This is a genomic window from Acinetobacter calcoaceticus (assembly GCF_051947995.1).
Lineage (GTDB): Bacteria > Pseudomonadota > Gammaproteobacteria > Pseudomonadales > Moraxellaceae > Acinetobacter.
The window spans coordinates 1-115,343 of the sequence record NZ_JBLVVH010000001.1 but is presented as its reverse complement, the minus strand read 5'-3'; the positions used below and the strand labels follow the sequence as shown (position 1 = coordinate 115,343).

Sequence of the window (115,343 nt, the reverse complement as noted above, 5' to 3'; positions counted from 1 at the left end):
ATCGGTGATGACATTCGGATCATCACTCTTGGTAATGTTGCCCATAATGGAATGGAAAATCAGACCATTTTCCGGAGGAATGGTTGCCGTTAGTTCCATAAATTTGGATTTTTTGCTTAGATCACTTGGACCATTCTGGATCACGTCATTGGTCAAGGTTTTAACAAAGTCTTTAAGATCCATATCGTCACTGGTGAGTGTATCCGCCAAGGTGGTCAAGAACGTAGCAGGGAGCTTGATAATCTTGCGGGCTGCCAAGGTAAACCAGCGATCTGCATAATCTGTACCGCGATGCGGTGCTGCCAAGAAAATGGCACGATCAAAGTTTGCAATCGGCTCCATTTTCAATCGTTCACCAATCACAGGATGTTTGCGCAAACGTGCCTGTTGGCGGCTGTTCATCATAGTCAGTGCCTCTTTGGAAATATCCGCATTGCTCACTAAAAGCCGACTGATAATGCCGCCCATACTATGACCAATTAAAACTGCATCTTGAGCGGCGGCATCTTTTGGATTCAATGAAGCAAAGGCCTGTTTTAACACGGCATAGATTTGAAAGCGACTTTCCAGAATCGGCATATTGGTAGAGTAGAAGATTTGCCAAACCTGATAATGCTCACGTAAAACAGGATCACCCATAATATCGTTAGTGACCGCAATCCACGCTTCAGGACTACTGGCCAGACCATGTACCAGTACAATCACTTTCTTGTTCGGATTGTAAGGTTCAAGCATATATAAATGCGGCATGGTTAGATGCTGGTCGCGGTCAATTAATGTTAAATAAGCCGCAGTCCCTAAATTATTTTCAGCCAGCCAGAGACCATAAGGTGCCGAGAAATTGGCTGCCAGTGAATATTCTTTTCCAGCAATACTTACTTTCTCGACACTGTAGGGATCATAGACCTTGACTTCAAATTCTGGGCTATTCAGTACATCATCCACCGTTGCGGTAGCCTTTTTGGGTTGAGCAATAATGGTGGCAGCCAGATAACGCGCCTTATGGATGTTGGGATTAACCCCATTTGGATAGTTATAGGTTAAGGGATCAAGAATGTACTTATTTTCACCATGGGTAGCATTATCCGATGAGGGAAATACAGCGACGAAATCTGAACCGAAACCATCCCGACGGTTAATGGCTCTTAAGCCAGAAAAGTTCATGTTATAGCTAGAAATAAACTTCTCAAGCTGCATATTTTGCAAGCGTTGATAGGACTGTATATCAATAGTGTATGTGCTATTACCAATTTTAATCGTCGGCGTAATAGTTTTGGAGGGGTTTCTTAAACTATGGACATTGACCATTTTGGTTAAGGCCTGATTATAGAAGTCCCGAATTTGAACTTGTCTGTTATCAAAAATCCGTTCCTGCGGCTGGCGGGCGGTTTTAAATAAATAAGCATAACTATAACGAATGCTCTTATCGAGAGCTTCAAGCTCTTGATCCAGGCAGTGTTCATAGGTTTTCTGAATTGTTTTTTGTTCTTCTTCGCCTTTATGTTTGGTGAGTTTACTCACTTTGCACTCAGAGGAGTCGGAGAGACTCATTGCTTTGGAAAGATATAATTCGCTGGCAGTAGATAAAAGTTGTTCATCCTGAATCTGCGGAATTTTATGCAGATCTGCAATACATTCATTTGGGGTCTGCATGCAGACTTTTGCTTCTTTGCCAGACATTGACAGCACATTGAGGCTGGCTTCACTCAATTTTTTCTGGGTCAGAATACTATTACGCTCGTTCGCAATCGTCACATTGAGGTCTTGCTGTTTCAGGCTGACGACCTGGCAACCACTCATCACCATCGCACTGAGTAGACTGATCGCAAATAAACGTTGATTCGGGGTAAATGCTAGCTTCATAAATCAGCAAGTTGGCTGGGAGATTGTAGCTATAATACGAAAATCGAATGTTTTTTCAATCATCCATAAAAAAATAGACTGTACACGACAGTCTATTTTTCACTACAGAATGGGCTATTGATTAGTTCAATACTTGCCAAACATTCCAGCGTTTTCCAGATTCCACTTCCTTGATCAAACGATCCGTGACTTCAGCTTCATCTGGATAATTGATTTTATAGTTCTTTAAGGTTTGAAGTGCATTTTTCTTTTGCTCTAACCAGAGATAGTTGTTTGCAGCAGAAAGATAAGCTTCTTGAACACCGCCTTTCATGGCCTTATCTAAATAAGGAATCGCTTCACGTTGACCGCCACCTTCAGACAAGCCAAAACCGAACCAGAAGTTTGTTTCAGCATCATTCGGGTTCATTGCAAGAATACGTTGCGCGTAGTTCAATGATTTGGTGGTATACGCTGTACCCAGATCCATATTACGTGCCATCACACTTGCTTTAAATGCGCGTGTCAGGATATCGATAGATGCATTTGGCTTTTCTGCCAAAGCATCCAGTTTCTGGGTGGTTTCTTTTAACTTCGCTTCATAGCCTTTGCGTTCCTGGCGATCAGGGAAACGAGGTGGATAGTGACGTGCCTTACCTTCAACCAGTTGTAAGAAATCATCAATTTCTGTTACATCGATTTCATTTTCACCGGCAAGAACTGCATATTTTACATTGCGTTGTTTACTGTCGATGGTTGGAACGATCAGTTTATTGATGTCTAACGTGGTTGATTTTGACGGATCATTTTGTAATGACACCACCATTTTAGTCACCGGTTGAGCTGCTGCATCTTTCAGGGCAACTTCGAAGCTAGGTGGCGCATCATATTTGATTGGATTTAAAGCATAGAACGGCGCGGTCGGTTCTGGCTCTTTGAATACAAATGGCTCAGAAGCTTTATCTTTTTTGACTGGGGCGATGCCACAGGCGGTTAAAAAAGAAGTGGAAAGTACAAGTAATGCCAAAGGCTTAAAATTCATGCTTACATCCATTAATTTTAGTTAAATGAGAAGTAGATCGTTGGTTTCACCAGTCTAGGAAAAGCAAAACCAACTTGCAATGATAAGCTTGTTACATTTCTTATATATTTGCTTATGTTGCCGAAGTTTTGTTCTGTGCTTCACATTCACGTCTAACTTCTTCAATAATTTTAAGTTCTTCTTTGCTTAATGGCTGATTCTTAGAACTTTGCGGTGTGAAACTCGGATCCAGTTCCGACAGGCGCTGGCACAGCAGGTTCATGCGTTTCTCATTTTTTTGCATCCGATCGAGAAGGACACGAATGCCTTCTAAAATAGGATCGGATTGATCCTGAGTGGTTGCATAGGGCTGGAAGCCAATACTTTCCGCATAATCACGACGACTGATTTCATCCGGTTCCACTTGGGTTTTATCTTTGAAGATATAACGCGCCGGGTTACCTACAGCAGTTACATTTTCAGGGACTTCCTTGGTAACGACAGCATTTGAACCGACTTTTGCACCTTTATGCACGGTAAACGGACCTAGAATTTTTGCACCCGCGCCCACCACCACACCATCTTCCAGCGTCGGATGGCGTTTGCCTTTATTCCAGGTGGTACCGCCTAAAGTAACACCATGATAAAGCGTCACATCGTTGCCAATTTCTGCCGTTTCGCCAATGACCACACCCATGCCGTGATCGATAAAGAAACGTTTGCCAATTTTTGCACCCGGATGAATTTCAATACCTGTAGCAAAGCGACTAAATGAAGAAAGCAGGCGTGCCGTACCCTTATATTCTTTTTTCCACAATTCATGTGCCATACGATGCATGATCAGCGCATGGATACCTGGATAGGTGGTTAGCACTTCCAGCGTGTTTCGAGCCGCAGGATCACGTGCAAACACAGCCTCGATATCTTCTTTAAGCTGTTTAATCATTTGAACGATCCTCCATGTTTGTCTTTTTCCATGAACCATTGGCAAGTGCCTGAACGCGGCTGAAGATGCCGCGTAATAAATGATACTCCATACGATCTAATTGTATCCTTCCAAATAAACGACGCAAGCGTAATGGCAATAAACGCGGATTATTCGGGTCCAAAAACTCGATTTCAGTCAGCATTTTTTCCAGATGAGGATAGAACTCTTCCATCTGTTGCTGTGTCACCAGCGGTTCATCCCATTCCATGCTTTGCTGTTGTTTCAGTTGCATATGATCGTTTGGTGTATCTGTAACTTGAGTATTTTGTTCAAGTGCAGCCATTCTTAATTCATAACAGACCACCTGAATGGCTTGTGCAACATTCAGCACGCCATACTCAGGATTGACTGGAATGGTTAAGTGGTAATTGGCCAAGGCCAGTTCTTCATTGGTCAGGCCACGATCTTCACGACCAAACACGATGGCAATATGTTGTGCTTTGCTTGCCGCCTGTAAGGCTTCTTTTGCTGCAGGGCGAACATCGAGCAATGGCCATGGAATAGTGCGACTACGGGCACTGGTGCCGAATACAATATGACAATCCTGAATGGCCTGTTCTAAAGTCTCAACAATTTCAATCTGTTCAATCAAATCCTGTGCACCCGCTGCCAAAGCATCAATATCGGGATGTGGATAGGTTTTCGGTGCAACCAGTACCAGCTTGGACAGGCCCATGGTTTTCATTGCACGTAAAGCACTACCAATATTGGCGGGTAGGGTGGTATTGACCATGACAATACGGACATGATCCAAATGTTTGGACACGTTATTTGAGTCAAACTGGTTCATATAATATCCAGAATTAAGAGTATTGAGAGACTTCTGCCTGATAAAGATCAAGCGCTTCATCCATTGACATATTGTCAGGTGGCGGCGCGATATTTGCCACTTTCGGCGCTTCTGCAACTTTAGCCGCTTTAGACTTCACCTGATATTCGATCGCAATGGCTTCTTTGCCAAAATAATCACGCAGCTTGCTGAGCAACTCATCCAGTGGTGCAACTTTCCATTGTGGACCGAGGTGTAACTCGGCGGTTGCAAAACTTTGGTCCAGCTGGATGTGCAGACCAATATGCTGGCACATATCCACATTACAATAAGGTAAAAGAATGGCTTGTAAATCTTTCGCCAAAGTTTTGCTCATCAAGTCTTGTGTTAAGCGGACCTGAATGCTTTGGGCACGTTTCTGGCGAATTTCATTTAAACTGAATGCCTTACTTAACCGTGCCATTGGGCGGTCAAAACCTTCACGTTCGTAGATTTCACCTTCAATTACCACTACTTGTTCTAAGCGAACCACCTCTTTATAGCGCTGGAAGCGCTCATGGTTGCAACTGATTTCGACACGGGCCGTACCATCATCCAGTGTGATCATGATACGGTTTGGGAAGTTGGCAATATCAACCACTAAACCTGCAAAAACAGTAGTCACACCGCGACGGGTCGGGGTCAGTTCATTCAGTTTTGCTGAAATGAATGATTTCAATTCAGGGCGATAGACATCAATCGGGTGACCTGTGAGGTAGAGCCCCAGTGTGTCTTTTTCACCTTTTAGACGAACTTCATCAGACCACGGTTTCACGGGTTTGGCCGGTTTACGCTGAACTTCTTCGACTTCACCAAACAGGTCCATTATCCCAGTTTCACGGTTACTACGTGCTTGCTCGGCTGCTTGTACGGCTTCTGGCAATTGTGCCATCAAGCTGGAGCGTTCAATGCCGAGACAATCCAGCGCACCGGCACGAATCAGAGCTTCCAGAGTCCGTTTATTGATCTTCTTCAGATCAATACGATGACAGAAGTCGAATAAATCCTTATACGGACCTTCGTTGATGCGTGAGTCGATGACCGATTGCATGGCCTGCTCACCGACACCTTTAATGGCACCTAAACCATAAACGATAGTGGCTTCATCGCTGGCATGGAAATGATACAAAGACATATTCACTGAAGGTGGCAGTACTTCCAGTTTGTTATTACGGCAGTCATCAATCAGGAACACGATACTGTCGGTGTTCTGCATTTCCGAAGATAAAACCGCCGCCATAAACTCGGCTGGATAATGTGCTTTTAACCAGGCCGTGTGGTAGGCAACCAGGGCATAGGCTGCGGCGTGGGATTTGTTAAAACCATAACCTGCGAACTTTTCCATATAGTCAAAGATATGGTTGGCGGTTGCTTCATCAATATCTTTTTTCGCAGCACCTTCAATAAAGATCTGACGCTGTTTGACCATTTCTTCCGGTTTCTTTTTACCCATGGCACGACGAAGTAAGTCTGCGCCACCAAGGGTATAGCCCGCACAGAACTGTGCAGCCTGCATTACCTGTTCTTGGTAAACCATAATCCCGTAGGTTGGTTCCAGTACGCCTTCAAGTAGCGGATGAAGGTATTCAAATTCACCGCCATGCATACGATGGATAAAGTCAGGAATCAGGTCCATCGGACCCGGACGATACAAGGAAACGAAGGCAATAATTTCTTCAAATTTGCTTGGTCGTGCTTCCTTCAACATCTTTTTCATGCCGACGGATTCAAACTGGAATACCGCTGTGGTATTTGCTTCGGCAAACACCAGATAAGCATCTTTATCGTCTAAAGGGACATTGGAAATATTCAGTGGTGTCTCGGATTTGATCCGTTTATTGATATTCTGTACCGCATCTTCAATGACCGTCAGGTTACGTAAGCCCAAAAAGTCGAATTTAACCAGACCTGCGGCTTCAACATCGTCCTTATCATATTGTGCAACGCGGTTGGTCCCATCCGGATCACACAGCACCGCAGAATAATCGGTAATTTTACCCGGTGCAATGACCACGCCTCCGGCATGTTTACCGGTATTACGCGTAATCCCTTCCAGCTTGAGCGCCATTTCCCAGATTTCGGCAGCATCATCATTGTCTGGATTGGACGGGTTGGTGACGATGTCTTTGAGCTGCGGTTCCATATCAATCGCAGTGGCCAGATCAACACCCAGTGGCTTGGTCGGTACCATTTTGGAAATACGGTCAGCCAGACCATAAGATTTACCCAAGACACGTGCGACATCACGGATTGCACCTTTTGCCGCCATGGTACCGAAGGTGGCAATCTGTGAAACCGCTTGGCGACCATAATTTTGTGCTACGTATTCAATTACACGGTCACGGCCTGCGATACAGAAATCGACGTCGAAGTCGGGCATCGAGACACGTTCCGGGTTAAGGAAACGTTCGAACAGCAGGTCATAACGGAGTGGGTCAAGATCGGTAATTTTTAAGCTATACGCAACCAGTGAGCCTGCACCTGAACCACGGCCCGGACCGACAGGCACGCCATTATTTTTGGCCCATTGTATGAAGTCCATGACGATCAGGAAGTAACCCGGGAATCCCATCTTGAGAATAATGTCGACTTCATATTTGATTCGCTCATCATACGGTTTGCGAATCTCAGCCCAGTCTTCGTCACGTTCAGCAACTGGATAAAGTACATTTAAACGTTCTTCTAAACCTTCACGAGACAAATGCTCGAAATAGGTGTCGATGGTATAACCTTCTGGAATCGGGAAATCTGGTAAGAAATACGTACCAAGCTGTAAAGCAACATTACAACGTCTTGCAATATGGTAAGTATTTTCAATCGCACTCGGAATGTCTGAAAACAGCTCGGACATTTGTTCGCCCGTTTTAAAATATTGTTCAGGGCTATAGTTCTTCGGGCGTTTATCATCGCCAAGTACGTAACCGTCCGCAATACAGACACGCGCTTCATGCGCGTCAAAATCTATTTGCTCAACAAAGTGAACATCGTTATGGGCAACAACACCAATCTGATATTTAGCGGCTAGTTTTACTGCTTGCTGAATAAAATCTTCTTCACCGACACGTTCAGTACGGGTTAAGGCCAGATAGACGCGATTACCAAATTTCTCAATCCATGCTTCCAGTAAAGGTTCAGCTTTTTGTGGATTGGAAGAGCAGAGCATTTTACCCACATCGCTATGTTGACCCAGCATGACAATCAGGTCTTCAGCCTGTTCAAGTATCCACTCTTTTTGTACGCATGGAATACTTAACTGTTGGCCTTCGATAAAACCGCGAGACACGATTTCAGTCAGGTTGCGCCATCCGGTATTGGTCATGGCCAGCAGGGTGGCACGATGTTCGGCATCATTGAGGCGAATGACACTGCCTAAAACCGGTTTAATGCCTTTTTTTAGGCAGGCTTCGTAAAATTTTACTGCGGCATGCAGGTTGGATAAGTCTGTGAGTGCCAGCGCAGGCATCTCATCTTTTACGGCAGCCTTGACCAAATCAGGTATGCGAACAATCGATTCTGTAATCGAAAACTCTGTATGGATACCGAGATGAACAAACCGCATAGAAGGACTATCCTTTTTCAAACCAACGCATAGTTTAGCATGCAAACCGAAAATGACATGCTTAATATTTTGGCAAACCGTGTGTTTGCTTTGTTATTTTGCTCAAAAGTTAAAAATTAGTTTTTGATTTCCTTACATATATCAATATCGTTTTACATCATTGGTTTTATCGCTAGAATGTGATCGCATAAAAATATAGCAATATGAGTTAGATAATGAGATTTAAAAATATTGTGCTTGCAATATTGTTGACCAGCAGTTGGGTGAATTTATCTTATGCCGATGACGCGCCAGCCCGACAAGCTTTAATGGTACAGGCTCAATCCGGTGATATGAATGCGCAATATGAACTGGCCAAAGCTTACTATTTTGGTGAAGGCTTAGAGTGGAATTATGGTGAAGCCCTGACTTGGTTTAAACGAGCTGCTGCACAAGGAAATGCGGATGCAATGTACCAGGTCGGTTATATGTATGATCTGGGAGAGGGCATTGAAGAAGATAACCTGACTGCCATGAAATGGTATGCCCAAGCTGCAGAAAAAGGGCAATTACGAGCACAATATAGTTTGGGTTATCTTTATCTTTCTGATGAAGACGGGGTGGTAACCAACCTTAAAAAGGGCGTGGAATGGATTACGCGAGCTGCAGATGCCGGATTTGATGTGGCTCAGACGACGTTAGGGCGTATGTATGAGGCAGGGCTGAAAGGTCTGCCGCAAGATCTTGGGAAGGCAAGACACTATTTACAGTTGGCTGCCCAGCAAGGTGATGCTACAGCAATGAATGCCTTGGCCTTTTTTTATATTGAAGGGACGGGAGGTGTCGAGAAAGATAATAAAGAGGCTTTTCGGTTATTTACCCAGGCTTCCGAGGCATCCGGTCTTGCTTCTTTTAGTGCAGGACTGATGCATGAGTATGGTGAAGGAACCATTAAAAACTATAAAAAGGCAGCCGAGTTTTATGAACGTGCCTTAGAGCAGGATAATGAGGATGGCTGGCAGGGACTTGCGCGTCTATACAAAACTGGTGGTTTTGGTCTGGCCAAAAACCTAAAAAAATCGCAAGAATATGAAAGGATATGGCGGGAAGCTCAAAGCGAGAACAATGCATCGGAATAAATATAAAAAAATCCCCCTTTATTGAGAGGGGGATTTTTTTATTAACGCATTTTTGCCAGGAAGCGACCGAGGCGATTGATTGCTTCACGCAGCTCATTTTCTGCAGGCAGGAATACCACACGGAAGTGATCAGGTGTTGGCCAGTTAAAGCCAGTGCCTTGTACCAATAATACTTTTTCAGCTTTTAGCAGATCCAGCATCAGTTTCTCGTCATCTTCAACTGGATAAACCGCTGGATCAAGTTTAGGGAAGCAGTACATTGCGCCATCAGGCTTCACACAGCTGAGGCCGGGAATTTCATTCAGCATTTCCCAGGCAATATTACGCTGTTCATATAAACGTCCACCCGGGCGAATCAAGTCATTAATCGACTGATAACCGCCTAAGGCTGTTTGAATTGCATATTGCGCTTGGTGGTTGGCACATAAGCGCATTGAAGCCAGCATATCCAGACCTTCGATATAGTCTGCAGCACGTGCTTTATTACCTGTAATTGCCATCCAACCTGCGCGATAACCGGCAATCCGGTAGGCTTTTGACAAGCCATTGAATGAAATACACAACTGGTCGCCAGCCAATGCTGCGACAGAGACATGTTCAATGCCGTCATACACAATTTTGTCGTAGATTTCGTCAGCAAATAAAATCAGGTCGTGCTTTTTCGCCAATGCAACAATTTGCTCTAACACATGGCGTGGATAAACCGAACCGGTCGGGTTGTTCGGGTTGATAATCACGATACCACGGGTATTTGGCGTGATTTTACTTTCCATGTCTGCAATATCTGGATACCAGTAGTTCTCCGAATCACATTTATAATGAACTGCGGTACCGCCAGACAGATTTACCGCTGCCGTCCATAACGGATAGTCGGGCATCGGTACCAGCATTTCATCGCCATCATCCAGCAGACCTTGCATGGCCATCACGATCAGTTCAGACACGCCGTTGCCGACATAGACATCATTCACATGCATATCGAAGATGCCTTTCTGCTGGTAATACTGGCAGATGGCTTTACGTGCAGGGAAGATCCCCTTTGAATCGGTGTAGCCAATCGCATTCGGCAGGTTTAAAGCGACATCATTAATAATTTCTTGAGGGGCTTCAAAGCCAAACGGGGCAGGGTTACCGATATTCAGTTTGATAATCTTGTGTCCTTGCTCCTCCATTTCATTGGCGGCTCGTAGTACAGGTCCACGGATGTCATAACAAACATGCTCAAGCTTAGATGATTTTTTAATTTCTCGGCTTGATGGATGAGACTGGGGAACAACTGTACTTTTAGACATAGCAGGATTCACTTTTGCATATCGGTATAAATAACTTTTAAAGGTTTCCACTGTGACCAGATTGAGATCATGCTGATCTCTCAGCAATTCAACAATCTTTTCATGGGTAAAACCTGATTGTTGATATTGTCTGATGGTTGGCAATAAGTTCTGGAACACCACACTTTTTTTCTGAGACATTTCTTGTCCTATACAACCGTGCGAAACAAGAATATCACTATATTTGCTCACGCAAAAGACAATATTGTTAAAATTTGCTTCCTTTTAATATTTAAATTGCTTTCTTTTTGCTATTTTTAGGTTTAGATGCTTAAACTTCAACAAATTATACGATCTGAGACTAGAGTTTTTTTTGCGAATGGCGTAAATATAAAATCTGATCATCAAGATATTTTTAACATCAGAATAAAAGGTGCAGGTTATGGGAAAAGTGAATAAAACAGACCGAGAATGGCAAAGAGAGTTATCCGCAGAGGAATATCGCATCACCCGTCAAAAAGGCACTGAACCCGCATTTACAGGACAATATTGGAATAACAAGCAACATGGTACCTATGTGTGTCGTTGTTGTGGTGCGGAATTGTTTTCTTCCGATACAAAATACGATAGCGGCTGTGGTTGGCCAAGCTTCTTTAAGCCGATTGATAGTGTTGCAATAGAAGAACATGAAGATTTATCGCATGGTATGGTCAGAACAGAAATTGTCTGCCATGATTGCGATGCACATTTGGGCCATGTGTTTGAGGATGGCCCACAGCCGACAGGACTGCGTTATTGCGTGAATTCGGCATCATTACAACTTAAAACAGATGAGAAGAATGACGAGGAAACTTATCCATGAGTAACATTTATCAGTTTGAAGCTGAGTTGTTAGAGGGAGAAACAAAAGCGCTCGCTGATTATAAAGGCAAGGTCATGCTGATTGTAAATACTGCAAGTAAATGTGGCTTTACCCCGCAGTTTGCCGGATTAGAAAAACTTTATGAAAAATATAAATCTCAGGGACTTGAAGTATTAGGATTTCCTTGTAATCAGTTTGGAGGACAGGACCCGGGGACCAATAAAGAAATCGGGACCTTTTGCCAGCGTAATTATGGCGTCAGTTTTCCCATGTTTGCCAAGGTAGATGTCAAAGGGCCTGAAGCACATGTGATATTCCGTTATTTAACCCGTGAAGCAAAAGGACTTTTGGGTAGTCGGAATATCAAATGGAATTTCACCAAGTTTCTGGTTGGCCGTAATGGTGAGGTGTTGGAGCGTTATGCGCCAACCACTAAACCAGAGGCCTTAGAAGCAGATATTGAAAAAGCTTTAGCGCAGAAATAATCGGGATACAGGTTAAAGGTATAAGTCATTTTGAACTCAAGCGTTGAGTTTTGGAGCCATCCGGACATGCCGTACGTTGAAACACGTAGGGCATGTCAAAGCCGGATCTGTTATAAATCGCATAGCCATCCTACCTTTTCAATCGGGGCTGTTGATGCGGGGCAGAGCCATTTTTCCAGCTCCTTTGCTTCTGAACAGTTGATTCAGGCAGGTAGCATTGTGGTTATTCCAGCCCATGTGGAGCATGCCTGTAACCCTTTACCGCAACACGCCTGGAGTTACCAGATGATGCATCTTGATGCAACATGGTTGGCTGGGCTGCTTGATGAGCTTCAACAGGAAATGGATCTGCATTTGGATTTAAACACGTCCTATGTGCCGCAATTAAGACCTACAATTCTCCATGACCTCCATCTTTACACTGCATTTACTGCATTAAATCAGGTGTTGTTTGATCCTCAGATTTCACGCTTAGAAAAAGAACAATATTTGATTAACACCTTAACTGAAATGTTAATACCGAATTTTCATTGGGAAAATATTGGGGCGGCAGGTTATTTCCAGCCGTATTTACCGCGCTTAATTGAATGTCTGAATAGCAGTATGGATGATTTGTCGCTACAGCAACTTGCTGATGAATTACAGATGAGCCGTTATGCGCTAATTCGGCTCTTTAAGCATTATTTGGGTTTAACGCCACATGCCTATCAATTAAATCAAAAGGTGAATCAGGCACGCTTACGCTTGCGTCAGGGCTGTGATCTGGCTCAACTGGCGCATGAGTTGGAGTTTACTGACCAAAGCCATTTTCATCGTGTATTTAAACAATATACAGGTGTCACCCCAAAACAATATGCTAAAAAATCTTAGCTCCCGCAATTTTATACAAGAATAAAGGTTTAAGCTTTTTTAAGCTGGCTCTCCTTCATCTGGAGAGAAGGTATGGAGCTTTTTTTAACGATTGTTGTGACGCATTTTATTGCTTTGCTGACGCCTGGGGCTGATTTCTTTTTAATTTTAAAAACACTGATGCAAAGCAAAATAAAGGCAGCGCGATTGACGTGTATGGGAATTGCATTAGGCAATGCCATCATTCTGCTGATGATTTATTGCAGTCTGTTTCTGTTGGGTAAGGTCAATACCGAACTACTGGTCGCGATGAAATGGTTAGGTGTGCTTTATTTTGCCTATCTGGCGGTTCAATGTTTTCGCGCTGCACGTGCTGCACAGATACTCAGCAACACTGAACCGGAATATGATGCTGGCCCACCAGATCAAGCACCGTTCAGGCACTTTTTACTGGGTTTGGGTTCGAGTCTACTCAATCCCAAGAACCTGATGTTTTATTCGGTGTTGGTGATCCTGATCTATCCTCAATACAATGTAATGCAAAATATTCTGGTCTGTGGCTGGATGGTGAGTGTAGTGCTGTTGTGGAATCTGGCGATGGTGAAATTGATGAGCGCAACCATGTATCTGTCATGGTTAAAGCAGCAGATGCATTATTTATATTATCTGGCGGGCGGCAGTTTTATCTTTTTTATGCTGGCACTAATATTATCCTGAACATAAAAAAGACGATCATATGACCGTCTTTTTTAACTCCGACCTATTGAGAGGATTCAATTGATGGAGACTGGGGCTTCCTGAAGCTATGGATTTTGCGATTAATATCGTCAATAAAAGTATATACCACAGGAATCACCAGTAAGGACAAGAAGGTACTGGTAATCAAGCCGCCAATCACCGAAATTGCCATCGGTGCCCGGAAACTCGGATCTGTACCAATGCCTAAGGCGATTGGTAACATCCCTGCACCCATGGCTAGCGTGGTCATGATAATTGGACGTGCCCGTTTATGACAGGCATCCAGCAAGGCATTGAAGCGGGAGTAATGTTTTTCATCTCTGGCAATAATGGCGTAATCGACCAGTAGAATCGAGTTCTTGCTGGCGATCCCCATCAGCATAATCAGACCGATCAGGCTTGGCATCGAAAAACTGCTTTTCGCCAATAGCAGCATCACGAATGCACCGCCAAGCGATAAAGGTAGGGCCACCAGAATGGTAATCGGTTGCAGGAAGTCTTTGAATAACAGTACCAGTACCACATAGATACACAATACGCCGGTTAACATGGCCAGTCCAAAGCTGGAGAACAGTTCCTGCATGACTTCGGCATCACCAATATTGGTACGTTTCACCGTCGGTGGCAGATTCTTCATGGTCGGAAGTTGGTCAACTTTTGCAGCGATATCGCCCAGCGGCTGATTATTCAGCTCAATGGTAAAGTTGATGTTGCGTAGGCGGTTAAAGCGGTCAATCTGGGATGGGCCACTTTCAATATTGACATCGGCAATGGTACCTAACATGACAGGGCCATGACTGCCTTTAACCATTAGGCGTTTCATCAAGTCCTGATCCTGACGCGCGGATAGCGGAAGCTTGATTACTACAGGAACCTGACGTTGTGACAGATTTAACTTGGCTAGATTCTGGTCGAAATCGCCTGCCGTCGCAATACGCAAAGTCTCTGCAATATCATAGGTGGTGACGCCTAGATCGGCTGCTTTGGCAAAGTCTGGACGAATCACCAGTTCAGGACGGATCAGAGCGGCACTTGAAGTGATACTTCCTACATGGGGAACTGTTCGTAATTCACGTTCAAGGCTACGTGCGGTTGCCATGAGTGTGTCAGGATCGTCCCCAGACAGTGCGATCTGGTATTGGCTATTGTTGCCAGCAAGTCCGACCTGAATGCGTGCACCAGGAAGTGGGGCAAGGCGTTGGCGAAGTTCATCTTCAATGTCTTGCAAGCTCGCATTACGGTCAGAACGTTCGGTTGTCTGAATTGTGAGTGTGGCTTTACGTGGCTCACTGGACGCACCACCTGCAAAAGGATCTGTTCCCGCAGCACCGCCACCAATGGTGGTATAGATACTCTTGATTTCGGGATGGTCTTTAATCAGGTTACGTGCGTATTCGGCAGTTTTAAGCGTATCTCCAAATTGAGAACCGGGGGTTAGCTCCAGACGGACCTGTGTTTGACCGGTATCAGGTGGCGGCACAAATCCTGTCGGTAATAAAGGAATCAGCATGACCGAGGCAATAAAGAAGGCAATTGCACCGCCTAAGGTGATCCAGCGGTGACTGAGACACCAGGTCACCAGACGCATATAACCACGCATGACTTTGCCATCTTTGGCGCGGTCTTGGGCTAAACGGGCTGTGCCTTGATCTGCCGCCGTTTTGGCATCTGAAGTATCGTCCTGCTGTTCAACTTTGCCGATCCACGGTTTCAGGATATAGGCAGACATCATCGGGGTAAGCAAACGTGCAACCAAGAGGGAAGCAAAAATTGCCAATGCTGCAGTCCAGCCAAACTGAACAAAGAATTTTCCTGCAATGCCACTCATAAAGGCGGTCGGCAGGAATACGGCAATCAGGGTGAAAGTGGTTGCAATTACGGCCAGACCAATTTCATCGGCAGCTTCCATCGCAGCTTCATAGGGGGTCTTGCCCATGCGCAGATGCCGTATGATATTTTCAATTTCTACGATCGCATCATCGACCAGAATCCCGACCACCAGTGACATGGCCAATAGTGTTACGGTATTGAGGGTAAAGCCAAAAAAATACATGCCGATCATGGCAGGTAAAATAGACAATGGCAGGGCAGTTGCGGCAATAATCGTGGCACGCCAGTCACGTAAGAATAACCACACCACCAAAATCGCCAGAATAGCGCCTTCATACAGCAGCGACATTGAGCCTTCGTAATTGTCAACCACAGGATTGACGAAGTTAAACGCTTCGGTAATCTTGATATCCGGATGTGCCGTTTTCAGTTTATCCAGTGCTTCAGCGACACCTTTTTGAACATCAACCTCACTGGCCCCTTTACTGCGGGTGATTTCAAAACCAATGACGGGTTGTCCATTTAACAGTGCAGCTGAACGTCTTTCGGCAATCCCGTCACGAACCGTGGCTACCTGATCCAGACGAATATGCCGACCATCACTTAAGGCAATATCCATTGCACCAATTTCATCTGCTGTCTTGACCGTGGCAATGGTCCGAATCGATTGTTCACTGCCCCCAATTTTGGTTTGGCCACCGGAAGCATCTTGCTGGACTAAACGCAGTTGACGGGTAATATCGGTCGCCGTTGCATTCAGTGCCAAGAGTTTTTCAGGATCGAGTTCAACATCAACCTGACGTGTTACACCGCCAACACGTGCCACTGCACCGACCCCTTTGACCTGCAGCATGGCACGGGCGATGTCGTAATCCACAAACCATGACAGCGCTTCTTCATCCATTTTTGGCGACTGGATGGTATAGGTCAGAATCGGGGAGCCAGACAGGTTAATCTTGCTGACAATGGGGTCGCGTAGATCCGCGGGTAAATCGGAACGAACCTGCGATACTGCATTACGCACGTCATCCACCGCTTCTTGCAGGGGCTTTTCTAGCTGGAATTCAGCGGTCACCGTCACTACACCATCCTGAATATTGGTGTACTGGTTTCTGAGTCCTTGCAGGGTGGCAATCGAGTTTTCGATTTTACGCGCCACTTCGGTCTCAAGCTGTGGTGGCGCAGCACCGGGAAGGGCTGCGGTGACCGTGACCATAGGAAGTTCAATATCAGGGAACTGCTGGATCTTCATCCATTTAAAGCATAACAATCCGGCCAAGCCCAGCATGATAAATAACAGGATGCCGGGAATAGGATTACGGATCGACCAGGCGGAGAAATTCATATCATTTCTCCTGTGTAGTCACAAGTTGTTTGGTGAGTGGTGTGTCGGGAATATCTTTGGCAATACTGACCAGATCACCATCTGCCAAGAAACCTGTACCAGAAGACACTACTTTGACATTCGGGGCCAAATCTAAAATTTCGACCCGATCGCCCAGACGGCGTCCTACACTGACTTTCTGTTGAGTGACACGATTGTTGTCATTGACAATAAACACATAAGAAAAACCATCACGTAACAACAGCGCAGTTTGCGGAACGGTTAACGCGGCTTTCTGGCCTAAATCAAATTCTCCTTTAACAAACATGCCCATGCGTACAGCCTGCGTGGTTGGAATATCCACATATACCAGTCCGTAACGGGTCTGTGGATCAATCACGGGCGCGATCATTCTGACTTTACCTGTCACGGCAGGTTGAGCTGGATCAGGTGAAATGATATGCGCTGTCATGCCTTGTTTGAGCTTATATAAATCAGAGGTGGTCACTTCTGCACGCCATTCCAGGCGATGATCACGAATCAGGCGGAACAGTTCCTGTCCGGTTTGGGCCAAAGAACCGACCGTGGCAGTACGTGCCGAAATGACACCATTGTCAGGCGAGACCACTCTGGTTTGAGCTAAACGTAATTGATTACTTTCAATCTGTGCCTTGGCTGCATCCAGCTTGGCTTGCGCAGTGGATTGGGAGGTTTGATATTGGGTGGCTTCCTGAGCCGAGATTGCACCTGTATTTTTGAGTTGCTGAATACGTCTATTATTGGTCATGGCATCGGCAAGCACTGCCTGTGCTTCGGCATAACTGGCTTTCGCTGCGGCAAGGTCGGCACGAATGGTGTCGCTGTTAATCTCTGCCAGAACCTGACCACGTCGTACCTCATCACCGACATTGACATTGACCCGAGTCAGACGCTGGCCTGAGAGTTCGCTGCCAATGACTACTTCTTGCCATGCCGCAATATTGCCATTGGCGGTAAATGTCTGTTTCCAGTTTTGCTGTTGAGGTGATACCACCGTAACGGTCAGCGCAGCTTTTTGTGCTGTAGTATCGGCATTTTTTTGCTGATTCGTCGCTGTAGATTTTTGAGCAGTTTTAGTCTGCCAAACCACAATTGCAATAATTAAAAGTACAACCACGATTGCTAAAATGAGCCAACCCTTTTTCTTTGTTTTCTTGGGATTTTGAGAAGTCATCTTTCCATAGTCATCAAGTCTTGATGGCTAAGTATAGTCGAAGATTTCAACAGTTGGTCAAGATACAATGGATAGATAAAAAAATTAATAAAGTGATCTATTTTGCTTACTTTTTACCTAAGAAAATATGTGAGATTATTCACATTGATACATTTTAGGGTATCCCAAAATGATAATGCCTTTTTATAAAGGCAGAAGCCGGTTGGACACCACATTTTTCATGACAATGGTCGAGGTCAGGCGTTGCACATTGGGTAGGGCGGAGAGACTGTCATCATAGAGCTTCTGGAAACTTGCCAGGTCTTTTGCTACTACATGTAGTAAATAATCCGGATTGCCAAATAATCGCTGTGCCTGAATGACATTAGGAATGTCGATGACTTTTTCTTCAAAGCTGGACAGGGCAGTTTTATCTCCATCTTTTAAGGTCACAAAGATAATTGCCGAGAAATTAAGGCCGATTTTTGAGGCCTCAAGATCGGCATGATAGCCTTTGATCACGCCACTTTCTTCCAAAGCTTTGACTCGACGATGACAAGGAGACAGGCTTAAACCGATTCGTTCCGCCAGTTCTGTGATAGATAATCGCCCATTTGCTTGTAGTTCAGCAATAATTTTCTTATCAATGCGATCCATTTAGAAGAATCTCCCTTGGAGCTTTGAAGATATAGAAGTATTTGGAATAACATTTTCACCATTAAAGCATATCCTTTCTTAACAATCTTCACCAAATGGTGAAAAAGAAAACGATCAAAGATCGTATTGTCGATGTGGGAAAGGCTTTGCTTATGGAACTTAGTGTGATTTTTGCGTTCTGGTGTGTTTCGATCTTATTTGTGTTAACACCTGGTGCAGATTGGGCTTATGCCATCCTTGCGGGCATTCAAGGTAAATTCGTACTGAATGCCGTGACGGGCCTGATTTTGGGGCATTCTATCGCCATCTTGTGTGTGGCGGCTGGGGTAGGTGCATTACTGCAACATTATCCAATACTGTTAACCAGCATGACGATCTTAGGTGCCTGTTATCTGCTATGGATGGGTGCAAATTTATTACTTCATCCCGCCATCATTTCCAGTGATCACGAAGAAACGCAAACACTCGATTCTGCACGTTCGTGGTTACTGAAAGGCGTGGGGATTAGTGGGTTGAATCCTAAAGTCTTGCTGTTGTTTTTTGCTTTATTACCACCGTTTATTCATCCGGAAATGAATTTTGCACCGACTACCCAGATTATGTTACTGGGCATGATTCATCTGCTAAGTTGTGCGGTGATTTATGTGCTGGTGGGAATTGCCGCCAATAAATTGTTGGCAACGCGTCCACAGGCTGTAAAAGTTGTGAGTCGGGTTTCAGGTAGCCTGATGATAGGCATCGCGGTCATCTTATTTGTTGGGCAAATTTGAATGACTAGGATGCTTTGAACTGAAAATCAGACATTAGAATTTATATTGATTGAATTCAGTCTGTTAATTTTAATAGTCTTAAGTCCGGAAAAATCATGAAATTATAGAATGGCTCATATAGATAAAAAATAGTGTAAATCGTATTAATTCTCATTTATTATGCGGTTTTTTTAAAGCCGGCTGAAATAAATCATGGGTAGAAAACTTAAACCATTAGTATTGATGATGGCATGCGCTTCGATGGGGACAACGGCCGTTTTTGCAGATGAACTACAACAGGGGCAAGCAGCTGATGCAAGCGTGACATTAAATACAATTCGTATTACTGCCAGTGCGGATGCATCAGCAGATGGTTTAATGGAGCCTTTTGCGGGTGGGCAAGTTGCCAGTGGTGGTCGGGTCGGGATCTTTGGTAATCAGAAGAATCTGGATACACCATTCAACTTAACCAGTTATACCAATGCATATATTCAGTCTAGGCAAGCTAAAAGTGTGGGGGATGTCTTAAAGGCTGATCCAAGCGTTCGTGTTGGGCGTGGTTTCGGAAACTTTCAGGAATCTTATTACATCCGAGGTTTTAATTTAGGCTCGGATGATACGGCTTATAATGGTCTGTATTCGATTCTGCCACGCCAGTATATTCCAACCGAACTATTTGAACGTGTCGAAGTGCTTAAAGGTGCTTCATCTTTCTTAAATGGGGCAATGCCAGGTAATGGCGGAATTGGTGGGGCAATTAATCTATTGCCAAAACGTGCAGGTAATGAACCATTAAACCGTATAACAGTTGGTACAGATTTTAACGGCGGCCAAATTGCCAGTGATACCTCGCGTCGCTTTGGCGAAAACCAAGAGTTTGGTGTACGTGTAAACACCGCTTACCATGGTGGCAATACCAGCGTTGATGATGAAAAAAACTCATTAGGTCTGGCTGCAATTGGTCTGGATTACCGTGGTGATCGCCTGCGTTTATCTGGAGATATGGGCTATAGCAATAATCGTTTAACTGCGACACGGCCTAATATTTCACTTACAGGTTTGACTGAAGTGCCTGCTGCAATAAAGGCGAGTCGTAACTATGCACAAAAATGGACCTACTCCAACGAAGAAGATGTGTTCGGTAGTTACCGGGCAGAATATGACTTGAATGATGCAGTAACCGCTTATGCGGCTTATGGTTTCCGTCATGGCGAAGAACAAAATCGTCTGGCAAATCCGACTTTAACCAATGCCTCTAATGGTGATGCGAAATATTCACGCTTTGACAATGGCCGCGTTGATATGGTGAATACTGGTGAAATCGGTGTGCGCGGTAAATTACAGACAGGTTCTATCCAGCATAACCTCGTATTATCAGGCTCTGCATTCCAGCAAAATACCCGTAATGGCTGGGCCATGAGCGGAAGTAACACCACCAATATTCTTCACCCAGATTATAGCAATGCACCTGAATTGACGATTGGTAATCCAGAGCGTGTCAATGATCCTAAGCTTGGGACACGTACCCGTCTAAGAAGTATAGCGATTGGGGATAATATTTCTGCGCTTGATGATAAGCTGATTGTGATGCTTGGTGCACGTTATCAAAAGATTATGCAGGAAACTTATAATTATCAGATCGATGGAAGTAAAATTAATCCAGCCTATAATGAGGCGAAATGGACGCCTGCTTTAGGTGTGACTTATAAACTGACGCCAGAATTTTCTGTATATGCAAACTATATCGAATCATTGGCGAAAGGGTTAAGTAATACCACTGCGGATGCAACCACTACGCTTAAACCTTTTGTTGCCAAGCAAAAAGAAATGGGTGCTAAATACGAAAATGATCATTTAGGTGCGAGTATCAGTTTATTTGACATTAATAAGCAGCGTGGTGTCTTGCAAAATGGAGTATTTAGTGATGCAGGTGAATACGTACACCGTGGTGTCGAGCTAAATACCTATGGCAAGCTGACTGATTCGATTACGGTATTAGGCGGTGCGTCGTGGCTACATGCTAAGCAAAAAAATACAGGATCTGCCTTATATGATGGCAATAATGAAGTTGGCGTACCAAAGTTCCAGGCCAATTTAGGTGCTGAATGGGCATTGCCAGTTCCGCAAGAGATTTCCCTAAATGCACAATTGACTTATACAGGCTCGACTTATGCAAGTCTGGACAATAAGTTAAAAGTGAATGACTGGATGACGCTGGATATCGGTGCAAACTATAAAACCCAGCTTGGACAAACCCCAACAACTTTTAACTTTAAAGTGAATAATGTCTTCAATAAAGACTATTGGTCTTCTGTAGGTTTATCTGACAATATCAATAGCACTGCAAACACCAATAATGGTTATGTGGTTGCAGGTCTACCACGTACCTTTATGCTCAGTGCAAGTTTTGATTTCTAATTTATAGCGCTAAAAAAAATCCCCGAATATTCGGGGATTTTTTATTTATAGAATGGCTTTAAGGCGTTTGACCACTTCTTCACACTGACTCAAATCTGCAACCAGTGCCATACGCACATGACCTTCACCCGGATTGCCTTGTTCTGTGTCACGAGACAGATAACGACCCGGCAATACTTTAATATGCGCTTTTTCCATCAACATCTTGGCAAAAGTTTCATCATTATCCACTTTTAACCAATAATAGAAACCCGCATCCGGTTTTTGTAACGGTAATACATGACCGAGTTCGGACTGGAATAAATCAAATTTGGCACGGTATTGCTGACGGTTTTCTTCAACGTGTGCTTCATCATTCCAAGCTGCAATGGATGCTAATTGATTTTGTACCGGCATTGCAGCGCCGTGATAAGTACGGTATTGCAAATAAGGTTTTAATAAAGCCGCATCACCAGCAACAAAACCAGAACGCATACCTGGCAGGTTTGAACGTTTAGAAAGTGAATGGAACACGATACAGTTTTTATAATCGTCACGGCCCATTTCCGCACAAACTTCGAGTAGACCAACCGGAGCCTGATCAAACCAAAGTTCTGAATAACATTCATCTGATGCAATCACAAAATCATATTGATCAGACAGGGCAATCAGCTTTTTAAACTGTTCTTTTGACAGCACCGTACCTGTCGGGTTGCCAGGAGTGCATACAAACAGTAATGCCGTTTTTTCCCACACTTCCGCAGGAACCGCATCAAAATCACCCAAGTAACCATTGTCTTCGGTACAGTTGATGAAATAAGGTTTTGCACCTGCCAGTAAGGCTGCACCTTCATAAATCTGATAGAACGGATTTGGCATCACCACGTAAGGCGCATCTTCACGTTTAATCAAGGCTTGCACAAAAGAGAAAATCCCTTCGCGTGTGCCAGACACGGGCAGAATATGATCCTCTGCACTGATCTGGTTCAGCTTAAAGCGATTGGTGAGCCATTGTGCAATACTTTGGCGCAGCTCTGGTAAGCCTTTACTGTTTGGGTAGGTCGATAAATGGGCAAAATTATCAATAATTGCCTGCTTTACAAACTCTGGCGCCGGATGTTTCGGTTCACCAATTGACAGAGGAATCAACGGTAAATTGGCAGGTTGTATATCTTTAAACAGTTGGTTTAACTTTTCAAAAGGATAGGGATGCAATAACGACAAGCTAGAGTTCATTTAAACAGGTACCAAACAATAAAATTTAAGATGGATTACAAATTTGATTTGATGCTTCGTCTAAAGCCGCTTTGAGGGTTTCCACAAAAGTTTTGACTTCTTCATCGGTGAGCAAGACACCATTTTTCTTGGTGACAAAGAAAATATCTTCTGCACGTTCGCCCAAGGTGGCAATTCTGGCCGAATGGATATCCAGACCTTGCAGCATGAACAAGCCACCGATACGCGCCAGCAGTCCGGGTTGATCCAGTGTGGAAATCTCGACCATATGTTGCTGTAAGGTCGGGTTCAGCACGATATCCACGGTATTTTGTACATCAAAATGACGTAAATGACGTGGGATACGGCGTTGCATGATCCCCGGATACTGGTCGGAATGACTTAAGGCATCGACCAGAGCGGCTTTCACTTTGCGTTCACGTTCTGGGTCAGTCAACAAGGTGCCAAAACGATCCAGTACCAGATAAGTGTCCAGGCTGAATGAGGTTGAGGCGGTAATAATACGCGCGTCCTGAACATCCAGATTCATACGGTCTAATACGGCCACCGTTGTGGCAAATAGGTTCGGCTGATCACGAGTATAGATAAAGATCTGCACCGCATCATCTGCTGCATTACGATGCGCACGTAACAATACCAAGGGTTCGGGATTATCGCCGTGTTGCAGAATGGCTTGGGTATGCCATGCAATTTCATTGGCTGATTCTTTGACGAAGTATTCATCGCCCAGCTCTTGCCAGACTTTTTCTACTTCAGCAAGGGAGAAGTCATTGACCAAGAGTTCGCTGGCCGCAAATTTGGTGTCTTCAATCAGCATTTGATAATCGACTGGACGACCCAAGCCCGAACGGATGACATCACGCGCATAGGTATACAGTTGACGCATCAATGAGGCACGCCATGTATTCCAGAGTTTAGGATTCGTGGCATTAATGTCGGCGACTGTCAGGGTATAGAGATAATCGAGATGCTCCATATCCCCGACTTTTTCAGCAAAGTCTTTGACTTCATCCGGATCGGAAATATCTTTTTTCTGAGCCGTCAGTGACATCAACAGGTGATTGTTGATCAGCCATGCCACCAGCTTGCATTCACGTTCGGTAAAACCATGGGTGCGACAGAATTCAATGGCATCGATCGCGCCGAGTTCACTGTGATCACCACCACGGCCTTTGGCAATATCATGGAAAATCGCAGCCATATACACGATGTCATGGCGGGCAATACGCTGGAACACGGAACTCACCACCGGAAATTCTTTGGCAAATTCAGGTTCTTTGAAGCGGCTTAAATTACGGAGTAACAATAAGGTATGCGCATCGACCGTATAAATATGGAACAGGTCGTATTGCATCAAGCCGGTGATCTGTCCAAATGCGGGAATGTAATTGCCCAACACGCCATAACGTTTCATTGCCACCATGGTGTTATACAAATGCGGTGAACGGATGATCGACATGAATAGGGCCTGATGTTCTGGATTGTCGCGGAAACGCTGGTCAATCCGTTTGGCAGCCAATACCAGCAGACGCAGGGTACGGGCACGAATCCCCGTAATTTCAGGACGATTTGCCAGCAGGTAGAACAATTCCAGAATGGCAATCGGTTCTTCTGAAAAAACTTTATGATGTTGAACAGCCAATTTCCCATCGACAATTTTAAAGCGCTCATTAATATCAATAATGTGGCGTTCATAATCAGGTAGACGAGGCGTAATCACCGATTCATTGAAATAGGCCAGTAGCATTTCATTCAGGGTGGAGACCTGTTGCGCGGTACGGTAATAGCGCTTCATAAACTGTTCAACGGCAAAATTAACCGGTTGACCTTCTTCACGGACATAGCCAAATTTTGCGGCAATGTCGCGCTGGTATTCAAACAACAGGCGGTTTTCATCGCGTTTGGCTAGACGGTGTAACTGGGTGCGGATTTCCCATAAAAAGCTTTCAGCTTCTTCAAGTACCCCAAGTTCAAACTCGGTAATAAAACCTAAATGCACCAGATCATAAATGCGATTGACACGGAAATGACGTTTGGCAATCCAGCCGATCTGGTTGATATCACGAATACCGCCCGGAGCATTTTTAATATCAGGTTCCAGATTGCTTTCCGTGTTGTTGTGTTGTGCGTAGCGTTTGGCCTGTTCAGCCATTTTGGCATCATAGAAAGTTTGATCCGTCCATGTCTGTGCCACGATGCGACGCGGCCACTTTGCCAGTTGCGGATTGCCTGTGATCAGACGTGCTTCAATCAGCGTCGTCGCAACGGTCAGGTCATTAATCGCCTGTTCGACACAGTTTTGAATGGTCCGGACGCTGATGCCGGGTTTGAAATTACCGACATCCCATAAAGAAGAAATAAAGGTCGAAATGAGTTTTTCTTGTTCTTCACTGATTTCATCCTCAGACAAAATCATGATATCCGTATCTGAATAGGGCAGCATTTCATGGCGGCCATAGCCACCCACGGCAAAGAGTCCCAATTCAGTCTGGTTTAAACCCGCATGATTCCATAGAAAGATCAGTGCTTCGTCAATCGAGTCTGAACGTGCACCAATCACTTCACGAATGGGTTGCCCATTTTCATAACTCTCCTGTAATTGCTTTTCTACATCCGTTCGCCATTGGTTAATGGCTTGAATATCATGATGACTGGTGACGTAGTTCAACAAGGGAGATGTATTGATCATGAAAATGGGTCTACTCAATTCAGGTTAAGAGTTAGTGTGTACGCTCACTTGGTCTGCGGCATGTTGGGCCAGTTCACGCGCAAGGTCTGTGGTCTCAGCACGTGCAGTGGCAACACCCATACGACGGCGCTTAAAACCTTCCGGCTTTCCAAATAGGCGTAAGTCTGTATCTGGATTGGCTAAAGCAAGATTCAAGCCAGCAAAGCTGAGATTTTTGGCATCCACACCCGCATAGATCACTGCACTTGCCGCCACACTGTGACGGGCAGTATTCACAGGCAAACCTAAAATGGCACGGGCATGCAGTTCAAATTCGCTTTGGAATTGCGAAGCCAGCGTCACCAAACCGGTATCATGTGGACGAGGAGAAACTTCACTGAACCAGACTTTATCACCCTTAATGAATAACTCAACCCCGAAAATACCACAGCCACCTAATGCAACAGTGACCTTATTGGCAATACGTTTTGCTTCTTCCAGTGCAGCAGGCGTCATTTGTTGCGGCTGCCAGCTCTCGACATAATCGCCCGCATCTTGACGATGTCCAATCGGATCACAGAAATGCGTTTCAACTTCGCCCGTTTCCGGATTTTTGGCACGGACAGTCAGTAAGGTAATTTCAAAATCGAAATCAATTTGCGATTCAATAATCACGGTACCTTGATTCACGCGGCCGCCTTGCATTGCATAATCCCAAGCGGCATCCACCTCATCGAAGCTTTTTACGCGAGACTGGCCTTTACCAGAAGATGACATCACCGGTTTAACAAAGTTTGGATAACCAATATCGTCACAGGCAGCGCGGAAACTTTCTAAAGTGCTGGCAAAACGATAAGCCGAAGTCGGGAGGCCAAGCTCTTCAGCAGCTAAACGACGAATCCCTTCACGGTTCATGGTGAGGTTGACCGCTTTGGCCGAGGGAATTACGGTTGCGGTTTTATTTTGTTCAATTTCAAGCAAGACTTCAGTGGCAATCGCTTCAATTTCAGGAACAATCAGATTCGGTTTGATGTTTTCAATCAGTTGTTTTAATTCGGCTGGATCGGCCATATTCAGGGTATAAGCATAATGAGCGACTTGCATGGCAGGCGCATGATCATAACGATCTGCAGCATGAACTTCGACACCCAGACGTTGTAAAGAAATCACCACTTCTTTACCCAGCTCTCCAGAACCTAACAGTAAAACCTTAAATGCAGAAGATTGAAGTGGAGTTCCAAGAGTGACGCTCATGCGAATAATCCTATCCTGAGTAATTTGTGTTTAAGCATAGCAGAACTTTTTACGGAATTAAGCCCATATAGCACAAAAAAACCTGCTTTTTGTCAGACAAAAATAGCGGTTAAACAGCCCTTTGATTGATTTAGACATTGACTTGGTAATTTAGTTTTAATTCATCAGCATGTTGTCCACGAATGCCCCAGTTCAGTTTGGGCGTCTCAAAAATGGTGATTTCAACGTCGTGGGGAGAGATTCCGCAGTGTTGTTGAATATAGGTAAAAAGTAACCGGATTAAACGTTTTTTCGCTTCATTGCTGCGGCCTTCAAACATGGAGATTTCAATAATCAGGTAATTTTCACTGCGATCTTGCGGATAAATAAAATCACTGGTCGCAAGACTGATGAAACGCTGGAATTTCTTTTCGACCGGATAGTTCAGACTGTCTACCAGCGCCTGATGAATGGCATGGGAAAGCTGGTTTCTAAATTGCTCAATGGTGTGCTGTAATGCATAAATTTTAACTTGCGACATGAATGTTTTACTTCCTGATATATTGTTTATTTGACTGATCACAATATAAGGCAAATAGATCGCGAGAACACCATACCTCTGCATTGAATCCGCCCACATGCTATGCGTGATTAAAATGTCACAATGATTGAGAATTATTCCCAAATTGACTAGCATAATGGCCTTATGTTTCATCGGCGATCTGATATGACGAATCCAAACACGCGTGTAACAGCAATTCTGTTGTGTAGTGCCTTTTTATTGGCAGCTTGTGGTAACTCAGGCGATGAGCCAAAACAGAAGGTAGAGATCAAGCCAGCGCCAAAACTGAATAATGACGCAACCAGCTATGCCAATGCCGCTTGGAAACTGATTAATGAAATTGATCCGATTGTTTATAACAAGCAAACGGCTGAAATTGAAGAGAAGGTCAGAAAGCCATTACGTCAGCTCAGTACTGATTGGCGGATTAATGTCAAAATGACCGATTCGGTGACTGAAGGGAAATATGCGTTGTGCCGTAAGGCATTGACCAGTCTGGATACCTGGGCGCGTGATGTTAAAGATAAAGAAAATGTCTCTGCCCAAAAGCAGGCAGACTATGAGCGTGATAAAGCACAATGTAAAGATGCGATTGATAATCCGGCTTTAGGAAATACCTCGCCTAAATAAGCAGATAGAGATAAAAAAGCGAGATCATTGATCTCGCTTTTTTATGGTTAAAGTCATCAAACGGTTATGAGCTTTTGACTGTTTTTGCGGCTTCCTGTTTGGCTTTGCTTGCTGTGGTACTGGCTACTTTTTTCGTATCTGTCGCTGCCTTCATTGCCTCATGTTTGGTCGTATCTTTCATTTTCGTCATGTCATGTTTGGCGGTTTGAGTGGTTTTGGTTGCTTCTTTCTTGGTTTTTACCACACTTGTTGCAACACATTTACCACCTTTGTGATTGGGTCCTGTACCGCCCTGGAGTTGAGTTCCTTTCGGGCAGGCAAATGCGCTAGCGCTAAGTACGGTAAATAAGCCTGCTGTTAGAATCGTTGCAATTTTTCTCATGATTGTCATCTGCATCGGGTAAGCGATAGTGCTTAGCCTTAATGTAAGCGTGTTGATGAGCGGAAAGCAGACTGATTTTGTGAAATATTTTAGAGCATGCGTAGCATTTTATAGTCAGAGTTTGTCTTTTAATTTAGATTTAAGTTTAAAAGCATATTGCAAAAAATGCGGTGCTTATCAATTTAAAATACAAAAGTTCAGGTTTACTCTTTTAGATAACCGACCGTGGCCAATTTTCTGAGACCTTCTAAATCGAGTACTGCAATTTTTTTAAAGCCCAACTGAATCACACCTTGCTTTTCAAACTGATTCAGTTCGTGATTGATGGTTTGTCTGGAAACAGTCAGCATATTGGCCAACTGGTCCTGTGAGATCTGAATGTTGAAGTCTTGAATCGATGAACGGTTACCATAACCTTCCAAAATAAATAACAGCCGCTGCGCCAGACGCTGGCCAATACTTTGGGTTTGAATCGCAATATGTTCTAAAAATACATAGCGTAATTTTTGACTGGTGAGCAGGGCAAAGTAATACCAGTAATAGGGATTTTGTAGCAAGAAATCATGAAGTGGCTGCGCAGGTATTTGCATTACCACACTTTTCTTCAATGCAATCGCGTCATGCGAGCGGGGTTGCCGGTCAATCAGGGAAATTTCGCCAAACCACATGATCGGTTCAGCAATTGCTGCGATGGCCTCGTTACCATTGACATCGATATAACCCAGACTAATCGAGCCTTCCAGCACGCCATAGACCCCATCAAAACGATCTTGTGCGCTAAAAACAGCCGCATTTTTCTCAACAGTGTATTTTTTACCATGTTCAAGAATAAAATTTTGAAAAGGCTCTGCTAAGTGGCTAAACCACGCGTTCTGTTTTAAATGCTGAATATAAAGCAGTTCTAACACGATTGTTCCTTGCTTAAAAAGATATCCATTTGTCAGCTACGTGACAACTTGCTCACGCTATTTCTTATAGATTAACAGCATAAACGAATGATATGAGGAAAGAAAAATGACAAATCTGGAGCGTCTACTCAGCCAGTATGCAGCTTATCATCTGGATCGAAATAATATTGTGACCCATTTTGTGGGTATTCCTTTAATTGTTTTTTCTATTTTGTGTTTAACGGCACGTGCAGGTATCGAAATTTCTGGCTTTTCAATCACATTAGCCATGCTGCTCATCGTAGTCAGTAGTATTTACTATATTTCACTGGATAAGCTGTTTGGTGGCCTGATGTTGATTCTTTTTGTCTTGGCTTATCCCTTGGCCGTAAAAATTGCCGCTTTATCCATGTGGAGCTGGCTAGGGGCCAGTATCGGTATTTTTGTGGTGGGCTGGGCGTTTCAATTCGTGGGGCATTATTTTGAAAAGAAAAAGCCTGCTTTTGTTGATGATGTGATTGGTTTGGCCATTGGACCGTTATTTGTGCTGGCTGAATTCATCTTCTTGCTTGGCTTTCGTAAACCGTTACACCAGCGGGTTTTAAAAGAAGCACACATCAAGTGTGCTGAAATGGATATGAAGCCGCAGACAGTCGCTTAAGCAAATAGGTTACTCTATACAATTCATACCTGAAAGTTAGACAGAAATTGTCTAACTTTCAGGTGTTTTTTAGATTTTATGTATTTTAATTTTAATATGCTTGATCGCTTAAAAAATCAAAAATGATTTCGAAGGGCCTATATCTGTTGGATATAATAAAGGCATAAACTGCTATTTAATATGATCTAAAGTGGTAAATAAAACACTGTTCCCTCATTTAAAATAAACAATTAAATCGTTTCATATAAAAAATATTAGGATGAAATTAAACAATATTGAGTATCTATTAGAAAAAATAGGACTAACTGCACAAAATCGTGCCATTTCTATTCATTTTTCAAATCCGAATTTAAATACAAAGGTATTCCTGCAACGTATTGATGGTCAACACCAACTCAATGCTGGATTCAAGGCAGAGCTGATCTGCCTATCCACGGATGCGGCCATTCCCCTGAAACGATTTATCGGCAGCCAAGCAGCGGTTGATATGGTGACGGATCAAGGTCAACTCGCCCGCGTCACAGGGATCATTACGCAGGCACTGCAAGGACAATCGGATGGTAGCCTGACGCTGTATAAGCTCACTTTAGAAGATCCAACCGCACTGTGGAAACAACGCCGTAACAGTCGCGTATTTATGAATAAGTCTGTGGTTGAGGTTATACAAATATTGTTTCGTGAGTGGCAGCAACGTAGTGCTTTATTTGCTTCCAGTTTAAGTCTTGATCTGAGCGGGCTCACAGGAAGCTACGATATTCGGCCATTTATGATGCAGTCGAATGAGCTGGATAGCGAGTTTATTCAACGGTTGCTCTCTTCGGAAGGAATTAGCACCTTAATAGAAGAAGCAGCGCTTACTGTTCCGAATAGTAATCGCCCGATCCAGCCACAAAAACTTCGCCTTATTGATGACAATAGTCAATACCAAGCTTTAGACCGAAGAACAATTCGTTACCATCGCAGCAATGCCACGGAACAACATGACAGCATGATCAGCCTGAGGGCACAACATCGCCTACAGCCAACCGCTGTACATATCCAGCGTTGGCAAGCTGATGCACTGGAGCAAGAAGATGGTGCAGGTAGTGTTCAAACCAAACATCAGCATAGCCAAGACCATGCTGCAGCTTCCCTTGCACTCGAAGATGCATGGCATTTCAGTCCGGCATGGATGCAGGACCTCAACGGTGAAGATGGTGCAACTGAGTCGGGCAATGTACAGATTGAAAAACTCACCCAGAACCGAGTGCACTATCATGATCTGCAATCAAAACATTTTGTCGCCCATACCACCGTCCGCGACGCGCATGTCGGATACTGGTTTGAGCTTGCAGAACATCCTGAAATTAATCTGCACCAAAGCGGTGATCAGCAATTTCTGATTACAGCCAAACAGTTTTATAACCAGAATAATTTGCCGAAAGACTTAAAACAACAGATCAACGAGTTATTAACCGAAAGTGACTGGCATATTGAAGATGGTCAGGAACGTCAGGCGAATCAACTGACCCTGCAGCGCCGTAGTATCAAAATCGTACCTGAATATCATCCCTTCACGCATAGACCGGCTGCTCATCCCATGCGGGCAAAAGTGGTTGGGCCGGAAGGTGAAGAGATCCAGGTGGATGAGTGGGGACGGATTAAAGTCCGCTTCCTGTTTACCCGTGCAGAGGATCATCAGCATGATGGTGGCGCAGGCGCCAATGATAATGATACCGACTCTGCCTGGGTGGATGTGCTGACGCCTTGGGCTGGCGAAGGTTATGGGGCACGCTTCTTGCCACGCATTGGCGAGATTGTGGTGATCAACTTCTTTGATGGCAATATTGACCGACCATTTGTTGTTGGACGAATTCATGAAGCCCATCGCAGTCCGACTAGATTCGATCATATAGGCAAGCTGCCTGACACCAAGAAACTGGCAGGAATCAAGTCCAGAGAATACCAAGGTAGCGGCTTTAACCAATTGAGATTTGATGATACTCAGGGGCAGATCAGTGCCCAACTACAAAGTAGCCATGCTGCGAGCCAACTCAATCTCGGCAAGCTTAGTTATCCGAAAGACACGGCTGAAAGCGATGACCGTGGCGAAGGTTTTGAACTACGGACGGATCAATGGGGCGCTGTGCGTGCAGGTGAAGGTTTATTATTTTCGACGCACAAGCAAGAGCAGGCGCAAGCTGAACATCTGGATGCTCAACCTGCCAAGCAACAGCTCGAAGACAACCTCAGCAATGCGACAGCACTGAGTGAAGTGGCCAAGCATCAGCAGACCGATGAAATTGAATCATTAGCACAACTCAAAGATTTCGCTGCACAGATCGAAGCAAAGATTGCCAAGTTCAATAAGGCATTGCTGTTACTGAGTTCACCCGATGGCATTGGTTTGAGTAGCCATGCAGATATTCATGTTTCAGCGGATGGTCAGATCAATCAAATTGCGGGCGACAGTATTAACCTGAGCACGCAAAAGAACTTGATTGCGCATGTACAGAACAGGATCAGCCTTTTTGCTGCGCAGCATGGGATCAAGCAGGTTGCTGCAAAAGGAAAATTTGAAGCGCATGCCCAGTCGGATGGTATGGACTTGTTCGCTAAACAAGGTATTCAGATTATCTCAACCGAAGATCGTATAGAAATCATCAGCCCCAAAGAAATTGTATTTACCGCAGGGTCTTCACAAATCAAGCTGAATGGTTCAGGGATTTTCCCAACTACAGGCGGCAAGTTTGAGGTGAAGGCGGGACAGCATCGGTTTGAAGGTGGGGCGAATATTGTGGTTCCAAAATTGAGCCTGCCAACAGCCAAGACACTGTTTAGCAATCAGGTGAACTATAACTGGAATATAGAATCTGAAGGAAAAAAAGAGATCTTTATTTTAGACCGAAAAAATAACAACCTCATAAAAACAAAAATGGATCAACTTGATTCTGAAAATAAAGTGAGTTCACTACGCTTCTACACACCGCAAACAACCGACTTTACAGCACTCATCTTTAATTCAGATCTTCCACGCTTAAAGCTGGATCTGCCTGATAGTGAAAATATTGATGAACTATTAGAAGAAGCACTTTATGAACAAGAAAGTGATGAAGGAGATACGGAAGAGGACGCCGACCAATGAGTAACTTAGTCACCATTACAGCCAAATTTTATGATAAATCTGGACAGTCTTTTGGTCACTTGGATGTCCAGTCTCGATATCAAGGTTCCTCTAAAGCCAATACTCAAAAAGCTGATTCTAATGGTTTATTTGTTTTTCAGGCCTCTCCACACAGGAAGGTGGAATTATTAGCTAAACCGCAGAATCAAAAAGATTATACGGTATTCAAAACCATAGATTCCTCTATTGCGTCGTCAGCAGAGAATCCAGTTAAAGTTCAACTGCCTAAAACAATAGAGGAATATAAACAAAGTAAACAGCCTTCGTCGGCTAAAGGAATTGTAAGTACATTTTTTAAAGTAGTGGATAGTAATGGGAAAATTATGAAGAATTTCCCTGTTCAGTCCAGACCGAAAGGAAAAGGAAACTCACCAGATAAATTCACTGATGATCAGGGAATTGTAGAGGTGAAGTCTTCTCCTAATCGGGATATAGAAGTTCTAGTATTGACATCCAGTGATCAATTTATCTTAAAAAGTTCTATGAATTCTGGTAATGGGAATGAGGAGCCGATCCTCATCAAACTGGATGAATCTTATGCAAATTTTTTAAGTCGCTCTATGATCAAGATTTTAGATCGGGATGGTAATGACTATGTTATAGACAAAACGAATGTAGAAATGTTAATTGTCGAGAGCGGTAGAAAGCAGTTGTATAGTATCTCGAATGGAAAGTTGGCTCTACAGAGTATGGTCGGGCAAAAACTGGAATTTACCGTGTATAAACCTGATGGTAAACCATTGAAACCTCAGCCTTATATGGCGACACGAATAAAAAATAATCCTGCTGAGTTACATTTGGATGTTAATGTAACTAAGGGAACGACAGCAGCTAATGATCCAGAGATTAATAAAAATATTAAAGAAAAATGTCTATGTAATAGGGATATGACTTTAGATGAGCTGAAAAAAATGATTTCAGAAATGCGGGAAAGTGAAGGTATTAAAAATATTAAAATTTTTAATCATAAAAATTGTACTCTCGAAGATAGATCAATAGAAGCATTACTAAAATCCTTAAATAATGTTTTTAAAAAATATGAAATAAATACCTGTTTAAGAAAAATAAATTTTATGGGGCAGATATATTGGGAAGCTGCTAGATTCATTACAACTACTGAGTTCGCATCGGGCGCATATTTAGATCCAGGAAGGCATAAAGACGCTGAAAAAAATGGAAATGTTATTGTCGGAGATGGAGCGAGGTATAAAGGGAAAGGTTTTATGCAATTGACTTGGAGAAATAATTATAATAATTATTATAAATATATTTTAGAGAATAGAGAGTATTATAAAGAAGTTATAGGGAACTTAAGTCTGAAAGAGTTAATGGATAGGAATAATAAGTATAATGAATGGATTGCTAGTAAAAATTTATTAGCTATGGATAGTGCAGGTTGGTACTGGTTGTACGGAACTAATATTAATTTGAATTTACAAGCAGATAAAAATAATGTTGGTAGAATCAGTGTGAAAGTAAATGGTGGTGCTAATGGTAAGAAAGAAAGGCAAGAATACAATAGTAGATTGTTAAGAATAATGGATTATAATAATTGTGTTAATAATATCTTTGGTGTAGGAAATTAGTTTATGAAGTTTTTTGTATGTATTCTTAGTATGTTGCTTTTTTCAGCCTGTACATATGGGAAGAAAAACAGTCTGATGAATCAAAATTGTGTTTTAAATGGGGGTGTCTGCTTAGTTCTAAAAAATGATGAAGAAATTCTTGTAGTTATAGGTGAGGAATATCCTTCAGTATCTTATTATGATGAAGTTGAAATTAAAGAAATAAAAAATAATAAACTTCAGATTATTAATAACTATAGTGATAAAGATCCTGTTGTTATATATAGTAATTTTTTATTGAAAGATAAAGTATTGATTTTGAGTTCGATTAGAACAGTTTCATATCCTAACTTATCTCCAAGGGGAGGAAAACAAGAGTGTGAAGTTAAATTAAATGAGTTTTTTAATCAGCCATTACAATATTATATAGATAAATTTGTTTTTGATTTAAGTGAAAGTGAAAAGTTAAAAATTTGTAAAATAGATAAGAGTTTTAATTAAATTTATTTTTTAAGGTTGTGAATGTATTAAATAAGCATTTATGTGCTTAAGGGGTTTGGTTGTTATATTCGGAGTGATCTATAAGGAAATAAAGATGGGAAGACAAAAGACCCAAAAGAAGCTAAAAAAGGATATGAAGGTTTTCTTGAGTTGGTTGAAGGGAAGGATTTTCCATTTGGTTATGAGTACAAGAACAAAAAAAAAATAGGTAGAAAACGATATGGCTATTCTGTAAATAATGCTAAAGATCTTGCTTCAAGAAGAGTGAAAGAATTATGAAAATATATTTGGGATTATATCTGGGATTGGTATCTATATCAGTATATGCTAATAATGATTTCTTTTGTTTAACGAATAGGAATCAGAAAGCAATATTATTAGTTTCTGCTAACTACCCAGATACGGATAAAGTCCAATATTATCCGTATCTCAAAGATATTAAGATATCTAAGCCTATAAAAACTAATATTGTTGATATGGGTGAGGGTGCTAAACCCGAGATTTATAGGACCGTGAATGAGATTTTCCATAATAAAATAACTGGTAATTATACATTTATGTCTCAAGGATATTTGATCTATAAGGCTACATATGTGAATAAAAGGAATAATAAAAAGACTAGCTTTGTTAGAGAGCATGAATTGGTATTGAAAGGAATTAATTGTTTATAGTTGGTATAGTATCACTATAAACCTAAGGCTAGTGAGAATTTATTTACCATCCTCCACTTATCGAAAATGCTAAAGAAGTAGAGCTAATAGGTATTCATAAATTTTTATAAGATAGAAGTTTTTATCTTTTCATAGAGGAGATTAGTGAATATGTTTCTACAAAAAATTATATTAGAAGAAGTTTGTAGTAAATCTTTAGCTGATTTTAAAAGATGAAATTTATATATTTAATATTTTAGAGGTAAAATGAAATAATAAATTATAGGATGGGGTTTTTATGAAATTTATATTAATTTCAATAACCTTTTTAATGATTGGTTATGCTAATGCTAAAATGAAAGATACTTATGAAGGTTGCGATATAAAATATACGAAAATAAGTCTTAAATTTAAAAATGATTTTCGAATAGTTAGTAAAACTTGTGATGAAGAAAATCCAATTGTGATTAATTATTTAGAAGGGAGTGATCAAAAAATATTTATTAATAAATATGATATAAATATAGGGAAGTGGTTGCCAAAGTTGGAAGCTGTAAGTGTTTATAAAAAAGATAATCAGAGACCATTGTTAATTACACTTCATACACAAGTATGGGATTCTCCAATAGTCAATGGTATCCTTTATAATGTTAACTTATATGAAATTTATTTAACTGGGAAAAGAGTTAGGTTGGTTGATGTAAGTAATATTCTTGGAAACTCTCAGAGTGGGTTGGAGGGCGTATCTGATGACTATATGCACTTTAAATTTAAAGATATTGCTTCGATTAAGAAATGGCTGGATAAGAATTATAAATGAGCATCTTTAATGAATTGTTATCTATACGCATAGACATTGATAAAGTGTTTATTTAAAATAAATGTTTTAATAAAAAAACCGCCAATAAATTCCTCATTGGCGGTTTTTCTTATCAGAACACTGAATTAAACGTTAAAACGGAAGTGCAAGACATCACCGTCCTGAACGACATAAGTTTTACCTTCCAAACGCCATTTACCCGCTTCTTTGGCACCATTTTCACCGTTGAATTGAATGAAGTCATCATAGGCAACACATTCAGCACGGATAAAGCCTTTTTCAAAGTCAGTGTGAATCACACCAGCTGCTTGTGGCGCAGTTGCACCCACTTTAACTGTCCAGGCACGAACTTCTTGTACACCCGCAGTGAAGTAAGTTTGTAGACCAAGCAGTTTATAACCAGCACGAATTACCACGTTTAGACCTGGTTCTTCCATACCCATTGCTTCAAGGAATTCAGCGCGATCTTCATCTTCAAGCAATGAAATTTCAGCTTCGATCTGGTTGCAAAGTGGTACAACAATCGCGTTTTCTTCAGCAGCGAGCTTTTGTACTGCTTCAAGATGCGGGTTGTTTTCAAAACCGTCTTCAGCGACGTTGGCAATATACATCGTTGGTTTAAGGGTCATTAAACCAAAACCACGCACTGCTTTACGCTCATCATCAGAAAGGTCAGCGGCACGTGCTGGTTTACCTTCATCAAGTAAAGGCTGGATTTTTTCTAGAACTGCTTTGGTTGCAAGCGCTTCTTTATCGCCACCTTTTGCCGCTTTAGTTAAGCGTAACAATGCTTTAGCAACGGTATCAAGGTCGGCTAGTGCAAGTTCGGTATTGATGGTTGCAATATCATCTAATGGATCAATTTTACCATTTACGTGAATGACGTTTTCATCTTCGAAGCAACGAACCACGTGTGCAATCGCATCTGTTTCACGGATATTGGCAAGGAACTGGTTACCCAAACCTTCACCTTTAGATGCACCTGCAACCAGACCGGCGATGTCAACGAATTCCATCGTGGTTGGTAAAATACGTTGTGGTTTTACGATTGCAGCAAGTTTGTCCAAACGTGGATCTGGTACGGGTACGATGCCTGTATTTGGTTCAATGGTACAGAACGGAAAGTTTTCAGCAGCAATCGCTGCCTTTGTTAATGCATTAAATAATGTAGATTTACCTACGTTTGGCAGACCAACAATACCGCAATTAAAACCCATGAAACCACTCACAAATGTGTAATATAAAAATTGCTGCTGATTTTACATGAAAGCCATGACAAAGTCATGGCTAGAGTGGATGATCGATTCGGGCTTAAACTTTGCGTTTATCCAGTTGTTGGGCAATGTGATCGCCAGTGGCCTGCACCAACATGACCAAAACGATCAGGACCAAAATCACCGCCAGCATCACTTGCATATCAAAACGCTGGTAACCATAACGATAGGCAATATCGCCTAGACCGCCTGCACCTATTGCACCGGCAATGGCAGAAGAACTGATCATGGTGACAATAGTCACGGTAAAACCTGCGATAATTCCGGGTAATGCTTCCGGGAGCAGCACGTGCCAAAGAATCTGCTTGCGATTACAGCCCATTGCTTGTGCTGCTTCAATCAGCCCTTGATCGACTTCGCGTAGGCTGACCTCGGCAATACGGGCAAAGAATGGAATCGCGGCGATGGTTAAGGGTACAATTGCGGCGAGCACACCATAACTGGTTCCGACGATCCAGCGGGTAAAAGGAATCAAAGCCACCATTAAAATCAGGAAGGGGACTGATCGAGTGATGTTAATGATCCAGCCTAAGGACTGATTGATTTTCTTGGACGGATAAATGCCAAAATCGGCGGTGCTGACCAGAATCAAGGCAATCGGCAAACCAATCAAAAAGGCGAGAATCGCAGAAACACCAACCATAATCAGGGTGTCAGTAGTGCCTGTCAATAAAAGATCAATGAGTTGATTGTACATAACCGATCACCTCAAGTTGTGTTATGGCTGGATGTTTTGCAAACTGGGGACTGTTCAGATCGAATTCGAGATTGCCAATACCGATGATTAATGAGCCGATGGTACGCTGCTGAATGGTATCAATCTGACTGTAATACACCTGAACAGGGCTGTTAAATCTATCTAGTAATTCATATAAATCAGGCACCGATTTCGATTCACTGACATACTTCAATTTTAAAATCTGATGCGTACTCTGAGGCAGAATGGTTGGGCTAAGTTCAAAAGGTAAATTCACCTGCTCAAAATTGAGTAATTCCTGTGTGATCTGTTGTTGCGGATTGGAAAATACCGACCAGACTTGCCCCGACTCAACGATTTCACCCTGATCAATCACGACCACCTGATCACAAATCTCCTGGATGACCTGCATTTCATGGGTGATCAAAACAATGGTTAAACCAAGGTCCTGGTTAATCTGTTTCAGCAAAGCCAGAATATTGGCGGTACTTTCCGGGTCGAGTGCAGAAGTGGCTTCATCACACAGCAGGATTTCAGGTTGCGATACCAAGGCACGTGCGATACCGACACGTTGTTTCTGTCCTCCAGACAGTTGGGAGGGATAATCATGTCGTTTTGCATCCAAACCTACCAGTGTCAGGACATCACTGACACGTTGCTCAATCTCAGCCTTGTCATAAGCTGCGATCCGCAGTGGTAGAGCCACATTTTCCCACACCGTTTTGGCAGACATTAAATTAAAATGCTGAAAAATCATGCCAATTTTCTGCCGGGTCTTGATCAACTCGGCATGGCTGAGTTCAGCAATATTTTGCTGATGAATCAGGATACTGCCGGTATTAATGGATTCTAGGCCATTTAAGGTACGCAGCAGGGAAGATTTACCGGCTCCGCTTTTTCCGATAATTCCGACAATCTGTGCTTTGGGAATATCAAGATGAATGTCTTTTAAGGCATGTAAGCGTTGGCCCTGTACATCATAAAACTTGTTTAAACCGCGTATTTTCAGGTGTGGAACTGAAAAATCGACTTGTGAACCAAAACTCACCATGATTGTTCTCCTTATTTCCAGCCAGGGAACCACAACGTTGGACCGAAATCGCTATCCAAGGCCGCTTTCACTTTTGGCGAGTTTTGATAAATCTCGACAAATTTCTGTAGCTTGTTGTCTTTGTCCTGATAGTCATCACGCACTACAAATAAAATCGCATAACGCTTATTGGTGTTGTCATCAAACAACAAGGCACTTTCAGGATCAGCCGTTTTGGCTAAACGTAAGTAATGCGGATAACCAAACGCGAGATCAACATCGTCAATAGCACGTGCAGTTTGCGGTCCTTCAACTTCAGTAAATTTCAGGTTCTTCGGATTTGCGGTAATGTCTTTCAGTGCAGAAAGATGATTGTTACTGTCTTTCAGTTCAATTAACTTGGCTTGCTGTAAAAGGAGTAGTGCGCGCCCTTGATTGACGGGATCATTCGGAATGGCAACAGTAGCGCCATTTGGCAGTTCATTAAAACTTTTATACTTTTTTGAATACAGTCCAACATGCGACGCTGCACCTGCAGCAAAGGATTTTAACTTAAAGCCGGTTTCTTTAATGGCATTATCCAGAAAGGGCTGATGCTGGAAAAAGTTCGCATCGATATCGCCATGACTTAAGGTGATATTCGGGGTATTCCAGTCGGAAAACTCGACCAGTTTGACATTTAATCCCTGTTGTTTGGCTTCATCCGCTGCGACTTGTAGCGGATGAGCAAAAGAAGGACTTATTCCAATCACGAGTTCACTATTACTGCTTTGTCTGTGTTTATTCCAGATCAATAAGGCAATAATCGCAACAACAACGACCAGGCCAATACCGAGCCATTTTTTAGAGGCTGTTTGAGCCATATATTTCTCCAATTTTTTCTTTAATGTTAAGCACTAATTTCTTCAATTATTTTTAGGGTATCTGTGTTGTTATGCGGTCTACATCGGAACTGATCGGCAGGATGGCTGGCAGCTAAATGATCGCCTTGGGCAAAAAGCTTATTGCGTAATGAACCTGTGGCATATTCAGTTTTATAACGTCCACGTTGCTGTAACTCTGGAATGACCAGTCGAATGAAATCTTGATGCGATTCAGGTGCAACCGTACGCGTCAGGTTAAAACCATCAATACCAGTCTGATCAAGCAGATCAATCAGGTATTCCGCAACCTCAGCACCACTCCCTACAATCAGGGGATAACGTCCACCCAGCACATGTTGGGCTTTTAGATCATTTTTGCTGATGCGCTGTTCTTTAAATTTCTCATTGACTGAAGCAATGCTATTGCTCTTTTGATACGGAATCGCTTCATCATCTGCAAACCTGGCAAGATCAATCCCGACTGAACTGGCATAATGGGCCAGTCCGGCCTCAGGGCTGGCATACTGACGGTATTCAGCCAGTTTTTGCTGGGCAAGTTCATGTGTTTCAGCCACAACCACGGTAATGCCGACAAAGATTTTAATTGCATCTTCATCTCGACCTTGTTGTTGTGCTTGTAGTCGTATTTTATTGACTTGCTGACGAATCTTCTCGGGTTGATCACCGCCAATAAAAATACATTCCGCATGACGCGTGGCAAACTGTAGTCCTTTCGGTGAAGCGCCTGCTTGAAAAAGTGTTGGTGTGCGCTGTACCGACGGCGCAACCTGAAACACACCTTGGCTTTGGTAATATTGCCCTTGATGATTGATCGAGTGGACTTTATTGGGGTCAGTAAAAACACGCTGTTGCTTATCTTTCTTTAAGGCGTCATTTTCCCAGGAACCTTCCCAATATTGATAGCAAAGCTGTAAGAACTCCTCGGCCTGATCGTAACGTGCATCATGATCTTTTAAGCCTTTTTGTCCGATCAGGCGTTCGGCACTGTCCAAATAGCCGGTGACAATATTCCAGCCGAGACGACCTTGGGTTAAATGATCGAGACTGGCAAAACGCCGTGCAAATTGATAGGGATGCTCATAGCTGAGATTGACCGTGACACCAAAACTCAAATTTTTTGTGACCAAAGCCATGGCTGAAATCAGGGTAGACGGGTCATGGCTTGGCAGTTGGATCGATTCTTTTAATGTCAGCTCGATGCCATTCTGATAGACATCATATACACCCGTAATATCGGCGAGGAATAGGCCATCAAACAGACCCTGTTCCAAGGTCTGTGCCAATTCAGTCCAATAATTCAGCTCATTAAAGCGATGTGACTGATCACGCGGATGTGTCCATAGGCCATGATTGATATGACCGACACAGTTCATATCAAAGGCGTTCAGTAAAATTTTCTTTGCAGTGGTTTGAGTCATTACAATGTCCCCCGACGTGGAGGCAGAATGCCATTCAACACATAATTACCGATAAAGTAATATTTCCAGCGTGCCGCATCATGCAAGGTGTGTACACGCGCATTACGCCAGTGACGGTCCAGCCCATCGGCACGTTGACTGCCACGACTGCCCGCCAGTTCAATTAATTTAGAAGATGCCTTTAAGGCGGTTTCAGTACTATGCGCACGAACTTTGGCAACATCTATTGAGGCTTTGGCTAAGCTCTCTGCGTTGAGTTGCTGTTTAGCGGTATCAACGGATTGAGCTGCTTGTTTAAGGAGTAATTCGCTGGCTTTAACATCGGTTGCGACACGACCCAATTCAGATAGGGTTAACGGATCTTGGGTTGCTGATTCAATATTGGCATCAATCCAGGGACGGGCGACACGCACGCGTTGCAACGTTTCCTCAAAGGCCGCACGGGCAATCCCGACTTCAATTGCGGCATGCATGATTTGCGCAAATGGGCCGACCAAAGACAATTGCTTAAAGGCGGTATCAAACGGAATCACATCCTCTTTGGCAACGAAGACCTGATTAAACCTGACTGTGCCGCTGCCTGTAGTACGTTGACCAAAACCAGACCAGTCATCAATCAGTTCCAAACCTTGACTGTCGCGCTGCACAAAAGCCAGAAATTCGCGTCCAGATTCATCTACCACTAAGGTTGGAATACGATGGGCAAAGAGACTACCCGTGCAATAAAACTTTTCTCCCTGAATCAGATAACCGTTTTCGCTTGGGGTTAGGGTGCTTTGTTTATGTGCTGAGGTACGGGTTTTAAACTCAGCCAGCGCATTACCAAACCGTGCACCTTGTAATACTTCCTGGTAGAGGCGCTGCTTTTGTGCTTCGGTACCGGTATTGCGTAATACTTCCAATGCATAAAAATGGTTTTGTGGAATTTGACCGATGGAACCATCCGCGCCGCTAAACAGTGCAATCACTTTGGCAACGGTGAGACTGGAAACCTCTGCTCCCCCATACTGCTTAGGTACAGTAATCGCCCATAAACCTGACTGGCTATAAGCTTCGATTTGTGTAAAGGGCAAGTCCCGATTGGCATCACGTTCAACCGCAGATTGTTTAAATTGCTGACTGAGTTGTGTGGCAATCTCCAAGGCTTCTGTATCGCTTTGAATGATATGTGCCGCTTTTAAATGGGGCTTGGCAAAACCTTGTAATTCTTGATATGAGGTCATGGTAATTTTCTCCTTAAATCCAGGCATGGCGGGCAGGGTGAGTACCATTCAGGTAATAGTCACCAATCGCATGGAATTTCCAACGCACAGGATCATGTAGGGTATGCACACGGGCATTGCGCCAGTGCTGATCAAGATTATGTTGGCTCAGGCTGGCCCGGCTACCACCAAGTTCAAGTAGTTTTTCGGAGATGTGCAGGGCCGCATCATTGGCATAGATTTTCGCCTCCGCGACCAAAATCGAAGCGCGGGCGGCTTGCTCGGCAGAAATCTCAGTGAGTTGATCCAGTTCATCCAGATATTCTGCTGCCTCATCCAGCAATAAAATGGCTGCATCGAGCAGGATATTGAGCTTGCCGACCTCTTGCAGGGTGTAATGTTCCTCACTGGCTTTTTCTACGCCTGCATCAATAACCGGACGTGCTTTACGCACGCTGGACAAGGTATCATCAAAGGCCGCCTCGGCAATGCCAACATCAATCGCGACTTGCAACAGTTGAGAATAGGCACCACGGACATTTGGAGTATCCGCGATAATGCGTTCATCAAAAAATAAGGCCGGATCAGCGATGACGTTGTGAAGTTTTACTGTTCCACTGGCTGTGGTGCGTTGACCGAAGCCGTTCCAGTCATTAATGACCTCAACGCCCGCAGCATGTCGGTCAATGATCGTCAATACGGTATAACCGTCTGGATGTAAGGCACGGATGGCTAGCCAATCTGCAAAGCTGGTGCCAGTCGAGTAAAATTTTTCCCCGTTTAAAAGGTATTGACCATTTTGCAACGTTAACGTGGTTTGAATCGCTTTGGTATCTTTAGCGTTTTTCTCAGGCCCGCCATTGGCAATCCGTTTACCCGCAAGGACTTCAGTATAGATAAACTGCTTTTGGGCATCTGAACCGGTGATATTGATAAAATTGAGTAGCCCGAACTGGTTTTGAGGAATCTGTCCAACATTGGCATCGGCTTTACTTAAAATACGGAACACGTGGGCCAAGGTTTTATTGGAAACAAAAGCGCCACCATATTGCTGTGGTACACGGATTCCACCAAGACCTTTTTGGCTAAACTGGATGATTTGTTCTGTGGGTAGAATACGGTTTTGATCACGTATATTGCGCTCTTCTAAGGCAAAGTCAGCAACTTGATAGGCAGCATTAATGGCCTGCTGATCATTTGAAATCAGTTGTATTTGCGCGTGGATCACTGATTGATTACTGGACATGTGAGCACCTCTAATAGATAAGAGGAACTTTACAAAAGTTTTACTTTTCCACTAAACCATCAGTTATGGCTTAATTATCATAATAATTATTAAGCATTTTTTATGAGAAAAATAACAGAAAAACAGATATATAATATTGATTAAAAACAGTCGCTTATCTATGTTTGATTTTTTATTGCTCAAATGGGAGCCGTATTTTCTATGAAAGAAATGAATAATCTCAACAGGAATATTTATAAAGCAAACTCGCCAAAATTAAAAAAGATCGAGCAAAAAGGACATTGTATTCATTGGCTTTTACTTCTAAAGTATGAAAAACCTTATGTTTGATCGAGTAGAAAAATAAATCTGGAGAGTCTATGCGGGTTTTATACCAATTTCCTTTATCTCACTATTGTGAAAAAGCTCGCTGGTTGTTAGATCATAAGGAATTGGACTATGTTGCACATAATTTGATTCCTGGTTTTCATCGCGCCTTTACCTTCCTTAAATCGGGGCAGTATTTACTGCCGATGTTGAAGGATGATAAACACTGGATTGCTGATTCAACCCAAATCGCTTTGTATCTTGATACGACCTATCCTGAACATGCATTACTCAGACGTGATGAACAATTGCGTGAACAGGCCTTGGAGATTGACAAGCTGGCTGATGAGCTGGGTGTACATGTCCGGCGCTGGTCTTTGGCGCATGCCTTGTCAGTGGGTGATCATCCACTTGAAATCATGATGGGGGAACAGGGCTATTTACGACAGTTTGAAAAAATTTCCAAGCCGATCTTAAAAAGTCTGGTGTCGACCAATTATAAGTTAAGTCCTGAAAAAGTAGCGCAATCCAAGTTACGCATGACCGAGCTGATTACGGTTCTCAACCAGCGTTTGATTGATAATCAAGGGCGTTATCTGGTGGGTGACCGTCTGGGGCTGGCTGATATTGCAGTCTGTTCAATTCTTGCCCCTTTACTGATGGTCAAAGGCACCCCTTGGGAGCTGGAGAATGATGATGTTGAACAGTTCAATGGTGAGTTGAAACAATATTATGACGATTTGTCTAATTTACCGATTGGACAATATGTACAGCGTATTTATGCCACGGAGCGTAATGCACGCGTCGATTGGCGTGGGTTATAAGTAAATGATGCTGTAAAAAAGCCCTGATGCAATCATCGGGGCTTTTTTTATGAGAAAGAAAATAGAAAAACTGCCGAAAAAGTAAAAAATTATTGGTGAATAAAATTAATTTTTAAAAGAAAATTCGTTTTAAGCTGAAAATAGTAGAAATTATTGCCAAATTTACTTTAAAAAAACTGAAAAGAGGGAAATAATTATAAAACGGCTTTGTTATCTTATGTTTCAGGGTGTGATGGGGATCGAAACGAGTTGTTCAGCTATTGGGAGATCAGTTGAACAGTTGCTCAAAAGGTCTTGTTTCGGCTTTGAGACAAAGATAAACCACAAGTTTATCGGAATCATGTTTGCGTTATCCATGCAGCATTGTCAAAAGTTAAACGAATGTTTTCCCTTGACCCTTAAAAATTACTGATCGTAAACAGTTCCGTAAAAACCGAGATAACACATGAGGACTGTAAAATGGAATTGGACCGTTTTGATAAACAAATTCTTGAAATTTTGACCCATGAAGATGTCAATCTGAATGAGCTATCAGAACGTATTAACCTTTCGGTTAGTTCAGTGCATAGACGCATTAAAAATCTGATCGAATCACAGGTCATGGGACAGCTCAAACGAGAAATCAATTTTAATAAACTGGGCTTTAGCCTACATATTCTTTTGCAGGTTTCATTGAGCAAACACGATAGTGAAACTTTTGATAAATTCTTGCAGGAACTGGAAGATATTCCGGAAGTGACCAATGCATTCCTGGTGACCGGACAGAGCGCTGATTTTATCCTGGAACTGGTGGCCCGCAATATGGATGACTATAGTGAAATTCTATTACGCCGTATTGGAAAAATCGACAGTGTGGTGGCGCTGCATTCCAGCTTCGTGATTAAGGAATATAATGTCTTTAACTGTTATAAACTTTTAAACAAGCTATAAAAAAATGCATCTAAACAGATGCATTTTTTACTCGGCAGAAAGGTTTAGGCATCAAGTTGCGCTAAAACCTCTTCAGAGAATTCAACGTTGGTATACACGTTTTGAACATCATCAAGATCTTCAAGCATATCAATCATTTTCATGATTTGTTTAGCTTGATCAATATCGGTGATTTCAGCTTTAGTCGATGGGCTCATCACAACTTCAGCGTTGTCAGATTTTAAACCTGCAGCTGTAAGTGCATCCTGAACGTCACCAAAGCTTTCTGGGCTGGTAATTACCAAGATACTGTCTTCATCAATCTCGATATCGTCAGCACCTGCTTCTAAAGCAACTTCCATGACTTTATCTTCTAAAGACACATCGTCAAAAGAAATTTCACCACGTTTGGTGAACAGATAAGCCACTGAACCATTGGTACCCAAGTTACCATTGGTTTTTGAGAAACAGTGACGAACGTCTGGCACGGTACGGTTCAGGTTGTCGGTCATGGTTTCGACAATAACGGCAACACCGCCAACACCATAACCTTCATAGGTTACTTCTTTTAAATCATCATTATCTTCGCCGCCAGCACCACGCTGGATCGCACGGTTAATGGTGTCGCGTGTCATATTGACTGAAAGTGCTTTTTCGACAACAGCACGTAAACGTGGGTTGCTTGCAGCATCTGGTCCGCCTAAACGCGCAGCAGTTACGATTTCGCGGATATATTTAGTAAAAACCTTACCGCGACTTGCATCTTGTTTAGCTTTACGATGCTTAATATTGGCCCATTTAGAATGACCCGCCATGGAAGTAACTCCAAAAAATTAAAACTCAAAAAAGTGCAGGAATATTAGCATAGCCAAGGTTTTGTTGAAAACTGCCCGAACTGATATTCAAAATTTAAAATCTTGCTCAAGTATCAAAGATTGAACAAATAGACAGGGGCTATTAGCTAATTTTTACATCTATGTCATATTCCGCATACAGCGCCTTGATTTTTTCCAGATCCTGTTGCAGTTCGGTCGGGTAGATTTTACCCAGGATGCCACCTTGTTTGGTTCGGGCATTGGCATACATCAGAATGATCGGCACATTGGCTGCTTTGGCGATATGCCAGAAACCGGTACGGATCGGTTTACGCGCTTCACCATCTTTAGCACGGGTTGCTTCCGGTGCAATCACCAGATTAAAACGATCATTCAGGTTAAAAAGCTCCACCATTTGCGTGACAATATCTTTACTGGCCTTGCGGTCAACAGGGATACCCCCTAAACGTTGTAAAATTGGTTTTAATGGGCCTTTAAATAATTCTTTTTTGATAAGCGTATGAATTTTAATATCTAAAATTTCAAATAAAGCCAGAGAGAGGATAGTATCGAGATTGGAAGTATGCTCGAAGCCAATAATAACTTGTTTCTTTTCTAAAATAGCAGGATCAACCTTATATTCCCAACCTGTTGCTTTAAAAATAGATTTTCCTAAAAATTTTTTCATGCTTATCATCATAGGTCCTGAGTCGCAGCAGTGTAATACGACTTTTGAGGAAAAGACATATCCTGAAACGTCAGATAACAGAAATTTGGATGGTTTTTAAATGATCAAAACAGTGCAATATTTGCTTTACTCATTATAGCGAGATCAGCTAGAATCAGCGCAGTTTATGATTTTTAACACTATTTTAGGTAGTTTGATAAAATCATCTGCTTGTAATTAAAGTTAAATTTAACTAAGATCAGGCAGCATTCATCATATCAATATGATGGAAATTTATAGGGCCTATAGCTCAGTTGGTTAGAGCAGCGGACTCATAATCCGTTGGTCCACAGTTCAAGTCTGTGTGGGCCCACCATATATCAAGCACTTACATGTATTAATTGTAAGTGCTTTTTTAATGTCTGATTTCATGTAATCACGACGTAAGTGATTTTATAAAAAGAACTTTTAGCTTTGATCTGGTTAATATCGTAGAAGTGATGATTGCTTTGCATACTAAAGCCGTAGAGCTTGTTGTAAACGGATTTAAAAAAGCTCTCGCTTATGCGGGTTTTTATTAAATGTGATAAATTATTCTTTTTTCTTTGGGCGAATGATGGAAAAGTTTATTGGCGGATCACAAGACGGATTTGATTTTCCAGTCGAAAATTTTGAACGTGATGTTTTTTATGCTGGCAATATTGATACGCATTTGAAAGAAGAGTATTTAAGAACAAAAGTTGAAAAAAATGGTTTAATTTATACGTTTTGGGTGCTTAAGGATTTTGAAGCCGCGCTGCTAAAAAATAAAATAGATTTATATTTAGATGCTAGATAAGCTTAAATTTATTTTAATCGGATACCTCTTTTTTTGACTAGGATTGGTGCAATGTCAATCCATTGACCGGGCGTATTTAGTTGCAAAAGCCCTACCAATACATATGTTCTTGGCAGGGCTTTTGACTTTATGTGTTAAGCTGTGAATCATAATTTTAAGGATAAATATGATGCACATCTGTATAGGCGGTGATTTGGATGGCGAAGTTGTTACTCACCGCGAAGGAACCTACTTTGAAGCAAGTGAAATAGCCCCTGGTAAATTGTCTACTTACAATCGGCAAAGTTACATTATTGGTGAAAATACATATCGTTTTTGGCTTTGTGCAGAATTACCTTATGCCGAAACCACAAGAATCGCGAATCATTATTTAGCCCAAAAATATTCATATCTTTCGTAATGCTAATGGATATAAACAGGAGAGCTCACTGCAAGGTGAGCTTTTTTATAATAAATAATCAGACGAGCAGACCGTCAAAGCGCAATTAAAAAAGCCCCTCAGATCTGAGAGATTCGTGATATCAATTATAGGGAATGAATGGTTTTAATTTCTTAAATAACTAGACAAATCAAATTGATAAAAGTAGTTAAAAGTAAAATAAATTAGTGCACTAATTTATTCTTGAGACTAACCGTACATCACTAAAGCGCTTCTAATGCAGGGTTGATAAGAAATTATTTGTTATGCGGATCTGGCTGTTCATTATTACCTGACTGATCTTTATCGGCATCAGGATGTTGTGAAGGTTGAGATTCGGTCGGGGAATTCACTTCAGTATGCTCATTTGATTGAGCTTTGATGGTATTTGCATGGAGAGTAGTATGTTGTGAAAAACTTTTAAAACCTGACATTTTTATCTTCTTTAACTTTATGGTAGAGAACTCAGCGTACGCTTTAAAAGCCGTTACACTAAGGTAGTTTTAAGATCTATATGTGTTGATCTGTGCCACAAATGATATTTATTTCGATGAAATGTTTCATAAATAAAAATCAAATATATATAACTATCTGAGCCTTATCTTTTAAAAGCGAAAAACAGACCCTGTAAATTTCAAGTAGGGGTACATAAAGCACACATATATTTTTTGAGCGTAAATTTTCTTTAGAAATTTTTAAAAAGTCATAAAACTGGATACTTATAAAATTATAGTTTGTATAAATGACCTGCTCAGCATACTATGATTGATTAAAATGGAGCATATTGATGCTAAAAGACATTACAGTTGTGGATTATCAAGGTAGTGAAAGAAGAGCGCAGGCATGCTACCTCGAGGAAAATACTGAAATAGCACTTTCAAGAAAACGAGTTCAAAGTTCAAAAATTGAATATATTTTGATAAAAGGTGAAATTATTTACCCAACATTAGACTGGGTTTTTAATAGCTCAGATGGTAGTAGCTACTATATAAAATAAAAAAACCGCTTCGGCGGTTTTTTTTATGACGTTCTCTTTGTGGTTAAAAAAACTTAATGCAGTTGTAAGTTTAAAAGAGATGCTCTATCACTGCTGGGAAGTAAATATCTTAATGGACGAAACTAGTGATGCAATATATTCCAGATCTTGATCAACAAGAAGAGAATTTAATTACGGCTAAAATTGATTCTCTCATTGAAAAGTTAAGGAAGAAAAGAGATGCGCGTATATTGTCATACACCGAAAAAGAAACAAATATCTCCTTTAAAAAGCTGATGTAGAAAAGTGATCTTATATTGATCAGTGATCAAACAGGACTAAATTGCTTTTACGAGATGTAATGCTTTTCACACCACCAATAAGAAAATATACATGATGAAAACTTAGATTCTCCATAATCAATAATAAAAATGATTTTAAGTAGGATTCTACTCTTGCTAGATCTTATCAATAAGATAGCTGTATGAGCAGAATGTAACCTAAAATTTCAATGACATATAGATGGTTGCTAGGACTTTTTACGAGTTTGTCTTTTGTATTTGTTTTCTTAAAAAATGAAGTGAGGGAAATATGCAAGATATTATTGAGTATATAAGTTATAAAAAAGAAGCTTTTGCCCAGCATGCATTTTTCAAACATTTATCCGATGATAATTTATCGTTAACTCACAAGCTCAATTTTATGCCATATATGGCTTATTTTATTATGAGTTTTGGAGATATAAACAAGCATGTTTTACCTTTTCAAGCCCCTAAAGATAATTATGAATTAGCGATTAATGTTCATGCTAAAGAGGATGAGCAGCATTGGATTTGGTATCTGGAAGACTTAAGAACGCTCGACTTTAATAAGAATGATAGTTTTACTGACGTACTTGAAACTTTGTGGTCTGATGATTTCTCTGCAAGTCGGCAACTTACTTACAAATTGGTTGCCTTAATCCAAGGCCAGCCAGCCATAAGAAGATATGTGGTTATTGAGGTGATGGAAGCGACAGGAAATGTTACTTTCACCCAATTAGAGAAAATGACCTCTGGTTCAGAGATTAAATTAAATTTTCTTGGTGAGTTGCATCTTAGCCGTGAAAGCGGGCATTTGATGCTGGATGAAGCAAATATTTTTGAAACTGTCGAATTGAGTGAGCTGGAAAGCGTTGAGTTCAAAAAAATTGTGGATGAATGCTTTGATGCATTTCATGGGTTTATGGATCAATTATCTTTAAAATTAATATAAGTGAATTACAGATGAGCGTTATTTCATTGTTGACTGGAAATTATGGAATGCGAGCGAGCTAGGCAAACGCATTTTGGTACATAAAACTGCGCTGACGAAGAGGTAATTGGTAGGGCTTACACTTTTATATGGTATAAGATTTTATCCACTAATGACTACAAGAGGGATATATGTCTGACAACTCAACTAAATGGCTGTGTATAGGTGGTGTTTTAAGTGGAGAGTGGAGGGAACAGCAAATGGAGGCGTTTGATGTTGATCCCTGTGATTTAAATACTCATAGTTATGAACCCATGTTACTTGGCAATCCCGCCGCCAAACAAGAACAGTATTTCTTTGTTTACACCGAGTTGAAAGAAGAGGCCTATGAAAGGGCAATAAATTTTGCTTTATACAAAAATAAATAATGACGAGAGAGCACTTAGGTGCTCTTAGTGAGTGCATTAAGCTTAAGCACCTGCCTTTGTGTTTATTCAAAGAGTATACGGCACACATGATCAACAGTATTTTTTAACCTTTAATTCGAGCTGGCCAGTTGATAGGTGTGAATATACAGTGATTATCGTAATCGATCCGTTCTAGAGAGACGTCCTCGTAGGAGTAGCTAATAAGGCTCGTTTTAATCTCATCGCCGTATAACTTTAAATTAAGACATTTCCTACGCTAATTTTCACGATAAGCCTTAGCTTGGGCTTCAGGAATTGTTGTCACTCAGGCAAGATCACGAACATTACGATCAGATTGATTATCTACAACATAGACAGATAAAAAAGAACAAGCGTGGTAAAGAATAGGAGATCTATTTAAGTTCATTAGTTTGAGATGAGTAAATAAACACCTTCGTAGAAACACTTTATTCTTTGTCATATTTCATTATTTCTGATATCTTATAGTTTTTAATTTTATAGATTATTAAAGTGAAGAATGTCTTAGCTTTCACCATGATACTATGTTTATTAGGGTGTGAAAGCTTTGAAGATTATAAGAGTAAAAACTCTAATATTATAACTGAAGTTGACCCATATATAATTGAGAATGATAATCAAAATAATGTGAGGGAGTTGAGTAAAAGCTCTTCTTATATTCGAAAGTCCGAAATTAATTTAAATAAGGAAAAACTGATTCAAAAGTGCAAACAATTGGTACTCTCTAATGTGATAAAGCAAAAGACCGTCAGTTTTAATGAAAATTTACGTGGTAATTATTATATAAACCAAAAAAGTGGGGATGTGTACCTTTATTTGGAGTTTTGTGCTGAAAATGAGTTGGGTAATGCACAAGAGTTTAAAGGGAAATGTATATTTTCAATAGATGGTCAAACCCAAGTCAGTATTTTTGAATAGAATCTTCTCTATTCGTTCTGAGATTCATAGATTAAATTGAAAAACTTATTCTGATCATTAAAAAGATGTGAATCTTATATTAGTGTTAATTGGTTCACATCTTAATAATGAATATATTAACTAGTAGTAGCTTGCAATAATCACAGCATTCTTATGATCTGGAAATTTTTCAAAGCTAATTTCAGTTATTGTATTCTTTTGAGGTAAGGTGTTTAAATCATTCAATGAGATCGTTTGAGACTCAATTTTTTGACGTAACATGTTCAATTGCTCGCATTCATTGATTTGAAGTTGCTGAGAACATGTATCTTCTACAATACTTCCATTCACCTGGATTGTGCTTGCAGCATAAATAACCGAAGCAAATGCCATTAATGATAAAAGCAGGGCAGATTTATAAATATAGTTATGCATATTTATTGCCTTTTATAAATGTATTAAGTATTAATTAACATAGAATTTATTATCAGGGCAATATTTATATAAATTTTTAATTAAATATTTATATAAAGTGTGAACTGTTTAAAGTTTTGTTTTTAAATTGATAATTAATATAATAAATTGATTTTGTTAATTCTGTCACATATTTTTATTATAATGTGGATTTAAAAAATTAGAGTAATTTGCTTAATCTAAGGTATGTATAAAAAGGGATTTGATTACTTAAACGTGGAACTGTAGCAGATGTGTATGCAGATAAATTATACGCTGTTTTTTTGAACGATAAAAAAAGCCTCATCAAAAGAGTAGGCTTTTTTTATTTTATGTGGGCTAAATGATATTGCCACAGATGTCTGTTGTGCCTTGAGGGTAACTGAATTGTAATGCATAACGGTCGGTGATCAGTTCAGATGAGAGTTCTAGACCCGCAAGTTTTTCTGAGAATGTACCATCCTTATCCGAACCAACCCAGCTCCGAATATCAAAGCCTATATTTTTCAATGGTGCAGGGAGTGTTCCTTGATATCCTTGATCAACACCATTAACAATAAAACCGACTTGTTTGGTATTTTGGTTGATATAGATACCTAAACGATGATATTTGCTTGGATAGTCGGTCATTTTATTGTTGTAATGAGCAACTGAAGTATACTCAGTATCATCGCTATTTGGGTAACCAAGGGTAAATAAGACGGATGGTGGATTTTCGCCAAAATCAGGATCAGTTGTGCCTGCCATGAAACTATATACTGACCTTACAATATATCCATTCTCTGTGATCCCATTAAAATTAATATCTGCGAGATAAGATGAACCTGGTTCTCCATAATAGCCTTCGTTTAGAGGAGCACTAGGAATATCGAGTTGCATTTCCAATGCAAGGATCCCTGTTGTCGGTAAGTTAAAATCTCCTAAACCATCTTGCAAGTGTGGAAAGTATGGAGAATTTACTGCCGAATAAAACCTTGCTTTACTGGTAGCTAAGTATTGTAAATAATTAAAAGTACCGTATTCAGGCTCGGTAATTGAAAAATATGGAGGAGCAACAGTTAAGCTAAATTTTTGTCCATTGATTGTAGGAAATATACCAATTAGATAGTCTGAATTTTGATTGTTCCATAAATCATCATAGTCTTGTTGTGTGGCGTCAAAATTATAATGACATGTTGGTGGTTGGCTAAAACTACGTAGACTAAAGCTTGAAGATGCTGTTGTTGGTTGAGTAGGAGTAGCATTTTGTGAACTATTTTGATTTTCACCACAGCCTAACAAGGCTAGGCTAAGTGCAAATATGCTCAGTTTTTTCATTGATTGTTCCTCTGGTGTGTTATTTACGGTTTATTATCAAAAATAAAAAATACGAATTTTTAATAAATAAATTTAAAAATTAATAACTTAGATATATTTTTTTGAGTTTTATAAAAAAAGGCCTCTTGTTATGGAAGAGGCCTAGTAAAAAGTTTAATCGTATTGGATGGTTACGGTTGCCATGGCACGGACTTTACCCGCTGTAACATTGGCTGCAGTTTGATAGTAACGAGCAGTGAGAGGGACATTATATTGAACGGTTTGGTTCGATTTTACAGTTCCTAGTTCTAACTTATTGCCTAGTCCAATCACCTGATTTTTATTTTGATAATTTGATACAAGCTGCACACCGACACCATTTGCTTTTGTTGCATTTGGTTCGAGGTTCTTTAAAACCTGAGTGTTATTACCTTCTTGTTGATAATCAAAGGTTAAACTAATCAGGTTCTTTTCTTCATAACCTGTTTGATTTTCACCACCATTACACAAAATGTTGAGTTCAAAAGCCTGGTCGCCTTGTGTAGAACCTATCCCTTTAAAGCCTGACTTCATCACAGTTGGAAGTTGTACCGCTTTATTAATATTACCTCTCCATTCACAGGATGAAGATGCGATTGTAATTGCATTACCGTAAACAGTACTGGTCAAAAAAGGGCGATCATTTCGGTTTCCAGCATAATAGGTACTGTATACCCCTGGAACTAATGTTCCTGAGCCAGTATTTTCTGCTGTTTTTACAATTTCAACAACGAAATATCCTTCAGCAAGACTAATACGTGTACTCGGTACGGGACGAGTGTAAGGATAATAGCCTGAGAAGTTTGTTGCGTTAAAAGCTTCTCGATAAAGACGTATTCCAATTCCAGGGATGTTGGTGGAATAGATATTGTCGCCCAGTGGACTCAATGCATAATTTTGGAGTAAACGTGCGACCATCATATCGCTACTATTACACGTATATGTAGTTCTAGAGTCTGGACGAATTTCAAAAAGAGATTTAACCAAGACCTTCCCAACAGGATCGCTTGGACGTACTACAACACGGCCCACTTGCATAGACACATCAATAGTCCGGAAGTATGTACTGGTTGAACAAGCAGCCTGAGCTGCGGTATTCGCACCAAAGCCGGCAGCCATTAAGGCAGTACTTACAAGTAATTTTTTCATTTGCATACGGCCTCAGACATGATCATGCTTTGCTGATCTTTAGTAATTTGTGCGCTAACATCATAACTGAAGTGACACTGTTCATTGGCTTCATCGCCCCATTTTACATACAAATCGCCTTTTGGTTCTTGAGTACGTAAATACACCATGCTGCCTTGGGCAACAATACCAACAGATTCATCTTTAGTATTAAAAACTTGCGATGCAAACGGTAAGCTTTCACCTGTTGCTGTTTTGGTATTGATGTAGATGGCATAACCTTTCTTGGTCGAGAAATCAACTTTTGCAATCGCACCCGCAAATGGGGCAATACGTTGGCTGGTTTCTTCCAATTCAACATTGGTCGACATTTCTTGCGGATCAAGTGTGATGTCATTCAAACGGTAAGGTGTGACATAAGGAATCACGGCATAACCAGCTTTATTTACACTGAGCCCCACGGTATTGTTGACTTTGGCACCCGCAGCATCTGGTGCATAGACCAGCACCATGGTTTGACCTTGTTCCGGACCAAACAGGATACCTTTTGCATGTGCAACAATACTGCCGCTCACGCTCAACATTGCTTGTTGATAAGTATCAGCGATGCTATACGAGCCACCTACGGTCGCAAAGTTCGTGCGATAACGGCTATTCACGTTAAAGCTAGGGTTTTGTCTATCTTGATGAGATACAGAAGCACCGTAGTTAAAACGATCACCGACCATTCCACTCATACCCACTGTGCGGCTGTTTTCAGATGCGGTCGCATTGACGTTGACAGAACTCTTTCTGAAGTTAATCGGGAAGGAAAGAGTCATCAAATATTCAGTATCACGAGTTTGGTTTCTTGAACCGTATTCAATTTCACGATTGGTGGCAGAAAGACCATAAGTCAAACCATGATAATTATTGCTGTAACCGATTTGATATTGGCGACTGGTCTCATTACGGTTCCAGTAGTCATTCCACGAACCGACCATATAAATATTTCCCCAACCTTCAGGCAGGCCTTGGTTCAGGGTAATCTGGAATTCACTGCGTTGCTTACCAACAGCAAAGGTGTTCACACCTTTATCTTCAAGGTCACGAATGAGCAGGGCATCACGTAATTTATAATAGTTTTCCGTTGAATAACGATATGCAGCCAAGGTTAAATTGGTATTGGTCGGTGAAATCAGCTTGCTATAACTGAGGCGGAAACTTTGTCCGGATTGTGAACCTTGCTTGTCAAAGTCAGTATTGGATTGGGTCACGTCGAAAGAGACAGCGCCAATAGGTGTTGCAACCGCGGCACCTAATAGTAAGGCACTATAGTCTTGAGCCAATTGAAAGCCGGTATAGCCCGTCAAATAGTTGTTAATACCACGTTGGTATTTACCTTGCGTAACCCACGGCGTTAAATCAATATCACGATCACGGAATTCACCGGCAGTGATCGAGTAACGGCTGAGTCCGGGACGCAGCATTTGCACAACAGATGCATAAGGAACCGCTAGCTTTTGTATTTCACCATTCGACTCAATAATCGATACTTCAAGTTCACCACCAAAACCTGTCGGGTAGAGATCATTGATTTCAAAACTACCTGGTGCAACCGTGGTCTGGTAAATCAGTTGACCTTGTTGACGGATTTCTACTTTCGCGTTGGTTTTGGCATTACCACGAATACGGGGCGCATAGCCGAGCATGCTATTTGGCAACATGCGATCGTCACTAGAAAAATCTAGACCGCGATAACCGAATGAGTCAAATAACTCACCGTTGGTAAAGCTATCACCCAAGGTTAAAACGCCACGATATTGAGGAAAGGCACGTTGTAAATAAGTACTGGTAGACTCGTAGTTTGATTTCTTCTTATTCGTTGAATCTAGTTCACTTTGAATGCCATCTTGCCATTGCCACTGACCGTTATGGCGAAGTTGCCATCCCGCAATATTTGCACCTGCTGTAATTGCCATAAAGGCATTGGTGGTTTCTTTATTGTCATTTAAGCGATTATAGGTTTTATAAGCACTACCGCTATACGATAAAAAACCGGCATTGATACCACGATCCCAAATACTTGGATCTACATAGCCCTGCGCATTTTTTTGTAATGCAATTTGTGGAATCGAAATATCGATACGCAGGCGTGAGGTATCGAAATCATAATAAGCATTTTCGATCCATTCTTCGATTTTGTAGCATGCATTTGGCGCATTTGACTCAATACGGTTAACCAGAACCTCTTGTTTTACGCCGTACTCAAGTAATGAGCCTGAGGTAAAACAGGTAAAAGCATTCTGGTTTTGTTCAGATGAACGAAACATCATTCTTCTTTTGCCGAACCAGTTACCATTGATATAGACATCAACGTTATATTCACCTGGTAAAACAGGGTTGCCATATTTAAAGCGGGAAATATCGACTTTTTGTGCGTCACCGATTAAGAAAACAGAATCGAATTCCGCTTCCATCGGTGGGGCTTGTTCTGTTGTCTGTTCTACTGCATACACAGCCATAGGCAGCGTTACTGTGATTACCCCGGAAGTCAGGTAATAACAGATACGACGCTTCAAGAATTTAGCTGTTGCATTTTTCTTTGACATAATCGGTTCGCCTATTCAACGATAGGTACAAAATCATTTATAGATTGGGAATAAATTTGTTTGTTATTGAAGCTTGATCTGGTGTTCGATACGACCGCCGTAATCATTAATGCTGACATAGCTCATCTTTTCAGTATTTCCCGTTTTTAACTGGACTTTGTCTTCTGAAAAAGGTGAGAGCATTAAACCTTTAGGTAATAAATCCACCGGCTTTCCTGCATTTTGCTGGTAGATCGCCGTCATGGTAACGTGAAACGGTGTTGGATTTTTTACAATCAGGGTTTGTCCGCTTTTAGTCCATTGCAATTTTTCACCTGCAAGATTGGCATCAGCTTTAATACTTGCCGGACGATAGAAAAATTTAATGCGTGAACGAATCGCAAGCTGTAAAAAATTATCAGGAACAGCATCTTTGCTATTCGCTGTAGGTCGTGGTGGAATATCCAGAACATTCAGCCAAAAAACGGTTTCTTGTTTTTGATTTAACTGGGCTGCATTCGGTAATGCCGTAATACGAAGTGATTGACTTTTCGTTGGATCGACACGCGAAATCGGTGGGGTAATCATGAATGGAACTTTAGACTGATCCGGCGTACTTTTAGCATCACCTTCATCAATCCAAGCCTGAACAAGCGATGGTTTAGCACCATTGTTACTCACTTGCAAAGTTACTTCACGTGCATCAGAGGGATAAATCACACGTGTGCCATGCAAGATAATTTCTGCATGTGTATGAGTTGCGATGACTGCCGATGATAGTGTTAAACCAAGCAAAAAATTGTAACCGTTCAGTGCCATTTAAATTTACTCTATGATTGCGTGAAGTTTACAACTGCGAATTTCTAGAAGACTAGAAATTCGCATAGTTTATCAATAGATTATTGATAAATAATTGTATATTGAACTGAAGTGTTTACTTCACCAGCAGAAGAAGCGCCAGTTGCATAATATTCAGCATAGTAGTTAAGGTCAGCAGTACCGCCTTCTACCACATCAACCCATTGAGAGTTTGCTTGAGCACCGTTACTGCCAGCAGCAAGTACTGGAATAACTTGGTTGTTGCTACCTAAAAGTTGAACATCAACGTTTTTAGCGCCAGCAGCATTCTGGTTAAGTAAACGGCCGGTGTTAAAATCAACAGTTGCACCTGGTTCGAAGTAAGTTGCAACTTTACCCGCTGAACATTTATCTAGGTTGATTTGGAATGGGGTACGACCAGCGACATCACCTGATTTTGCAAGTGTTTGTTTAGATACAGTTGGAAGTGTTACGGTAAAGTCTTTACCTGCTGGAGTTACGATGTCACAAGTTTTGTCTGTCACTAGACCATTAATTGTAATCGTTCCATCAGCAGCTTGAGCATTAGCAATACCTACAACTGAAAGAGCAGCGATCAAAGCAAGTTTTTTCATAATAATTTCTCAAATACATCAGCTAAAAGTTTGAATTAAAATTACTTTTCAGTTGAATTTTTGCGCTGAACAAGTAATGCGCAAAATATATCGCAATTAATTTAAAAAGTGCAAATTACGTCACATTTTTGGTGTTTTTTTAATCTGAAATTCCGATTTAAAATAAGTTTATGATATAGATTATATTTTTGTATTTTATAGGGTGTAAATTCACTATTTTTAATCATTTTTTTTAATATTTCTAAAGATTGATTGATTTTTCCTTTAGAAAAAAAGAAGAGATTGTTTATTTTTTATTCAAAATTATGAGGGTTATTTAAAATATTTCGCCGAGAAAAAATATAAAACAAATACTTTTTTGTAGTGTTTGATTAACAATTTTGATGAAAAATGACAATGTGTTAACAAAAAGTGAATGCTTGTTTTAAGAATTTTTTAAGGTTCAATCTTTAGTTTTTTAGTCATGATTAGATGAAAAAAACGCCGAAAGGAGCTTTCAATGAACATGCTTTATACCCATAAACCTAACTACTATTTCTTTGCCCATAAGTTTGTTTTATTTCTAGAAAGTTATCTGAAAAGTCACCCACTGGAACAGCAAACCAGCTTTAATTTACAAACCATCTATGATTTGTTTAGCCATGACCGCGCGTCAAGTACGACAAATCTGGAAGGTATTTTGAATATTGCTGATGAATATGTGCTTGAAACAGATGAAGGGCAGCAGTCATTGATTCGTTCATATCATGTGCATTTAGACAATCATGTACTGACTTTAGAATTTAATCCTAAAGCAGTGGCAAGTCTGAAATCAGGTCAGACGATTGTGAATCCAAAGGCTGCTTAAACTGAATCTTAAAACGATCAAGGCTTATTGAGACATTTAGCGAGCATTCATATCGCTAAATGTCTTTGACTTAGCTGATTTAAAATTGTCTATTCGCTATGATAGCGTCACGTATTCAATGATTAGATTGGCTTAATGAATAAGGATTTTAAATCAGAAACTTATACTGCCGATGAAAATATGGCAGATACAATGACATGGCTGATGCATCATCAGGACGTTTTCGATTCCTTACATTTTGATGTGCATACTCAGCAACTTTCAGTTTCACATGCAGCAGGCGTGGATATTATTCGAGTCGGGATGTATCTAACTGCCAAGTATGGCATTCTGGTGACATCCATCTGATTTTTCATCTACAAAAAAGCCTTGTCATTTGACAAGGCTTTTTCATTTATGCACTCATGGCATCGACCGAAAGTTCTGCAACGGTCGGTTTTGGCTTTTCTGCGGTTAAGCCTAATTTAGCAAACAGGATTTGATCCTTTCCTTCGCCGGCATTTGGTGTGGTTAATAATTTGTCGCCCGAGAAGAGCGAGTTTGCACCCGCCATAAATGCAAGTGCCTGATCAGAATCACTAAGAGATTCACGGCCTGCTGAAAGGCGGATATAACTGTGTGGCATGATGATACGCGCAACCGCAATGGTACGGATCCATTCAGTGACATCCAGCTTTTCGACATCAGCAAGTGGTGTACCTTCGATAGGGACCAGCATGTTAATTGGCACTGATTCAGGATGGACAGGCATGGTTGCCAGTTCATGTAATAGGCCAATACGGTCATTACGGCTTTCGCCCAACCCAACAATACCACCACTACAAACTTTCATGCCTGCTTGACGAACATGGTCTAAAGTATCCAGACGATCATCAAATGTACGCGTGCTAATAATATGAGAATAGTATTCGCGGGAAGTATCCAGATTGTGGTTGTAATAATCCAGACCTGCTTCTTTTAAACGCTCGGCTTGCGACTGGTTCAACATACCTAAGGTCATGCAGGTTTCAAGGCCTAATGCTTTTACCTCACGTACCATTTCAAGCACATATGGCATGTCACGTTCATGGGGATTACGCCACGCAGCACCCATGCAGAAACGAGAAGAACCAGACTCTTTGGCAGACTGTGCTTCACGAATGACTTTATCAACCGCAATACGTTTTTCAGCCTCTAATTTTGAATCGTAATGCGCCGATTGCGAACAATATTTACAATCTTCAGGACATTTACCCGTTTTAATTGAAAGAAGGGTACTGACCTGAATCGAGTTGGCCTGGAAATGTTGACGATGTACGCTTTGCGCTTCAAAAACTAAGTCTAGAAAAGGTTGATCATATAGAGCTTGGATTTCATCACGAGTCCAGTCATTACGTAAGGTCATTGTTATATCCATGATGATTGATGACAAACATTGAGACTAATCATACAGAAATCGTGCCAAAGCCAAAGGGCAAAAAACATCATTTTTCTATTTGGGGCATATCTGCCTGTTGCAATTGCTGCTGAATTGCCCAGTCAATATGCACATTGACAATCTCGTCGTGCCACATTTTTGCATCTTGCAAGGCCGTGACAATTTCAGCTGAGTATGGAGCATTTCCGAGGCCGATTGCAATATTACGTTTGAAGGATTGATATCCGGTACGGCGGATCGGGCTGCCCTCGGTATTGGCAAGGAAAGTGGCTTCATCCCAGCGCCAGATCTCGAGCAGGCTAATGTTATCTAGACCATGTCTTGGATCGAAATCCGGAATGGAGGCAGTTTTGGCAAAGCTGTTCCAAGGGCAAATCAGTTGACAGTCATCACAACCAAAAATTCGGTTACCAATTCCTGCACGCAATTCTTCTGAAATAATCCCTTTATATTCAATGGTTAAATATGCAATACATTTTCTGGCATCAAGTATGTAGGGTTCAACAATGGCTTGGGTCGGGCAAATGTCGATACAGGCGGTACATGAGCCACAATGTGCAGTTGCAGGTTCGTCGAAAGGAAGTTCAAGCGAAGTAAACAGTTCACCTAAAACAAAGAAAGAGCCTGACTTTTTATGAATGAGTAGGGTGTGTTTGCCGGTCCATCCCATGCCTGCACTTTCAGCCAGAGATTTTTCAAAGATCGGGGCAGAGTCAGCAAAGGGGCGCGATTCAAACTCACCGACTTTTTCCCTGATACGCGTGGCTAAGGTTTTAAGCCGTCTACGCATTACTTTATGATAATCACGGCCCCGTGCATAACGCGCAATAATGGCAGAATTGGGTTCAAATGGAACATAACGGGGCTTCGGGGATGCAACAAGATAGTTCATGCGCACACAAATAATGCTTTTTGTGCCCGGTACGAGCAAGGTAGGATCTGCACGTTTTTCCAGATTTTCCTCTAAATAGTGCATGTCTGCATGGTATCCGCGTTCTAAATATTCTTTAAAACGAGGCATTTGATCTTGAGCATCAGGTTTGGCAATGACACAATCAGAAAAGCCCAGATCCAGAGCTTGTTGTTTAATCCAAGCCTTCAGTGCTTGCGGATCAAGCTGTTGTAACTCAATCTTTTGAGAGAGGGTCTGAGATGAAGAGGTTGAAGCCATAAACCAATAATGAGAGGGAAAACATGCAAGGTGTAGTTTACCATAGCCAGAGTATCCAAGCATGGGAACAGCGCTGGTTTACCCAGCAAAATTCATCCTTAGGACTCATGCAGCAAGCTGCCTGGGCAATCACCCAGCAGTTAATGGTGCAATTTATTTCAAAAAAAATTAAAAATATTGCCGTATGGTGTGGGCAAGGTAATAACGCTGGCGATGGTTACTATATTGCTGCCTATCTGAAGCAGCATGGAAAAAAAGTGACCGTGTTTGCGACAGAGCTCGGACAATCAGCGGATTTAAAACAAGCTGCAGATTATGCGCAGTCTCATCAAGTCGATATTCAAACCATCGATTACTTATTGTCAGAAAACGCAGTCCATCAAGAACTGCCCACTTTTGATTGTCATATTGATGCTTTATTTGGCATTGGTCTCAATCGGTCGCTTGACCTGTATTGGCAAGAGATTATCCAGCTGTTCAATACGCAGGCCGGTCTAAAAGTCTCGATTGATATTCCCAGCGGTTTGCAGGCCAATACAGGGCAGGCTTTACCCGTTGCGATACAGGCAGATCAAACTTTTACAATTTTGGGTTACAAGGCGGGCCTATTCACAAGTCAAGGCAAGCAATATGTCGGGAAATTACATCTTGTTAACCTTATTCCGCCAGATACGCAATTAAAAGCGCTTGCTTATTTATCTCCCGAAAAAGTGATCTTGCCCAAGCGGCAAGCGTTTGGTCATAAAGGCAGTTATGGCCATGTGTTGGTCGTAGGCGGTCATGCAGATATGGGTGGCGCCGTTATCATGTCGGCTGAAGCGGCTTTTCATGCAGGAGCTGGAAAAGTCAGTGTGGTCTGTCATGCCAAACATCATCAGGCTATTCTGGCGCGTTCACCCAATATTATGGTTAGGGATATCAATCTTCTGGATCAGGCGGGCATCGAGCAATTACTTGAACATGTCGATGCGGTATGTTTTGGTATGGGTTTAGGAAGAGATTCATGGGCTGAACATATTTATCAGCAATGGTTTACGTTACTGAATCAAAATTCTCATTTAGAGGTGGTACTTGATGCAGACGCGCTCTGGTTTTTGGCAAAAGATTCGCAAGTACTAAAGCATCATCTCTATGTGACCCCGCACCCCGGTGAGGCGGCGACCTTGTTAGGTTGTAGTGCCAAGGAAATTGAACAGGACCGTATTGCAGCAATTCAGCAGTTGCAACAAAAGTACGCTGGTCAATGGGTACTTAAAGGCGCGGGCAGTCTCATTTTAGAGAAAGAATTGGTCATTTGTACCCAAGGCAATGCTGGCATGGGTACAGGTGGAATGGGCGATGTACTGGCAGGCATGATTGCCAGCTTAAAAGCGCAGTTCCATCAGCAGATTGCTTTGTATGAAATCGTGACCTTACATGCGCAGGCTGGTGATTTGCTGGCTGAAAAGGGGATGCGAGGATTACAGGCGCATGACATGGGAAAAATGATTTATCAGGTGGTGAATCAGAACGATTAACGGCGTCTGGTGCTGGCACGGCTACGGCCTCGTGCCATGCCACCTAATGCATTGAGCACAGCCATTTTACTCATACTCCCAGAAGCATGCGCATGGCAAATGGCTGCGGCAAGGGCATCGGCTGCATCCGATTGTGGTTTGATGCTCAAATTCAGTAAACGCATCACCATCATCTGGACCTGTTCTTTATCTGCTGCGCCGTAACCGACCACGGACTGTTTAATTTGTCGTGCGGTATATTCAGCCACCTGTAAATCCAGATTAACCAGAGCGGCAATTGCAGCACCACGCGCCTGACCGAGTTTCAATGCCGAATCGGGATTCTGCGCCATAAAGACTTGCTCGACCGCAGCTTCAGTTGGACCGTGAAATTTAACAATCCGTTCAACCCCGGCAAAGATACGTTTTAAACGTTCTGGCATTTCTTGGGTTTCGGTACGAATGGTACCTGCATCGACAAAACGTAGTTTATTGCCATCTTTTTCGATAATTCCGTAACCTGTTAAGCGTGAACCAGGATCAATACCAATAATTAATGACATGTCGAACTATAAAAATAAAAGATTGTTGTTATTGTTACATAGCAGGCTTTTTGATGCATATTTTTTTTGTAGGATTTTGAATTATAAGAAAATAGCGGTTTTATTAAACAAAATGACAGTTATCTTTTAAATATCTTGAAATTTTATCTCTTTTTAGCCTTCTTATCATTCGGGTTGATTGCGGGCGTATTTTGATCGATTTGTATTTAATTTAAGCATTAGACACTAAATTATGTGATTTTTCTAAAAAAAATTTGCATTGTGGGGGAGATGGGCGTATAAAGCATCTCATTGATCAGATATGTTGATCAATATGTTGATGCGGGATGGAGCAGTCTGGTAGCTCGTCGGGCTCATAACCCGAAGGTCGTTGGTTCAAATCCAGCTCCCGCTACCACTTTAAAGTTAATTGAATATATTAGCTCTGTGATTATTAAGTTGTTGTTATCTGAAAGATTAGACAGCAATTAAGTTAGCTGAAATAACCCTAAAGAAAGCTAAAAATTATTAGATTCTAGAATTGTAGTTTACCTCTCTCCATATATCTAGCGTTATAGTAAATCCAAATCGATCACTTGAGCTCAGGAATGAGTGATTTCGTGTTGAAAATTATTAATGAATGGCGTGTAGCCAAGGCCAGTAATGGCAATGAAATTTGTGTGCAAATTATCCCGATGAAACGTCAACAGAATACGTTGGATGGTTTCAAATGGGTAGAAGTTGGAAAGAAAATCCAGCTAGAATCAGGTCGAGAAATTGACTTTAATCTAGATGGAAAAAGCTTCTATACCGATGTTAATCAGCTTTATCGATTAATATAGATAATTTACGCACTTGAAGTATCTATTTGTTAAAGATAGATTGAGTGAAATCAATATTAAAAAATTTGATTTAACTCATAAATGAACAAAGTTTAAAGGTTTAAAAGTATGTCTGATACAGTTACTGGTACTGTTAAGTGGTTTAACGAAACTAAAGGTTTTGGTTTCATTCAAGCTGACTCTGGTCAAGATGTTTTTGCACATTTCAGCGAGATCCAAAGCAATGGTTTCAAAGTATTAAACGAAGGCCAACGCGTTTCGTTTGTACTTGGTCAAGGTAAAAAAGGACCACAAGCAACAACGATTAAAGTTATCTAATAAGATTGCTTGAAAATGAAGCTCACTTTATGTGGGCTTTTTTTTATATCTAAAAAAGAGTTGTTTAGCTTAATTATAGGTATATCTTCACCATTACATAATTTTCTCATAAATTTCGATGTGTAATTTTTTGATTTAACAGTGAATTATAGTTTTATTCTAACAGGGTGCTAAAAAAACAATATTGCTCACACAGTGATTAAAACTTTTTATACTTCCATCAATCTACTAACTTGTTTGGCTTAAAGTTTGGTATGCTTGCAGTATCTGTCAAATAAAGATAGATTGAGTTAAATCATGATTAAACAATTCTGATTTAATTTTTAAATGAACAAATTTTAAAAGGTTTAAAAGTATGTCTGATACAGTTACCGGTACTGTTAAGTGGTTTAACGAAACTAAAGGTTTTGGTTTCATTCAAGCTGATTCTGGTGAAGATGTTTTTGCACACTTCAGCGAAATCCAAAGCAAAGGTTTTAAAGTATTACAAGAAGGCCAACGCGTTTCTTTCGTACTTGGTCAAGGTAAGAAAGGACCACAAGCAACCCTTATCACTGTTATCTAATTTTTAGACCAGTAAAAAGAAAGCTCACACAATGTGGGCTTTTTTTTATGAAAAATGCAATTTAGTTCGCTTATAGGCAGCTCGCATGTTTAGGCAGATAGCCTATGAAATAATATGTTAAGATTTTCTATAGATATTAGATTTTGTGATTTTTACATGGAACTTTATTTTTATTTGATTGAAAATTATTGAAAAAATTATAAGACGAGTAAGAGGTTAATTTTATATCGATTGACAGGTAGCGTGACCAAGAAATATTCATTGCGCCTAAAAAGTAAACTCGTGTATAGTTAAATCACAACTAGAAGAATAACGCTGTTGATTCAGTCAATCTTGCATTTTATAGTTTGGATAAACCTTTCGTTTTATCAGATCTAGTCTCAGAGTTTATGATTCCAAGTTGCTTGCTGCTAAGCTCCCCCAAAAATTTATTAAATAGGTTAAACATATGTCTAATACTGTGACTGGTACAGTGAAATGGTTCAACGAAACTAAAGGTTTCGGCTTCATTCATGCTGATTCTGGACAGGACGTTTTTGCTCATTTTAGCGAAATCCAAAGTAGCGGTTTTAAAGTTCTGCATGAAGGTCAGCGTGTCACCTTTACAATTACTGATGGTAAAAAAGGGCCGCAGGCAACGGGTATTACCGTTATAGACCAGAAATAAGAAATATATTGAAAAAAGCTCACTTTCGTGGGCTTTTTTGTATCCCTGTTTTTATACTTCTTTAAATTAAATATTTAATTATTTTGATTTAAGCGCCCATTTTTGTCATAAATCAACTTTTTTGTGCAAGATTTGTACTAGTCAGATCTACGACTTTTTGCTAATTTTATTTTGTTAATTTGTTAGGCAAATTAATAAGTGCAGTACATTTAATGAGCGTTAAAGTTATGGAAAACTTGGAGTCATATGCTCAAGGGTTTGAGCAGGAAGTTCATGTACATTGTAAAAGATCTCTAGGGACGTTGTTCTTTAGTTTTGTGGTGTTAATTGCAACCAGCCTCTAGAAATAAAAAGCACCTTCGGGTGCTTTTTTAATGTTTTATAAATTGTCGCGCTTTATATAAAATTAACTATCAAAAATATTGAAAGATTCTGGTTTTATTAATCACTATTTTGAAGGTAACCTTGTCTTATTGTGAAGTAAGAAGATTTATTTTTTAGGTGAATTTCAAATGTTTAACGGTATTAAAAAACCGATCCATGTAGATGATGTTGTCTTTAAAGAAAGTAAGGCTTCTCAAAATTCGAATGAGTGGAGTTGGGTAAACCCCAAGCATGGAAAATTTAAACATCCAGCCAATTATTATGAAAGTTCTTTAGAAGATTGGCATACCTTTGAGGCACTCAATTCGGATCATATATGTGATGTTGTCGTGATTGGTGGTGGATTGCTGGGTGCATCTGCAGCATTACATTTATCTGAGCAAGGTGTTGATACAATTTTGGTCGAGAAAAACCGGATCGGTTCATCTGCTTCAGGTCGAAATGGCGGACAACTTACACCGGGGCTGGCACGTTGGGAAGCGGAGGAAATGATCAAGCGTTTTAGCTACGAAGATGCTAAAAGGCTTTGGCATTTTACCTCTACTGAGGCAATGTCATTAATTGACCGGATTAGTGAAAAATATGAAGTTGAACTGGCACGTAAGCGTGGACATATCACAGCTGCCGTACATGAAGGGCATCTTATTGCATTGACGCAAGGTGCAGATGCCAGAAAGTACTTAGGTGAAAATAATACCAAGATTATGGGTGCATATGAACTTAAGCAATTGATTAAATCTGACCTGTATAAAGGCGGTTTGGTTGATGATTTGGGTGGGCATATCCAGCCGCTGGCTTTAAATCGTGCTTTGGTGCATGGCTTTTGTAAAAACGGTGGCCAAGTTTTTGAACAGACAGAAGTATTGTCTATTTCTGAACAGGCGGATGGTATCTATGTCAAAACCAAGACAGGCACCCTTAAAGCACGTAAAAGTGTCATTATTGCCGTGCATCACAATACCTTTAAATTGCTGCCGGAGAAGAAACAGACAGCGATTCCATTCCATACCTACATTGCGGTGACTGCACCTCTGGAAGTGCCGTTGAGCGAATTATTACCTCAGGATCATCCAGTCTATGATACGCAATTACAGATTGACTATTATCGTGGGGTTTCGAAAAACCGTTTATTGTTTGGTGGTCAAGGCACAGGGACCAGCTGGAACGTAGGTCGTATCAATCAATATTTGCTGGGTCGAACAAATAAAGTATTTCCTCAGCTTAAAAATGTAGAGATGGACTTCTGCTGGAGTGGGGTTAGTGATCTGACCGTAAACGGTGCGACCGACAACCGAAAATTTGGAGAAAAATATCCTGTTTATGCGGTACATGGCTGGAGTGGTCATGGTGTGGCACAAACGGTTCGTATCGGTAAGGCGATTGCTGATGATTTTTCCGGTTTAAATACCGATTATGCAATGCTCACCAAAATCCAGCATAGTGATATTCTGTTTGGACGTTTGCTGGCACCGCTGGCGATTCCAATGTCAAAAGGCTGGTACAGTATTACAGGTATGCTGAATCCAGGGAAAATGGTATCGTTTTAATCTGCCTTGTTGTTTTGGAGAAAATGTCTCTTAAAGGTGAGGCATTTTTTCTATTTTCTAATGAAAATGTTGTATGAAACTTGGCCCGCTCAAATGTCATGACAACTGACTGATTAGGTTTTATTTTATTCTATATATGACTAAATATAATATGTTAGGCTAAATAAAAAAGGATGAAGTCCATGGATATTATACAAATTAAGGATTTTTCAGCGGCAATGGGGTACACACAGGCCATTATGGAAATGGATGAGTGGATCGGAACACGAGCTTATTTTTATATCATCAAAGAGCACTATTTGGTCGATGAGGCGATTCGATTAGAGTATGTGATTATGCAATAGAAATAATGATTGGATGATTTTTAGCTGATATTAGTCATTTGATAATTCTTTATTTTTCTCTCAACTAAAAGATAGCCTGATCAGTAAAAAAATTGCATCTTGTTTCAAATCATTGACATAAAAAGTTAAGTTATTTTGTTATCTTTGCTTTTTTACTTTATCAGAATTCAAATTATGAAAAAGATCTTACTTTTAGGTGCAATTGTCGCTTCATTGGCAGCGTGTTCAGCAACACCAAATAAAGATATGACACCTCCAAAAATCGGTATGCCTAATCCGGCAAGCAAATACTGTGTAGACCAAGGCGGACAGTTGGAAATCCGCAACGAAGCCAATGGTCAGGTGGGTTACTGCAAACTGCCAAATGGTCAGGTAGTTGAAGAGTGGGAACTGTTCCGCGCGAGCCAACCTAAATGTATTGCGGACGAAGCAACCAAGTTAATTGGTCAGTCGGGTTTAACTGAAGAGCAAATTAAACAAAAAACCAAGTCTGAAATTGTCCGTAGCGTTGGCCCAAATCAACCCGTGACCATGGATTATCGTGAAAACCGTGTGACTGTAACGATTGATCCTCGCTCTAAGAAGATTACCCAAGCAACTTGCGGTTAATTCTTAAAGGCTAATTAGGCTCTCAATTAGATCAAATTTAATTGGGAGCTTTTTTATACAAGCTTTCATATCAGACTTGATAAATTAAGAAATGTACCCATCAATTAGTTTATTGAGTTTATTTTATTTGTTGTGTCAGGATTGATTCATCAAGCTTGCACAAAGTTTTAATTTTAGAGATTTGACATGAATCTACTTCTTATCGTGGTATTTGGCACAATTGCCGAGGTTTTGGTCTGGATTGGCGTGGGTGACCTCGTTGGAAGTATGTGGTATGTCTTTTTCTGGTTCATTATCGCATTCTTTATTGGTTTAAACCTGTTGCGTTCAAGTGCTTCAACGATCATGCCGCAATTACAGCAAATGCAGATGACAGGTCAGCTGGGAGGCGATCCCGCTGTTACCAAGAAACTGGCACTTGCGATGGCGGGTTTCTTATTGATGATTCCTGGTTTGATTTCGGATGTGCTGGCAGTGTTGGTGTTGATTCCATCTGTGCAAACGGCGTTCCGCAATGCCTTGATGAAAACCATGGCAAAACGTCAGCAAGCCATGATGGATAAGATGATGGGCGGTATGGGCAACATGGGCGGTGGTGCTGCAGGACAGAACCCGTTTGCCGATCTGATGCGTCAGATGCAAGATATGCAAAATCAGCAACAAGGTGGTGGTCAGTATCGTGATTCAACCATTATTGATGGTGAAGCCCGTGAAGTAAAACCGGATCAAAAGAAAATCGAATTTAAAGATGTGAATTGATTAGATTCATTTCTATAAAAAAGCACACTGTATTGGTGTGCTTTTTTTATGTTTGATCTTGTTGCTTGGACTGATCAGACGGTGCTTCTACATCGGAAGGTGTTTGAGGCTGTTTGGGTTGCGGTTGATATTGGCTCGGTTGCAGGGTAGTAATCTCATTTTCAGATTGTTGGTATTTGCGGCTACGGTTGGCGCGTTCGCGAAATCCACCTTTATTGATCAATTGGGCCATATGTTATTCCACAATTTGCAAAGCATTATTTTAACAAATTACATGAAAGATCAAAATAATATTAATAACTTAATGATTTTCCCAAGAGACAGCTTCTAACAAAACTGTCATAAAACTTTGTTAATTTGAATGTGTAGGTCAGAAAACGTGATTGAATTATGGTTTTTTTTCTCATAGGATAAAAGTGTGACATATGAGTATTTGTTGTAAAAAGAAAATAAAAAAATAAAGAGAGGAGGTATGAATGATGTTATATCAATATCATTGTGCATGTTGTGACAAGGTCGTCGCATCGACAGATAGAGAGTGCCCATATTGCGGTTCTCAGCATATTCGCAGCCCTTATGGCTTGTGGATGTTTTGTGTGGCTGCCTGCCTGGCAGTGGTAGTAGTCATTAAACTTGCACATTTATATATTCAGCATCATCAGGAAGATCAGCCAGTGCAAAGCAATTCGCTGCTGGAGATGTTCAAACAGGACAATACCAATTCAAATAAATAATTTCTGGGGCAATAAAAAAAGCTCGCCATGGCGAGCTTTTTTTACAGTAATGGAATTACAGTCCAGCAGCATCCTTAAGGATGTCAACTTTATCGGTTTTTTCCCAGGTAAATGCAGAATCAGAACCCTCACGGCCAAAATGACCATAAGCTGCTGTTTGCTTATACATAGGTTGAATCAGATTCAACATACGGGTAATGCCATATGGACGTAAGTCAAAGTGTTCACGTACAAGTTGAACAATCAGCTCATCCGATACTTTGCCGGTATTAAAGGTATTGATTGAAATCGAAGTCGGTTCAGCAACACCGATTGCATAGCTCACCTGAATTTCACATTTATCTGCCAAACCAGCTGCAACAATATTTTTTGCTACATAACGGCCCGCATAAGCTGCTGAACGGTCAACTTTTGATGGGTCTTTACCAGAGAAAGCACCACCACCATGACGCGCCATACCGCCATAGGTATCTACAATAATTTTACGACCTGTTAAGCCACAGTCACCTACAGGACCGCCAATGACGAACATACCTGTCGGGTTGATATGGAACTTCGTGCCTGCATGGAACATTTCAGCAGGAATGATCGGTTTAACGATTTCTTCAATCACAGCTTCTTTTAACTGGATTTGAGAAATTTCAGGATCATGTTGCGTTGATAAAACAACGGCATCTAAACGTACAGGTTTGCCATTTTCATAAGCAAAAGTCACCTGGCTTTTCGCATCTGGGCGTAACCATGGTAATGCACCTGAACGACGTAATTCTGCTTGACGCTCCATTAAACGGTGCGCATAAGAGATTGGGGCAGGCATCAACACGTCAGTTTCACGGCTTGCATAACCGAACATGAGGCCTTGGTCACCTGCACCTTGATCTTCTGGCTTCTGGCGATCAACACCTTGTGCAATCTCAGGAGACTGTTTACCGATCATGTTGATCACGGCACAAGTTGAACCATCGAAACCTAGGTCAGAATGGTGATAACCGATTCCATTGACGGTTTGACGTACAATCGCTTCAAAGTCCACATTTGCTGTCGTTGTGATTTCACCAGCAAGAACAACCGCACCTGTTTTTACTAATGTTTCACAAGCGACACGCGCATACGGGTCTTCTCTTAGGATTGCATCTAAAATTGCATCGCTAATTTGGTCAGCCATTTTATCTGGATGACCTTCGCTTACAGATTCTGAAGTAAAAACAGCATACTCGCGCATGAACGTCCTATCATTGGTATTTTCAAAAAGACAGAGTATGTTACATCGACTTGGCGCATAGGACTAGCACAAGCTGACTAAAAAGCGTGAATTTATTTCATTTTCATGATGTTTTTATTGATATGAGTATCAGGGAAATTGATATTTAGGATTTTTTATATGAATAAATCTGTAATTTACTGTTTAAATTTTTTACTGTGAAGAGCAGGCGCCGCCTATCGTATGAACATTTATACACTTAATGCTAAATGATTGCGTGAAAAACAAGAAATATCGTCTATTGGACTTTACCCATTGGCGTTTTTTTAAGACAATAGTCTCAGTTTTTGAAAGATGATTTCTCATCTTCTCTCATCTTATTTGATTTAATCGGATTCTGACTTATGACAACCCCTTTAAATGAACGTCGTATTGCAAACGCAATTCGTGTCTTGGCAATGGATGCTGTGCAACAAGCAAACTCAGGGCATCCAGGTGCACCAATGGGGATGGCAGATATCGCTGACGTGGTTTGGCGTGAATTTTTAAATCATAACCCGACCAACCCGCAGTGGGCGAACCGCGACCGTTTTGTGTTGTCAAATGGTCATGGTTCTATGTTGCAATATGCGTTATTGCATTTGACTGGTTATGATTTATCTATTGAAGATTTAAAACAGTTCCGTCAATTACATTCTAAAACACCGGGTCATCCTGAATATGGTTATGCGCCTGGTATTGAAACCACAACTGGTCCATTGGGTCAGGGGATTGCCAATGCAGTTGGTTTTGCATTAGCTGAAAAAACGTTGGCTGCACAGTTCAACAAAGATGGTTTAAACGTTGTTGATCACTTCACTTACTGCTTCCTGGGTGATGGCTGCTTGATGGAAGGTATTTCTCACGAAGTATGTTCACTTGCAGGCACATTAGGTCTGGGTAAGCTAATTGCATACTATGATGACAATGGTATCTCGATCGATGGTGAAGTTGAAGGCTGGTTCAGCGATGATACTGAACAACGTTTCAAAGCTTATGGTTGGCAAGTGCTTCGTGTAGATGGTCATGACGCTGATGCAATTCGTCAAGCGACTGTAGAAGCGAAAGCTGAAAGCAATAAACCGACCATCATCATCTGTAAAACGATTATCGGTTTAGGTTCACCGAATAAACAAGGCAAAGAAGACTGCCACGGCGCACCACTTGGTAAAGACGAAATCGTTTTAACCCGTGAAGCATTAGGTTGGAAAGAAGATTCATTTGTTATTCCAGAAGATGTATATGCAGCTTGGGATGCAAAAGAAAAAGGTCAAAGCTCTGAAGCAGCTTGGAATGAATTGTTTGCTCAATACCAAGCTAAATATCCAACTGAAGCAGCAGAATTATTACGCCGTATCAATGGTGATTTACCTGCTGAATTTGCTGCTCAAGCAGATGCTTTCATTGCTGAAACCAATGCTAAAGCTGAAACCATTGCAACACGTAAAGCAAGCCAAAATACCTTACAGGCATTCGGTCCATTACTTCCTGAATTATTAGGTGGTTCTGCTGACTTGGCGGGTTCTAACCTGACTCTTTGGAAAGGTTGCCAAGGTGTACAAGAAAACCCGGCAGGTAACTACGTGTACTACGGTGTGCGTGAATTCGGTATGACTGCAATTGCAAACGGCGTGGCTTTACATGGTGGTTTCGTTCCTTACGTTGCAACCTTCTTGATGTTTATGGAATATGCGCGTAATGCAGTACGTATGTCTGCATTGATGAAGCAACGTGTGATTCATGTGTATACGCATGACTCGATCGGCTTAGGTGAAGATGGTCCTACGCACCAACCAATCGAACAAATTGCATCATTACGCGGCACACCAAACTTAAATACTTGGCGTCCATGTGATACGGTTGAAGCAGCTGTTTCTTGGAAATCTGCGCTTCAACGTAAAGAAGGCCCATCAGCATTAATTTTCTCTCGTCAAAACTTGCCATTCCAAACACGTAATGAAGCTCAAATTCAAAACGTGGCAAAAGGTGGTTATGTACTTGCTGAAGAAAAAGGTGAGTTGAAAGCAATCATCATTGCAACAGGTTCAGAAGTTTCATTGGCAATGGAAGCATATGCACAACTTGAAGGTGTGCGTGTTGTGTCTATGCCATGTGCTGAAGAGTTCATGAAGCAAGATGTTGCATATCGTGAAGCGGTATTGCCTGCGCATATCCGTGCACGTGTAGCGGTTGAAGCGGCTCATGTAGACTACTGGTGGAAGTTTGTTGGTTTAGACGGCAAAGTGATCGGTATGACCACTTACGGCGAATCTGCGCCAGCAAAAGACTTGTTCCAGTTCTTCGGTATTACTACTGAAGCGGTTGTTGCTGCGGTTAAAGAATTGACTGCTTAATTGAATTAAGTGGTATAAAAAAGCGTCCTGATTCAGGGCGCTTTTTTTATGATGGTTAAATGGAATATAAAAATGAGACGGTTTGCATTTTCAAATAAAAAAGAACGGGGAATTCCACGTAAATTAAGAAATCTTAGGTGTTGGAGTGAAAGTTTTAAAGGGTATTTCCCTAATTTAGAGGGGTATGAAGAGAGGTATTATAATTGGAAGATACCTGTACCCATGAATATGGTCCAAGGAAAACATCCTCAACAAGACATAAAGGCTGAGTGTGCTCAATATCTTATTAATGCTTGTCAGTATTTAATTGAGGCTAAGCCCGTTAGGACAAAATTTTGTAAAGTGGCAAGTGTCATTGTGCAACCAGATATGTTTGCGAGTGAAATTTGTTTATATCTCGATGAAGATTATTTTAATACCCATACCTTGTCGACAGGATGCCATGATTCCAAATATCTTTTAGGAGATGAAATGAGTCTGGCTCGTAGCTGGGGATTAAAAATTCCTGAGAAAATGAAAGAGCAAGGGGTGCATATTCATTATATTGACCCAAAAAATGAAACAGATAATTATATAGCCGATTACTGGTACTTTATTGAAAATTAAAAGATTAAGGGGTTAGGATGAAAAAAGAATTTGTACTGGGTGCTTTCGAAGAAATATTAAATGATGTTAAATATAGGTATTTGAAAAATTTAAATAAAAAAGAAATGTTTTGGTTGTGCGCACAATATAATTTTTTATTTCTCGCATTTCAGGAAAGTTTTAAAAATAAAAATGGTGACCCGGCATTTGGTGGTGATTATGCTTATCGTATGCGGACTTATTTTGAAGAGGCTATTCAAGCTCGAGTAAAATATGATCACATGCCAAGTTGGACAAAGTTAAAGGGCAAAATATTATTATTTGATGTGTACTCATCAATGTTTGACGGTTTAGGTGAAAAAGAAACAGCTGGCTTTATAGATGGTTCTGATACACCACCCCCTGAATTTTGGATTCATTTCGATGGGGTAAATTTATATTCATTTATTCCAAATGAGCTCACAAATATTGTCGATCGAGCAATAGATATTTCGATGAGTGGCTCATTGGAATGGCATACGGATGTGATTGAAATTTAGTGTAAGGACCACTTACCCAATACTTAATTCACTCTGAATCGAAATATTTGACGTTAATAATTTATGAATCGGGCAGCTTTCTGCAACTTTTAATAAACGCTTATGCTGATCTTCGGTAATTTCACCTTTTAAGGTAATTTTACGTTCAATATTATTTTGTCCTGCTTCAGGTTCACCATTGGGATTTAAGGCTAAATCCACTTGCACATGCTCAAGCTTGATGCCTTTATGATTGGCATACATTTCTAGGGTAATGGTCGTACAGGCACCTAAAGCTGACAGTAAAAGCTGAACTGGGTTGGGTGCAGTATCTTGACCGCCTTTATCGGCTGGCTCATCTGCATACCAGCTATGACCAGAAGAATCTGTCAATGTAACGCGATAAGGTGTTGAGGTACTGAGTGCTTGAGCTGTATGTGTCATATTCTACCTTGTTGTTTATCTTTAAGAATTTAAATCTATATATGAACTGATCTTGTTATTTCTCAGATCAATTGTCGAGTAGCGAATAGTCTTATGATAGGCATTTTACATAATAACTGTAACGCTTTTATTGTTGCATGGATGAAACATATCGTTTTATAAAGACTAGTGAATAAAAATACTTGATCTATACACTAATGGCTATATCAAACAAGGATACCAAAAATGCAATTTAAAACATTAAGCCTCGGTTTAGCAGTCGCTTTAGCTAGTTCTGTAACGTTGGCTGCGCCAGTCGACTATAAAATTGATCCAACACATACTGCGACCGTATTCAGCTGGAACCACTTTGGTTTCTCTACACCAAGTGCAAACTTCACTGATATTCAGGGTACAATTAAAGTTGATAATGCAAAACCTGCAAACTCATCAGTTGAAGTAACGATTCCTTTAAGCAGTGTCAATACTAATGTGCCTGCTTTGGATAAAGAGTTCCAGGAAGAAGCATGGTTTAACGCTGCGAAATATCCAAACATTACTTTCAAAAGTACCAAAGTAGAAACCAAAGACAAGAAACACTTTAAAATTACAGGTGATTTGACTGTGAAAGGTGTAACTAAACCTGTGGTATTAGATGCGGTGTTAAATAAACAAGGCGAGCATCCAATGGCGAAAGTACCTGCAATTGGCTTTAATGCAACCACCAGCTTTAACCGTTCAGCATTTGGTATCGGCAATTACGTACCGAATGTAGGGGATAAGATCACTGTGAATATTACAACTGAAGCAACTGCTGCAAAGTAATATCGAAATTGATAAAAAAAGCCTGAATGACCAGCTCATTCAGGCTTTTTCATTTGCTTATTATTTATGCTTTATTATTAGTTTGCTAATAATATTCAATTATCAGAATACTAATTTTTTATGCAAGCTCGTCACAGTTTAACTATGTTTTATCTTTGAACGACGTTTGGATTGGTAAATATAACGAATCGAGTCGACCACTTCACCCACGAAAATACATTCTTCGTCCAAGGGAATAATATTCGGTTTAAATTCCGGATTAAGCGCCTGTAAGTATCTCGAATTGTCAGTCTCGATCACCAGTTTCTTGAAGGTTGCATCTTCATGTTTTCTCACCACAATCATGTCACCTGACTGCATATCACTATACTGGACGGTTGGATCAACCAGGATGTAATCACCTTCATGAAATACAGGATAATTACTCAAGCCTTGAACTTTAAGATAAAAACACTGATCACAATCATCGGGTAGAGGTAACCATTCTTCAACCTGTGTCATATCAACCGCTTGAACATTGGTAAAAATACCGGCTTGTACCCATGACAATACCGGTGCCATCTTGGCTTGAACCGGAGAAATATTAATCGCATGCTCAAGTTCAGTTGGGTCTACTTCGGCTTGACCTTCACCAGTTTGAAGCCAGTAAGCATCGACACCTAAAAATTTGGCGATAGAGGGAAGATGCGAGGATGAATTGACTAATCCCGTTTCCAGTTGGCTTAAAGCGGATTGGGTTATTCCGACAGCGGCAACCACATCTTTTTGAGACTTCTTTGCTCTTTTTCTAGCTTCTTTGAGCCTATCTTTTAGCATTTCAATCCACCTGAAAATTATTAAATTCAGAATATTAGCAAACTAATGTGAAGTCAAATTAGTATTCTTATTGATTTAATATTAGTTTACTAATATTATGGTCGTGTTACTTAAATTTCAATGTGAGAGGTGGCGTATGGGCAAAGCAATAAATCCAAACATGCATATCAAACAAAACTTAAATGCTGAAATTGAAGCCTGGTTGGCAAAAGGCAATGCAATCACGATGATTCAAAGTAAATTTCAAGCGCGAAGAGTGGAATACAGCAAAAAACTAAAAGCGATGCGACTGGAAGATGAGCAGAAACAATTAAAAAAACAAAAGCGTCTGGAAAATCAGGCGACGGAACAACAAATTACCACGCTAAGCTGCTGGCTCAATGCACAGAAGGGACGAGCCAAGGCTTTGGTTGAAGTACTTGGCTGTGCGCATAGCTATATTTCTCAAATCAAGAGCTTTACCCGACCATGTAGCAAGGCTCGCTTTGAAGAAATCAGGAACGCGATGCAACGTGTGGAGCAAGCAGAAAAATATCATTAAAGCACAGATTCAAAAGTTAAGTCGGGCTGCGTTATGCAGTAAATAAAGTCATTGGATGCTAAAGCAAGCATGAAAATGATGATTTAAATTGGCAGAAGATCTATTACTTTATGGGCAACATAGATCAAGCCAGAAAAATAAATAATGAGATGAGGTGAAAAGATGAATGCAATGGTGACTAAGTTTGAAAAATTTGAGTGGTTAACACACGGTTTAACTGTACGTTCTTCAGGATTTGATCCCTATGTGCGTGCTACAGGTGAGCATTTAAACTATCAGGATCGGTTGGGTGCAATCGCTGCGATGGATACACAGTTGGCAAAATCCGTGACCGCATTGATTGTGTTTGAAAATAAAACCGCCACTGATTATGACTATGTTCGTCAATATTTGGCAGATATTTTTATTGAACAGGCTGTACGGGATAAGAAGCGTGAACCAGAACGCATTGCCATGTATCACTTGGCCTGGCTGGTATCACGTATGGTGTTAGATTTCGTGTTAGATCCCGAGCTAGAAGAAAATTACACGGCGAAAGGGCGGTTGGCTTATGCTGGAATTCATCGCCATCAGATCAATGTAGAGAGCTATCGAAAAACCTGGAAAGCTTATGAAAATCTGATGGTTAAAGCATTAGAGTCGGCTATTGAAGAAGCAGAAATCGTGATTGAGCAATATCGTAAAAACACTTACAAAAATATGCATAACTAAGGATTCCATTATTTCGGAAAGCGCGCTATAGTTTTACTATACTGGTCGTATTAAAGATTAAATATGACAAAACTTGAAAGCTCATCATAGATGGGCTTTTTTGTTGCCTAAAGAAAACTCGGTTCCGTTATGGAGGCCGAGTTTTTTTATATCTGAAACCTGAAAGTGGTTTGAAATTTATAAAGAATTCGAGGTGTTTGAAAATGAAGAGTACAAATAAGATTACCTATTTTGATGAAGAATTAGTACATTTTTCTCCTGCAGATGTTGTCCCGTCTTGTATGCAAATCACACCAGATGCGACTGATGTGACCTTAATGGAATCTAATCCATATCTAGGTGCCTTAAAAGTTGTTGAAGATATGCAGGAACCCGTCCTTGCTTATGATGATTATCAGCTCATCCAGTCGCGCAATATGCTTGCTGTGACGGAAGCCAAATTTATACCGGATATTACTGCATTCCGTCCTGCAAACATGCAAGGAATGATCGAGCCGCTACATGCAGATCGTGACTATAAAATTATGATTGGTGAGCAGGCTGAAACCCTGATTCTTTTTAAGAATGATCATGATCATGTCACGCTTAGTATCGAAGCTAAACGAGTTGTGATGTTCAGTAGTACATCGTTGCCGATCACCTTAAATGACTTTAATAAAATCGAGAATCTGGTGATTCGGGTAACAGCAAATGCTATACAGTTGTTAAAAATTAATGATAAAACTGTCCACGCGCAGGCCTATCAATTAGATATGGATTTCGAATATGTGCAACTAGAGGCAACTGAACTGCCTTATGATCTGTCCAATGTCTTTATCCAGTTTGGATGGGCCAATCAACTGACCAATACACCCTTCTTGTCTGCCTATTTTCAGGTATGTCAGGGTAAATTTTCGTTGAGCAACTCAAATGCATCTCATCATGCTTTTATGATTGCTGGACTTGCGTATCCCCCAGAAAAAAAGCTGATTGCTGATCAGGTGAAACAGGGATTTGTCATTTACACTTTGTTTGTAGATGAGAAGTTCACGGTGATATTAGGGGATTATGGCAGTATGGATAATGTCACTTTTACGCAAGATGAGCCTTCTTTAAATCCAGTTGTTACTTTTGAAATCACAGGCAAGTATTCAATGAATGTCTATATTGATGGAAAAATGGTGGGGAGCTGGGTTTCAAGTCATGGATTAGAATTACCAGAATTTTATCAAGTTATTGCATTGGATGGGCTGACTCAACTGGATTTTGATTTAAGAGAGGCCTATGCAGCAGTTGGAGAAGAGATGTATGTTGTAAATATAAATAAGGCAAAAAATTATGACTCAGTGCATAAATACAAGGTTTCGCCTAAGCGAATGAGAACAGGTCATTATTTACCTTTTTATCATGCGCAGCGTTTACCGCTTTATCCACTGTGATTTTTAAAATGAGTCGGCCTCCCACAAGGGAGGTTTTTTTATAGATGAAACATTTGATGTGATAGGGCATTAATAACAAGAGTAATGGCTTCAATAAGAATAAGTCGGCTGCTTTATAAAATTATCTTATTTAAATGATGCCCTGTATCCCTCAGGGCTTTTCTTTTTGGAGGAGGAAAATGGTAGACCTCGTTTCAGCGGGTGCAGACATTGCAGCCGCAATAAAATCTTATGGTGTGTTTTTTATTATCTTGATGGCACTCACCTTCATGCTTTTGGCCTGGATTGTTGTTGTGATGACACGGTTGCCAAAATCTAGGCGTGAGTGGGTGGTTTCATTAATTTCTACTTCGGTCGGAAGCATTGCGGGTGGTGGTTTTGTGATTCAGCATTTTGATTTGCAAGACTGGAGTAAGAATATGTTTGGCGCATTTGCCCTCGGTGGCTTGTATTTCCTTTGCGGCTTACCTGTGTGGGCACTTATTCGCTGGACTTTTAACTACATCAATGCAAGAGAGGATTCAACGATTCTAGATGTTGCAAGAGAAGTAAAAGACTTTAAAGACAAATTTTAAATAATAACTTCAATTCATTGCCGCCTTCGGGCGGTTTTTTATTATAAAGAGGAAAAGAACATGACAATTACACAAGACGGTTTTGATATTTTGCGCCGCACATTTGGAAAACTCACTCAGTCTCAAGTGGATGGAATTAATTTTCTTGTTTCCGTTTTAGAAGAACATCAGGAGTTGAGTCTGGCACAGGTGGCCTATATTTTGGCAACGGCCTGGCATGAAACAGCGAAAACCATGCAGCCAGTGATTGAGTATGGTTCAGAAAAATATCTAAAGTCTAAGCAATATTATCCCTATATCGGCTATGGCTACGTGCAACTGACATGGTTGGCAAACTATAAGCGAATGGGCGATTACTTAAAAATTGATTTAGTCAAAAATCCAAAACTTGCTTTACAAGCTGACATCGCGGCACGTGTCATGATTATCGGTATGAAAAAAGGCATGTTCACAGGTAAAAGACTTTCTGATTACATCAATCAGCATAAAAAGAATTATGTGGGTGCACGCTATATTGTTAATGGAACAGATAAAGCTGAACTGGTCGCGAGCTATGCTGAAATCTTTGAAAAGGCTTTAGAAGCTTCTGAAGAAGTTGTTTGTCATTAAGTAAGTATTCAATTTATTTGCTTTGGAATTCTATAATCACAAATATAAGCGCTCAGCTTTAACTTGAAGCTGAGCGCTTAAGACTATGCAGTCGCATTAAATGCTTCTGCATAAACCACGTTACCTGATGGAATATGGTCAGTAAATGGCAAAATTTGGAAATACGCTGCTGGCACATCTTGTAATACAAGTCTTGCATCTGCTTTAAAATCAAATTTACCGTAATAGTCAGGATCGCCGAGTAGAACACAGCCAACAGCATCTAAATCCTTGAGAGCTTCAAGGCCTGCATGCATCAGTTTTGCGCCAACGCCTTGACCCTGATATTCAGGTAAAACTGAAATTGGCCCTAAGCCATACCAGCCTTTAGTGCCATCTGAGATTTTCACAGGGGAAAATGCAATATGTCCAATTAGTTTATTATTACTGATCGCAACCAAAGATAAACTCAATTGGCCTGAATTACGTAAAGCATTTACAATAAATTGCTCTGTATGACTCGAATGCTCTGTATCGGTGAAAGCCGCTTGCGTTAAATCAAAAATAGCTTGAATATCGGATAGTTTTTCATCACGAATCTGTATATTCATCTTTATTTTCTCTTGTGTTTCCTGATTTAGGATGGCCCGAATCTGATTGAGAGTGGGGTTGGCATGAGTGTATTTTTCACCATAACTAAGATTAAATGCATAATCGAAATTAACAGGGTTAATACCTTGATTATGTTGCAGAATGGTCTCTAACTTATCCAGCGCTTTAACCAATCTGGCTTCAGTTGTTTCTGCATCTTCATATTCTTGCCAAAGTGATCGAATCAACATTTGAGGTTGATCATCTAAACATTCGGTTAATTGATCAAGATCCTGTTTTTCCTGCTGATTCTTCGCTGGAAATTGATCTTTGATAATGGCTGGAATATCACCATGAAGAGCTTCACCTAAGTCATGAATCAGGCACATTTTTAGTATTTTCTCGAGATTAATGTCTTCGAATTGATCTGCAAAAATCATCGCCATTAAGCATAAACGCCAACTATGTTCAGCAGTACTTTCTTGACGACCATTGGAAGTATGTGAAAATCGCAGCACATTTTTTAGTTTTTCCGCTTCTCGTAAAAAAGCTAAGCGGTTTTGAATTACGTCTAGTTCCATTTTCTTTCTCAAAATAAACCATATGTAATTTGGACAAACCCGATCTAAGATTAGATTGATAGACATCATCTAAGTACAACCAAGGATTTATCCAAACCTATGGTTGTGTTAACGATTGTCTAACTGTGGGCGTACTGATCTAAGCCCATGTAAATTAATTTGATAGGGCTGTCCATTAATGGATTTAATCAGTTTTTTCTTTCTTAGCTTGTTAAAAACGGCAAGGTCGCAATCGGACAGCAAGAAACCTTCTCGGCTATAGCACTCTACAGCGATGATTTGACCTGAGTCATTACGAAGTTTTACGATTTTTCCGCCTTTTGCTAAGACGTGCAGTGTCCGTTGTTCGGACTTAGATAAGTTCATGTTGTTATCCAGATAGAAATAATCAGAGGCAAAATTAGGCCTAACGCCCAAAAAATCGCGCAGATAACCAATTTCAATGTACTATTGAAATTTAGTTACCAGATTACTGCTATCTCCAACATAAAACCCTCGATATGGATGCGATACGATGTGTATCGCTAGAAATACTAAAGCAAGATAAATTAAAAAGCAATAATTGTGTGAAAAACACTATTTGAAGTGCAGACAAAGCTCATCTTTTCGGGCGCTTTTCTTTGAGTTGTAAGTACGCCGGAACCGATTTTTTAGCTTGATGGCGCAGCAGTATTTTAATGTATAACACGATTGCAAAGCATGCAGTTGCTACAGTGAGCATCAACCCATTCATATAACTCATAACCGAGCTGACATAACCGATCGTGGCTAAACGGCGTTGCATGCGTTCGACCTGAGTACTGGATTCAACACCGGTAATGGCCCAGGTACATAAGTGTTCGCAGTTGTTAATGATGAGATGATAGTGATTTTCATGCATGCGTGAGCGCATACGCCGTACTACGGTTCTGGCTTTGTAGCGCGGGGAGTGATAGTCCCTGATATAAATAGGCTTTCCTCGCGCAAAACGCTGGATAGAGGTCATTTCAATCGGATGCTTTTTAAAGATATGGGCAAAACCGGAATAATGAATGACTCGGCCACGTCCTGCATAAATGCCGTGGTGACTATAACCAAAGTGTTTTACGATCAGATGGGCGCCAATTGGAAAGCGCGGATGTCTTTGCTGCATGTTGATACAAGGTTATTGTATTTACACGCTTATTTTAGTGAAAAAATGTGAATCAATCGAGCTTATTTATACACTCAATCCCGTGATTATGTGTGGAGTTTGTATCCGTCATTCAGCATGAATTGCTGGTGTGAGAAAATAGCCAAATCTGGTCTTATATATCTACCCTGATGAAAAATTGGTTACTGTTCTCCTTTATATTTTTAGCTGTTCCTACCGCACAGGCGATGCAGCAGCAAACCATTCAATTCAATCAATCTAATTATGATGTCATCAAAATTGAACATCTGGATTACCTGGAATTATTTTTAAAAAGCCCCCAAAGCAATCGCTACTACCAAAAGTTTGCAGCTTTACAAAGCGCGTTACCGGCCTGTGCCCAACTCAATTTTGCCATGAATGCAGGAATGTATCATGCTGATTTTCAGCCCGTTGGTTTATATGTCGAACAGGGTAAAGTACTGCATCCGCTAAATCAGGCGAAGGGCTTTGGTAATTTCTTTATGCAACCGAATGGAGTCGTGGCGTGGAATGATCGCCGTGCCGTTATTAAAACCACGGCCGATTATGTACATTCAGGTTTTCGGGCACAGTTTGCAACTCAGTCAGGGCCGATGCTGGTCTATCAGGGTAAAATCAATGATCAATTTTTACCGGACTCAACTTCACTTAAAATCAGAAATGGGGTGGGCATAAAAAATAATGAGCTGTATTTTGTGATTTCACAACAACGGGTGAGTTTTTACCAGTTTGCACAGTTTTTTAAGCAACAGTTGAAAATAGATCATGCGTTATATCTGGATGGATCGATTTCAAGTATGTATTCAATACAAAACAAACGCCATGATAAGCGATTTAATCTGGGACCGATGGTGGCAGACGTGAATCGGGAAATGTGTAAATCTTGATGACACCCTCATCTCCTGATTTTAAGGAGATGAGGGGCTTATTTTTATTGAATCGGTGGTTTGATCATCGCAAGTAATTCTTTGCGGCTATAACCCCGAGAAATCAGTACTTTCTTAATGCCTTTAATGACATCCTCATCTGTTGCTTTGACTAAAGCATCGAGTAGCTGTTCATTGGTTTTGCAAGAACAATCGTTTTCAACGCAAGAAGTCTGATTCTTGTGTTCGTTATATTGTTCGTCTGCATTGAACAATTTTTGCCAAAAACTCATAGAGCCTTCATTAACAACCTAACATAGCTCGAAATATAGCCACTTTAAAATAAAATACAAGTCAGCTTAAGTGATAAAAGCAGCAGTTGAACTTCAATTTTTTCGATGATTTTTCTCATCTCAAACGAAATTATGACGGCATCATGACTTGACCTTTGAAAAACATCACTTTTTTAAAAATTTACTTTGAGCAAAAATAAAGGGTTATTGAAACCCTTTATAATTTATTGTTACGTTGAAATAATTTGTTTAAATCTTCTCAAGTAAAACACCCGACTCAACATGATGGGTAAAAGGGAACTGATCGAACATAGCGAACTTCACAATGCGATGGGTTTGAGTCAGTGTGTTGAGGTTGTCATGCAGGGTGTCCGGATTACATGAGATATAGAGAATACGCTTGAATCCCTGTAGCAGTTTCAGCGTTTCATCATCAATGCCTGCACGTGGCGGATCGACGAAAACTGTGTCGAAGTCATAGCTTTGAATATCAATTTCAGCTTCTTGCAGGCGTCTAAACTCACGTTCGCCCTGATAGGCTTGGGTAAATTCTTCCGCAGATAAACGCGCCACCTGAATATTTTCAATCTGGTTTTGCTCAATGTTCCATTGCGCCGCATAAACCGAAGATTTTGCCAGCTCAGTGGCAAGGACACGATTGAATTTTAAAGACAACGGTAGGGTAAAGTTACCATTACCACAATACAATTCTAAAAGATCTTGTTGAGATCCTTGTGCAGCATCACATGCCCATTCCAGCATATGCTGGCACACTTGCGCATTTGGCTGGGTAAAACTGCTTTCAATTTGTTTGTATTTAAAAGTACGACCATGAACATTGAGCTGCTCAACCACATAGTCATCGCCAATAATCAATTTTTGTCCACGGCTACGGCCCATGATCTTGATATTCAGTTTTTCAGCTAACGCTTTTGCTGCAGTTTCCCATTCTGCGTCCAGTTTACGGTGATAAATCAGCGTAACCAGCATTTCTCCGCTTAATGTTGCAAGGAAATCCGCTTCAAAAATACGTTGCGATAGAATCGGGACTGCTTTTAATTCTTCTAACAGACGTGGCATTAAATCATTAATGCTTTGATCTGCAATCGGAAATTCATCCACACGAACAACTTCTTTTTGCTTTCCATCTTCAGCACGCTCAAACATGGCATAGAACAGATCATCTTCGGTATGCCAGAGACGGAATTCGGCACGCATACGGAAATGTTGTTCAGGTGATTGAAACACTTCTAAAGCTGGTGGATTGAACGGGGCAAATTGTGCGGTGATTCGTTCAACTTTCTCTTGAAGTTGCTGCTGGTAAGAGATGGTCATAAACAAGAAAACTATAGGTGAAATCTAAACAGGAATGGTATCAAAAAAAGTGCTACAAGGTGCAGGGAAATTATCAAATTTGCTTATTTGTAAGCTGGATGGGGATTCAGTACATTCTGTATAAATATTGCTTTAATCTGACGATACTGCTCTGGTGAAGTACCTGAACAACTTTGTTTGAGTTGGTTGTATTGCTGAACCAGCTCTGGGTGACGTCGTAGTTGATCCCGAAAAGTAAGAAAATTTTGAAATTCCGAGCCCGTCACAACGATTTGCAAGGCGACATCATGCGCTTGTGACTGCAGCATACATAGCTCATGGGTACGTAATGTATCAGGCTTTTCTTTAAAATCAAGTTGTTGTAAATCTTTAATGGCATCTAAAAACTGTTGAGCGGGGACTTCAATATAAATATCCAGATCACCCTTTGAAATTGCATGGGGGATTGCGGATGAGCCAATATGTTCAACAATGGCAAAAGGGATAAGCTGCTTGATCTTGTTTTTATAATCTTCAAAAAGCTGGGCACAGTGAGGCTGATATTCAATAGCGGGGAAAAACTGCATCTCTAGGTTCTCATTCTTATAATTGCAATAAAGATCAACTAAAACATAATAAAAAACCCGAACCATGTAAACATGATTCGGGTCAGTGAGAGACTTAATATCTCTCGGAAAGGCGAATATTAGTCTTCAGATAAAGTCATCAAGCTTGCGTTACCGCCAGCTGCTGCTGTATTCACGCTGATGGCACGTTCAATCACAAGACGTTCTAACGGAATCTGCTCATTGGCTTGCAGCTGGGTAATGCCAACAATCGCACCTGAACGGGCAGCAACTTTAATTTGCAAATCTTGCAACTGTTCAACAGAACCATGATGAAGCACGGCATCAAAGGCATCTTTTTCAACACTTGAGATGACGGTGATGGCATCTAAGACATCTTTTGGTAAAGACGCTTTGTGTTTTACCAAGAATGCATTGTCTTTCAACACAGCCGCTGTACTGCTCACTGCGAAAATCGCAAGCAATTGTTGAAGCTGGCTAGCATCATCATTGGCAATCGAAAGTACGCGATGACGTGGCAGGATAATGTACTGGTTACTTTCGCCAGTCGGACCTTGCAACTCGTAGAATTTACCTACGCCAAACGCTGGAATTGTCGGTACTGCTTGAGCCATGTGCTGTTTCGCCCAAGCCATCAAGCTTTGGTAAGCCACATTGGATACGGCATCAAACTGAGAGATTTCAGCTTTTACCGCAAATGGGGTCGCCAATACTTTCTCTGAACAATGTTCCATCAATCGGTACATATAAAGTGGACCACCCGCTTTCGGACCAGTACCAGACAAGCCTTCACCACCAAACGGTTGTACGCCTACCACTGCACCGACGATATTACGGTTGATATATAAGTTACCCACTTCAGCACGTTGAATCACCGTATTAATGGTTTCATCGATACGGGTATGTAGACCCATGGTCAAACCGTAACCTTTGGCATTGATACGATCGATCAACTGCTCAAGCTCACCGTACTTATACGTAATGATATGCAATACCGGACCAAATACTTCGCGCTCAAGATCATCAAGGTTTGGTAATTCAATTGCTGTTGGCGGAACAAAGGTACCTTGTGCAAGTGCCTGTTGGCTGGCAGCATCGTTGAACATCAATTGATGAACAGGGTAACCCTTAGATTTCATCTTTTGAATGTGCGTATCGATGGTTTGTTTCGCTTCAGTATCGATCACCGGACCAATGTCAGTTTTTAAGATCGCAGGGTTGCCGACGATCAACTGTTGCATTGCACCTTTCAACATTTTGATGACGGTTGCAGCACTGTCTTCCTGTACACATAAGATACGAAGTGCAGAACAACGTTGACCCGCACTGTCAAATGCAGAACTGACAACATCGAGAACCACTTGTTCAGTCAGCGCAGAAGAGTCTACGATCATCGCATTTTGACCACCGGTTTCCGCAATTAACGGAATAGGTTGGCCATTTGGAGATAAACGTTTTGCCACCGTCTTTTGCAAGATTTTTGCAACTTCAGTCGAACCTGTGAACATGATGCCTTGGATGCGGTCATCTTGGCTCAATTGCGCACCGACTGTTTCACCACGGCCAGGTAGAAGTTGAACAACGCCGTGTGGCACGCCAGCTTCCCAAAGCATTTGCACCGCTTGTGCCGCAATAAGTGGTGTTTGTTCAGCCGGTTTGGCAATAACACAGTTACCGCTCACCAATGCAGCTGCAATCTGACCCGAGAAAATTGCAAGAGGGAAGTTCCATGGGCTGATACACAATACGGTACCTAATGGCTTCACTTGTGCATTTGCAGGCAGGTTTTCAATTTGAGTTGCGTAGTAACGTAGGAAATCGACGGCTTCACGAACTTCTGCAATCGCATTGGCATAGGTTTTACCACTTTCGCGACACAGTAAAACCATCAACTCTTGAATACGGGCTTCCATCAAGTCAGCAGCACGTTTTAAGCAAGCAGCACGCTCAACTTTATTAGTTGCTGCCCAGCTTTGTTCCGCTTGCACCGCAGCTTCTAAGGCCAATTGTACATCAGCGCTGGTTGCTTCATTGACATAACCGACAACTTCACTGTTTTGTGCAGGGTTTGTAATTGCAAGCGCATTACTTTCGTCATGGACTGCTGATTCAAAACCGAGTAAAGGGGCACTTTTCCAAATCTGGTTACGTAACTTCTGTGCGGTCGCATCCAAGTCTGCTAACGGTTGATCGTTATTGAGATCAAAGCCATTTGAGTTTGGACGTAATGGATAAAGATCATGCGGAAGCGGAATCGCTGGGTGTTTTAAGCCAAGCTGACCTTCATCTTTCGCTGAAGTTTGAATATCTTTGATTGGAGATTGAATTAAATCTTCAACTTTTAAAGTTTTATCCGCAATACGGTTAACGAATGAGGTGTTGGCACCATTTTCAAGTAAACGACGGACCAAGTAAGCCAATAAAGTTTCATGATTACCTACAGGTGCGTAAACACGACATGGCACACCAAGCTTATTGTCTTCTTTAGAGCCAACCACTTGCTCGTACAATGGCTCACCCATACCGTGTAAGCATTGGAACTCGTATTGGCCAGGGTAATACTTGCTTGGATCAGCCAAGTTGTAAATCGTTGCAAGTGATTGTGCATTGTGCGTCGCAAATTGCGGATACACTTGATCTGGTGCAGCAAGTAATTTTTTCGCACACGCAATGTAAGACAAGTCAGTGTGAACTTTACGGGTAAACACAGGGTAGTCGGTCATACCATCGATTTGCGCTTTCTTGATTTCGCTGTCCCAATACGCACCTTTAACCAAACGGATCATCAGGCGTTTGTTACTGCGTTTTGCAAGATCAACAATGTAATCGACCACATAGAAACAGCGTTTTTGGTAGGCTTGAATAACGAAACCAATACCTTTCCAGTTGGCAAGTTTTGGTTCGAAACATAAGCGTTCAAGCAATTCGAGCGAGATTTCTAAACGTTCAGATTCCTCGGCATCGATGTTTAAACCGATATCGTATTGTTTTGCCAAGCACGCGAGTTCAAAAACTTTTTTATAAAGTTCATGATGAACACGGTCAATTTGCGCACGTTGATAACGCGGGTGCAAAGCAGAAAGCTTGATAGAAATACCTGGACCATCATAAACACCACGACCATTCGATGCTTTACCAATGGCATGAATGGCTTGGGTGTAGTCGTTGTAGTAACGCTCAGCATCATGTTCAGTTAATGCAGCTTCGCCCAGCATGTCGTATGAGTAACGGAAACCCTTGTGCTCAAATGGTTTCGCGTGTTCAAGTGCTTCAGCAATGGTTTCGCCGGTGACGAATTGTTCGCCCATCATGCGCATGGCAACGTCAACGGCTTTACGGATGATACCGCGACCACTACGTGCCAAGAGGCCAGTTAAGACACTTGATAAACTGGTTTGCTTTGGTGTTTCCATCAACTTACCAGTTAACATTAATCCCCAGGCAGCGGCATTGACGAACATCAGGTTACTTTGACCAACGTGTTCTTTCCAGTTGCCTTGGTTGATTTTGTCACGGATCAATAAATCACGTGTTGCAGTATCTGGAATACGAAGCAAAGCTTCTGCCAAACACATCAGTGCCACACCTTCTTGTGAAGAAAGTGAAAATTCTTGAAGTAAACCTTGAACGATACCAGCTTTACCCGCTGAACTTTTACGCTCACGCAAATTGTGCGCTAAGCTAAATGCGAGCTCATAAATTTTATGGTCAAGTTCAGGGGAAATGTTGGCTGCTTCAGCAAGTACAGCGACTGCTTCAGGCTCTGCGCGGCGCCATGCCGTATTGATGCGTTGCTCAAACTCACTTTTTTCTTTAAATTCGGTGATATAACCGTCTGCGTGAGCTGTGTCCATTTGTGCGGGAGTATCCAATGTATTCATGCTAAATTCCAATAACAATCTCTAAAACATATTGAGCAGAGAGGTTTAGATAATTTATGATTACAGAATAAATCCCGAGTAACTCACTATAATTTACTTATTTTTTAGAGGAAAATTCAGTTGAATGGCCCTATTTATACATTAGATCGAACGGATCTGAAAATTCTGGATATTCTTCAAGCAGATGGAAGAATTTCCAATAGTAAATTGGCAGAACTCGTGAACCTGTCACCGACTGCGGTGATGGCGCGCGTGCAGAAATTGACGAAGGATGAGTTTATCTTGGGTTATGAGGCAAAACTGAATCCGAATAAGCTTAATGCCAATTTTCTGGTCTTTGTGGAAGTGCTGCTGGATAAGACCACACCGCATGTACTGGATGATTTTATTGACGCAGTCACGCAGTATCCTGAAATCGTGGAATGTCATATGGTCAGTGGCGGTTTTGATTTTCTGATTAAATTGCGTAGTGCGGGGATGGAGGAATTCCGTCGTATTGCAGGACAGATTTTATGGCAGCTGCCAGGGGTGAAGGAAACCCGTAGTTATCCGGTGATGCAGGTGGTGAAAGACAGCTCGAAAATAAAAATTAAATCACGGACAAAATTTTAAACAAAAAAAGGGGCTCGAAAGCCCCTTAAATTTTTCAGAAAAATTATTTCATTTCACGTGCATAGATTTCATCAGCTTGTTCGAAACGGCTGGTTACAGCAGCATTTGGTGCTTTACCGAGTAAGCTCACCACCACAATACTGATCAAGGCGAAAACGAAGCCCGGAATAATTTCGTAGATGCCTGTAGCACCAAAGAAGTTCTTCCAAAGGATAACGGTCACCGCACCCACAACCATACCTGCCAATGCGCCGTTCAAGGTCATACGCTTCCAGAACAATGAAAGAATAATCAATGGACCGAATGCTGCACCGAAACCTGCCCATGCATAGGCAACCAAGCCTAGTACTTTGCTGTCCGGATTTTGCGCGAGGAAAAGAGCTAGCATGGCAACGGCGATTACCATTGAGCGGCCTACCCAAACGAGTTCTTTTTGAGATGCGTTTTTACGGATAAAGCCTTTGTATAAATCTTCGGTTAAAGCACTTGAACACACCAGTAACTGACAGCTTAATGTACTCATAATTGCAGATAAAATCGCAGCAAGGATCACACCCACAACCCAAGGGTTGAACAGGATTTTAGTGAGTTCCATGAATACGGTTTCAGGGTTGCCTGTGACTGCTGCCGCGAGTTCAGGGTGCATCTGGAAGTAGGCAATACCGATAAAGCCTGAACCGACTGCACCCGCCAAGCATAAAACCATCCAGGTCATACCAATACGGCGAGCCGCTGGAATTGATTTTACAGAATCAGCAGCCATGAAGCGAACCAGAATGTGTGGTTGACCAAAATAGCCTAAGCCCCATGCAGCTGCAGAAAGAATCGCAACAACACTTAGATTTGTTGCAAAATCAAATGCATGTGGGCGAACACTTTCTACAACGGCAGTAAATTCTTCCATGCCGATACCTAAAGACATGTAGGTCACGATCGGGAGTAGCAATAAGGCAAAAATCATTAAGCCTGCCTGGAAGGTGTCGGTCCAGCTGATTGCAAGGAAGCCACCAATACATACATAACCGATGGTTGCAAATGCGCCGAGCCACAATGCCGTGCTATACGGTAATTGGAACAATGTTTCGAATAAACGTGCACCAGCGACCATGCCAGAAGCACAATAAATCGCAAAGAAAACCAGAATAATCAATGCAGATGTGACGCGTAAGATTTTCTTCTGGTCATCAAAACGACCAGTAAAATAATCAGGTAAGGTGAGGGCATTGTTTTGTACTTCGGTATGGACACGTAAACGTCCAGCCACCAAATACCAGTTCAGCCATGCACCGATAATCAAACCGATCGCAATCCACGATTCAGATAAACCCGTCAAGTAAATAGCGCCAGGTAGGCCCATGAGTAACCAGCCGCTCATGTCTGATGCACCCGCAGATAATGCGGTTACAAAACTGCCTAAACTTCGGCCTCCAAGAATATAATCATCAAGATTTTTAGTAGAAAAATAGGCGTATAAACCGATGCCAAGCATGGCCAGGATATACACCACGAATACAACAACTGTGGGATTCGAAAAATTCATAATGGATGCCTGTCCTTACATATCCATAATTTGCAATCACAACTGAATAGCTAAAAAAATGAATGACTATTCTTGGGATTGATAAGGTCACAGATTCAAGCACAAATGATTTTTAAAATACTGTTATGTTTATGTATTCTATTTGTATATTTTATGTAATTTAAAATAACTCTATGAATCTTAATTTTTTTATTGAAAAAAGCGCGTTTTTTTTCAGCAAAAATGATCGGGTTGATGATTGAAATTTACGCACAATGTTTTCAAAAGTTACAATTTATAAAAAGTACAGATGTAGATTAAATTGAAGTAGTCAAAAACTAGGCAAAAATATTGACACATGATGTTACAAAGGTAGCGCTATAGAGAAATTTGACATTAAAAAAATACAATGTTGAGCGCTTTCCGATATAAAAAGTAGCAGAAATTTTTGATTATTTATTTATCGAATTTTCAAGATGACGGCTTAGTGAGAAAAGAAAAAATGATTCAGTCAATTGTCCGGAAAGAGGGTTGAAGGATTAAGCTGTGACTTGATCGCATTTGTGTCGTCAAATTCAGCTTTTAAACACAAGTATGAGGGCTGCAAGGTACGACCACGTGCATTCATTTAAAAAAAGCCCGGTCAAATCTGCCGGGCTTTTTTCTTCAGATCTATTCGATTATAAACCTGATTCGTATTCACTATTTGAAAGTAGTTTTTCTACATCTGCCATATTGTCCGGTTTGATTTTGTAAATCCAGCCTTTGCCATACGGTTCATCATTGACAAAATCTGGATCATCTTCAAGATCACTATTCACTTCAACGACTGTACCTGAAACAGGTGCATGAATATCTGAGGCAGTTTTTACAGATTCGACAATACCGGCCTGTTCAGTTGCCGTGACATGACTGCCCACTGCTGGGGTTTCCACATAAACCAAATCACCCAACTCATCTTGTGCATGGTCGGTAATACCAGTCACAACGAGGTCACCCTCGATTCTTACCCATTCATGCGTACGTGCATATTTCAATTCTGCTGGATGATTCATGACAACTCCTTAACAATCTGTCGTATCATTTTTATTTGGTTTATACATGCTTTTCAATAAAAACAAAAGCTTTCGCCGTTGAACTTATTATAAGTATGGATCTTTGCGCCAGTTACTTGGGCTACGGCCACTCCAGCGCTTAAAGGCACGACTGAAGTTTGCCACGTCAGAATAGCCAAGCTCATCTGCAATCTGTTCCAGACTATAATCGGTTCTGGAAAGTAAAGAAGTCGCATGACGATAACGTACTTCATCCACTAAAGTGGAAAAAGAAGTGCCTTCTGCTGCCAACTGACGCTTCAAGGTACGGTCGGACATATGCAGGCGTTCAGCCACGCTCTCAATACTTAAATAATGCTGTTCCGAATTGGTCAGAATATCGCGGACACGCATGGCTAAACGACGACGTTCACCTAAAGCAGACAGTTCAGTTTCACACTGGTTAATGGCAATCTGGCTGGCAATCGGATCTGCGTTAACCATTTTCAGACCCAGATACTTTTTATCAAAGCTCGAGATCAAATGGGGTTGGTTAAAGCGAATGCTGCTGCTGAGTTTATCTTTATATTTTTCAAAACCCACCGGTTCTGGAAAATCCAGATCCACTTCACCGCTTAAATCTTCTATGCCTGTGAGTGCTTTGGCCATGGTCATGATGCCAATGGTTAAACCCAGAATAATTTCAGTACGTAACGGCTCAACCTCAATATCACATTGTAGTTGTAAAGTGGCTTTAGGGCCGAAGGTTGAAAAATAAAGCTGTAAAAAAGGCAGACGTAATTGAATAAAGCGGCTGGCCAGTGCAATGGCATCGGTAATGTCATGCGCTGTCATAATCGCATAACCGATAAAGCCATGAATGGAAATCCGCATTTGCGTACCGAGATGGAAACCCAGTGTACTTTCACCCGTCAGGCGCAAAGAATGCTTCACCAATTCATTGGCGATCGGTGTTGGAATTCGATAGTTTGGATCAGCCAGTTGTTCACTCGTTAAATGAAACGGAGCAAATAAAGTTTCATCGCTATATCCCCAGCGAGAAACAACGTCTAATAGCAATAAGCCATAAACGCCTGGTATTCCTTGATCTTGACGAGTTGTGCTTGTTTTCATGTGCTTTCCGTGGCGCTCATCAATTTTGCCAATATCTTTTAAACATTAAAGTCTTAAACATCTTTACATGAAATAAAATAATCAATCATAAAAATTGTTGGACAAAACAGTCACTGAATGTCCAAGTCTTAAGCGGCTTTTCTAAACACCATAATTTTGGTTGTCGATATTAATAGCACATCACCATGCTGGTTCAAAGCTTGAGTCACGTAGCTGACGATACCGCGATCAATTTTGGTTTTAGACGGTACGATTGCGGTAATTTCAACTTCAACGTGAATTTTATCTCCTGCACGTGTCGGTCTGGGCCAGCGTAAACTCGATTCTGTACCCAATAATCCTCCGGCAACCGGAAAACATTCCGTCCAAAGGCGCATGGTCACGGCTGAGGTGTGCCAGCCGCTTGCGGCTAATCCCTGAAAAATAGGATGTTGAGCAGCAGCTTGTTCATCGGTGTGAAAGGGTTGCGGGTCGTATTGATTGGCAAACTGCTTGACTTCTTCCAGTGTCATTTCATATTCACGGCTGATGAAACGATCACCGATATTAAGGTCTTCTAAATACAACATTATTCTGTGTCCTGCGTTACCCGTTGTTCAACCAGAAAACCGCCTGTCTGGCGTTTCCACAGTTGAGCATATAAACCATCCTGAGCAATCAGTTCCTCATGTGTGCCTTGTTCTGCGATTCTGCCCTGATCAAGCACAATGAGGCGATCCATTTGAGCAATAGTAGATAAACGGTGCGCAATTGCAATGACCGTTTTGCCAACCATCAAGTCATTTAAACTGCTTTGAATTGCCGCTTCGACTTCGGAATCAAGGGCGCTGGTGGCTTCATCTAATATTAAAATCGGTGCATCTTTCAGGAAAACCCGTGAAATGGCAATACGTTGACGTTGTCCACCGGACAGTTTGACCCCGCGTTCACCTACATAAGCCTCAAAACCAACACGACCTTTCATATCTGTTAGCTGCGGAATAAACTCTTCCGCTTTGGCTTTTTTCACCGCCTGTTGAATTTCAGCTTCAGTCGCATTCGGACGACCGTATTTAATATTTTCAGCGACCGTACGATGTAGAAGAGAAGTATCTTGAGTCACTAAGGCAATATTGGCACGTAGACTGTCTTGGGTGACATCATGAATATTTTGTCCATCAATCAAAATACGACCTTGGTTGATGTTATAGAAGTGCAGCAGCAGTTGAATCAGTGTCGATTTCCCGGCACCGGAACGACCGACAATCCCAATTTTCTCACCCGGTTTGATGGTCAGGTTGAAATGATCAATGACATTCTTCTGGTTGTAGGCAAAACTGACGTCTTCAAAACGAATCTCGCCGTGCTGCACCTTTAACTTAGTGGCATTTTCCTTGTCCTGAATCTGGATCGGTTTGCCCAGAGTTTTCATCCCGTCCTGAATGGTACCGACATTTTCAAACAGCATGGTAATGTGCCACATGATGAATTCGGCCAGACTGTCTAACTTGAGTACCATCGCTGTGGTCGCTGCAATTACCCCGATTGCCGCCTGACCTTGTGTCCAGAGCCAGACCGAGGTTCCAATCACACTAATAAACAGGAAGGCGCTGAGTACACGAATACTGATCTGGTATTTCACCCCCAGACGCATTTGCTTATACACGGTCACCATAAATTCCTGCATCGACTCTTTGGCATATTGGCTTTCACGACCTGCATGAGCAAAAAGTTTCACTGTCTGAATATTGGTATAGGCATCGGTGACTCGGCCTGTCATGACGGAACGCGCATCGGCTTGTTGTTGGGATATTCTGCCAAGTCGTGGAATAAAATAGCTGGCAATCGCAATAAACAAGACTAACCATAAAATCAGTGGCACAATTAACATTGGCGAAATTGCACCCATGACCAGGCTAATGGTCACAAAATAGACCAGCACATAAACCAGCATATCCCCGAGAATCATCCAGAATTCACGTACTGCCAGCGCAGTCTGCATGACTTTGGCTGAAAGGCGTCCAGCGAAATCGGTATGGAAGAAGTCCAAGCTTTGTTGCAGTAATAAATTATGAAAACGCCAACGCATTCGCATTGGAAAATTACTGAATAATACTTGGTGTTTAATAATCGATTGCAGGCTGACAAAGAAAATATTGGCAAACAGAATGCTGATCAGAATGGTTAAGTTCTGCTGATTGGTTTCTAAAAAGGTGCTGGGTTGACTTTTGGCGAGCCAGTCGACCAATTTACCAATATAGGAAAAGAATAAAGCTTCAAAACAGGCCGCTGCAGCAGTACATGCAATCAGTAAAAATAGAAAAGGGCGAATGCCTTGAGTCGATTGCCAAACGAAAGCAAAAAAGGTCGTCGGTAATGGTTTGTGTAAGTCTTTAGTAGGGTATGGATCGACTAGCTTCTCAAACCATCGCAGCATTGTTTTCTTCCTATATCTATAACTTTCTGAAAGTTAAAAGGTAAATATTTAGACTAATAAAAACATGTACTTATGTAGAACATTTTAATAAGTTAAAACATGCGCGAACACGTTTTAACTTGAGTTAAACAGTTGCAGTTTACGCCTTTATTTACGCCATAATAATGAAAAACATTAAGGCGTAAATTACATGGGTTCAATCAGAATGCGAAGCCTTGCGGATGGAACTATTCGCTATAGAGCTGAGATTCGCATTAATCGCAAAGATCATCCTGAGTTCAAGGAAAGTAAGACTTTTAGTTCTCGTAGGATAGCAGAAAACTGGCTCTTTAAAAGGGAAAAGGAATTAAATGAAAAACCCGAGCTACTTGCAGGTAAGAATAGCCAATTTAATATGACAATTGGTGAAGCAATCCAAAAATATCTTGTCGAGGTTGATGGTGTTTATAGCAAAAGTAAAGTAAACACCTTAAAACTTTTGCAAAAATTTCCCTTGGCAAAAAAAACATTAAGGATGCTTAAGCCAAATGATATCTCCGATCATGTGAGACTTCGAAAAGAGGGATATGGAAAATTAGGATTAGCAAGCGTTTCACCAAGTACAATCCAGAATGAGCTACTTCAAGTTAGAAGTGTAATGTCACATGCATCTATAATGTGGGATATGGAAGTTGACATTAATAGTTTTGATAAAACTACAGCTCAACTAAGGAAAACTAGACAGATACTACCAACTACTAAAAGAGATAGACTTCCAACAAATGATGAATTGAAACAACTCCTTAAGTTTTTTGCAAATAAATGGAACAAAAGTACCAATAGCCGTTATCCAATGCACTACATTATTCTATTAGCTATTTTTTCATGCCGGCGAGAATCAGAACTGACAAGATTGTGGCTTGATAACTATGATGATCACAATCGAACATGGCTTGTTAAGAATCTCAAAAGCCCAAAGGGGTCATTAGGAAATAATAGGGAATTTCCTATTGATGAATCATGCGAAAAAATAATAGAGATATTCATGAATCCAGAAATAAGAAAACGTATGTATAAAACTGGACTAAATAAGAATCTTCTTCTGCCATTAAATCCCAATACAATTGCTTCTGAATTCACTAAAACCTGTAAAATTCTTGGAATTGAGGATTTAAGATTCCATGATTTTAGACATGAAGGGTGTACTCGTTTAGCAGAGAAGGGTTTTACCATTCCTCAAATTCAGCAGGTCAGCTTACATGAGTCTTGGGAAACATTACAAAGATATGTTTCGGTTAGAAAAAGAAGAAATGTCATGACTTTGGGTGAATTATTAGGCTTCATAAATGAAGCCTAATAATCAAATAATTCTAATGATGATAAGTACCTTTTACTTTTTCTCTACAATTTTTAGGTCAGATAGAAGCTTATCAAGCTCCAGATTTTCATATTTTCGCATGAGTGAATCTCTATGAATGTTTTCTTTCGCTCGAGTTATTTTTATTTTGCCTTCAGTTGTGAGATTAGTATCAAATAGGAAAAACTGAGGATTAAAATCGTTGTTACAGTAGATACGGTTGTCTCTTAGAGTTAATTCAATCTTCTGTTTGAATTTTGCCGTACATCTCGGTCCAAATATGACTCCTAGGATCATTCTAGGGTCATGATACATTATTCTTTCTCTAATTGGTGTAATCTCCTCGGGGGAGTTTGCTTTCAAAAGTGATTCAAGTGTAATGCTTGTAAGTAGTCTATATTCGTCCTCATACTCCCAAAAGTTACTTTTTTGAATACATGCATTTATTAAAATTCGTTCTTTCTTAAGAGCAGATTCAAGCAAAGAGATATTTTTATCACCATCTTTGTATGTAACTTTTTCAAATTTATAGGGCTGAAACTCTTTGGATTCATAGTGATTTTTTAAATAAAAATCATAATTTGAAGTAGTTTTATAAATTACTACGCATCCTTTAAAACCATCCGCATAATGAGCCCACATTAAAGGGTTTAAGGGGTTGGCTGAAAATGAAGCGCTATATAAATTAATATTTGTCGCTTGTGTAAGTTTCTCTTTCAAGAAAGTAGATAGTAGATCTAAGGAATCAATTCCTTGAAAAGTGTTGGTTTTACTTTCTAATTTGAAATCTTTAAATAAATTTTTAATTTCTTCTTTCTGATCTTCTAATAGGTTATTTAAAGTTGATGCCTGTGTATCAATAATTTTTTCTTTAAAAATATTATTGATACCTTGTAATAATTTCGGATTTTCAATGTCAAAATGTAAATTTAAATTCCAGTCAGGAAAAACTCTGTTTTGAAATTGAGTTGGTAGAGCTAAAACTTCTTTCCATAAATTTGGGTTATCGTCGAATTTGAAGTTTACTTTAAGATCGTGAGGATCATTAAGTTCATTATTTTCTGAGAAATAAATCTCATTATAACGAATGGCTTTTTCAAAAAAAATGTTAGAACGATAGTATTTGTAAAGTAAATTCATGTATATCCCCTAAAAAATTAAGAGTGTAATATACAAAAAAATTGAACTTGTTGTTAGATTATTTAATTATTACTAAGCTTCATTGATGAAGCTTAGTATGATCACTCGTCGCTTTCTCGTATTCTGCATCTAAAACCTTAGCAAGATCATTAATGTTAACTAAATACGGTGCTCTTTTGCTTTTATCTAGTTTAAATACTGAGAATGGAAAAGCCTGATCCCCAGCTTTTCTTAATGCCTCAGCTTTACTTAAATGTGGAAAATAATCATTTACTACCTCCATTAAAGTAGGGGTTATAGACCTATATTTAAAAAATAGAAGGTCAGCAGTATTTAATTGAAATGTTCCCATCTTTAACCCTCCGCATCCGCTTTTGCGACACGTAGCAACCTGATATTTTTTGGAATTGCTTCAAATTCTTGTCTTAAGTTTTCAATATTCATGCTGCAGCCCTCTTTTGAAGGAAGCGTTTATTACGCTTTGCCAGAGTGCCCCGATTAAGGCTGATTAATTCGGCTGCTTGGGTTAGATTGCCATGGGTTGCCGTTAATGCTTTTTGAACAATGATATCTTCCAGATGTTCAATTAAATCTTTGGTTTTACCTTCTTGAATTGCCTGATCAATATCATCCTCACGCAACACACCAAAAGTAGGTTTTTTAATTGATCCACCGCTCTTTAGGAGTGGATCAATATTCTGTTTATACCAAACATCAAATTTTTCTTGATCTTCTTTGGCTTTCACTTTTGACTGAGCAATATTTTCCTGATGGTCCTGAATGGTATCCGGCCAATTTAATTGATTACGATCATAGAACTCTTGAGCACTGGAATACATTTGCCAGGTAACTTCATCTGCCTGCTCAACAAGATTTAAGAGCCAATCACGGGCAATATCAAAATCACTTTCAATAAGAGCACTGGCAACAACCACGATTGCATTGTGGTGCATGGTCATTATTTCACAGTATTTCAGATCAGCGATATCAGACATATACATGAATGCTTCAGCAAGCTCAGACGTAAACTCAGCCTTGGTACCAGACTTTGCAGCTTCACGTAAAATGTCTTTTTGTCGATCGAACCATTCCCAACGATCTTGGGGTTTCATTGCATTCAATTTTTCAGGTACTGTATTCACTTTCTTTTTCTCCAAGTCGCTTCTTTTAACTTTGCATTGGCTACGTGGGCCAGAATTTCAGACTCATTTACATTGTCGAAAATATGAGTCATGTTGCCCCCGAACACTGTGAGTGTTCGGGTAATGGTGGAATAGTTGAATTTCACGATGCTTGGCCCTCATCGTTGGCCGCATTTTCCAGCTGCAGGCGACGGGTAGTAACGATTCGCATCATGTCTGACTGAATGACCGGATCTAGGCTGCCGACATCGATCTCAAGGGCATCCAAAGTTGTTAGATCAGGCGCGGTCTGGATCTTCACCATTAATGATGGTTCAGCCTTAGGTTGTGGATTTTGGAATTCCTGCAGGCGACGACTGATAGCGCGTAATAAAGGCTGGCGCTGTTCCTCAGTCCATGACTTTGTATAGCGGACGAGGGCATTCGCTTCTTCCGGTGTTTTAGTTTCAGCAAGTCTTGCAAGTAATTCTTGCAGTTGAGTATTCCACTCGGCTGTCTCTTTTTTTACCTGTTCAAAGTAGTGGATACCTTCATTCGATTTCATTACCTGAGCGACTGCAGCTGCAGTAACACGTTCTGGTTGAACCGGTTCCATTTGTTTGGCCAAAGTATCAGCCTTTAAATTTAACCGTGTAGCCAGTTCGGCATGTTCAACTTCTGAAAGCTCGCCGTTCATGTTGATACGGATCCGGATAGATTTAAGCTCATCCTCATTTTGTGCATTTTCAATATCAGTTATGAATGCATCACATAAAACTGAAAGATCACATTCAAATTCGCCTGGATGCGGGGTATCAGCTGCTAATTGATCTTTGAAATCTTCAATATTCTCTGCAGCTAATGATTCCAGTTTTGCTGTTTTGGCACTGGTGATGGCTTGTAGTTGCTCATCACTAAAATTGTGCTGGTCTAACCCGGAACAAACGGTTTCAACCTCATCTGTATCAATGCAAGTTGCAATTGCATCAAGAATTACATCTTTATGCGCTTCGATTTCTTTTTTAGTTGGGCGCTTATTTCTCGATTTTTTCTCAGTGCCAGGAACACCATTAACCGTTACTGCGAGATCCAACCCCAAAAAAGAGTGATAGGCTTTCATTTGCAGTTTTGCATTTTCCTCGTCACGCTGGACTACGCCACAACGAATGAAATTGAGCACATCAGAGCTATTATCAAATCTAGTTTTATGAATCTCAGCGCATGGAAAGATGCAGACATAAATCTCTTGGCCACTCTCCAATTCGTCTAAATCACAAGGCTTAGTAAATTTAATTCCGGCCATCTCCAACATTTCTAATTGAATACAAAATTCATAATTAGGCAGACCAAAAACAGTTGCTCGCATTTGGTCCAGAGTGCTGAAATCTTTATCTGCATGAAGAGCGCCATCACCAGCGTAACGGCACAGTACTGTTTTACCTTTTTGTAGGGCAGTGAAAGCCTCTTGGGCATTTAAAATATTATTCATAGCCATGTCCTAGTGATGCATTTGGTTGTTTTGTTGATTGTGGGCTTGCGATGGCATAGGTAATTCCCAGCCTTGCTGGTCGGCACGTGCCTGGCATGCTTTTCTGATGCCGGCATAAAAATTAGTGCCGTTAAATGTACTCAAGGCCTTTTCTAAAGTTGCAGGCTTATTCGCCTTGCTAATAGAGACCAAGGCATCCTGGAAGCGCTGGCCCATAGATTTTTGTGCTGGCTGATTTTGTTGCTGAGCAGCCGTATTTTGATTTTGCTGGTAATTACTACGTTGGTTGTTCTGGCCATTCGCGTTTTGTTGATTTTGGCCTCGGCCTTGCTGATTATTTTGACTCTGCGCACCAGTTTGTTGTTGGTATGCATCAGTATCAGCATCTTGTGTATCGTCGATAAGGAATAAGCCATTCAATGCGTATTTACGGGCATATGAACTCGATGCGCCAAAGGTTTGGGCAATATCCATACCTTTCTTATTGATATCTACACCAGCATGCGCTGTAACAACTGTTTGTTTTCCAGTAGCATCGGTAAAAACAGCCTTGGCAGTAAGAACTAGAACAGATCCTAGCTCTTGAACTTCATCTGTAAGGACCAGACTTGCACCATGTTGTGCCAAATATGGTTTTACACCTTCTAGGATGTCCTCAAGGCTGCGGTAGTGGAAATTACCAAATTTATTAAATTTGCTCTTTGGTGCCTTTAATTCTTGCTGAATAGTGCGTAACACATCCAATTCAGCAGACTGATTTTGTTGTTGTGACATGACAATCCCCTTAATTAGAACGTGCGTTGTGGTAAGCGGTGCGCTGGTTGGCGCTGTAGCGGGAAATTTGGCTATTACGTGCATTGCGTTCTTTTGAACGTTGTTCATTAACGGCACGCTTTAACTCACGCTTGACCCATGGGATAGAAAGCTCATCCGTGGTAACTTGACGTGGCTCAGCGTCTTTAGAGTCTTTTACTCGAACTGAATACCAGTTAAATGCAAGTTCCTGTGCACCGCCAAAAAAGTCCTTGTCGAAATCAGGCGTATAGTTCAATGACACTTTGGCCATAAAGATTTTTGAACCAAGGCGAACATGGTAGAAGCCTTGCTCATCTTTCAATAAGTATTCGCGGAATGGAGTAGTAAATTTGGTAATGTTCATGATCACCCCCGAACCATTTTGTTTTGTTCAATGTGGGCAGTGATCATTGTGATCATGTTGCGGATGTCATCTGCATTGGTGAAGTCGTTATAACTTCCACCAGTTGGTGTTAATACACGATCAACAGCCAGGTTATAGATAAATACAGCTTCATCATTGCTACCGAGTTGACCGTTATCGTCTGGTACCAACTTAAAATCAAAGCTTGTGTACACACGGAAGCCATCAAGATTAACTACAGCTTGGCCAGTCGTTTCAGATGTAATTTGAACTGCTAATACGCCGTACGTTGATTGAGTATTTACGTAGTTGTAGGCAGGGGCGATATCAACTGGCTTAGTAACAAGAGCATAAGCACCGGATAAAGTACCTACACCGAGAGCGACTACAGCACATCCTTTAAGCAAAGTCTTGCCTGAGATGTAGTTGCGATTGTGATTTAAAACATTTTGTTCCATAATGGACCTCGTAAGTGAAGAGCCCCGTCGTATCCGCCAAGATCCCGGGGCTTTTTGCTGTCTACGAGTAAAATAGTAAGCTAACTTACTTTTATGGTCAAGTTAAATAGTAATTAAAATTACTTATTGTTGTTTAAAACTTACTTTTTAAAATTTTGTAGACATAAGAAAACCCACCGATGAGGCGGGTTTTTGAGTGTTGTTTTATGAAGTTCGATATGACAAAAACCGAGGGCTTGTATAAATACAAAATAATTCTGCAATTACAAGAGATCAAAATATTCGAATAATAATTAATAATCCGAATTATTTATGCAGCGATTTCAGAAATATTACTATTCATTTTTATTGCAAAGATTCTTGATGACCTCGAAGCTTAATCCTAGATACATTACATACAAATCTGAATCGCCACCATTTGTTGAATGAGCAACTTTAACAACTTCAAAAAACGTACTTTCTCCATCTATTTCTATATCAATCCATTCGCCAATGCGCGGGTGGGTTGCAAACTCCCTTGCATACAGTGACTTAGGACTATCACCTGATATATCAATTACATTAAGTTCAAACATTTCATGTCCTTTAATCTATTGTCAAAATGGTGTAGGGCATATAATTCAATATTAACTAGGTCTTGATCTTCTTTTTGCTCTGTAAGTAAAACGCATGCAATCAATAACTTGTCCTACAAAGTGGCAGTGTTCATCCAAGGGTATAATATTTGGTTTGAATTCAGGATTAAGAGCTTGCAAATATCTAGTATTATCTGTTTCTATTACTAATTTTTTAAATGTCGCATCTTCAAATCTTCTCACAACAACCATATCGCCTGACTGCATATCGTTATAATAAACATCTGGATCTACTAGGATATAATCGCCTTCAAGGAAGTCAGGTTGATTGCTAATTCCTTGTACTTTTAAATAAAAACAATTTGTACATTCTTCAGGTAGAGGAAGCCATTCCTGTACTTGTGACATATCAACTGCCTGAACATTGGTAAATGTACCGGCCTGTACCCAAGACAAGACTGGAGCCATATGTGTCTTAATTTCTTTGACATTTTGGCATTCTTTATTAATTTTATCTTTTTCAGATCCATTTATTAAATATTGAATACTACAACCTAACGAACCTGCTAGGGCTACCAGACTATCATGTTTGGGAATATTTTCATCTTTCTCCCAGTAAATGATAGATGTCTTGGAAACACCAACCTTATCTGCTAATTGCTGCTGAGTTAACTTTCGATCTTTACGAAGTTGTTTTAGACGTATCCCAAGAGTTTCCATCACAAAAACACCAATTTCATTTGTAAGTTATCTTACCAATTGACAGGGTAAGTTTTATGTTATTAAATAAGGTAAGTTAAATTACTTTTATGGGTAACCTAAATGACCAAATCTGAAGCTTTAAGCTTACTTAATTGCTCAGTAACACAACTTGCTGAAAAATTAGATATCTCACATAACGCTATTAGCCAGTGGGATGAAGCAAAAATACCTTTAGCGCGTGAATATCAAATTAGAGATCTAGCAAGTGGCAAAGAGCCCCTGAAACGTTCAATAGCGCAAGCTTAGGAAATATCATGAGCAAAGTATTAATCAACATATCTGCAAGTGCCAGAAATGACGCTTCAAGAGTATTGCAGGCACTTGCGACAAATAACCAAAGTGATTTGGCCGAACATTTAAGTGTTGATCCAAGCACATTATCAAGAATGAAAACTGATAAGAAAAACAATGGATTGACTGAAATTGAATTGTTTTGTGAGTTGTTGAGTTGCCTTGGATTAAAGGTTGTCCCTAAAGATTATCAAAGTATTGATAAGGAACGGGTAGCAGCGTTGCTAGTGATGTCAAAAAGCTGGATGAATCGAATTGAGTCGGTCGATGACTTATTCCATGACGAAATCAGTAACCAAAAAGAAAAACTTGGATATTAAAAAACCGCTTTCCAGTTGCAGCTGGTAGGCGGTCGGTGTTCATTATTTGAAGGAAACAAGAACATGATCAATATATCAAACGAAGTATCAACCCACAACAGTGATTTCATTGTGGGGGATATGATTGTAATTAAAACACCACTTGAGTTTATCAACAGAACTTTTGACTCAGATGAGCTTTTCACAGTTCAGGATATTTGTGGGCTCCAGAGCAGTGGAGTCACCATTTTGGTGAATGGCCAACGAGTTACAGCTGCAGAATCTGAATTGCGCCATGCCTCAATTGCTGAGTTGAATGCCAAACGCCGTCTGACAGATATTGAGCAAGTTTTAGCGGAGGTTTCATGAATACAAAGCTTCCAGATTACAAACAACTTCAGGCGATCCAATCCTGGTATGAACCGGCATTGAAACTTTTAAATGATTTGCTTGAGCGTAACAAGGCCAATCTCCGTAAGCGCGGCTACAACGAAGAAAATGCAGCAATAACCCGTGAAGAGTTTAGACAGCAACTTGCACGCCGTGGTCGCATTACTTTGCATTTGGCTGGCGAAATAGAAACGAGTTTGTATAAAGCCCAAAAGATTGAATACATGGGCGGATATTTAAGACCTAAGGTGAATGAATTATGAGTTTAGATGCAACTGTCTGGGCTTGGAAAAAGCAATTCACACAAGTGAAGGGTGGATCATCCCCAGCGTTGAAGAAATTAGTCTTGTTATCCATGGCTGATCGAGCGGATGAGCAGCATTGCTGTTATCCGAGTACAGGTCGATTAGCTGAGGACTGCCAAATCAATAAGAAGACGCTTTTTAAGATATTGGAAGAGCTGATTGAAGAGGGTGTTATTTTTGATACCGGTGAGAGAAAGGGTAGAACCAAGCAGGTAATTGTGTATCGATTAATTGGTGTACAAGGTCGTGAACAAACAGTACCAACGTTGGAACACTTAGATGATGAAAGCCTTGATAGCCAAGGCTCGGATTTTGAAACAGTACCAACATTGGAACAGTTCCAACATTTCCATGAAAGAGTACCAACATTTCCATTAAACAGTACCAATATTGGTACACGGAATCTATCAAAGAATCTATCAGTAGAATCTAAAAATAAAAACCACTGGTTCTGTTCAAAAAAATTGAGTTTGGAAATTGCTCAAGCAAATCCTGAGATCGATACAAATGAGATCATCTCATCAACATGGTTCAACCGTGAGCATAAAGCTTTTGAATTGTTCAATGCGGAAAAGAACCTTTGTGATGAACTCATGATTTACCACTTTGCAAACTGGTTACTTGAAGCGAAAGCAAAACAGGACCGTTTGAAAAACTCTTCTCAACCGAATCAGAAGCAACCAGCAAAATCCAAAGGCACGCTGACTGACAAACAAAGACATTTCTTTGCAGGCAAGTTATCCCGTTTACCTGAGTTCGCTAAATATTCACATGGTAACGAAAGCTATGAGCAACTGGCTAAGCGTTTGGAACCAATGCTCAAAGACCCTGCAAACCTCAAGAAATGGGCCGAGTACCTGATCAATATCAGCAATGAACACAAGGGGGATGCAGCGTGAATCAACCTCTTAATCCGTTGACAGTTAGTTTGAGTGAAAAATTTAAAAATAAAGGTGGTTTAAATGAGTTGGCTCTTTTCGCAGGCGCTGGTGGCGGAATACTCGGATCGCATCTCATGGGATGTACAACAGTGTGCGCAGTTGAACGTGATGCCTACGCCGCACAAGTTTTGGCGCAACGACAAAATGATGGAATTCTCCCGGCTTTCCCAATTTGGTCTGACATTAAATCTTTTGACGGAAAACCATGGCGGGGAATTGTTGATGTTATATCTGGCGGATTTCCATGTCAGGACATCTCATCTGCAGGAAAAGGCGCAGGGATCGATGGGGAACGTTCAGGACTTTGGTCAGAAATGGCACGAATTATCAGTGAAGTTCGACCTAGAGAAATCTGGGTGGAAAACTCACCAATGCTTGTTTCCAGAGGACTTGCCCGAGTCATCAGTGACCTTGCCCAAATGGGGTATGACGCGCACTGGACACGTTTTTCAGCATCTAACTTTGGAGCGCCCCATATCCGCGACAGGCTCTGGATTGTTGCCTACTCCCAAAGCATCGGATGCGAAGAGAATGGATTGCCTATCAGAGAGAAATCGGAAAAGTCCTTGTCTGGAATCGACTGTGAATATGTGGCCAACACCCAAAGCTTCGGACTGGAACAAAAGAGGGAGAATCAGCCCTCATCCGAGAAACGGTTTGTCAGGAGCTGTTGCGAATTTTCCGACACCCAATGCTTCCGATGCAGACAAATGGAGCAACGAAACATTAGAGGAAAGAAAAGCAAAAGGTCGTCAAATTCGGTTGAACACGGCAGTTTCTCCACAAGGGGGAAATGGTGGTCGGTTGAACCCAGATTGGGTCGAGTGGCTGATGGGGTGGCCCATCGGGTGGACAGACTTAAAGCCATTGGAAATGGACAAGTTCCAATCGTGGCTAAGAGCGCATTCAAATATTTAGGTGGTGGCCTATGACTTCAATGAGTCTCGCTCAGTATCGTGAAGAAATTCTTAAACTGTCTTGTCAGTCTAAGGCCACTAAACGCAATAAGTTCAATGCCAGTAAGGTCGAATGCGATGGGATGACCTTCGATAGCAAAAAAGAGTATAAGCGGTACATCGAGCTCAAGGCTATGCAGCAGCGGGGTGAGATATATGGTCTAGAGCACCATACTAAGTTTGAACTGGCACCAAAAACAAAGCTCGATGGAGAAAAACGAGCCAAGCCAGCATTACGTTATTTTGCAGATTTCACGTATTACAACGCCGTTGGCCAATACATTGTTGAAGATGTGAAATCAGAGGCGACCAGAAAGAAAGACAGCTATAGAAACAAAAAGCACTTAATGAAAACGGTCTTAAATATTGATGTGAGAGAGGTATGAGTAGATGAGTGCAACTACTGAGAAGTTTGAAAAATTTGAATGGTTGACTCACGGACTAACTGTGAGCTCACCAAGTCAGGAACCATCTATTCATGGTACAGGTGAGAAACCATTGGACTATCAAGATCGTCTGGGTGCTATTGCGTCAATGGATACCCAGTTGGCGAAGTCTGTTACTGCTCTAATTGTGTTCGAGGGGAAAGCACAAAGTGACTATGAATACGTTCGCCAACATCTGGCTAATATTCTTATTACTAATGCAATAAAAGATAAGAAGAGGGAACCGGAACGAATTGCCATGTTTCATCTTGCTTGGTTAGTCGCCAGAATGGTGCTTGATTTTGCTTTAGATCCAGAGCTAGAAGAAAACTATACTGCTAAAGGACGGTTAACATATGCAGGAATCCGATCTTATCAAATGAGTGTTGATCGTTATCGTATGACATGGAAACCATATGAAAAGCTTATGATACTTGCGATTGAATCTGCAATCTCTGAAGCAGCAAAATCGATTGATGATTATAAAAAGAACACTTATAAAGAAATTAAAAAATAGGGGATTCCATTTTAACGGAGACTAGGGTATATTTTTTACATACTGGTCATATTGCAGATTAAATATGATTCAGCGTAAAAAGCTCGCATTATGCGGGCTTTTTTGTTGCCCCTTAATTGGGGTTTTTTTATGCCTAGAATTTTATTAACTCAATAAAAAGGCTTTCATCTTAAATCTGTAACTTCATACAGATCATCTTTATAAATAAACTAAGAGGTTATTATTATGTCTTCTAGCTGGACTTTACCATTATTTGTTAAACAAATTATTGAACAGAAAGATATTTGCCTTCCTGAAGGTATCACTGAGATCCGCGCACCATTCTTCTTTAATTGGAGCCGAGCTCAATCGTTAGAAATTCCAGAAGGGGTTACACTCATTGGAGATTATGCATTTCAAAACTGGTCTGCGGGAACTTCAATTAAATTACCTAATTCACTATTGCGTATTGAAAACAGTGCTTTCCAGGGTTGGGATTCTCTTAAAACAATTGTTATTCCAGAAAATGTTGTGTTTCTTGGTGACAGCGCATTTGGGCAGTACACAAAACTAACAGAAATTACGGTTCTTGCTTCTACTCCACCAGTGTTAGAGCAGATCCATTATCCACCTTTTAACTTTGATGCTGTCATTGTTGTAAAGGTACCTGCAGCTTCAGTTGATCTATATAAAGCAGCTCCTATCTGGTCAACTGTTACAGATAAGATCGTAGCAATTTAACTTTTAAAAAGTAATTCAAGAGCCCATCGAAAGATGGGCTCTTTTTTTTTTTCTAAGGTTTGAAAAATTTAATAATTTGAAGTTCCGACGTGAAAACAGAAAATTTAAAAATAGCTGGAATAAAGGTATTTCGTTTTAATGAAATCTAAGGTATAGTTTTTCTATACTGGTCGTATTACGGTTTAACCATGACCAAGCAATGAAAGCTCGCATTATGCGGGTTTTTTTATACGCAAAATTATATTTTTAAAGTGAGGTTGATTTTTTTTGTGATATCAATCATAGATATGTTTTATCTAGGAGAATTATTATGGGAACTCAAAATCCAATCAATCAAACACATCTAATAATTGCAGCGATTTCGGCGAGCTTTGCTAAGGCATTAGATAAACATAATCCAGGAATCAAAGAAGAATTCTTGAAAGAACTTGGTGAACGGTATCATGAAATCCGTGATTACTCCCATCCGCATACAGAAGCAATAGAAACATTGACTTGGACAAGGGATTTTTTAAATAAAGACTAATAAATAAGCCCTTATTATTTTTTATCTTTATTGAGGAGTTAATAACGTGATAACAACTAGTAGTAATCAGCTATTCAAACTTCCCATTTTTCTTTCTCTAATAGTTTTCTTGGGTATTGAGTCTGCACATGCTGAAGGGAATTGTCCTCCAGGTTATTATCCAATAGGTGGGCAGGGTGTTCAGGGGTGTGCGCCAATTCCTGGTGGGAGTGGTGGTGAAAATACCAATAATAATCCGAGCTTGTACCCTATGGCTGGAACATTGTGGGGAGCGATTGCTGAAGACAAAAGTAAAGGCTTAAAGGGCCGAGCATTTGGTTCTACACGAAATTTTAAATCTAAAGAAGAGGCCCAAACAAATGCATTAAAAGGATGTCAGAAGGATGGTGGACAAAAATGTGAGCTATCACATACATATAAAAATGGCTGTGTTGCTATAGCCGATCCAATTAATGAGGGCCAAAAATCAGAAATTAAATATAATGTTTCAGAGGATAAGGCCAAAGAAGCTGCATTACTTTTTTGCTCTTTGAACAACCAGCAAACGTGCCGCATCGTGTATTCTGGATGTAGTTTGTAAAAATTATAAGTTAATATGTGCTGAGTGCATTCCAAATAAAGTATGAAAGCCCTATATCATTTAGTTACTTTTATGCACAAGAACATCGTACTTATAACATTAATTTATTAAAGGCTCACTCATTGTAAAAAATGGTCATGGTACAAAAAATCTCCAAGTAAGGAGAGAGAATTATGACAATCATTACTTTAAAAAATATAGTGACTGGAACTAAAACTCGTATTCAATCAATTATTGAACCTTTAGTGAACATCGACTCAAACTGGAACTCTAGAGTTACTCCAGTAGTAAAATGGATAGATGCGGAAACAGGGGATGATGTCCCTAATGAGCTTCTAGAATTACTAAAAAGACCCAAGCTTTATCAAGTTGTAAGTAAGAATGTGCTTATTTACAAGATTGAATAACAAAGACCTCCTTCGGGAGGTTTTTTATATTTAATTGAAAATTTGTGAGTCACCTAGTCAAGCATATTTCGGCACAAGAAGCCCGGCAGACACACATGTTCTTAGCGGGGCTTTGATATTAAGTAATATAATAATTTAGGATATGGGAGATTTGAGTAATTAATAGTCTTTTTGAAATTCATTTGCATAAAGTATATCTGGGCTATTTAAGTTTTCCTCTACCTGCGAGAAGAAGCGGCTGGCATGCAAGCCGTCAACAAAAGAATGATTAAATTTACAAGAGATAGGAATTACACCTTTTTCCAATTTACCCCAAGTTAAGGTGGGAACAGCTGCGCTGAAATGGTATTCAGCATGGGTAATTGATGAGAAGTGAAGCCATGGTAGGCAGCTTGCACAGAAGAAATTTTCACCTTGTACAATCATCGGTCCAGCTTTCGAGTCTTTTACATCAATAATTTTTTGAGATAACTGATCAGAAAATATTGAAAAATTAGGTTCAAAATTGCACATTACTTGTCGAAATGCTTCTCGAGTAGTCATTATTGGAGTCATTACGTTAATTGTTGAATACTCAATGATATCTGCACCTAACAATCGCTGTTTCATTTGTGGTACAGAATTGGCTGCTTGTAGGATGGCGAACAATGTTAGTTGAAAGAATGACTCGTTATTATCCTTGGCAAATTCATATAGTTTTTGTGCTTTGATAGGAACACATAGATTAAAGCATGAATTATCAAATTTATTGTAAAAGTCGAAGTGATCTTTTCTATGCCAATTTTCTTTATCAATTACCTTGTAGTCAGACATGAAACCTCACAAAAAATCATCTATTAACATAGAAATGGCGTTAAACATTTGAGCTAAGTAGCTTATTAATGAGTATAACGAATACTGAATTGCATCCAAAATTTTTAATTACTACACGACTATTTATTGAAAAAGCTCATAATCGCAATTCAGGATGTAGCAAAGGGTGATAAAGTTAACTGTGAACTCGCAAGAAAGCAGTCGATAACACCAAGGTGTAAACGTAGAATTTGATGAAAATTAAATGCTTTGATGACTAAATTTTGATTGCAAAACCATCAAGCTAGTTTTATTCCTATAGTAAATGGAGTTAGTTATGAAAAAGCTTTTATTAATTGTTGCTGTGATGAGTGGTGTAAGTTTAACAGCGTGTGCTGTTCACACTCCAGAAGGAAGTGTTGTTGTTGATCCAGGCGGCCGTTTAATTGATGGGCGCTACTATGAGGGCCATGGAAATGGTCGATTCTGTCCTCCAGGGCAAGCGAAAAAAGGTAATTGTTAATTTTTCTGCTTATAATCATTAAACCTCCTTCGGGAGGTTTTTTATTATCACACACATAGGCGCGATAGGATTCAACTCACCGAGCGTATTTCGGCACAAGAAGCCCCGCTAACATACTAGTTATTGCGGGGCTTTTTATTTTCTTGTTTGGAGATACCATCTTTAATAATATCGATAATGAGATATGGGAAACTGAACAAGAATTAAAGCATGTGGGTAGTTGTACAACTAAAGGCCTTACACAAGAACAGATCGCTTAATTAGATGAGCGATTTTTTTGGCCATTGAAAAACTGGATTGGTTAAGAGGTTGCCGAGAGAAAAGTGGAAATAGCAAGGTTTAATTGCTAGTAATAAAGCATTGGTTTAATATTGAATCAGGAGGCATAGTTTGCCGACGCTGCCTCCTGAAAGTTAACACTCCTTAATTGTTGACTATTTGACTTACCTCCAAATTAAATATTGGTTGGCTGAGTTGAAAATTATTGTGTTGTTGGTAGACAGGTGCTACCAGCAACACAATCCATATTACAGAAATTTTATTTTTTTGGTGCATAGTGCACTCCCTTATAAATCATATTGAATAACTTTTTTCACACCACGCATTACTTACTGATTCGTGGTGTTTTTTATTATAAATCATTTGTTGGGATAAATACTAAGTCAATTGAGCGTCAGTATTTGTCGTGCAGTTTCCTCCAATGATGGTATTTGTATTTAAATGATAGAAATAAGGTTGAGCTGAATTGAATGAGTATGAATATTTGAAATGCACTAGAAAAAGCCTACCCAAAACCAAACCTAAAAGTAGACCACTGCCGAAAGCAAAACAAGCTTATCTAGATACCTTTAAAGATATGGAGCGTGCTTTACAGATCTTTGAGATCAAGTACGAAAAACTATTCCAGTTCAAATCAACAAAACATTGGCGTTATGACTTCCATCTTATTGAGCACCGGATCTTAATTGAGATTGCTGGTGGACCCTGGTCAGGAGGACGTAAAGGTAAATTGGCAAGTAAAGCTTGGAGCCTGGATAAATATGATCAGGCTTGGCAGAAGGGTTATACCGTTGTCAAGGTTGAATCATCTACTCGATACAAGATTGATGAAACAGGACCAACGCAGATTGAGGCGAGCCATGCTGATCAGTGGCTTAAAAGTTTAAA

General features: G+C 40.7%; 120 protein-coding genes and 2 tRNA genes (1 of these 122 running past the window's edge). 62 read left to right on the top strand and 60 right to left on the bottom strand.

Annotated features, from left to right (window positions below; translation table 11 throughout):
- The 5 genes from ACNQO6_RS00610 to dnaE form a co-directional block, all read right to left on the bottom strand.
- Positions 1–1,863, bottom strand: partial view of an esterase/lipase family protein gene (locus ACNQO6_RS00610; RefSeq protein WP_440207798.1) — the 5' portion only. Its footprint begins 162 nt before the window's first position; the window shows 1,863 of its 2,025 coding nt (coding positions 1–1,863); the start codon lies at positions 1,861–1,863; its stop codon lies off the left edge, out of view.
- A gap of 121 nt (positions 1,864–1,984) precedes the next feature.
- The gene (locus tag ACNQO6_RS00605; protein ID WP_440207797.1) at positions 1,985–2,884 is read right to left on the bottom strand and encodes an ABUW_2363 family tetratricopeptide repeat lipoprotein; all 900 of its coding nucleotides are present in this window, start codon (positions 2,882–2,884) and stop codon (positions 1,985–1,987) included.
- A 112-nt stretch (positions 2,885–2,996) separates the two neighbouring features.
- Positions 2,997–3,809, bottom strand: coding sequence for a serine O-acetyltransferase (gene cysE, locus ACNQO6_RS00600; RefSeq protein ID WP_440207796.1), 813 nt, complete (start codon positions 3,807–3,809; stop codon positions 2,997–2,999).
- Positions 3,802–4,641, bottom strand: coding sequence for an RNA methyltransferase (locus tag ACNQO6_RS00595; RefSeq protein ID WP_440207795.1), 840 nt, complete (start codon positions 4,639–4,641; stop codon positions 3,802–3,804). The genes cysE and ACNQO6_RS00595 overlap by 8 nt, the downstream gene beginning before the upstream one ends.
- Before the next feature lie 13 nt (positions 4,642–4,654).
- A complete protein-coding gene (dnaE, locus tag ACNQO6_RS00590) occupies positions 4,655–8,218 on the bottom strand; it encodes a DNA polymerase III subunit alpha (RefSeq protein WP_440207794.1) in 3,564 nt (1,187 codons plus the stop codon).
- 215 nt (positions 8,219–8,433) lie between these two features.
- Here dnaE and ACNQO6_RS00585 point away from each other — a divergent pair, with 215 nt between their 5' ends.
- Entirely contained in the window at positions 8,434–9,336 is a 903-nt protein-coding gene (locus tag ACNQO6_RS00585) for a sel1 repeat family protein (RefSeq protein ID WP_440207793.1), read from the top strand.
- A 41-nt stretch (positions 9,337–9,377) separates the two neighbouring features.
- On the opposite strand, the gene ACNQO6_RS00580 is transcribed toward ACNQO6_RS00585, so the two are convergent.
- On the bottom strand, positions 9,378–10,808 hold the full coding sequence (locus ACNQO6_RS00580) for a pyridoxal phosphate-dependent aminotransferase (protein ID WP_440207792.1): 1,431 nt from the start codon (positions 10,806–10,808) through the stop codon (positions 9,378–9,380).
- 241 nt (positions 10,809–11,049) lie between these two features.
- Between ACNQO6_RS00580 and msrB the strand changes: the two genes are divergently transcribed.
- From msrB to ACNQO6_RS00560, 4 genes are all read left to right on the top strand, one after another.
- Entirely contained in the window at positions 11,050–11,469 is a 420-nt protein-coding gene (gene msrB / locus ACNQO6_RS00575) for a peptide-methionine (R)-S-oxide reductase MsrB (protein WP_004771736.1), read from the top strand.
- On the top strand, positions 11,466–11,954 hold the full coding sequence (locus ACNQO6_RS00570; protein WP_005229853.1) for a glutathione peroxidase: 489 nt from the start codon (positions 11,466–11,468) through the stop codon (positions 11,952–11,954). Before msrB ends, ACNQO6_RS00570 begins: the two co-directional genes overlap by 4 nt.
- 66 nt (positions 11,955–12,020) lie before the next feature.
- On the top strand, positions 12,021–12,824 hold the full coding sequence (locus ACNQO6_RS00565; RefSeq protein WP_440207791.1) for an AraC family transcriptional regulator: 804 nt from the start codon (positions 12,021–12,023) through the stop codon (positions 12,822–12,824).
- A gap of 72 nt (positions 12,825–12,896) precedes the next feature.
- Entirely contained in the window at positions 12,897–13,520 is a 624-nt protein-coding gene (locus ACNQO6_RS00560; RefSeq protein ID WP_440207790.1) for a LysE family translocator, read from the top strand.
- Between the two features lie 43 nt (positions 13,521–13,563).
- On the opposite strand, the gene ACNQO6_RS00555 is transcribed toward ACNQO6_RS00560, so the two are convergent.
- From ACNQO6_RS00555 to ACNQO6_RS00545, 3 genes are all read right to left on the bottom strand, one after another.
- Positions 13,564–16,716 carry an efflux RND transporter permease subunit gene (locus ACNQO6_RS00555; protein WP_440207789.1) on the bottom strand — a complete coding sequence of 1,051 codons (3,153 nt, stop codon included), beginning with the start codon at positions 16,714–16,716 and terminating at the stop codon, positions 13,564–13,566.
- Position 16,717: 1 nt separating this feature from the next.
- On the bottom strand, positions 16,718–17,908 hold the full coding sequence (locus ACNQO6_RS00550; RefSeq protein WP_440207788.1) for an efflux RND transporter periplasmic adaptor subunit: 1,191 nt from the start codon (positions 17,906–17,908) through the stop codon (positions 16,718–16,720).
- A gap of 183 nt (positions 17,909–18,091) precedes the next feature.
- Positions 18,092–18,544: an Lrp/AsnC family transcriptional regulator gene (locus ACNQO6_RS00545; protein ID WP_005229861.1), complete on the bottom strand. Its 453-nt coding sequence runs from the start codon at positions 18,542–18,544 to the stop codon at positions 18,092–18,094.
- Between the two features lie 152 nt (positions 18,545–18,696).
- On the opposite strand from ACNQO6_RS00545, the gene ACNQO6_RS00540 reads away from it, so the two are divergent.
- Together ACNQO6_RS00540 and ACNQO6_RS00535 are read left to right on the top strand one after the other, a co-directional pair.
- The gene (locus tag ACNQO6_RS00540; RefSeq protein WP_440207787.1) at positions 18,697–19,314 is read left to right on the top strand and encodes a LysE family translocator; all 618 of its coding nucleotides are present in this window, start codon (positions 18,697–18,699) and stop codon (positions 19,312–19,314) included.
- Between the two features lie 192 nt (positions 19,315–19,506).
- Complete coding sequence (locus ACNQO6_RS00535) at positions 19,507–21,711, top strand: TonB-dependent receptor (RefSeq protein WP_440207786.1); 2,205 nt, start codon at positions 19,507–19,509, stop codon at positions 21,709–21,711.
- A gap of 45 nt (positions 21,712–21,756) precedes the next feature.
- Here ACNQO6_RS00535 and dapC read toward each other — a convergent pair whose 3' ends face one another.
- From dapC to ACNQO6_RS00515, 4 genes are all read right to left on the bottom strand, one after another.
- Positions 21,757–22,926 carry a succinyldiaminopimelate transaminase gene (dapC, locus tag ACNQO6_RS00530; RefSeq protein WP_440207785.1) on the bottom strand — a complete coding sequence of 390 codons (1,170 nt, stop codon included), beginning with the start codon at positions 22,924–22,926 and terminating at the stop codon, positions 21,757–21,759.
- Between the two features lie 25 nt (positions 22,927–22,951).
- Positions 22,952–25,615 (bottom strand): [protein-PII] uridylyltransferase, encoded by a 2,664-nt coding sequence (glnD, locus tag ACNQO6_RS00525; protein ID WP_343581734.1) that lies wholly within the window; start codon positions 25,613–25,615, stop codon positions 22,952–22,954.
- Between the two features lie 24 nt (positions 25,616–25,639).
- On the bottom strand, positions 25,640–26,857 hold the full coding sequence (gene purT / locus ACNQO6_RS00520) for a formate-dependent phosphoribosylglycinamide formyltransferase (RefSeq protein ID WP_343581738.1): 1,218 nt from the start codon (positions 26,855–26,857) through the stop codon (positions 25,640–25,642).
- 121 nt (positions 26,858–26,978) lie between these two features.
- A complete protein-coding gene (locus ACNQO6_RS00515; protein ID WP_440207784.1) occupies positions 26,979–27,368 on the bottom strand; it encodes a tautomerase family protein in 390 nt (129 codons plus the stop codon).
- Positions 27,369–27,554: 186 nt separating this feature from the next.
- Between ACNQO6_RS00515 and ACNQO6_RS00510 the strand changes: the two genes are divergently transcribed.
- Entirely contained in the window at positions 27,555–28,019 is a 465-nt protein-coding gene (locus ACNQO6_RS00510; protein WP_440207783.1) for a hypothetical protein, read from the top strand.
- A gap of 64 nt (positions 28,020–28,083) precedes the next feature.
- Here the strand turns inward: ACNQO6_RS00510 and ACNQO6_RS00505 are convergent, their stop codons facing one another.
- Entirely contained in the window at positions 28,084–28,401 is a 318-nt protein-coding gene (locus ACNQO6_RS00505; protein WP_440207782.1) for a hypothetical protein, read from the bottom strand.
- 203 nt (positions 28,402–28,604) lie between these two features.
- Positions 28,605–29,309, bottom strand: coding sequence for a Crp/Fnr family transcriptional regulator (locus ACNQO6_RS00500; protein ID WP_440207781.1), 705 nt, complete (start codon positions 29,307–29,309; stop codon positions 28,605–28,607).
- A gap of 106 nt (positions 29,310–29,415) precedes the next feature.
- On the opposite strand from ACNQO6_RS00500, the gene ACNQO6_RS00495 reads away from it, so the two are divergent.
- The 5 genes from ACNQO6_RS00495 (at position 29,416) to ACNQO6_RS00475 (ending at position 36,648) form a co-directional block, all read left to right on the top strand.
- Positions 29,416–29,949: an Mpo1 family 2-hydroxy fatty acid dioxygenase gene (locus ACNQO6_RS00495; protein ID WP_440207780.1), complete on the top strand. Its 534-nt coding sequence runs from the start codon at positions 29,416–29,418 to the stop codon at positions 29,947–29,949.
- A 259-nt stretch (positions 29,950–30,208) separates the two neighbouring features.
- A complete protein-coding gene (locus tag ACNQO6_RS00490; protein ID WP_440207779.1) occupies positions 30,209–33,073 on the top strand; it encodes a type VI secretion system Vgr family protein in 2,865 nt (954 codons plus the stop codon).
- Positions 33,070–34,698, top strand: coding sequence for a glycoside hydrolase family 19 protein (locus ACNQO6_RS00485; protein ID WP_440207778.1), 1,629 nt, complete (start codon positions 33,070–33,072; stop codon positions 34,696–34,698). Before ACNQO6_RS00490 ends, ACNQO6_RS00485 begins: the two co-directional genes overlap by 4 nt.
- 3 nt (positions 34,699–34,701) lie before the next feature.
- Entirely contained in the window at positions 34,702–35,178 is a 477-nt protein-coding gene (locus ACNQO6_RS00480) for a hypothetical protein (RefSeq protein ID WP_440207777.1), read from the top strand.
- 948 nt (positions 35,179–36,126) lie between these two features.
- Positions 36,127–36,648, top strand: a complete 522-nt coding sequence (locus tag ACNQO6_RS00475; RefSeq protein ID WP_440207776.1) for a hypothetical protein — start codon at positions 36,127–36,129, stop codon at positions 36,646–36,648.
- Between the two features lie 125 nt (positions 36,649–36,773).
- On the opposite strand, the gene ychF is transcribed toward ACNQO6_RS00475, so the two are convergent.
- The 7 genes from ychF to ACNQO6_RS00440 all read right to left on the bottom strand — a co-directional run bounded on the left by ychF (position 36,774) and on the right by ACNQO6_RS00440 (position 44,399).
- Positions 36,774–37,865 carry a redox-regulated ATPase YchF gene (gene ychF, locus ACNQO6_RS00470; RefSeq protein ID WP_005229883.1) on the bottom strand — a complete coding sequence of 364 codons (1,092 nt, stop codon included), beginning with the start codon at positions 37,863–37,865 and terminating at the stop codon, positions 36,774–36,776.
- 94 nt (positions 37,866–37,959) lie between these two features.
- Complete coding sequence (locus ACNQO6_RS00465) at positions 37,960–38,619, bottom strand: methionine ABC transporter permease (RefSeq protein ID WP_005285151.1); 660 nt, start codon at positions 38,617–38,619, stop codon at positions 37,960–37,962.
- On the bottom strand, positions 38,600–39,670 hold the full coding sequence (locus ACNQO6_RS00460) for a methionine ABC transporter ATP-binding protein (protein WP_440207775.1): 1,071 nt from the start codon (positions 39,668–39,670) through the stop codon (positions 38,600–38,602). The genes ACNQO6_RS00465 and ACNQO6_RS00460 overlap by 20 nt, the downstream gene beginning before the upstream one ends.
- An 11-nt stretch (positions 39,671–39,681) precedes the next feature.
- On the bottom strand, positions 39,682–40,512 hold the full coding sequence (locus tag ACNQO6_RS00455) for a MetQ/NlpA family ABC transporter substrate-binding protein (protein ID WP_440207774.1): 831 nt from the start codon (positions 40,510–40,512) through the stop codon (positions 39,682–39,684).
- Between the two features lie 26 nt (positions 40,513–40,538).
- Positions 40,539–41,951, bottom strand: a complete 1,413-nt coding sequence (locus ACNQO6_RS00450) for an LLM class flavin-dependent oxidoreductase (protein ID WP_440207773.1) — start codon at positions 41,949–41,951, stop codon at positions 40,539–40,541.
- Entirely contained in the window at positions 41,951–43,174 is a 1,224-nt protein-coding gene (locus ACNQO6_RS00445; RefSeq protein ID WP_440207772.1) for an SfnB family sulfur acquisition oxidoreductase, read from the bottom strand. The genes ACNQO6_RS00450 and ACNQO6_RS00445 overlap by 1 nt, the downstream gene beginning before the upstream one ends.
- 13 nt (positions 43,175–43,187) lie before the next feature.
- Positions 43,188–44,399, bottom strand: coding sequence for an SfnB family sulfur acquisition oxidoreductase (locus tag ACNQO6_RS00440; RefSeq protein WP_440207771.1), 1,212 nt, complete (start codon positions 44,397–44,399; stop codon positions 43,188–43,190).
- A 359-nt stretch (positions 44,400–44,758) separates the two neighbouring features.
- Between ACNQO6_RS00440 and ACNQO6_RS00435 the strand changes: the two genes are divergently transcribed.
- Positions 44,759–45,529 (top strand): glutathione S-transferase family protein, encoded by a 771-nt coding sequence (locus tag ACNQO6_RS00435; RefSeq protein ID WP_343580487.1) that lies wholly within the window; start codon positions 44,759–44,761, stop codon positions 45,527–45,529.
- 459 nt (positions 45,530–45,988) lie between these two features.
- Positions 45,989–46,459: an Lrp/AsnC family transcriptional regulator gene (locus tag ACNQO6_RS00430; RefSeq protein WP_004771770.1), complete on the top strand. Its 471-nt coding sequence runs from the start codon at positions 45,989–45,991 to the stop codon at positions 46,457–46,459.
- Positions 46,460–46,503: 44 nt separating this feature from the next.
- On the opposite strand, the gene ACNQO6_RS00425 is transcribed toward ACNQO6_RS00430, so the two are convergent.
- A complete protein-coding gene (locus tag ACNQO6_RS00425) occupies positions 46,504–47,253 on the bottom strand; it encodes a YebC/PmpR family DNA-binding transcriptional regulator (RefSeq protein WP_005285173.1) in 750 nt (249 codons plus the stop codon).
- A 142-nt stretch (positions 47,254–47,395) separates the two neighbouring features.
- Positions 47,396–47,941 carry a 1-acyl-sn-glycerol-3-phosphate acyltransferase gene (locus tag ACNQO6_RS00420; protein ID WP_440207770.1) on the bottom strand — a complete coding sequence of 182 codons (546 nt, stop codon included), beginning with the start codon at positions 47,939–47,941 and terminating at the stop codon, positions 47,396–47,398.
- Positions 47,942–48,219: 278 nt separating this feature from the next.
- On the opposite strand from ACNQO6_RS00420, the gene ACNQO6_RS00415 reads away from it, so the two are divergent.
- From ACNQO6_RS00415 to ACNQO6_RS00405, 3 genes are all read left to right on the top strand, one after another.
- Positions 48,220–48,296, top strand: a tRNA-Ile gene (locus tag ACNQO6_RS00415).
- Positions 48,297–48,536: 240 nt separating this feature from the next.
- Entirely contained in the window at positions 48,537–48,758 is a 222-nt protein-coding gene (locus tag ACNQO6_RS00410) for a hypothetical protein (protein ID WP_440207769.1), read from the top strand.
- Between the two features lie 169 nt (positions 48,759–48,927).
- Positions 48,928–49,158, top strand: coding sequence for a hypothetical protein (locus ACNQO6_RS00405; RefSeq protein WP_343580508.1), 231 nt, complete (start codon positions 48,928–48,930; stop codon positions 49,156–49,158).
- Positions 49,159–49,433: 275 nt separating this feature from the next.
- Here ACNQO6_RS00405 and ACNQO6_RS00400 read toward each other — a convergent pair whose 3' ends face one another.
- Complete coding sequence (locus ACNQO6_RS00400) at positions 49,434–49,610, bottom strand: hypothetical protein (RefSeq protein ID WP_343580481.1); 177 nt, start codon at positions 49,608–49,610, stop codon at positions 49,434–49,436.
- A 353-nt stretch (positions 49,611–49,963) separates the two neighbouring features.
- Between ACNQO6_RS00400 and ACNQO6_RS00395 the strand changes: the two genes are divergently transcribed.
- From ACNQO6_RS00395 to ACNQO6_RS00375, 5 genes are all read left to right on the top strand, one after another.
- Positions 49,964–50,173 (top strand): hypothetical protein, encoded by a 210-nt coding sequence (locus ACNQO6_RS00395; RefSeq protein ID WP_343580480.1) that lies wholly within the window; start codon positions 49,964–49,966, stop codon positions 50,171–50,173.
- A gap of 125 nt (positions 50,174–50,298) precedes the next feature.
- On the top strand, positions 50,299–50,454 hold the full coding sequence (locus ACNQO6_RS00390; protein ID WP_440208075.1) for a hypothetical protein: 156 nt from the start codon (positions 50,299–50,301) through the stop codon (positions 50,452–50,454).
- A gap of 289 nt (positions 50,455–50,743) precedes the next feature.
- On the top strand, positions 50,744–51,406 hold the full coding sequence (locus ACNQO6_RS00385) for a hypothetical protein (protein WP_440207768.1): 663 nt from the start codon (positions 50,744–50,746) through the stop codon (positions 51,404–51,406).
- Positions 51,407–51,576: 170 nt separating this feature from the next.
- Positions 51,577–51,813: a hypothetical protein gene (locus ACNQO6_RS00380; RefSeq protein ID WP_440207767.1), complete on the top strand. Its 237-nt coding sequence runs from the start codon at positions 51,577–51,579 to the stop codon at positions 51,811–51,813.
- A 534-nt stretch (positions 51,814–52,347) separates the two neighbouring features.
- On the top strand, positions 52,348–52,749 hold the full coding sequence (locus tag ACNQO6_RS00375) for a hypothetical protein (protein ID WP_440208058.1): 402 nt from the start codon (positions 52,348–52,350) through the stop codon (positions 52,747–52,749).
- A 120-nt stretch (positions 52,750–52,869) separates the two neighbouring features.
- On the opposite strand, the gene ACNQO6_RS00370 is transcribed toward ACNQO6_RS00375, so the two are convergent.
- From ACNQO6_RS00370 to ACNQO6_RS00345, 6 genes are all read right to left on the bottom strand, one after another.
- Positions 52,870–53,163 (bottom strand): type 1 fimbrial protein, encoded by a 294-nt coding sequence (locus tag ACNQO6_RS00370; RefSeq protein ID WP_440207766.1) that lies wholly within the window; start codon positions 53,161–53,163, stop codon positions 52,870–52,872.
- Positions 53,164–53,520: 357 nt separating this feature from the next.
- Positions 53,521–54,498: a DUF4882 family protein gene (locus ACNQO6_RS00365; protein WP_440207765.1), complete on the bottom strand. Its 978-nt coding sequence runs from the start codon at positions 54,496–54,498 to the stop codon at positions 53,521–53,523.
- Between the two features lie 153 nt (positions 54,499–54,651).
- On the bottom strand, positions 54,652–55,665 hold the full coding sequence (locus tag ACNQO6_RS00360) for a fimbrial protein (protein WP_343580475.1): 1,014 nt from the start codon (positions 55,663–55,665) through the stop codon (positions 54,652–54,654).
- Positions 55,662–58,235 (bottom strand): fimbria/pilus outer membrane usher protein, encoded by a 2,574-nt coding sequence (locus ACNQO6_RS00355; protein WP_440207764.1) that lies wholly within the window; start codon positions 58,233–58,235, stop codon positions 55,662–55,664. Before ACNQO6_RS00355 ends, ACNQO6_RS00360 begins: the two co-directional genes overlap by 4 nt.
- 63 nt (positions 58,236–58,298) lie before the next feature.
- Positions 58,299–59,033 carry a fimbrial biogenesis chaperone gene (locus tag ACNQO6_RS00350; protein WP_440207763.1) on the bottom strand — a complete coding sequence of 245 codons (735 nt, stop codon included), beginning with the start codon at positions 59,031–59,033 and terminating at the stop codon, positions 58,299–58,301.
- Positions 59,034–59,113: 80 nt separating this feature from the next.
- Complete coding sequence (locus tag ACNQO6_RS00345; RefSeq protein ID WP_343580071.1) at positions 59,114–59,647, bottom strand: fimbrial protein; 534 nt, start codon at positions 59,645–59,647, stop codon at positions 59,114–59,116.
- 499 nt (positions 59,648–60,146) lie between these two features.
- On the opposite strand from ACNQO6_RS00345, the gene ACNQO6_RS00340 reads away from it, so the two are divergent.
- Positions 60,147–60,494 carry a hypothetical protein gene (locus tag ACNQO6_RS00340; RefSeq protein WP_343580070.1) on the top strand — a complete coding sequence of 116 codons (348 nt, stop codon included), beginning with the start codon at positions 60,147–60,149 and terminating at the stop codon, positions 60,492–60,494.
- Positions 60,495–60,629: 135 nt separating this feature from the next.
- Positions 60,630–60,842 carry a hypothetical protein gene (locus ACNQO6_RS00335; protein WP_343580068.1) on the top strand — a complete coding sequence of 71 codons (213 nt, stop codon included), beginning with the start codon at positions 60,630–60,632 and terminating at the stop codon, positions 60,840–60,842.
- A 46-nt stretch (positions 60,843–60,888) separates the two neighbouring features.
- Here ACNQO6_RS00335 and bioB read toward each other — a convergent pair whose 3' ends face one another.
- Both bioB and queG read right to left on the bottom strand, forming a co-directional pair.
- On the bottom strand, positions 60,889–61,878 hold the full coding sequence (bioB, locus tag ACNQO6_RS00330) for a biotin synthase BioB (RefSeq protein WP_343580067.1): 990 nt from the start codon (positions 61,876–61,878) through the stop codon (positions 60,889–60,891).
- Between the two features lie 79 nt (positions 61,879–61,957).
- Positions 61,958–63,082, bottom strand: coding sequence for a tRNA epoxyqueuosine(34) reductase QueG (gene queG / locus ACNQO6_RS00325; RefSeq protein ID WP_440207762.1), 1,125 nt, complete (start codon positions 63,080–63,082; stop codon positions 61,958–61,960).
- Positions 63,083–63,105: 23 nt separating this feature from the next.
- Here queG and ACNQO6_RS00320 point away from each other — a divergent pair, with 23 nt between their 5' ends.
- Entirely contained in the window at positions 63,106–64,599 is a 1,494-nt protein-coding gene (locus ACNQO6_RS00320; RefSeq protein WP_440207761.1) for an NAD(P)H-hydrate dehydratase, read from the top strand.
- On the opposite strand, the gene ruvC is transcribed toward ACNQO6_RS00320, so the two are convergent.
- Positions 64,596–65,141: a crossover junction endodeoxyribonuclease RuvC gene (gene ruvC, locus ACNQO6_RS00315; RefSeq protein ID WP_004771796.1), complete on the bottom strand. Its 546-nt coding sequence runs from the start codon at positions 65,139–65,141 to the stop codon at positions 64,596–64,598. The genes ACNQO6_RS00320 and ruvC overlap by 4 nt on opposite strands.
- A 320-nt stretch (positions 65,142–65,461) precedes the next feature.
- On the opposite strand from ruvC, the gene ACNQO6_RS00310 reads away from it, so the two are divergent.
- From ACNQO6_RS00310 to ACNQO6_RS00270, 9 genes are all read left to right on the top strand, one after another.
- A tRNA-Met gene (locus ACNQO6_RS00310) sits at positions 65,462–65,538 on the top strand.
- 190 nt (positions 65,539–65,728) lie between these two features.
- Positions 65,729–65,962, top strand: coding sequence for a transposase (locus ACNQO6_RS00305; protein ID WP_343580063.1), 234 nt, complete (start codon positions 65,729–65,731; stop codon positions 65,960–65,962).
- 108 nt (positions 65,963–66,070) lie between these two features.
- A complete protein-coding gene (locus tag ACNQO6_RS00300; RefSeq protein WP_004661816.1) occupies positions 66,071–66,280 on the top strand; it encodes a cold-shock protein in 210 nt (69 codons plus the stop codon).
- A 355-nt stretch (positions 66,281–66,635) separates the two neighbouring features.
- A complete protein-coding gene (locus ACNQO6_RS00295; RefSeq protein ID WP_004771798.1) occupies positions 66,636–66,845 on the top strand; it encodes a cold-shock protein in 210 nt (69 codons plus the stop codon).
- Positions 66,846–67,293: 448 nt separating this feature from the next.
- The gene (locus ACNQO6_RS00290) at positions 67,294–67,512 is read left to right on the top strand and encodes a cold-shock protein (protein WP_343580057.1); all 219 of its coding nucleotides are present in this window, start codon (positions 67,294–67,296) and stop codon (positions 67,510–67,512) included.
- A 512-nt stretch (positions 67,513–68,024) separates the two neighbouring features.
- Complete coding sequence (locus ACNQO6_RS00285; RefSeq protein WP_440207760.1) at positions 68,025–69,443, top strand: NAD(P)/FAD-dependent oxidoreductase; 1,419 nt, start codon at positions 68,025–68,027, stop codon at positions 69,441–69,443.
- A gap of 182 nt (positions 69,444–69,625) precedes the next feature.
- The gene (locus ACNQO6_RS00280) at positions 69,626–69,787 is read left to right on the top strand and encodes a hypothetical protein (RefSeq protein ID WP_343580055.1); all 162 of its coding nucleotides are present in this window, start codon (positions 69,626–69,628) and stop codon (positions 69,785–69,787) included.
- 174 nt (positions 69,788–69,961) lie between these two features.
- A complete protein-coding gene (locus tag ACNQO6_RS00275; protein WP_343580054.1) occupies positions 69,962–70,396 on the top strand; it encodes a putative hemolysin in 435 nt (144 codons plus the stop codon).
- A 186-nt stretch (positions 70,397–70,582) separates the two neighbouring features.
- Positions 70,583–71,155: an FxsA family protein gene (locus tag ACNQO6_RS00270; RefSeq protein WP_047432780.1), complete on the top strand. Its 573-nt coding sequence runs from the start codon at positions 70,583–70,585 to the stop codon at positions 71,153–71,155.
- A gap of 46 nt (positions 71,156–71,201) precedes the next feature.
- On the opposite strand, the gene ACNQO6_RS00265 is transcribed toward ACNQO6_RS00270, so the two are convergent.
- A complete protein-coding gene (locus tag ACNQO6_RS00265; RefSeq protein WP_440207759.1) occupies positions 71,202–71,387 on the bottom strand; it encodes a hypothetical protein in 186 nt (61 codons plus the stop codon).
- A gap of 244 nt (positions 71,388–71,631) precedes the next feature.
- Between ACNQO6_RS00265 and ACNQO6_RS00260 the strand changes: the two genes are divergently transcribed.
- Positions 71,632–71,889: a hypothetical protein gene (locus tag ACNQO6_RS00260; protein WP_343580051.1), complete on the top strand. Its 258-nt coding sequence runs from the start codon at positions 71,632–71,634 to the stop codon at positions 71,887–71,889.
- A gap of 55 nt (positions 71,890–71,944) precedes the next feature.
- Here ACNQO6_RS00260 and metK read toward each other — a convergent pair whose 3' ends face one another.
- Positions 71,945–73,111 carry a methionine adenosyltransferase gene (metK, locus tag ACNQO6_RS00255; protein WP_004771809.1) on the bottom strand — a complete coding sequence of 389 codons (1,167 nt, stop codon included), beginning with the start codon at positions 73,109–73,111 and terminating at the stop codon, positions 71,945–71,947.
- A gap of 383 nt (positions 73,112–73,494) precedes the next feature.
- Here metK and tkt point away from each other — a divergent pair, with 383 nt between their 5' ends.
- The 3 genes from tkt (at position 73,495) to ACNQO6_RS00240 (ending at position 76,607) form a co-directional block, all read left to right on the top strand.
- Entirely contained in the window at positions 73,495–75,483 is a 1,989-nt protein-coding gene (tkt, locus tag ACNQO6_RS00250) for a transketolase (RefSeq protein ID WP_440207758.1), read from the top strand.
- 72 nt (positions 75,484–75,555) lie between these two features.
- Positions 75,556–76,089 carry a DUF3916 domain-containing protein gene (locus tag ACNQO6_RS00245; RefSeq protein ID WP_440208057.1) on the top strand — a complete coding sequence of 178 codons (534 nt, stop codon included), beginning with the start codon at positions 75,556–75,558 and terminating at the stop codon, positions 76,087–76,089.
- A gap of 17 nt (positions 76,090–76,106) precedes the next feature.
- On the top strand, positions 76,107–76,607 hold the full coding sequence (locus tag ACNQO6_RS00240; protein ID WP_343580048.1) for a hypothetical protein: 501 nt from the start codon (positions 76,107–76,109) through the stop codon (positions 76,605–76,607).
- 12 nt (positions 76,608–76,619) lie between these two features.
- On the opposite strand, the gene ACNQO6_RS00235 is transcribed toward ACNQO6_RS00240, so the two are convergent.
- Positions 76,620–77,030 (bottom strand): OsmC family protein, encoded by a 411-nt coding sequence (locus ACNQO6_RS00235; RefSeq protein ID WP_440207757.1) that lies wholly within the window; start codon positions 77,028–77,030, stop codon positions 76,620–76,622.
- Between the two features lie 225 nt (positions 77,031–77,255).
- On the opposite strand from ACNQO6_RS00235, the gene ACNQO6_RS00230 reads away from it, so the two are divergent.
- Positions 77,256–77,834, top strand: a complete 579-nt coding sequence (locus ACNQO6_RS00230) for a YceI family protein (RefSeq protein WP_005229947.1) — start codon at positions 77,256–77,258, stop codon at positions 77,832–77,834.
- Positions 77,835–77,972: 138 nt separating this feature from the next.
- Here the strand turns inward: ACNQO6_RS00230 and ACNQO6_RS00225 are convergent, their stop codons facing one another.
- The gene (locus ACNQO6_RS00225; RefSeq protein ID WP_343580045.1) at positions 77,973–78,650 is read right to left on the bottom strand and encodes a LexA family protein; all 678 of its coding nucleotides are present in this window, start codon (positions 78,648–78,650) and stop codon (positions 77,973–77,975) included.
- A 136-nt stretch (positions 78,651–78,786) separates the two neighbouring features.
- Here ACNQO6_RS00225 and ACNQO6_RS00220 point away from each other — a divergent pair, with 136 nt between their 5' ends.
- The 5 genes from ACNQO6_RS00220 to ACNQO6_RS00200 all read left to right on the top strand — a co-directional run bounded on the left by ACNQO6_RS00220 (position 78,787) and on the right by ACNQO6_RS00200 (position 82,504).
- Positions 78,787–79,191 carry a hypothetical protein gene (locus tag ACNQO6_RS00220; RefSeq protein ID WP_440207756.1) on the top strand — a complete coding sequence of 135 codons (405 nt, stop codon included), beginning with the start codon at positions 78,787–78,789 and terminating at the stop codon, positions 79,189–79,191.
- A gap of 162 nt (positions 79,192–79,353) precedes the next feature.
- The gene (locus ACNQO6_RS00215; protein WP_440207755.1) at positions 79,354–79,902 is read left to right on the top strand and encodes a hypothetical protein; all 549 of its coding nucleotides are present in this window, start codon (positions 79,354–79,356) and stop codon (positions 79,900–79,902) included.
- Positions 79,903–80,105: 203 nt separating this feature from the next.
- Positions 80,106–81,320, top strand: coding sequence for a hypothetical protein (locus ACNQO6_RS00210; protein WP_440207754.1), 1,215 nt, complete (start codon positions 80,106–80,108; stop codon positions 81,318–81,320).
- A 179-nt stretch (positions 81,321–81,499) separates the two neighbouring features.
- Complete coding sequence (locus tag ACNQO6_RS00205) at positions 81,500–81,895, top strand: hypothetical protein (RefSeq protein ID WP_005229953.1); 396 nt, start codon at positions 81,500–81,502, stop codon at positions 81,893–81,895.
- Positions 81,896–81,955: 60 nt separating this feature from the next.
- Positions 81,956–82,504 (top strand): hypothetical protein, encoded by a 549-nt coding sequence (locus ACNQO6_RS00200; RefSeq protein WP_440207753.1) that lies wholly within the window; start codon positions 81,956–81,958, stop codon positions 82,502–82,504.
- A gap of 83 nt (positions 82,505–82,587) precedes the next feature.
- Here ACNQO6_RS00200 and ACNQO6_RS00195 read toward each other — a convergent pair whose 3' ends face one another.
- The 3 genes from ACNQO6_RS00195 to ACNQO6_RS00185 form a co-directional block, all read right to left on the bottom strand.
- Positions 82,588–83,655, bottom strand: coding sequence for a bifunctional HD family hydrolase/N-acetyltransferase (locus ACNQO6_RS00195; RefSeq protein WP_440208056.1), 1,068 nt, complete (start codon positions 83,653–83,655; stop codon positions 82,588–82,590).
- 108 nt (positions 83,656–83,763) lie between these two features.
- Positions 83,764–84,021 carry a YjhX family toxin gene (locus ACNQO6_RS00190; RefSeq protein WP_005285282.1) on the bottom strand — a complete coding sequence of 86 codons (258 nt, stop codon included), beginning with the start codon at positions 84,019–84,021 and terminating at the stop codon, positions 83,764–83,766.
- Between the two features lie 232 nt (positions 84,022–84,253).
- Positions 84,254–84,787: a lecithin retinol acyltransferase family protein gene (locus ACNQO6_RS00185; RefSeq protein ID WP_005285285.1), complete on the bottom strand. Its 534-nt coding sequence runs from the start codon at positions 84,785–84,787 to the stop codon at positions 84,254–84,256.
- Positions 84,788–84,957: 170 nt separating this feature from the next.
- Between ACNQO6_RS00185 and ACNQO6_RS00180 the strand changes: the two genes are divergently transcribed.
- On the top strand, positions 84,958–85,695 hold the full coding sequence (locus ACNQO6_RS00180) for a phosphodiester glycosidase family protein (protein WP_440207752.1): 738 nt from the start codon (positions 84,958–84,960) through the stop codon (positions 85,693–85,695).
- A gap of 44 nt (positions 85,696–85,739) precedes the next feature.
- On the opposite strand, the gene ACNQO6_RS00175 is transcribed toward ACNQO6_RS00180, so the two are convergent.
- From ACNQO6_RS00175 to putA, 4 genes are all read right to left on the bottom strand, one after another.
- Positions 85,740–85,967 (bottom strand): hypothetical protein, encoded by a 228-nt coding sequence (locus ACNQO6_RS00175; RefSeq protein WP_004653128.1) that lies wholly within the window; start codon positions 85,965–85,967, stop codon positions 85,740–85,742.
- Between the two features lie 249 nt (positions 85,968–86,216).
- Positions 86,217–87,302, bottom strand: coding sequence for a tRNA (uridine(54)-C5)-methyltransferase TrmA (gene trmA / locus ACNQO6_RS00170; protein WP_440207751.1), 1,086 nt, complete (start codon positions 87,300–87,302; stop codon positions 86,217–86,219).
- Between the two features lie 83 nt (positions 87,303–87,385).
- Entirely contained in the window at positions 87,386–87,868 is a 483-nt protein-coding gene (locus tag ACNQO6_RS00165) for a GrpB family protein (protein WP_440207750.1), read from the bottom strand.
- A 119-nt stretch (positions 87,869–87,987) separates the two neighbouring features.
- On the bottom strand, positions 87,988–91,749 hold the full coding sequence (gene putA / locus ACNQO6_RS00160; RefSeq protein WP_440207749.1) for a trifunctional transcriptional regulator/proline dehydrogenase/L-glutamate gamma-semialdehyde dehydrogenase: 3,762 nt from the start codon (positions 91,747–91,749) through the stop codon (positions 87,988–87,990).
- Between the two features lie 120 nt (positions 91,750–91,869).
- Between putA and ACNQO6_RS00155 the strand changes: the two genes are divergently transcribed.
- Positions 91,870–92,361, top strand: a complete 492-nt coding sequence (locus tag ACNQO6_RS00155; RefSeq protein WP_004771832.1) for an Lrp/AsnC ligand binding domain-containing protein — start codon at positions 91,870–91,872, stop codon at positions 92,359–92,361.
- 43 nt (positions 92,362–92,404) lie between these two features.
- On the opposite strand, the gene putP is transcribed toward ACNQO6_RS00155, so the two are convergent.
- The 5 genes from putP to ACNQO6_RS00130 form a co-directional block, all read right to left on the bottom strand.
- The gene (gene putP / locus ACNQO6_RS00150) at positions 92,405–93,901 is read right to left on the bottom strand and encodes a sodium/proline symporter PutP (RefSeq protein ID WP_440207748.1); all 1,497 of its coding nucleotides are present in this window, start codon (positions 93,899–93,901) and stop codon (positions 92,405–92,407) included.
- A gap of 659 nt (positions 93,902–94,560) precedes the next feature.
- Positions 94,561–94,935: a glycine cleavage system protein GcvH gene (gene gcvH / locus ACNQO6_RS00145; RefSeq protein ID WP_005285304.1), complete on the bottom strand. Its 375-nt coding sequence runs from the start codon at positions 94,933–94,935 to the stop codon at positions 94,561–94,563.
- An 87-nt stretch (positions 94,936–95,022) separates the two neighbouring features.
- Positions 95,023–96,048 carry a helix-turn-helix domain-containing protein gene (locus ACNQO6_RS00140; RefSeq protein WP_440207747.1) on the bottom strand — a complete coding sequence of 342 codons (1,026 nt, stop codon included), beginning with the start codon at positions 96,046–96,048 and terminating at the stop codon, positions 95,023–95,025.
- A gap of 128 nt (positions 96,049–96,176) precedes the next feature.
- The gene (locus tag ACNQO6_RS00135) at positions 96,177–96,617 is read right to left on the bottom strand and encodes a MaoC family dehydratase (RefSeq protein WP_440207746.1); all 441 of its coding nucleotides are present in this window, start codon (positions 96,615–96,617) and stop codon (positions 96,177–96,179) included.
- Entirely contained in the window at positions 96,617–98,464 is a 1,848-nt protein-coding gene (locus ACNQO6_RS00130) for an ABC transporter ATP-binding protein (protein ID WP_440207745.1), read from the bottom strand. Before ACNQO6_RS00130 ends, ACNQO6_RS00135 begins: the two co-directional genes overlap by 1 nt.
- Before the next feature lie 190 nt (positions 98,465–98,654).
- Between ACNQO6_RS00130 and ACNQO6_RS00125 the strand changes: the two genes are divergently transcribed.
- On the top strand, positions 98,655–99,800 hold the full coding sequence (locus ACNQO6_RS00125) for a site-specific integrase (RefSeq protein ID WP_440207744.1): 1,146 nt from the start codon (positions 98,655–98,657) through the stop codon (positions 99,798–99,800).
- 33 nt (positions 99,801–99,833) lie between these two features.
- Here the strand turns inward: ACNQO6_RS00125 and ACNQO6_RS00120 are convergent, their stop codons facing one another.
- From ACNQO6_RS00120 to ACNQO6_RS00080, 9 genes are all read right to left on the bottom strand, one after another.
- A complete protein-coding gene (locus ACNQO6_RS00120) occupies positions 99,834–100,940 on the bottom strand; it encodes a DUF2971 domain-containing protein (protein ID WP_440207743.1) in 1,107 nt (368 codons plus the stop codon).
- Between the two features lie 79 nt (positions 100,941–101,019).
- Entirely contained in the window at positions 101,020–101,292 is a 273-nt protein-coding gene (locus ACNQO6_RS00115) for a pyocin activator PrtN family protein (protein WP_440207742.1), read from the bottom strand.
- A gap of 88 nt (positions 101,293–101,380) precedes the next feature.
- A complete protein-coding gene (locus tag ACNQO6_RS00110; protein ID WP_440207741.1) occupies positions 101,381–102,082 on the bottom strand; it encodes a helix-turn-helix domain-containing protein in 702 nt (233 codons plus the stop codon).
- A 142-nt stretch (positions 102,083–102,224) separates the two neighbouring features.
- Positions 102,225–103,550, bottom strand: a complete 1,326-nt coding sequence (locus ACNQO6_RS00105) for a hypothetical protein (protein WP_440207740.1) — start codon at positions 103,548–103,550, stop codon at positions 102,225–102,227.
- A gap of 9 nt (positions 103,551–103,559) precedes the next feature.
- Complete coding sequence (locus tag ACNQO6_RS00100; RefSeq protein ID WP_440207739.1) at positions 103,560–104,324, bottom strand: ERF family protein; 765 nt, start codon at positions 104,322–104,324, stop codon at positions 103,560–103,562.
- 10 nt (positions 104,325–104,334) lie between these two features.
- Positions 104,335–104,709 carry a hypothetical protein gene (locus ACNQO6_RS00095; RefSeq protein ID WP_440207738.1) on the bottom strand — a complete coding sequence of 125 codons (375 nt, stop codon included), beginning with the start codon at positions 104,707–104,709 and terminating at the stop codon, positions 104,335–104,337.
- 2 nt (positions 104,710–104,711) lie between these two features.
- Positions 104,712–105,167: a hypothetical protein gene (locus ACNQO6_RS00090; protein WP_440207737.1), complete on the bottom strand. Its 456-nt coding sequence runs from the start codon at positions 105,165–105,167 to the stop codon at positions 104,712–104,714.
- Between the two features lie 335 nt (positions 105,168–105,502).
- Complete coding sequence (locus ACNQO6_RS00085; RefSeq protein WP_440207736.1) at positions 105,503–105,742, bottom strand: hypothetical protein; 240 nt, start codon at positions 105,740–105,742, stop codon at positions 105,503–105,505.
- A 51-nt stretch (positions 105,743–105,793) separates the two neighbouring features.
- Positions 105,794–106,462 (bottom strand): LexA family protein, encoded by a 669-nt coding sequence (locus ACNQO6_RS00080; protein ID WP_440207735.1) that lies wholly within the window; start codon positions 106,460–106,462, stop codon positions 105,794–105,796.
- A gap of 102 nt (positions 106,463–106,564) precedes the next feature.
- Between ACNQO6_RS00080 and ACNQO6_RS00075 the strand changes: the two genes are divergently transcribed.
- The 12 genes from ACNQO6_RS00075 (at position 106,565) to ACNQO6_RS00020 (ending at position 112,861) form a co-directional block, all read left to right on the top strand.
- Positions 106,565–106,750 (top strand): Cro/CI family transcriptional regulator, encoded by a 186-nt coding sequence (locus tag ACNQO6_RS00075; RefSeq protein WP_440207734.1) that lies wholly within the window; start codon positions 106,565–106,567, stop codon positions 106,748–106,750.
- An 8-nt stretch (positions 106,751–106,758) separates the two neighbouring features.
- Entirely contained in the window at positions 106,759–107,115 is a 357-nt protein-coding gene (locus tag ACNQO6_RS00070; protein ID WP_032872090.1) for a hypothetical protein, read from the top strand.
- A gap of 63 nt (positions 107,116–107,178) precedes the next feature.
- Complete coding sequence (locus ACNQO6_RS00065) at positions 107,179–107,463, top strand: hypothetical protein (protein ID WP_440207733.1); 285 nt, start codon at positions 107,179–107,181, stop codon at positions 107,461–107,463.
- A complete protein-coding gene (locus ACNQO6_RS00060; RefSeq protein ID WP_032882748.1) occupies positions 107,460–107,747 on the top strand; it encodes a hypothetical protein in 288 nt (95 codons plus the stop codon). The genes ACNQO6_RS00065 and ACNQO6_RS00060 overlap by 4 nt, the downstream gene beginning before the upstream one ends.
- Positions 107,744–108,688: a helix-turn-helix domain-containing protein gene (locus ACNQO6_RS00055; protein WP_440207732.1), complete on the top strand. Its 945-nt coding sequence runs from the start codon at positions 107,744–107,746 to the stop codon at positions 108,686–108,688. Before ACNQO6_RS00060 ends, ACNQO6_RS00055 begins: the two co-directional genes overlap by 4 nt.
- A 116-nt stretch (positions 108,689–108,804) precedes the next feature.
- Entirely contained in the window at positions 108,805–109,662 is an 858-nt protein-coding gene (locus tag ACNQO6_RS00050) for a DNA cytosine methyltransferase (protein WP_440208055.1), read from the top strand.
- The gene (locus ACNQO6_RS00045) at positions 109,659–110,072 is read left to right on the top strand and encodes a DUF1064 domain-containing protein (protein ID WP_440207731.1); all 414 of its coding nucleotides are present in this window, start codon (positions 109,659–109,661) and stop codon (positions 110,070–110,072) included. The genes ACNQO6_RS00050 and ACNQO6_RS00045 overlap by 4 nt, the downstream gene beginning before the upstream one ends.
- Positions 110,073–110,076: 4 nt before the next feature.
- Positions 110,077–110,628: a hypothetical protein gene (locus ACNQO6_RS00040; RefSeq protein WP_440207730.1), complete on the top strand. Its 552-nt coding sequence runs from the start codon at positions 110,077–110,079 to the stop codon at positions 110,626–110,628.
- Positions 110,629–110,853: 225 nt separating this feature from the next.
- Positions 110,854–111,348, top strand: coding sequence for a leucine-rich repeat domain-containing protein (locus ACNQO6_RS00035; RefSeq protein ID WP_440207729.1), 495 nt, complete (start codon positions 110,854–110,856; stop codon positions 111,346–111,348).
- A gap of 310 nt (positions 111,349–111,658) precedes the next feature.
- On the top strand, positions 111,659–111,874 hold the full coding sequence (locus ACNQO6_RS00030) for a hypothetical protein (RefSeq protein WP_440207728.1): 216 nt from the start codon (positions 111,659–111,661) through the stop codon (positions 111,872–111,874).
- Positions 111,875–111,920: 46 nt separating this feature from the next.
- Positions 111,921–112,454 (top strand): DUF4189 domain-containing protein, encoded by a 534-nt coding sequence (locus tag ACNQO6_RS00025; protein WP_440207727.1) that lies wholly within the window; start codon positions 111,921–111,923, stop codon positions 112,452–112,454.
- A 173-nt stretch (positions 112,455–112,627) separates the two neighbouring features.
- Positions 112,628–112,861 carry a hypothetical protein gene (locus ACNQO6_RS00020; RefSeq protein ID WP_440207726.1) on the top strand — a complete coding sequence of 78 codons (234 nt, stop codon included), beginning with the start codon at positions 112,628–112,630 and terminating at the stop codon, positions 112,859–112,861.
- A gap of 159 nt (positions 112,862–113,020) precedes the next feature.
- On the opposite strand, the gene ACNQO6_RS00015 is transcribed toward ACNQO6_RS00020, so the two are convergent.
- Positions 113,021–113,674 carry a CatA-like O-acetyltransferase, family 1 gene (locus tag ACNQO6_RS00015; RefSeq protein ID WP_440207725.1) on the bottom strand — a complete coding sequence of 218 codons (654 nt, stop codon included), beginning with the start codon at positions 113,672–113,674 and terminating at the stop codon, positions 113,021–113,023.
- Between the two features lie 316 nt (positions 113,675–113,990).
- Here ACNQO6_RS00015 and ACNQO6_RS00010 point away from each other — a divergent pair, with 316 nt between their 5' ends.
- Positions 113,991–114,176: a hypothetical protein gene (locus tag ACNQO6_RS00010; protein WP_440207724.1), complete on the top strand. Its 186-nt coding sequence runs from the start codon at positions 113,991–113,993 to the stop codon at positions 114,174–114,176.
- 745 nt (positions 114,177–114,921) lie between these two features.
- Positions 114,922–115,343, top strand: a 422-nt coding sequence (locus ACNQO6_RS00005) for a hypothetical protein (protein ID WP_440207723.1), incomplete at its 3' end; no start/stop codon positions are given.

Coding starts and splice junctions, on each gene's coding strand:
- ACNQO6_RS00605 (WP_440207797.1), bottom strand. CDS start 2,884: ATGAATTTTAAGCCTTTGGCATTACTTGTACTTTCCACTTCTTTTTTA.
- cysE (WP_440207796.1), bottom strand. CDS start 3,809: ATGATTAAACAGCTTAAAGAAGATATCGAGGCTGTGTTTGCACGTGAT.
- ACNQO6_RS00595 (WP_440207795.1), bottom strand. CDS start 4,641: ATGAACCAGTTTGACTCAAATAACGTGTCCAAACATTTGGATCATGTC.
- dnaE (WP_440207794.1), bottom strand. CDS start 8,218: ATGCGGTTTGTTCATCTCGGTATCCATACAGAGTTTTCGATTACAGAA.
- ACNQO6_RS00585 (WP_440207793.1), top strand. CDS start 8,434: ATGAGATTTAAAAATATTGTGCTTGCAATATTGTTGACCAGCAGTTGG.
- ACNQO6_RS00580 (WP_440207792.1), bottom strand. CDS start 10,808: ATGTCTCAGAAAAAAAGTGTGGTGTTCCAGAACTTATTGCCAACCATC.
- msrB (WP_004771736.1), top strand. CDS start 11,050: ATGGGAAAAGTGAATAAAACAGACCGAGAATGGCAAAGAGAGTTATCC.
- ACNQO6_RS00570 (WP_005229853.1), top strand. CDS start 11,466: ATGAGTAACATTTATCAGTTTGAAGCTGAGTTGTTAGAGGGAGAAACA.
- ACNQO6_RS00565 (WP_440207791.1), top strand. CDS start 12,021: ATGCCGTACGTTGAAACACGTAGGGCATGTCAAAGCCGGATCTGTTAT.
- ACNQO6_RS00560 (WP_440207790.1), top strand. CDS start 12,897: ATGGAGCTTTTTTTAACGATTGTTGTGACGCATTTTATTGCTTTGCTG.
- ACNQO6_RS00555 (WP_440207789.1), bottom strand. CDS start 16,716: ATGAATTTCTCCGCCTGGTCGATCCGTAATCCTATTCCCGGCATCCTG.
- ACNQO6_RS00550 (WP_440207788.1), bottom strand. CDS start 17,908: ATGACTTCTCAAAATCCCAAGAAAACAAAGAAAAAGGGTTGGCTCATT.
- ACNQO6_RS00545 (WP_005229861.1), bottom strand. CDS start 18,544: ATGGATCGCATTGATAAGAAAATTATTGCTGAACTACAAGCAAATGGG.
- ACNQO6_RS00540 (WP_440207787.1), top strand. CDS start 18,697: ATGGAACTTAGTGTGATTTTTGCGTTCTGGTGTGTTTCGATCTTATTT.
- ACNQO6_RS00535 (WP_440207786.1), top strand. CDS start 19,507: ATGGGTAGAAAACTTAAACCATTAGTATTGATGATGGCATGCGCTTCG.
- dapC (WP_440207785.1), bottom strand. CDS start 22,926: ATGAACTCTAGCTTGTCGTTATTGCATCCCTATCCTTTTGAAAAGTTA.
- glnD (WP_343581734.1), bottom strand. CDS start 25,615: ATGATCAATACATCTCCCTTGTTGAACTACGTCACCAGTCATCATGAT.
- ACNQO6_RS00515 (WP_440207784.1), bottom strand. CDS start 27,368: ATGTCGCAAGTTAAAATTTATGCATTACAGCACACCATTGAGCAATTT.
- ACNQO6_RS00510 (WP_440207783.1), top strand. CDS start 27,555: ATGACGAATCCAAACACGCGTGTAACAGCAATTCTGTTGTGTAGTGCC.
- ACNQO6_RS00505 (WP_440207782.1), bottom strand. CDS start 28,401: ATGAGAAAAATTGCAACGATTCTAACAGCAGGCTTATTTACCGTACTT.
- ACNQO6_RS00495 (WP_440207780.1), top strand. CDS start 29,416: ATGACAAATCTGGAGCGTCTACTCAGCCAGTATGCAGCTTATCATCTG.
- ACNQO6_RS00490 (WP_440207779.1), top strand. CDS start 30,209: ATGAAATTAAACAATATTGAGTATCTATTAGAAAAAATAGGACTAACT.
- ACNQO6_RS00485 (WP_440207778.1), top strand. CDS start 33,070: ATGAGTAACTTAGTCACCATTACAGCCAAATTTTATGATAAATCTGGA.
- ACNQO6_RS00480 (WP_440207777.1), top strand. CDS start 34,702: ATGAAGTTTTTTGTATGTATTCTTAGTATGTTGCTTTTTTCAGCCTGT.
- ACNQO6_RS00475 (WP_440207776.1), top strand. CDS start 36,127: ATGAAATTTATATTAATTTCAATAACCTTTTTAATGATTGGTTATGCT.
- ychF (WP_005229883.1), bottom strand. CDS start 37,865: ATGGGTTTTAATTGCGGTATTGTTGGTCTGCCAAACGTAGGTAAATCT.
- ACNQO6_RS00465 (WP_005285151.1), bottom strand. CDS start 38,619: ATGTACAATCAACTCATTGATCTTTTATTGACAGGCACTACTGACACC.
- ACNQO6_RS00460 (WP_440207775.1), bottom strand. CDS start 39,670: ATGGTGAGTTTTGGTTCACAAGTCGATTTTTCAGTTCCACACCTGAAA.
- ACNQO6_RS00455 (WP_440207774.1), bottom strand. CDS start 40,512: ATGGCTCAAACAGCCTCTAAAAAATGGCTCGGTATTGGCCTGGTCGTT.
- ACNQO6_RS00450 (WP_440207773.1), bottom strand. CDS start 41,951: ATGACTCAAACCACTGCAAAGAAAATTTTACTGAACGCCTTTGATATG.
- ACNQO6_RS00445 (WP_440207772.1), bottom strand. CDS start 43,174: ATGACCTCATATCAAGAATTACAAGGTTTTGCCAAGCCCCATTTAAAA.
- ACNQO6_RS00440 (WP_440207771.1), bottom strand. CDS start 44,399: ATGTCCAGTAATCAATCAGTGATCCACGCGCAAATACAACTGATTTCA.
- ACNQO6_RS00435 (WP_343580487.1), top strand. CDS start 44,759: ATGCGGGTTTTATACCAATTTCCTTTATCTCACTATTGTGAAAAAGCT.
- ACNQO6_RS00430 (WP_004771770.1), top strand. CDS start 45,989: ATGGAATTGGACCGTTTTGATAAACAAATTCTTGAAATTTTGACCCAT.
- ACNQO6_RS00425 (WP_005285173.1), bottom strand. CDS start 47,253: ATGGCGGGTCATTCTAAATGGGCCAATATTAAGCATCGTAAAGCTAAA.
- ACNQO6_RS00420 (WP_440207770.1), bottom strand. CDS start 47,941: ATGAAAAAATTTTTAGGAAAATCTATTTTTAAAGCAACAGGTTGGGAA.
- ACNQO6_RS00410 (WP_440207769.1), top strand. CDS start 48,537: ATGGAAAAGTTTATTGGCGGATCACAAGACGGATTTGATTTTCCAGTC.
- ACNQO6_RS00405 (WP_343580508.1), top strand. CDS start 48,928: ATGCACATCTGTATAGGCGGTGATTTGGATGGCGAAGTTGTTACTCAC.
- ACNQO6_RS00400 (WP_343580481.1), bottom strand. CDS start 49,610: ATGTCAGGTTTTAAAAGTTTTTCACAACATACTACTCTCCATGCAAAT.
- ACNQO6_RS00395 (WP_343580480.1), top strand. CDS start 49,964: ATGCTAAAAGACATTACAGTTGTGGATTATCAAGGTAGTGAAAGAAGA.
- ACNQO6_RS00385 (WP_440207768.1), top strand. CDS start 50,744: ATGCAAGATATTATTGAGTATATAAGTTATAAAAAAGAAGCTTTTGCC.
- ACNQO6_RS00380 (WP_440207767.1), top strand. CDS start 51,577: ATGTCTGACAACTCAACTAAATGGCTGTGTATAGGTGGTGTTTTAAGT.
- ACNQO6_RS00375 (WP_440208058.1), top strand. CDS start 52,348: ATGATACTATGTTTATTAGGGTGTGAAAGCTTTGAAGATTATAAGAGT.
- ACNQO6_RS00370 (WP_440207766.1), bottom strand. CDS start 53,163: ATGCATAACTATATTTATAAATCTGCCCTGCTTTTATCATTAATGGCA.
- ACNQO6_RS00365 (WP_440207765.1), bottom strand. CDS start 54,498: ATGAAAAAACTGAGCATATTTGCACTTAGCCTAGCCTTGTTAGGCTGT.
- ACNQO6_RS00360 (WP_343580475.1), bottom strand. CDS start 55,665: ATGAAAAAATTACTTGTAAGTACTGCCTTAATGGCTGCCGGCTTTGGT.
- ACNQO6_RS00355 (WP_440207764.1), bottom strand. CDS start 58,235: ATGTCAAAGAAAAATGCAACAGCTAAATTCTTGAAGCGTCGTATCTGT.
- ACNQO6_RS00350 (WP_440207763.1), bottom strand. CDS start 59,033: ATGGCACTGAACGGTTACAATTTTTTGCTTGGTTTAACACTATCATCG.
- ACNQO6_RS00345 (WP_343580071.1), bottom strand. CDS start 59,647: ATGAAAAAACTTGCTTTGATCGCTGCTCTTTCAGTTGTAGGTATTGCT.
- ACNQO6_RS00340 (WP_343580070.1), top strand. CDS start 60,147: ATGAACATGCTTTATACCCATAAACCTAACTACTATTTCTTTGCCCAT.
- ACNQO6_RS00335 (WP_343580068.1), top strand. CDS start 60,630: ATGAATAAGGATTTTAAATCAGAAACTTATACTGCCGATGAAAATATG.
- bioB (WP_343580067.1), bottom strand. CDS start 61,878: ATGACCTTACGTAATGACTGGACTCGTGATGAAATCCAAGCTCTATAT.
- queG (WP_440207762.1), bottom strand. CDS start 63,082: ATGGCTTCAACCTCTTCATCTCAGACCCTCTCTCAAAAGATTGAGTTA.
- ACNQO6_RS00320 (WP_440207761.1), top strand. CDS start 63,106: ATGCAAGGTGTAGTTTACCATAGCCAGAGTATCCAAGCATGGGAACAG.
- ruvC (WP_004771796.1), bottom strand. CDS start 65,141: ATGTCATTAATTATTGGTATTGATCCTGGTTCACGCTTAACAGGTTAC.
- ACNQO6_RS00305 (WP_343580063.1), top strand. CDS start 65,729: ATGAGTGATTTCGTGTTGAAAATTATTAATGAATGGCGTGTAGCCAAG.
- ACNQO6_RS00300 (WP_004661816.1), top strand. CDS start 66,071: ATGTCTGATACAGTTACTGGTACTGTTAAGTGGTTTAACGAAACTAAA.
- ACNQO6_RS00295 (WP_004771798.1), top strand. CDS start 66,636: ATGTCTGATACAGTTACCGGTACTGTTAAGTGGTTTAACGAAACTAAA.
- ACNQO6_RS00290 (WP_343580057.1), top strand. CDS start 67,294: ATGTCTAATACTGTGACTGGTACAGTGAAATGGTTCAACGAAACTAAA.
- ACNQO6_RS00285 (WP_440207760.1), top strand. CDS start 68,025: ATGTTTAACGGTATTAAAAAACCGATCCATGTAGATGATGTTGTCTTT.
- ACNQO6_RS00280 (WP_343580055.1), top strand. CDS start 69,626: ATGGATATTATACAAATTAAGGATTTTTCAGCGGCAATGGGGTACACA.
- ACNQO6_RS00275 (WP_343580054.1), top strand. CDS start 69,962: ATGAAAAAGATCTTACTTTTAGGTGCAATTGTCGCTTCATTGGCAGCG.
- ACNQO6_RS00270 (WP_047432780.1), top strand. CDS start 70,583: ATGAATCTACTTCTTATCGTGGTATTTGGCACAATTGCCGAGGTTTTG.
- ACNQO6_RS00265 (WP_440207759.1), bottom strand. CDS start 71,387: ATGGCCCAATTGATCAATAAAGGTGGATTTCGCGAACGCGCCAACCGT.
- ACNQO6_RS00260 (WP_343580051.1), top strand. CDS start 71,632: ATGATGTTATATCAATATCATTGTGCATGTTGTGACAAGGTCGTCGCA.
- metK (WP_004771809.1), bottom strand. CDS start 73,111: ATGCGCGAGTATGCTGTTTTTACTTCAGAATCTGTAAGCGAAGGTCAT.
- tkt (WP_440207758.1), top strand. CDS start 73,495: ATGACAACCCCTTTAAATGAACGTCGTATTGCAAACGCAATTCGTGTC.
- ACNQO6_RS00245 (WP_440208057.1), top strand. CDS start 75,556: ATGAGACGGTTTGCATTTTCAAATAAAAAAGAACGGGGAATTCCACGT.
- ACNQO6_RS00240 (WP_343580048.1), top strand. CDS start 76,107: ATGAAAAAAGAATTTGTACTGGGTGCTTTCGAAGAAATATTAAATGAT.
- ACNQO6_RS00235 (WP_440207757.1), bottom strand. CDS start 77,030: ATGACACATACAGCTCAAGCACTCAGTACCTCAACACCTTATCGCGTT.
- ACNQO6_RS00230 (WP_005229947.1), top strand. CDS start 77,256: ATGCAATTTAAAACATTAAGCCTCGGTTTAGCAGTCGCTTTAGCTAGT.
- ACNQO6_RS00225 (WP_343580045.1), bottom strand. CDS start 78,650: ATGCTAAAAGATAGGCTCAAAGAAGCTAGAAAAAGAGCAAAGAAGTCT.
- ACNQO6_RS00220 (WP_440207756.1), top strand. CDS start 78,787: ATGGGCAAAGCAATAAATCCAAACATGCATATCAAACAAAACTTAAAT.
- ACNQO6_RS00215 (WP_440207755.1), top strand. CDS start 79,354: ATGAATGCAATGGTGACTAAGTTTGAAAAATTTGAGTGGTTAACACAC.
- ACNQO6_RS00210 (WP_440207754.1), top strand. CDS start 80,106: ATGAAGAGTACAAATAAGATTACCTATTTTGATGAAGAATTAGTACAT.
- ACNQO6_RS00205 (WP_005229953.1), top strand. CDS start 81,500: ATGGTAGACCTCGTTTCAGCGGGTGCAGACATTGCAGCCGCAATAAAA.
- ACNQO6_RS00200 (WP_440207753.1), top strand. CDS start 81,956: ATGACAATTACACAAGACGGTTTTGATATTTTGCGCCGCACATTTGGA.
- ACNQO6_RS00195 (WP_440208056.1), bottom strand. CDS start 83,655: ATGGAACTAGACGTAATTCAAAACCGCTTAGCTTTTTTACGAGAAGCG.
- ACNQO6_RS00190 (WP_005285282.1), bottom strand. CDS start 84,021: ATGAACTTATCTAAGTCCGAACAACGGACACTGCACGTCTTAGCAAAA.
- ACNQO6_RS00185 (WP_005285285.1), bottom strand. CDS start 84,787: ATGCAGCAAAGACATCCGCGCTTTCCAATTGGCGCCCATCTGATCGTA.
- ACNQO6_RS00180 (WP_440207752.1), top strand. CDS start 84,958: ATGAAAAATTGGTTACTGTTCTCCTTTATATTTTTAGCTGTTCCTACC.
- ACNQO6_RS00175 (WP_004653128.1), bottom strand. CDS start 85,967: ATGAGTTTTTGGCAAAAATTGTTCAATGCAGACGAACAATATAACGAA.
- trmA (WP_440207751.1), bottom strand. CDS start 87,302: ATGACCATCTCTTACCAGCAGCAACTTCAAGAGAAAGTTGAACGAATC.
- ACNQO6_RS00165 (WP_440207750.1), bottom strand. CDS start 87,868: ATGCAGTTTTTCCCCGCTATTGAATATCAGCCTCACTGTGCCCAGCTT.
- putA (WP_440207749.1), bottom strand. CDS start 91,749: ATGAATACATTGGATACTCCCGCACAAATGGACACAGCTCACGCAGAC.
- putP (WP_440207748.1), bottom strand. CDS start 93,901: ATGAATTTTTCGAATCCCACAGTTGTTGTATTCGTGGTGTATATCCTG.
- gcvH (WP_005285304.1), bottom strand. CDS start 94,935: ATGAATCATCCAGCAGAATTGAAATATGCACGTACGCATGAATGGGTA.
- ACNQO6_RS00140 (WP_440207747.1), bottom strand. CDS start 96,048: ATGAAAACAAGCACAACTCGTCAAGATCAAGGAATACCAGGCGTTTAT.
- ACNQO6_RS00135 (WP_440207746.1), bottom strand. CDS start 96,617: ATGTTGTATTTAGAAGACCTTAATATCGGTGATCGTTTCATCAGCCGT.
- ACNQO6_RS00130 (WP_440207745.1), bottom strand. CDS start 98,464: ATGCTGCGATGGTTTGAGAAGCTAGTCGATCCATACCCTACTAAAGAC.
- ACNQO6_RS00125 (WP_440207744.1), top strand. CDS start 98,655: ATGGGTTCAATCAGAATGCGAAGCCTTGCGGATGGAACTATTCGCTAT.
- ACNQO6_RS00120 (WP_440207743.1), bottom strand. CDS start 100,940: ATGAATTTACTTTACAAATACTATCGTTCTAACATTTTTTTTGAAAAA.
- ACNQO6_RS00115 (WP_440207742.1), bottom strand. CDS start 101,292: ATGGGAACATTTCAATTAAATACTGCTGACCTTCTATTTTTTAAATAT.
- ACNQO6_RS00105 (WP_440207740.1), bottom strand. CDS start 103,550: ATGAATAATATTTTAAATGCCCAAGAGGCTTTCACTGCCCTACAAAAA.
- ACNQO6_RS00100 (WP_440207739.1), bottom strand. CDS start 104,324: ATGTCACAACAACAAAATCAGTCTGCTGAATTGGATGTGTTACGCACT.
- ACNQO6_RS00095 (WP_440207738.1), bottom strand. CDS start 104,709: ATGAACATTACCAAATTTACTACTCCATTCCGCGAATACTTATTGAAA.
- ACNQO6_RS00090 (WP_440207737.1), bottom strand. CDS start 105,167: ATGGAACAAAATGTTTTAAATCACAATCGCAACTACATCTCAGGCAAG.
- ACNQO6_RS00085 (WP_440207736.1), bottom strand. CDS start 105,742: ATGTTTGAACTTAATGTAATTGATATATCAGGTGATAGTCCTAAGTCA.
- ACNQO6_RS00080 (WP_440207735.1), bottom strand. CDS start 106,462: ATGGAAACTCTTGGGATACGTCTAAAACAACTTCGTAAAGATCGAAAG.
- ACNQO6_RS00075 (WP_440207734.1), top strand. CDS start 106,565: ATGACCAAATCTGAAGCTTTAAGCTTACTTAATTGCTCAGTAACACAA.
- ACNQO6_RS00070 (WP_032872090.1), top strand. CDS start 106,759: ATGAGCAAAGTATTAATCAACATATCTGCAAGTGCCAGAAATGACGCT.
- ACNQO6_RS00065 (WP_440207733.1), top strand. CDS start 107,179: ATGATCAATATATCAAACGAAGTATCAACCCACAACAGTGATTTCATT.
- ACNQO6_RS00060 (WP_032882748.1), top strand. CDS start 107,460: ATGAATACAAAGCTTCCAGATTACAAACAACTTCAGGCGATCCAATCC.
- ACNQO6_RS00055 (WP_440207732.1), top strand. CDS start 107,744: ATGAGTTTAGATGCAACTGTCTGGGCTTGGAAAAAGCAATTCACACAA.
- ACNQO6_RS00050 (WP_440208055.1), top strand. CDS start 108,805: ATGGGATGTACAACAGTGTGCGCAGTTGAACGTGATGCCTACGCCGCA.
- ACNQO6_RS00045 (WP_440207731.1), top strand. CDS start 109,659: ATGACTTCAATGAGTCTCGCTCAGTATCGTGAAGAAATTCTTAAACTG.
- ACNQO6_RS00040 (WP_440207730.1), top strand. CDS start 110,077: ATGAGTGCAACTACTGAGAAGTTTGAAAAATTTGAATGGTTGACTCAC.
- ACNQO6_RS00035 (WP_440207729.1), top strand. CDS start 110,854: ATGTCTTCTAGCTGGACTTTACCATTATTTGTTAAACAAATTATTGAA.
- ACNQO6_RS00030 (WP_440207728.1), top strand. CDS start 111,659: ATGGGAACTCAAAATCCAATCAATCAAACACATCTAATAATTGCAGCG.
- ACNQO6_RS00020 (WP_440207726.1), top strand. CDS start 112,628: ATGACAATCATTACTTTAAAAAATATAGTGACTGGAACTAAAACTCGT.
- ACNQO6_RS00015 (WP_440207725.1), bottom strand. CDS start 113,674: ATGTCTGACTACAAGGTAATTGATAAAGAAAATTGGCATAGAAAAGAT.
- ACNQO6_RS00010 (WP_440207724.1), top strand. CDS start 113,991: ATGAAAAAGCTTTTATTAATTGTTGCTGTGATGAGTGGTGTAAGTTTA.